Raw genomic sequence first — 113453 nt, forward strand, 5'->3', positions numbered from 1 at the left:
GGCGATGTCCGCCATGCCCATAGGTGCACCCGGGTGGCCGGAATTTGCTTTTTGTACGGCGTCCATGCTGAGTGCGCGGATGGCGTTGGCGAGTTCTTTACGAGCAGACATTACGGGACTCCAGAGTGATTACAGTTCAGCGGCCAGCATGTCTTCCAGCTTTTGCTGGTCAACGGCGAACAGACGGATACCTTCGGCCAGTTTTTCAACCGCCATGGCATCTTGATTGTGCTGCCAACGGAATTCGGCCTCGGCCAGCGGGGCAGGTTGATGGAAACCTTCGGTAGATGGCGTCAGTTTGCGTTCTACCGGTTGATCGCTTTGCTTGAGCTGTTCCAGCAGGTTCGGTGCGATAGTCAGGCGATCGCAGCCGGCCAGCGCCAGAATTTGCTCTACCTTGCGGAAGCTGGCACCCATGATCACCGTTTGATAACGGTGCTGCTTGTAGTATTCATAAATGCTGCGGACTGATTCCACGCCCGGATCCTGCTCGGCGTTATAGTCAGCAGACGGCTGTTTGGCCTGATACCAGTCATAGATACGGCCAACGAAAGGTGAAATCAGGAACACCCCGGCTTCGGCACAGGCGCGGGCCTGGGCGAAAGAGAACAGCAGCGTCAGGTTGGTGTTGATGCCTTCTCTTTCCAGCTCCTCGGCGGCTTTGATGCCTTCCCATGTGGAAGCCAGTTTGATCAGAATGCGCGACTTATCAATGCCCTGTTGCTGATACAGGCCAATCAGTTTACGCGCCTTGGCCACGCACATACCGCGGTCGAAGGACAGGCGGGCGTCCACTTCGGTGGAGATGCGGCCCGGGACGCTTTTCAGAATTTCGACGCCGATGTTGACCGCCAGTTTGTCGCAGGCGTTAATCAGTTGGGTTTCTTTGCTGCCGCCTTGCTGACGGGCATAGCTCAGGGCTTCGAGGATCAGTGGCTTATATTGAGGCAGTGCAGCGGCCTTCAGGATCAGGGAAGGGTTGGTGGTGGCATCTTGCGGTTCGAACTGGCGGATCGATTCGATATCGCCACTGTCGGCCACAACCGTAGTTAGCTGCTTGAGTGCGTCTAATTGATTCATTTATAAGCTCCTTGACCTAACGTCAATGTAGGAAATGAGAACGTTTTCCATCGTAGGCTGAACACACTGCATCAGAAGCCCGAAGATTAAAATGCGCTTTTTCTGATTGTTGCAATGGACAAGAACGATGGATCCTCTCCAAAACCAGGCGGGCTGCGGCTTTGCGCCGGTTGTTCGGCAGCGGGAAGCCGAATTTAGCCTGAGGGGGAACAATAAGAAACATGCGCTGTGACGATCTATAAAGCAATAAAAAAGGGTTCAGCACCCGGCTGAACCCTGTGGTATTCCCCCTCCTTATTATTTGCTCAAGTTAACGTCAATCGCCTGATAGAAGGCATTGGCCGTATCTGCTACATCCCACACGGCGAGGATCACGTGCGAGCCGCTACGGTCTGCCGGTATGTTGCACTGGTGGGTGACCTGTGCGGCAGGGATTGCAGCGCCGTCGTTCTGTTGGCAGAACGGTGTGAGGTCAAACGACGCACGGGTCAGCGGTTGTGAAGCATCCCAGTTTGGCTTGGTAATGAAATAACGCCAGCTGGTGGTGCTGTGACGAGCCGTCAATGTCCAGGTGAAGGAATTAGGCCCGGTGTGCAGGTTGATCTTGTTCCAGCGGGTCGGCGTTTGCTGATCCAACTCGAAGAAGGTGGTTTTGTCGGCGCTGGCGATATGCCCATCCGCCGGACCGGCCTGCGGGAAGCCTTTCAGCCCTTCAACGCTTTGCGGTTCGTATTGCACGCTGCCGCACTGGGTATTGAGCTGCAGTTTGCACTGGTAGGAGCGGCTGGCCGGTGTTTCGACATAGCCGTGGGCGGCAGCCTGTTGTGAGACGCCGCACAGTGCAGCACTCAAAAGACCAAGGGACATAAGGGTACGGGAAGTCGTGTTCATAAGTCACTCCTGACTGAAGTTGTTTTGTAAGTTGGGTTTATTTCACCGGTGAAATGAGAGGTTATTAACGAAATTAAAAACATCATTCTTGGCGGCTTGTTTTATTTTTACTCTTAGTCTCGCTCGTCAGGATGGAATGTTTTATAGGCTATTAACTAAAATTATTATGATGATTGTCTTTTGTTTCCTGGTTGAATTTATTTAAACGCTGCTGTCTAAAAAATCGGCGTCATGATGAATTTTATTTAAAGGATTGATGAATAGTCTTTCAGATGACGTTCTCCGATATGGAGTATATTGCTTGTGGTTTGACTTACTCTTGTGTGACTTGAACGACTTTTACGCGCCAACCACTTGGGAATTTAGTGTCAATTTTTTCTTATTTTATTTCAAAGAGGAATTTGTATGACTAGATTATCCCTGGATGCGATTAAAATAATCAGCACCATCAAAAGTACCGGCTCTTTCTCAATGGCGGCGGAGGCATTGCATAAAACCCCGTCGGCAATCTCTTATCGGGTTTCCAATATTGAAAGTAAACTCTGCGTGAAACTTTTTCACCGTAATGGCCCGATGATTACCCTGACAGATGAAGGGGAATTCCTGTTGCAAGAGGGCGGCTGGATTTTAAATGCGGTGCAGGATCTGGAGAGTAGGGTAAGAAACATCCCAAAACTCGATAATAATATCCGCATCGTCGTCGATAATTTCTTTCCGTTGGAAACTATCACCCAGGATATCCGCGACTATATTGGGCACAGTCCGAATGCCAACATTTCCGTACAGCGTGAAGCGCTGAATGGCACCTGGGATGCCCTGAAGAATAACCGAGCCGATTTGATTATCGCCATCGGCCAGATCCCGGACAGCGTACAGGCCAAGACGCTGATGCTCGGCAAGCTGAATTTTGTGCTGTGCGTTTCACCTTCGCATCCCTTTGCGGCGCAGAAAAAGCCGGTGGATAAAAACCAGCGGTTAAACGATATCGTGGTGGTGATTGCCGACAGCAGCCACGAGCTGCCCAAGCGTAACCACGGCACCATGCCGTTGCAGCGCCAACTGGTGGTGTGCGACGTTGAAAGTAAGCTGGCGTTGTTGAAGCGCGGCATTGGCCACGGCTTCCTGCCACCGGCACTGATAGAAAAAGAGCTGGCGAGCGGTGAACTGGTGACGGTGCCGGTTGATATGCAAAAAGGTGACGAAATGATTTGGCTGGCCTGGCATCCGGCCAGCAAGGGGGCCGGGTTTACCTGGTGGCATGAGCGGCTGACGCGCAAAAGCGACGTATTTAGCCTGATGGGGCGTGAAGTGATACGTGACGGGGGTTACCCTTGGTGTAACAACTGAGGGAGTAGCCACGAAGGGATGCGAAAATTAAATGTTTAATGCAGTAAAAACCCCGTTGCCATCGGCCCCGGGGTTTTTTTATCGGATAACCTGCTGTTACGCCACGCGGCCCACTTTCAGCCAGGCGGTATCGGAGCCGGGCACCGACGTGATGTAGCCCCACTTGGTCTGCCAGACGTAGCCCAGATATGACACCAACGCCCCCTGGTTATAGGTGGTACCGGCAACGTAGGCCGGGGCGCTCATGATCGGCAAATTACCCGGGCCAACGCCGGTATAACGCAGGCCGGTGCCCATATCCAGTTGGCTGTCATCGTAGTCCGTCGCGTTGAAATAACGGTCCAGCGACGCCAGCAGATCCCCGTTACGGTTATCCTGGCCCAGGTGCCAGAACATCACGCCGCCCAACTGCTGCTGTTTGATGTACTTCGCCTTGTATTTGAAGCTTTCGACGTCGTCATAGGTGACGAACAGGCCATTGGCCGCGTGATACAGGTACGGCGTTTTGGTCTTGTCGTTCCACAGGCGCTGATAGCCGTAGTTGCCCAAAAGCATCTGTTCCAGTTGGCGGTAGGAGGCAATGCGCGGATCCTTGTCGCGGACACACTCTTCACAGCCCACCAACCAATAGTCGGTGCCCGGGAACGGATCTTCGCCCGGTGTGCTGTGGCTGCTGTACTGGCCGCCGTTGCTGCCGCTGACGCCCTTGAACTCACGGCCATAGAACGGCACGCCCATGACAATTTTGTGGCTCGGCACGCCTTCCAGCATCAGGTGCTGTTGTACTGCGGCGTCCACTGTCAGGCTGAACGGGCTGGGGAAGGCGCGGGTCAGCTCTTCCCAGCTCCAGCCCAGGTTGGCTTCACGCAGCGCGTTGTAGAAGGTTGGCCCGGCGCTGTCGCCGAACAGCCCGGCCTGATGGTTGGTGATCTTTTCCCATGGGCCGGCCAGATCGTAGGTCATCAGGTTGATGTAATCGAGCGAGGCGACGATCTGCGGCAGCTTGCTGTAGTAACGCGACAGGAAGAACGCGCCACCGGCGCCGGCAATGGTCAACTGATAAGGCAGTGCCTGGCGGCCGTCGGCCTGAGTCTGCTGGTTCAGCAGGGTACGGATTTCCTGTAGCGCGGCGACAAAGCCATCCACCTCGCTGCTCTGCGGGTATTCCCAGTCAATGTCTACGCCGTCAAAACCGTAGTCTTTCATGATGCGAACACAGGATTGTGCGAATTTGGTCCGCGCCGCCGGGGTTTTCACCGCATTGACATAGTTGGCATGGGAAACCCCCAGATCGTTGGAGTAATACCAGCCGCCGATGGAGAACATAATGCGCAGGTTGGGGTTGTGCGCTTTCAGCGCGGTTAACCGGCCGACCACGTCGCGCGCCTTGGCGTCGTTAGTGGCGGGATCCCAGGCGCATTCCAGATTGCTGTTAATGTCGAGGAACGAGAAATTAATGTGGGTCAGCTGTTTGGCCTTGGCCGGCGTGATGTTTGACACCGGGAAGGGCACGATTGAAGTATCAGACTCGGTATAGTTATTAATTTGGTTGGTTGGAATGAAATAATAACCAATAACGGCTTTACGTTCGGACATGGTATTTCTCCAGGGTTGAGGTTTTTTTGTTATTGAGAGCTATTCTCTCGCCGCTATTAATGTTTATTTTTCTGATAAAGAGAAGTCGAAATAAATCACAGTAAAGATGAATTTTTTATCAATGCATCCTGTTATTTACCTGAGCTTGTTGTGCTATGGCTGAGCATGAATCAATTTGACCTTAGAGGCTATATTTATTCATTTGCTTTGTTATAGCATCCTTAACTAGATTCTGATGGTACCGATATCCCACCGGCCGTGATGGGCAGTTTATTAAAATAAAATAGGAGTGTAGCTATGTCCAGCTTAGAGCCAGACGCTGTTGGCTTAATTATCCAGCGAGCATGTGAATATCTGCAGCCGGTGATGAATGCCATTTTGGCGGGCATCATGGCGCTATTACATGGCGCCTACCGCAACGTAGGTATGCGGCGCCGGCTATTAAATGCAGGCATGTGTGCATTATTGGCCTGGACGGTACGCGATGCGTTGGCGCTGACCGGGCTGGAATTAAAATGGGCGAACCTTGCCAGCGTGCTGATTGGTTTCCTTGGGGCCGATTATATCAGCGCATTAATTAAAAAAATCATTGGAAAAAAGACGGGGTTTAAAAATGATAAATGAAATTGAGGACATTCAGTTTACCGCCCGCAGCGAGGCGAATTTAATCGGCGTTCATCCGGATCTGGTGCGGGTGATAAGGCTGGCGCTGCATTACTCGCTGGTGCCGTTTTCCATCACCGAGGGGCTGCGCACCATGGCTCGTCAGCGTGATCTGGTGCGCGGTGGTCAAAGCCAGACGCTGAAAAGCCGTCATTTGACCGGCCATGCGGTGGACGTGGTGGCGATGCCGGCGGGCGTGGTGTCCTGGGAATGGGATTATTACGCGCAAATCGCCGTAGCAGTGCGCCGTGCGGCACGCGAATGTGCCGTCAGCGTTGAGTGGGGCGGGGAATGGAAAACGCTGAAGGACGGGCCGCACTTCCAGCTTTCCTTCAGGGATTATCCGGCATGAGCGGCTTGTTGAGCCGGCTGGTGCAGGGGGGATGGCTGTTGTTGTTGTTGGCAGCCATCTGCCTTGGCGGCTATAGCTCGCTGTTGTCGCACCGGCTGGAATTGGTGCAGCAGCAGGCGGGTGAACAGCAAAAGACCCTGGCGCAGCAGGCAGGGTTGATTGCCACGTTGCAAATTCAGGATGCACAGAACCGGGCGCTGATGGCGGCCCAACAGCAGCAGGAGCAGCAGTTGCGCCAGCAAAGCGACGTTTATCAGAGGAAATACCGTGAAGCGATCAAAAATGACGCCTGCGCTGGGCAGCCTATGCCTGATGCTGTTATTGAGCTCCTGCGCCCAACCGCCGCAGGCAGCAGTGCCGGTGGTGCTGTTGCCCCCTGAATCGGTGTTTACCCCGTGCCAGCAGCCGCAGTTATTGGGCAGTACCTGGGGCGACGCGCTGAGTTACACCCTGGCACTACAAACCTCGTTACAAATTTGCGCCGGCCGGGTGGCAACGCTCAACGCCTGGCGTGCCCAACTGCCGTCGCACTGACGGCACTCAGGCTACTGATAATGTCCGATATTAGGGAGAGCGTGCCGAAGGGGTCGTAGCAGCCTTGGCTGCCGGAGCGCCCCTCGGTGCGCTAGGCCCGGGTATCTCGAGCTAAAAAACAACTTTGTTATCAAACTCACTAGCGTCGCACTGACGGCAGTGTTTTTCTTTTCCGTCCTGTGGTACTTCTTTTTTTACTTTTAAAAAACTATTTCGATCAAGGTTATGGCCCGGTTCAAAGTTTGTGACGTTTCTCTCACTATACTGGTCTAGCCTTAAAGGTTTACAAGTCTTACCTCAACATAAAAGCAAAAAGCATAGGAACCCATAATGGACGAACAGCTCAAACAGAGTGCGCTTGATTTTCACCAGTATCCGGTCCCAGGGAAGATCCAGGTATCTCCAACCAAACCGCTGGCAACGCAACGCGATCTGGCGCTGGCCTACTCGCCGGGCGTCGCAGCCCCTTGTCTGGAAATTGCTGCCGATCCGCTGGCGGCCTACAAGTACACCGCGCGTGGCAACCTGGTGGCGGTGATTTCCAACGGCACGGCAGTGCTCGGGCTGGGCAATATCGGCGCCTTGGCCGGTAAGCCGGTAATGGAAGGGAAAGGCGTCCTGTTCAAGAAATTTTCCGGTATCGACGTGTTTGATATCGAAGTGGATGAGCTAAACCCTGACAAGCTGATCGACATCATTGCCTCTCTGGAGCCCACCTTCGGTGGCATCAACCTGGAAGACATCAAAGCGCCAGAGTGTTTCTACATCGAGCAGAAACTGCGTGAACGCATGAAGATCCCGGTGTTTCATGACGATCAGCACGGCACCGCCATTATCACCACCGCCGCAGTGCTGAACGGCCTGCGGGTAGTGAAAAAGAATATTTCCGACGTGCGGCTGGTGGTTTCCGGTGCCGGTGCCGCGTCGATCGCCTGTTTAAACCTGCTGGTGGCGCTGGGGTTGCGTCAGCAGAACATTACCGTCTGCGATTCCAAAGGGGTGATCTACAAAGGTCGCGACGCCAACATGGAGCAGACCAAGGCGGCCTACGCCATTGAAGATAACGGCCAGCGGACGCTGGGGGACGCGATCCCCGATGCCGATATCTTCCTCGGTTGTTCCGGCCCGGGCGTATTGACCCAGGATATGGTGAAAACCATGGCCAAGGACCCGCTGATCATGGCGCTGGCCAACCCGGAACCGGAGATCTTGCCGCCGCTGGCGAAAGCCGTGCGTCCGGACGCCATTATCTGTACCGGCCGTTCCGACTACCCGAACCAGGTGAACAACGTATTGTGCTTCCCGTTCATCTTCCGTGGCGCGCTGGACGTGGGCGCAACCACCATCAACGAAGAAATGAAGCTGGCCTGTGTGCATGCGATTGCCGATCTGGCATTGGCTGAGCAGAGCGACGTAGTGGCTTCGGCCTATGGCGACCAGGACCTGTCATTTGGCCCTGAATACATCATTCCAAAACCTTTCGACCCGCGTCTGATTGTTAAAATTGCTCCGGCGGTCGCCAAGGCGGCGATGGAGTCCGGCGTGGCGACGCGTCCGATCGAAGACTTTGACGCCTACGTCGAAAAACTGTCCGAGTTCGTCTACAAAACCAACCTGTTCATGAAGCCGATTTTCTCCCAGGCGAAGAAAGAAATGAAGCGCGTGGTGATGGCGGAAGGCGAAGAGGAAAGGGTACTGCATGCGACTCAGGAACTGGTGTCGCAGGGGCTGGCCTATCCAATCCTGGTCGGTCGTCCGAGCGTGATTGAAATGCGCCTGAAAAAACTCGGCCTGCAACTGACGGCAGGTAAAGACTTTGAAGTGGTGAACAACGAGTCCGATCCGCGTTTCAACGAATACTGGGGTGAGTATTACCAGATCATGAAACGCCGCGGTGTATCGCAAGAGCAGGCGCGCCGTGCGGTGATTGGTAACCCGACGCTGATTGCCGCCATCATGCTGCATCGCGGTGAAGCGGATGCGATGATTTGCGGCACCATCGGCAGTTACCACGAACATTACGACGTGGTTGAGAAAGTGTTTGGCTTCCGCGAGGGGGCACACGTCGCCGGGGCGATGAATGCGCTGCTGCTGCCAAGCGGTAACACCTTTATTGCCGACACCTATGTCAATGACGATCCTACCCCGGAACAACTGGCAGAAATCACCCTGATGGCGGCGGAAACCGTACGCCGCTTCGGTATTGAGCCGAAAGTGGCGCTGCTGTCCCATTCCAGCTTTGGTTCCTCCGATAACCCGGCGGCCTGCAAAATGCGCAAAACGCTGGAGCTGGTGAACAAGATGGCGCCGGAACTGGAAATTGACGGTGAGATGCACGGCGATGCCGCGCTGGTAGAGAGCATTCGTAATGATCTGATGCCGGACAGCCCGCTGAAAGGGGCGGCCAACGTGTTGATCATGCCGAATATGGAAGCGGCGCGCATCAGCTACAACCTGCTGCGCGTCTCCTCTTCCGAAGGGGTCACCGTAGGGCCGGTGCTGATGGGGGTATCGAAACCGGTACACATCCTGACGCCAATCGCCTCGGTACGCCGTATCGTCAACATGGTGGCGCTGGCCGTGGTAGAAGCGCAGACCACACCGCTGTAAGCCTTTAGCGATAAACCGCCCCCTGACGCCCTCGGCGCAGGGGGTTTTTTTATGCCTTGCAGCTGGCCGCGATCTGACGGATATCCTGCGGCGTAGTACGGCAGCAGCCACCAATCAGTCGCGCACCGATGCCTTGCCACTCGCCAATTTGATCAATCAGGCTGCCGTGTGCGCCGCCGCAGGCATGCCAGGTTTTGCTCACCGCGTCGTAGTGTTCACCGGAGTTCGGATAGACCAGCAGCGGTTTGTCAGCCAGGGCGGCAAACTGTTGCAGTGCCGGGGTTACATTTTCCAGTGCAATGCAGTTAATGCCGATGGCCAGCACCTGTGGATTGGCGTGTAACAACGCGATGACCTCAGTCAGCGGTGTCCCGTCGCTGAGGTGTTGGCTGTCGCGCAAGGTGAAAGCGAACCAGGCGCCCAGCGTCGGGAATTCTTGTAACAACGTCAGCAACGCCTGCAGTTCGCTGAAGGACGGCAGGGTTTCGCAAGCCAGTAAATCCACCCCGGCTTCGGCTAACGCCTGGATACGCGGGCGGTGGAAGGCGATCATCTCTTCCTGCGGCAGTGAGTAATCGCCGCGATATTCAGACCCATCGGCCAGATAAGCGCCATACGGCCCCACCGAGCCGGCAATCAACAAGGGGGCAGCTTGCGGATGCTGCATCAGGTAATCACTGCGCGCCTGCTGCGCCAGTTGCACGCTTTTGGCAATCAGCGCCAGTGACTGCGCTTGATCCAGACCCCGGCGTAAAAAGCCTTGCGGCGTGGCCTGATAGCTGGCGGTGATGGCGCACTGTGCCCCCGCTTCGAAATAATCGAGATGCACCTGATAAATCAGCTCAGGGTTTTCAATCAGCACTTTTGCCGACCACAGCGGGTCGCTGAGGTCACAGCCGCGCGCTTCCAGTTCGGTAGCCAGCGCGCCGTCTAAAATCAGCGTGCCGTTAGCGGCCAAGAGGGGGGCTACGGGGTTATTGACCGACATGATTCTCTCCCAGTGAGGTTTTTTGCCCGGCACGGCGGGTCAGATAATAGGCGATGTAGCACAGGGCGACAAACGGCAGGCCACAGTAAAGCGCGATGCGCTGCTCGGGATCGAACGCCAGCCCGACACAGGCCAACAGGCACAGGGCGAAACCGACAATCGGTGTGAGCGGATACCCCGGCGCGCGGTATTTCAGGCCGGAGATCGGCTGGCCGCTGCGGACATAATGACGGCGGAAAGCGAAGTGCGAGGCACAGATGCTTAACCAGACCACCACCACCGCAAAGCCGGAAATCGCCGACAGCGCCACGAACACCGTGTCCGGGGCGATCACGCTGGTCAGCAGTGCCAGTACGCCGCCGAGCATGCTGAAGGTCAGCGCATTAATCGGAATGCCGCGTTTATTCACGCGGGAGAAATAGGCCGGCAGAGTACGCTGGTTGGCCAGCGACCACAGCATGCGGCCCGAAGCGTACAGGCCCGAGTTAGCCGCCGACAAAATGGCGGTCAGGATCACGAAATTAAAGATGTCGGCGGCATAGGGTACGCCGATGCGTTCAAACACCAGTACAAAGGGGCTTTTGACAATCCCGGCCTGATCCATCGGGATCAGCGCCGCCAAAATAAACACCGTGCCGATAAAGAACAGCATCAAGCGGATCACCGTGGTACGTATCGCCCAGGGCACCACCTTTTCCGGGTTCTCGGTTTCGCCGGCGGCAATGCCGATCAACTCAGTACCGGAGAAGGCGAAGTTCACCGCCACCATGGTCATCAGGATCGGCAAAGTACCGTTCGGCAGCCAGCCGGAAGCGGTCAGGTTATGCAGGAAGGGCGCCGGGGTGCCGTCTTTCATCGGCAGCAGGCCGAACATCGCCGCACCGCCGAGAATGATAAACGCCAGAATAGTGATCACCTTGATCAGCGAGAACCAGAATTCGCTTTCAGCAAAGAAGCGGGTGGTGACCACGTTGAGCAGGAAAATAGCTGCGCAGAAGATCAAACACCACAGCCACACCGGTGATTGCGGGAACCAATACTGCATGCAGAAACCGGCGGCGGTCAGGCTGGAGCCCAATGCAACCGTCCAGGTCAGCCAGTATAGCCAGGCGACGGTGTAACCGGTGGCCGGACCAAGATAACGTGAAGCATAGACGTGGAAGGCACCGGTTTCCGGCATCGCCACCGACAGTTCCCCCAGACACAGCATCACCAGATAGACCACCAGCGCGCCGATCAAGTAGGCCAGCAGGGTGCCGAGAGCGCCGGTGGTGGAAATGATATAACCGGTGTTGAAGAACAGTCCGGTGCCAATCACACCGCCTAGCGACAGCATCACCAGATGCCGGGCTTTCATGGTGCGTTTGAACTGTCCTTCGGTGGGAACGGCTGAGTGCATAATTTCTTGTCCGTATAGACGTCTGGGCTGCTAAGTGGCTATTGGTTATACCCGCAATACTTCATGAAATCAATGTGTGAGCGAAAACCATAAAGTAAAAAAATAGTTATCGACGTCTCAGGATCGGGTGCGACCTATATGCAAATGATAATTATTATCTATAATGTCGCCACTTTTTATGACAGGGCAGCATCATGAGATTTCTGATTTTATTGACCGTGCTGGCGCTCGGCGCCTGTAGTCAGGCCCCGGTTTCCTCACCAAAAAATACCCTCGACAAGCTGGGGAAAATAACCGACTTGCATACGGGGGAAACCCTGACGCCTGACCAACTGCTGACCCGTTTGGCCGCTCAGCCACGGGTTATCGTTGGGGAAAAACATGACAACCCGTATCACCACCAGATTGAACTGTGGCTGGTGCAAAACCTGCCGCAGCAACGGCCGCAGGGCAGCGTGCTGATGGAGATGATTAACCCGAATCAGCAGGCCAAGGTAGATCAGGTGAAGCACTGGCTGCAGGGCAGCCCGGCGGTACGCGACAGCCGTGTGGCGGAGTTGATCGACTGGCAGCCAGGCTGGAAATGGTCGCTGTATGGCGAGCTGACGATGGTGGCGATGCGCGCACCGTACCCGCTGTGGTCGGCCAACCTGGATCGCGATGAGATCATGGCGTTTTATCAGCAGCCGTCTTTCCCACAGGGCCAACTGTCGGTGCGTCCGACGGTGCAGAAGGCACTGGAAGAAACTATCCGTACTTCGCGCGGTGGGAAGATTGAACCTCAGCAGCTGCATGCGATGTTGGCGATCCAGCAGCAACGCGACCGGCGCATGGCTGAACGTTTGCTGGCGGCCCCGACGCCGACGCTGCTGATTGCCGGCGGCTACCATGCTGCCAAGACGGTGGGGGTGCCGCTGCATGTGCAGGATCTGCAGCCGACGGCGTTGCCGACCGTGTTGATGCTGGCTGAACCTGGTGTGCAGCTCGATAAGCAGGTGGCGGATTACCTATGGGTTACCCTGCGATAACCCCTGAGGTTAAATGATTAAGTTAAGACAGTGAAAAGAACTGTTAATACAAATTACAAATGATTATCATTAGCAAATGAGATCTAAAATCATTCGTAATTAAATAGTCTAATATCCCTATGTTAAGTCAGTCTTTATCTTACCCGGCCGTCGCTCTGCCGCAGCCGCGTTGGGCTCGTGGTTTTCTGTGTGCGATAGCGGCACATGCGGCGCTGGTGCTGCTGTTTTACTGGCCGTCTTCGTCGTTGCCGCCGATGCAGTTGCCACCACCGGCGGTGATGATGAGTTGGGCTGCGCAGATTGAGGCATCGGATAGCCCCAGGCCGCTGCCGTTGGGCGTGCAACAGGCGGAGTCCGCAGCGGCACAACCGGCCGAACAGCAGGAACAGCCGGACTTGCCGAAGTTGGCGCGGGCTGAAAAGACCAAAATTAGCGTGGCTGAGAAAAAGCGGACCGAACACCGGCCACCGCAGAAAGCTCAGCCGAAGCCGGAAGAGCAGGCGAAAGAAGCCAGGCACGCCGCCGCGTCCAGCGCCGCAGCGCCGAAAGCGCTGAATATCTCCCGGCAGACGGCAGCGCCGCTGAACAGCGATTCCGCAAGCCGCGTGCAGGCCAAGCTGTCGTGGGAGAGTCAGGTGAAGGGAATGCTAAACCGCATCAAACGTTATCCGCCGGATGCGCAGCGTCGTCGCCGTAGCGGTATGCCGCAGGTGTCTTTTTTTGTGGATGCGCAGGGGCGGGTTTTCGATCTGGTATTGCATGCCCCGTCGGGCACTGCCTCGCTGGATCGGGAGGCGTTAGCGGTGGTGATGCGAGCACAACCGCTGCCACCACCACCGGGCGAGATGCTGCGGCAGGGTAATGTACAGGTGACGATGCCGATTGATTTTAATCTGGCGGCATTGAACGCCAGCCAATAATTTATTCCGTGAGCAGCGGCCTTGGTTTATCTAAACCAGGGGCGGGGTTGCTTATGCCAAACCATCGTGAGGGATTATGAAACATCCATTTCTGTCGGTTCGTCGTCGTTGGCGTACGGCCGCCTATGCAGCGATTTCATTGAGTTTATTGGGGCAGGTAGCCTGGGCGGAACCACTGGCACCCAGCGCTGAGATTATCCCGCATTCGTTAACCGCTCAGGGGGAAACCCGGGTGGATGATTATTATTGGCTGCGCGACGACAGCCGCCAGAATAAAAAGGTGCTGAATTATCTGACGGCGGAAAACCGTTATACCGAGCAAATGATGCAGCCGTAAAAAAAACTGCGCGATACGCTGTATCAGGAAATGCTGGGCCGTATGAGCCCGGAAGATCGCTCGGTGCCTTATCAGCTTAACGGTTATCGCTATCAGGAAAGCTATGCGGCGGGCAAGGATTTTGCCCTGTATCAACGCCAGGCTTTGACGGCCGATGCGCCATGGCAAACCTTGCTGGACGCCAATCAGCGCGCTGTGGGCCAGGATTATTATCGTCTGGCCGGGTTGGAGATCAGCCAGGATAATCGGCAGATGGCGATCGCTGAAGATTTGCAGGGGCGCAGGCAGTACCGTATCTCATTGCAGGATATCGATAGCGGAAAATGGGCTCCGGAAGTGATTGAAAATACCTCCGGTGATATGGCGTGGGCCAATGATGGCAAGACGCTGTTCTATATCCGCAATCACCCGCAGACCTTGCTGCCGTATCAGGTTTATCGTCATCAATCCGGCACGCCGGTCACGGACGATAAACTGGTGTATCAGGAAAACGACGGCGGTTTTTATCTGAGCCTCGGCCGATCTTCCTCACGTGACTACGTCATTATTAGCATCAGCGGCAATACCACCTCGGAGGCGCGGCTGATCGATGCTAATCAGCCGCTGAGCACCCCGGTGTTGTTCGCTGCGCGCAAGAACGGCCTCGAGTATTATTTGGATCACTATCGCGGTGAGTTCTATCTGCGCTCCAACCACCAGAGCCCGCATTTTGGCTTGTATCACACCGCGGCGGTCGACAAGCCGTGGCAGACGCTGATAGCGCCGCAGGAAAAGAACGAGGTTGAGGGCTTTACCCTGTTCCGCGACTGGCTGGTGGTGAAGGAGCGTGGCGAGGGGCTGGTGCAACTGCGGCAAATCAGTTGGGACGGTAAAACTCAGCGTAGTATTCCGTTCGATGACGCCAGCTATATGGCCTGGCTGGGTTATAACCCCGATCCGGACAACCCGCAGTTGCGCTACGGCTATTCGGCGATGACCACCCCGACCCGGACTTACCAATGGGATCTCAATAAAGGCGAGCGCACCCTGCTGAAACAGCAGGAAGTGAAGGGGGTGGATCCCAGCCAGTATCATAGCGAGCGGGTGTGGATTCAGGCGCGTGACGGTGTGAAGGTGCCGGTCTCGCTGGTCTACAACAAAGCAATGTTCAAAGCGGGGCACAGCCCGCTGCTGGTGTACGGTTATGGTGCTTACGGCATGAGCATGGATCCGGCCTTTAGCGCTAACCGCATCAGTTTGCTGGATCGCGGTTTCGTTTATGCGTTGATCCACGTGCGTGGTGGCGGTGAGTTGGGGCAGAACTGGTACCAACAGGGCAAACTGATCCATAAGCCGAACTCCTTCAACGACTTTATCGATGCCACCCAGGCATTAATCCAACAGGGGTATGGTCAGCCGGGGCGGATTTACGCCATGGGCGGCAGCGCCGGTGGACTGCTGATGGGAGCGGTGATCAATCAGGCACCGCAGTTGTATAACGCGGTGGTGGCGCAGGTGCCTTTCGTTGATGTGCTGACCACCATGCTGGACGACGGCATTCCGCTGACGGTCGGTGAATACGAGGAGTGGGGCAACCCGAATCAAGCGCAGGCCTATTCGTTGATGAAGTCCTATAGTCCCTACGACAACGTGCGTAAGCAGGCCTATCCGAACCTGCTGGTCACCAGCGGCCTGTATGACTCGCAGGTGCAATATTGGGAGCCGGCCAAATGGGTCGCCAAACTGCGTCGCTTTAAACAGGGCGATTCACTGTTGCTGCTGGCGACCGATATGACGGCTGGCCACGGCGGAAAATCTGGCCGTCTGACGCGGCTGGAAAGTAACGCGCTGGAATACAGCTTTATTATGGCGATGGATCAGAAAACACAGAAATAACCATTACCACCGTCGGGTAATAAACCCGACGGTTTATTAAAACTATAAAAAATGAATTTACCGTCGATTTCGGCGGACTTTTTGCTGGGCATTGTCGGCCACCAAATCTTTTTGGCAATTTCTGGGGATATATGAAAATCAAATTAATAGTAAGCCTGATCGGCGCGGGAATAGCGCTGAGCGGGATGGCGACGGCTGCGCAGAACGGGGTTGAAGAGGGAAAGGGCCAGGTGGTTTTCAGCCCATTGAATGTTTCGGCGGCAGAGAGCAGTAACAGTAGCAGTGAAAAAGAAGCGCTGGAAAAGCCCGGAGCTTTCAGCTCACGCGGGGAAAATAAGAATCTGGAGTCGGTAGACAGCATCCTGCGCAGCATGCCGGGTACCTATACCCAGATAGACCCAGGCCAGGGTTCGGTCAGCGTTAATATCCGTGGCATGAGCGGCTTTGGTCGTGTTAATACCATGGTTGATGGCATCACCCAGAACTACTATGGCAGCTCACCCAGCGACGCGGCGCATGGCGGCCTGCCTACCAGTCAGTTTGGTGCGCTGATCGATCCCAACTTTATCGTCGGCGTTGATGTGGCTCGCGGTAATGCGACGGGGTCCGCGGGTGTTAATGCGCTGGCAGGCAGCGCCAACTTCCGCACGATTGGTGTGGATGACGTGGTGTTTTCGGATAACCCCTTTGGCGTGCGCACCAAATTTTCTGTAGGCAATAACGGTATTGGCCGCAGCGGTATGATCGCCGTGGGTGGGAAAACCGACGCATTCGGCGACGGCGGTAGTTTGGGAGCCATGGCGGCTATCAGCGGCAGCTCCATCACCTCTAATTATAAGAACGGCTCAGGATTTGACAGTGAAGAGTTTAATGTCGATAAAACCTATCGCCAGAATCCTAAATCCCAGTTATTCAAAGTGGATATTAAACCTGACGCCTTTAATAGCATTGAACTGTCAGCCAGAACTTATCAAAATAAGATCACCCGACGCCATATCGACAGTAATGACTTTTATATTAAATATCATTACGCCCCGTTTTCAGAGCTGATTGACTTTAATCTGACGGCCAGTACCAGCCGGGGTGAGCAGAAGTTTATGTCCGACAATATGGCGGGCTTTAGCGACAGCACAGCGAAAAATATCTCCGACGCGCTGGATGTGAACAATACCAGCCGTTTCAGCCTGCAGGAGGTTGATTTTGCCTTCAGCTACGGTGGCAAGCTGATTCGCAACGAATACAAGAAACATGCCTCCGGTCTGGTGACAGACGAGGGCCAGGCGGAAAGCTCGCCGGTCGGCATTGCAGGAAAACAAAATATTGCCAGTATTTACAGTGGCCTGCAGCTTAATTACGGCATCTGGCAGGGTAACTTTGACCTAAACTACAGCGCCTATGATATTTCCGGCTATAAACCCGCCTGCGATGAGCGCGTCGCCTGCTTCCCGCAGGGGGCCAGTAACATCAATTTGAAAGAGCATGGCTTTAACCCGGCGGTGATGTTGTCCGCGCAGGTAACGCCGTGGTTGCAGCCGTTCGTCAGCTACAACAAATCCATGCGTGGGCCGAATATTCAGGAAGTATTCTTCGCCAACAGCGGTGGGCAGTCGATGAACCCGTTCCTTAAGGGGGAAACGGCAGAAACCTGGCAGGCGGGTTTTAACGCCAATGCGCATGACCTGCTGTTTAAACAGGACAGTTTCCAGCTCAAGGCGGTGTATTTTGAATCGAAAATCAAAAATTACATTTCCAGCCAGAGCTACATGGTGTGCAGCAATCGCCAAAAATGTAATCGTGCCCAGACTAGTCAGGAGGAATGGGATAACGCCGATGTGAATGTCGCCATGACTATGTACAGCAACTCTTACGAGCCAGTCAGGTCACGCGGGGTGGAAGTGGAGGCGATGTATGATGCCGGTTTTGCTTACACCAAACTTTCTCTGAGCAAAGAACACACCAGTCAGCCGACCAATCAGGCCAGCAATGTGTTCGGTGCCGGTGACATTAGCGAGTTACCGGAGTTGTACTTCACGCTGGATACGGGGGTGCGTTTGCTGGATGAGAAATTGACGCTGGGCGGGCTGGTGAAATATACCGGCAAAACGGTGCGACTTTCTCCCGACTCCAACGTTGATGAGAATGAACAGTTGATGAAAGAACCGGCACCGCATATCCCAACGGTTATCGACCTGTACAGCACCTATCAGTTCAACCGCAATCTGCTGTTGAAATTCAGCGTGCAGAACCTGATGGACAAAGATTATTCCGATGCATTGAACAAGATGAACGCTATGCCGTCGCAGTCGCAGGATTTATCACCGACCAACACCGCCCGCGGCCGAACCTATATCTTCGGCGGGGAGGTGCGATTCTAAGCGCAATGCGGGCGCAGTTACTGCGCCCGTTTGGCCTGTTGCAGCCACTTGTCCAACTCGTTGGCGAACTGCTGACGGTCGCGCTGGTTCAGCGTATTCGGCCCGCCGGTCTGGATGCCGCTGGAGCGCAAAGTGTCCATAAAGTCGCGCATGTTCAGGCGTTCACGAATGGTGTCCGGGGTGTAGCGTTCACCGCGCGGATTTAGCGCCACCGCCCCTTTCTCTATCACCTCTGCTGCCAGCGGAATATCGGCGGTGATCACCAGATCGCCTTTCTCACAGCGGCGTACGATTTCGTTATCCGCCACGTCAAAGCCGGCCGGCACCTGCAGGGTGTGGATGTGTTTTGACGGCGGCGTTCTCAGTGGCTGGTTCGCGACCAGTGTCACCGACATCGCAGTACGTTCTGCCGCCCGGAACAGCACTTCCTTGATTACGTTCGGACAGGCGTCTGCATCAACCCAAATCTGCATCATTCTGGCTCCTTCAGCCAATCGCGCACCGGCAGGAAATCACGGTACAACGCCGCTTCCGGGCTGTCTTCTGCCGGTTGATAGTTGTATTCCCAGCGTACCAGCGGCGGCATCGACATCAGGATGGATTCGGTACGGCCACCGGTTTGCAGGCCAAACAGAGTGCCCCGATCCCAGACCAAATTGAATTCCACATAGCGGCCACGGCGATACAGTTGGAACTGGCGCTCGTGATCGCCCCAGCTTAGCGCCTTGCGTTTCTCTACGATTGGCAGATAGGCCTCGAGGAAGCCTTCGCCCACCGCCTGGGTAAACGCGAAGCAGGTGGCGAAGTCCGGGGTGTTCAGATCGTCAAAGAACAGGCCGCCGATGCCGCGTGCCTCGTTGCGGTGCTTGATAAAGAAATAGTCGTCGCACCACTTTTTGTATTTGGGATAGACCTGTTCACCGAAGGGCGCACACAGCTGCTCGGCGGTGCGGTGCCAGTGAACGGCGTCTTCTTCGAAGCCATAGAACGGCGTCAGGTCAAAACCGCCGCCAAACCACCACACCGGCTCTTCACCCGGCTTTTCCGCAATGAAAAAGCGCACGTTGGCGTGGCTGGTGGGAATGTAGGGGCTGCGCGGATGGATCACCAGCGAAACGCCCATCGCCTGGAAGCTGCGTCCGGCCAGTTCGGGGCGATGCGCGGTAGCGGAAGCGGGCAGGGTGGCACCGGAGACGTGTGAAAAATTGACACCCGCCTGTTCGAACACCGCACCGTCGGTCAACACCCGGCTGCGGCCACCGCCGCCTTCTTCACGCGTCCAGCGGTCTTCGTTGAAAACGGCGCCGCCGTCGGCCTGGGCCAACTGGCTGCAGATGCGGTCCTGCAGCGTCAGCAGGAAGGATTTTACTTCTGCGATGGTCGATAAACTCATACGGGAAAATTCACAGCGTCTGACTGAACAAGCCGCAGAGTATACCTTTATTCATCGCGACTGGCAGTATCAGCCGGGTTTTCGTTGGTGGGTATCGTAATAGCTGAAGAAGCTGATCACCCCGTCGGCAATGGCGCGGGCGATTTTTTCACGGAATGCGGTGGTGCCCAGCAGGCGCTCTTCGGCCGGGTTGGTAATGAACGAGGTTTCGACCAACACCGACGGGATCGACGGGGACTTCAGCACCGCGAATGCCGCCTGTTCCGTGCTGTTGCTGTGCAGGTGGTGCACCGGACGGATTTGGCCAAGCACGTGGCGGCCGAGCGTCAGGCTATTGTTGATGGTGTCAGTCTGCACCAGATCGAACAGCACCTGTTGCAAATAGTTGTCCTGGTTTTTGTATTTGCCGCCGGCCACGTCATCAGCCGCATTCTCACGGTTCGACAGGTAGCGCGCCATGGCGCTGCTGGCGCCGCGGTTGGATAAGGCGAACACCGAAGCGCCCGAGGCTTCCGGGCTGGTAAAGCCGTCGGCATGAATCGAGATAAACAGATCCGCCTGGTGCTGGTGGGCAATCTCCACCCGCTGGAACAAGGGAATAAACTCGTCTTCTTCCCGCGTCAGGCGAACTTCGACATGTTCCTGCTCGTGCAGAATGCGGCGGACGTGGTTGGCGATCTCCAGCACCACGTGCTTCTCCTGTGAGCCTTCACTGCCGACTGCGCCGGAGTCGATACCGCCATGACCGGGATCGATCATCACCAGCCTTTTGCTGCCGGAGGGTTTAGGCGCTGGTTTAGCGGTCGGTTTGGGATGTTGGTTGCGCAGCATGCCGCCAGACTCGGCTTCGGCAGTGTGGCTTTTGCTGCCAAGTAACACCAATGCCAGACCGGAGAGCAGTAATTGACGTCGCGTGGGGGAAACAGAAAGCGGCTTAAAATTGAGGAATTGTTTAACCTGCTTTTTCATAACGCTACGCTCCATCGACAAATTCTATTTTGCGATGTTATATCGTATTGATAATCATTAATCGACCTGATAACTATGTCCATTTATTACTCGTGTTACCGGTGATTTCTACATAATTGAGGGGGGAAATCGCAGTTTGATATTGCGTAAGTGAATAATCACGCGATAATCAGATAAACATCTTAATTAACAGCGGCGAACATCGATGGAAATTCGCGTATTTCGACAAGACGACTTTGAAGAAATCATTACCCTGTGGGAGCGCTGCGATCTGCTGCGTCCGTGGAATGATCCTGAGATGGATATTGAGCGCAAATTGAATCACGATCCGGATCTGTTTCTGGTCGCCGAAGTGGGCGGAGAAGTGGTGGGTTCAGTGCTGGGCGGTTACGACGGCCATCGTGGCTCGGCGTATTATCTGGGGGTACACCCGGATTATCGCGGGCGGGGCATCGCCAATGCGTTGATTAGCCGCCTCGAAAAGAAGCTGATTGCGCGCGGTTGCCCGAAAATCCAACTGATGGTGCGGGAAGATAACGATACGGTGATCGAGATGTACGAGAAGCTCGGTTACGAAATCCAGAACGTCACCAGCCTGGGCAAACGACTGATCGAAGATCAGGAATATTGAGTGGTACTTTGGGCGGTGAAGCTTCACCGCCCTTTGCTACCGGTTACGGCAGTTTTTTGATGTTCTTCACATCCACTTCGACACTGCTCCAGTCTTTATCCACTTTCCCTTCCAACTGCACTTTATCTTTCGGGGTGATGGTCTGGCCGTTCCAGCGTTTTCTGTCGATCTCTACCGTCAGGGTGCCGCTGGCATCGCGGAAGGTATAGGTGTCGTCACCGACGCGCTGCTCAATGTTGCCCTGCAGCATCACCCAGGTGTCATCGCTCATCGACTTAACCTTGTCCACGGTGGTGAGTGCGGCGCTGGGGCCGGAGAAGCCGCCTTGCTGGGTGTTTTGCGTTTGCGTCTGCGGTGCTGCAGGATCGAGGAACCCACCTTGCTGTGCCAAAACCGGTGCGCTGCACAGAGCGATTAATGCGGCCAGGGTATATTTTTTCATTTGAAGCTTCCTTATCTCAATCGAGAATCAAAGCCCTGCCAATCAGGACTGCTGGTTTGATGGGGTTAAGTAAAGCATGAAAATCTTAAGGGGTTCTTAAGCATGCGCATTGAAAACCATAAATCGGGCTCCCATTTGAAGGAGTAATCAAATGAAATTGGCAAGGAATCGACGTTGAAGCCACTCTCCCCCCATTTTTCCCCCGACGATTACGATCATCACGGCGCGTTGCGTTTGCCGCTGTGGTTTTGGGGCGTGCTGGTTTTACAGGCCCGCACCTGGATCCTGTTCGTGATGGCCGGTGCCTCACGTCAGCAGGGGGAAGGGCTGCTGCAGCTGTTTTATCCGGATACTCAAAGGTTTTGGTTCGGCATCATATTGGGGCTGCCGGCGGCACTGGCATTTTTGTTAGCCCCGCGCCGTCATCAGTGGCCACGCCTGTGGCGAGCCTGGCGTTGGGTACTCTGCCTCTCGCTACTGGCGGCGCTGGGCGGTTCGCTGTTCAGCCTGTGGCAGCAGGCCGACAATCAGCCGCTGCTGGAGGCTGTTCTGGTGCTGCTTGATGCGTTGGCACTGGCCTGTCTGCTGCTGAGTGAGCGCCTGAAAGCCTGCTTTACCGTGCAGGACGAGGAGGGGTAATTGCCGCTGGCTGCGGCACTTTTCCTATTTTCCGCACTCCAAGCTCGCAACCGATGGCGAAGCGTGTGCAGTTATGAGAGGCTGACACGCAGCAAAACGCCGAGCGCGCTTGATATTAAGGAGTTAGAGATGAATATTCGCCCCCTGCTGTTAGGGCTCCCGCTGTTACTGACCGGCTGTTCGACGATGTCCAACTTCTCCTGGTCGAGCCTGTCACCGCTTAACTGGTTTGGCAGCAGTCTTGAGGTCAGTGCCAAGGGCGTTGGTGAACTCAATGCCGGCACCCCAATGTCGGAAAGCGCCATTAACGACGGGCTGAACGGCGATTACCGCCTGCGCGGCGGCATGGCTACCAGTCAGGGCCAGATTGTTTCTTACTATCAGGCGATGGACGGCAACGACGTGAAGCTGGTGATCACCGGTGAACCCAAGGGCCAAGTGCAGCGTGTGGACGTGATGGACAGCAAGGTCGCTACCGAGTGGGGCAGCAAACTCGGCACGCCGTTCAGCGACCTGTACAGCAAGGCGTTTGGCGCCTGTAAACCGGCCGATGGCGATGATGCCGGCAAGGTAGAGTGCGTGGCGGAGCAGAGCAAGTACGTCACCTACATCTTCAGCGGTAAATGGGCCGGTCCGCAGGACATCATCCCGCCGGATGACACGCTGAAAAGCTGGACGGTCAGCAAGATCATCTGGCACGCCAAACCTCAGTAAAACTTTCTTTTTGGGCGCCCAATCCGCGGCGCCTCCGCTCCCCTCATCATGACGGATATCCTTATTTTCTTTGCGTTCGGGCAAGGCAATTACCCTTGCTTGCGGTATGATGCTGCGCATTCGTAACAGGCCACTGTTACCCGATTCTGCTATTGAGGATAACGACAATGACACAGGTTCAGAGCGGCATTTTGCTGGAACACTGCCGTTTCGCCATTTTTATGGAAGCCACCGTGCAGGGCGAATTCGCCGATTTACGCCAGGGCTGCAAGCAGTTTTGCCAGACCTTGACCGAGCTGCAACAGCAGTTCCCCGATGCGCATTTGGGCGCGGTGATCGCCTTCGGCTACGACGTTTGGCATGACCTGTCCAGCGGTCAGGGTGCCAAAGAGCTGAAGCCATTCACCCCGCTTGGCAAGGGGCTGGCACCGGCCACCCAGCGCGACCTGCTGATCCATATTCAATCCCTGCGTCATGACGTTAACTTCACGCTGGCCCAGGCCGCACTGGCGGCGTTTGGCAACGCCATCAAAATTGAAGAAGAAACCCACGGTTTCCGCTGGGTAGAAGAGCGTGACCTGAGCGGCTTTATCGACGGTACTGAAAACCCGCAGGGCGAGCAACGTCCGGAAGTGGCGGTGATTGCCGAAGGCGAAGAAGATGCCGGCGGCAGCTACGTGCTGGTGCAGCGTTACGAACACAACCTGCGTCAGTGGCAGCGTTTCACCCCCGAGCAGCAAGAGCAGATTATCGGCCGCACCAAGCATGACAGCGAAGAGTTGCCGCCGGAGCAGCGTCCGGATACCTCGCATGTCAGCCGTGTCGATCTGAAAGAAGACGGCAAGGGCCTGAAGATCCTGCGCCAGAGCCTGCCTTACGGTACCGCCAGCGGCAAGCACGGGCTGTATTTCATCGCCTACTGCGCGCGCCTGCATAACATCGAAAAACAGCTGCTGAGCATGTTTGGCGATCTGGACGGCAAACGTGATGCGATGCTGCGTTTCAGCCGTGCAGTGACCGGCAGCTATTACTTTGCGCCATCACTGACGCGCCTGCTGTCGCTTTAACCCCTTCACCGGGGTTGGCCACGCCAGCTCCGGTTTTATATCCCCCTCCGCCATGCCGCTCCGTACCTGCCTTATAGCGTTTGATGCTTGAAAATCACTAAACGGTATATAAAAGCGTTACAGCTCCGCACCTAGTTATAAATACACTGGTCAACATCAGGGCGAAAGCCCGACGGATTGACTCAGTTATAAGGTGCACAATGAAACAAACACGGGTTAAAAATATCGTACTGAAAGGATGGTTGACGGCGGCGCTGTTAGCCAGCGGCACCGTATCGGCAACCGAATTGCTGAACAGCTCCTATGACGTTTCCCGTGAATTGTTTACCGCGCTGAACCCAGGCTTTGAACAGCAATGGAACCAGCAGCATCCGGGCGACAAGCTGACCATCAAGCAGTCCCACGCCGGTTCTTCCAAGCAGGCGTTGGCGATCCTGCAAGGATTACGTGCCGATGTGGTGACCTACAACCAGGTGACCGACGTGCAGATCCTGCACGATCGCGGCCAACTGATCCCGGCCGACTGGCAGACCCGTTTACCGAACAACAGCTCACCTTTCTATTCCACCATGGCTTTCCTGGTACGCAAGGACAATCCAAAAGGCATTCATAGCTGGAACGATTTGGTGCGTGACGACGTGAAGCTGGTATTCCCGAACCCGAAAACCTCCGGTAACGGCCGCTATACCTATCTGGCTGCCTGGGGTGCTGCCAGCCAGGCAGATGGCAACGATCAGACCAAAACTCGCGCCTTTATGACTCGCTTTTTGAAAAACGTCCTGGTGTTTGACACCGGCGGCCGTGGCGCGACCACTACCTTCGTGGAACGGGGTCTGGGCGACGTGCTGATCAGCTTTGAGTCGGAAGTGAACAATATTCGCAAGCAGTATGGCGAGGACAAATACGAAGTGATCGTGCCGCCGGTCGATATTCTGGCGGAGTTCCCGGTGGCCTGGGTAGATAAAAACGTGGCAAGAAACGGCACCGAACAGGCGGCCAAAGACTACCTGAATTATCTCTACAGCCCGGCAGCCCAGCAGGTGATCACCAGCTACTACTATCGCGTTTACGACAAGCAGGCGATGGCAGCGGCCAAGGGCCAGTTCCCGGAGACCAAGCTGTTCCGGGTGGAAGATCAGTTTGGTGGCTGGCCGCAGGTGATGAAAACGCATTTCTCCACCGGTGGTGAGTTGGATCAACTGTTAGCCGCAGGGCGTAAGTAATGTTGACGTTGACCAGCAAGCGGGTTCTGCCTGGGTTCGGCCTCAGTCTGGGGAGCAGCCTGTTTTATACCTGCCTGATCCTGCTGTTGCCACTCAGCGCGCTGGTGATGCAGTTGGCTCAGATGAGCCTGGCGCAGTATTGGGAAGTGATTTCCAACCCGCAGGTGGTGGCGGCCTATAAGGTCACGCTGCTGGCAGCGGGCGTCGCCAGCCTGTTTAACGCAGTGTTCGGCATGTTGATGGCCTGGATCCTCACCCGCTATCGTTTTCCCGGTCGCACGCTGCTGGACGGCCTGATCGATTTGCCGTTCGCGCTGCCGACTGCAGTGGCCGGCCTGACGCTGGCGGGACTGTTTTCCACCACCGGTTGGTATGGTCAGTGGTTGGCGCATTTTGACATCAAGGTAACTTTCACCTGGCTGGGGATTGCGGTGGCGATGGCGTTTACCAGCCTGCCGTTTGTGGTGCGCACCGTACAGCCGGTACTGGAAGAACTGGGGCCGGAATATGAAGAAGCGGCGGAAACCCTGGGCGCAACCCGCTGGCAGAGCTTCCGCCGTGTGGTGATGCCCGAGCTGGCACCGGCGCTGCTGGCCGGTACGGCCATCTCCTTTACCCGCAGCCTGGGCGAGTTTGGTGCGGTGATTTTTATTGCCGGCAACATCGCCTGGAAGACGGAAGTGACCTCGTTGATGATTTTTGTTCGTTTGCAGGAATTTGATTATCCGGCGGCCAGTGCGATTGCCTCGGTGATCCTGGCGGCCTCGCTGCTGTTGCTGTTCAGCATTAACGTTCTGCAGAGCCGCTTTGGCCGACGCATTGGGGGGCACTGATGGCGGATATCTCTGAGTTCAACGGTGTCGAACGCCCACGCGTCAACTGGGGCAAGTGGACGCTGATCGGTATCGGCGTACTGTTTTCGGTACTGCTGCTGGTGGTGCCGATCATTTCGATTTTCGCCGAGGCCTTTTCCAAGGGTGTTGGCGCGATGTGGGGCAACCTGATCGATCGCGACATGTTGCACGCCATCTGGCTGACGGTACTGATCGCTTTAATTACCGTGCCGTTCAACCTGGTTTTCGGCACCTTGCTGGCCTGGTTGGTGACGCGTTTCACCTTCCCCGGTCGCCAGCTGCTGCTGACGCTGATCGACATCCCGTTCGCCGTTTCACCGGTGGTAGCGGGGCTGATTTACCTGTTGTTTTACGGCAGCAATGGCCTGCTGGGCGGTTGGCTGGATGCGCATAATATCCAGGTGATGTTCTCCTGGCCGGGCATGGTACTGGTGACCATTTTCGTGACCTGTCCGTTCGTGGTGCGTGAGCTGGTGCCGATGATGCTCAGCCAGGGCAGCCAGGAAGACGAAGCCGCCATTTTGTTGGGCGCTTCCGGCTGGCAGATGTTCCGCCGGGTGACGTTGCCAAACATTCGCTGGGCGCTGCTGTACGGCGTGGTACTGACCAACGCGCGCGCCATCGGTGAATTCGGCGCGGTCTCGGTAGTGTCCGGTTCTATTCGCGGTGAGACCTTCAGCCTGCCGCTGCAGGTTGAGTTATTGCAACAGGACTACAACACGGTCGGTTCCTTTACCGCCGCCGGTTTGCTGACCCTGATGGCAATAGTGACCCTATTTTTGAAGAGTGGCCTGCAATGGCGTCTGGAACGTCAGAATGCACGTCTCGAGCGGGAGGAAAATCATGAGCATTGAGATTAACGGTATCAACAAGTTTTTCGGTCGTACCAAGGTATTGAACGATATCTCGCTCGATATTGCCTCCGGTGAGATGGTGGCGCTGCTGGGGCCTTCCGGCTCCGGTAAAACCACGTTGCTGCGCATTATCGCCGGGCTGGAAAGCCAGAGCGGCGGCAAGCTGGGCTTCCACGGCACCGACGTCAGCCATGTGCATGCCCGCGATCGTCGGGTGGGCTTCGTGTTCCAGCATTACGCGCTGTTCCGCCATATGACGGTGTTCGACAACATCGCCTTCGGCCTGAGCGTACTGCCGCGTCGTGAGCGTCCGAATGCCGCGGCGATCAAACAAAAAGTGACCCAGTTATTGGAAATGGTGCAGTTGAGCCACCTGGCTAGCCGCTACCCGTCACAGCTTTCCGGTGGCCAGAAGCAGCGCGTTGCCCTGGCACGTGCGCTGGCGGTCGAACCGCAAATCCTGCTGCTGGACGAACCCTTCGGTGCGCTGGATGCACAGGTGCGTAAAGAACTGCGTCGCTGGTTGCGCCAACTGCATGAAGAGCTGAAATTCACCAGCGTATTCGTCACCCACGATCAGGAAGAGGCGATGGAAGTGGCCGATCGTATCGTGGTGATGAGCCAGGGTAATATTGAACAGGTCGGTTCGCCGGAAGAGATTGTGCGTGAACCAGCCAGCCGCTTCGTGCTGGAATTTATGGGCGAAGTGAACCGCCTGAGCGGCGAGATCCGCGGTTCGCAGCTGTTCGTCGGTGCGCACCAGTGGCCGCTGTCGTTCCAGCCGATGCATCAGGGCAGCGTGGATTTGTTCCTGCGGCCCTGGGAAATGGAAGTCGGCACCGAAAGCAGCGACCGCTGCCCGCTGCCGGTTCAGGTGCTGGAAGTCAGCCCACGCGGCCATTTCTGGCAGATGACCGTACAGCCCATCGGCTGGCATCAGGAACCGATCAGCGTAGTGCTGCCGGATGGCAACGAACCCCCGGTACGCGGCGGCCGTTACTACGTTGGCAGCCTGAATGCGCGTCTGTATGCCGGTGACCAACTGCTACAACCTGTTGCGTTAGCTAAAAGCGCCTGATAGTTTTTAGCCCCCAACTTCATTTTAAAGGCAACCCTGGGGTTGCCTTTTTACATTACGTACTTCAACACAGGCCAAGATCGTGACAACGCTTGAACAATGCATCGGTAATACCCCGCTGGTAAAATTACAACGTCTGGCCGCAGGACTGGGCAGCGAGGTTTGGCTCAAACTGGAAGGCAATAACCCGGCGGGTTCGGTGAAGGATCGCGCCGCGCTGGCGATGATCCAGCAGGCGGAGTTGCGCGGTGAGATAAAGCCCGGCGATCGGTTGATCGAAGCCACCAGTGGTAACACCGGTATTGCGCTGGCGATGATCGCGGCGCTGAAAGGCTATTCGATGACCCTGCTGATGCCGGAAAACATGAGCCTGGAACGCCAGGCGGCGATGCGCGCCTATGGCGCAGAGCTGATCCTGGTCAGCCGGGAAGTGGGGATGGAAGGCGCGCGCGATCTGGCGCTGGAAATGCAGAATCAGGGGCAGGGCAAGGTGCTGGATCAGTTCAATAATCTGGACAACCCTTACGCCCACTTCACCACCACCGGTCCGGAAATCTGGCAGCAGAGCCATCAACGGGTGACCCATTTCGTTTCCAGCATGGGCACTACTGGCACCATTACCGGCGTGGGCGGCTACCTGAAAAGCCAAAATCCTCAGGTGCAGATTATCGGCCTGCAACCAGCAGAAGGCAGTAATATTCCCGGCATTCGCCGCTGGGCACCGGCCTACCTGCCGGGCATCTTCCGTCCGGAACTGGTGGATCAGGTGCTGGACATCGAGCAAACCGACGCCGAACAGACCATGCGCCAGTTGGCACAGCGCGAAGGCATTTTCTGTGGCGTCAGCTCCGGCGGTGCGGTAGCCGGTGCGCTAAAGATTGCGGCAGCCAATCCGGGCAGCGTGATAGTGGCGATCATCTGCGATCGCGGCGATCGTTATCTCTCCACCGGCGTTTTTGCCTGACAGTTATTCCCTTTCCAACGCATGTATCGGATCCATCCCGGCGGCGCGTTTCGCCGGGAAGAAGCCAAAAATCACCCCAATCAACGTCGAACAGATAAAAGCGGCGACGATGGATCCGGTGGAATAAACCATCTTGAAGTTGTCGCTGAATTGGCTGAACACCACGCCGATCGCCAGTGACAACAAGACCCCCAGCGCGCCGCCCAGCAGGCACACCAGCACCGCCTCAATCAAGAACTGTTGCATGATGTCGCTGGCGCGGGCACCCACCGCCATGCGGACGCCAATTTCACGCGTGCGCTCGGTGACCGACACCAGCATGATATTCATCACCCCAATACCGCCGACCACCAGCGAAATCAGCGCGATCATCGACACCAGCAAGGTCAGGGTAGCGGTGGTCTGTTCAATGGTCTGGCGGATGCTGTCGGTGTTCATCACAAAGAAGTCTTTGCCGCCGTGGCGCTGGCTCAGCAGGCGAGTGACACCGTCTTCGGCGCTGGTGAGATCGATATCGTCGTTAACCCGCACGGTAATGCTTTTCAGGTAGCTCTGGCCCAGCATGCGTTTCATGGCAGTGGTGTAGGGGATCCAGACGTTGAGGTTTTCATCGCTGCCGAAGCCGCTCTGTTTTTTGGCGGCGACGCCGATAATGCGGCACGGCAACGAACCGAGCAGGATCACTTCACCCAGCGGATTGGCGCCGTGGGGAAACAGTTTGTCGCGGGTATTTTCGTCGATCACCGCTTCCTGCATCAGATGATCGACGCTCTGGCGGTTAAACGCCATGCCGCTGTCAATGTGATAGCCGCGCACCAGAAAATACTGTTCGCCAACGCCGTTGACCGTGCCGCTGACCGACTGATTGCCATAGCGAAAAGTGGTGCTGCTGGAAACGGTCGGCGTCACGCTGTGCACGTAGTTCTGCTGCGCCAGCGCGTCGGCATCGGTGGCGCGCAGCGTTTGCACTGCGGCTGAACGCATATCACCGAAATCCTTGCCTGGATAGACCTCCAGAGTGCTGGTCCCCATGGCATTAATGTTCGCCAGCACCTGCTGTTGGGAGCCTTTGCCCAGCGCCACCACCGACACCACCGAGGCGATGCCGATAATAATGCCAAGCATGGTCAGCAGGGTGCGCAGACGTTGGGAAGCCATCGCCAGCAGCGCCATTTTGAACGCCTCACGCAGACGGTCGCGTTGTGATTGCCAACGACTGCTGGTGCTAGTTGGCCTCTTTGGCAGGCGTGCGACGGTCTGGGCGCTTTTCTGTCGGTCGGCGATGATTTCGCCGTCGCTAAGCTCGATGATGCGTTGGGCATGTTCCGCGACTTGCATGTCGTGGGTGACGATCACCACCGTGTGACCACGGGCGTGCAGGTCTTTCAGGATGCCGATCACCTCCTGACCACTGTGGCTGTCCAGCGCACCGGTCGGTTCGTCCGCCAGGATCACTTCGCCACCGTTCATCAATGCACGGGCGATGCTGACCCGTTGCTGCTGGCCGCCGGAGAGCTGGCTGGGACGGTAATCCAGCCGTTGTGCCAAACCAAGCCGCTGCAACAAATCGGCGGCGCGCTGTCGGCGAGCACTACGCTGATGGCCCGCATACACCGCCGGGACTTCCACGTTGCCCTGTGCGCTAAGATCGCCCAGCAGATGGTAGCGCTGGAAGATAAAACCAAAGTGTTCGCGGCGCAGTTCGGCCAGGCTATCGCGATCCAGCCGCCCGGTACTGCGACCCGCCACCTGATAGTCGCCCTCACTGGGATGGTCAAGGCAGCCGAGAATGTTCATCAGCGTCGATTTACCGGAGCCGGAAGCTCCCACTATCGCCACCATTTCGCCCTGGCCAATGGTGAGGTTGATATTGTTCAGCACCGTCACGGTTTGCTCACCGGCCTGAAAATGGCGGCTGATGCCATGCAGTTGCAGCAGAGGCTGTTGGCTCATGATTACATCCCCATCGGCGGCGGGCCCATACGGCGGGTGCTGCTTTTAGTCGTGGCATTGACCTGGCTGACAATCACCTGCTCGCCGGCCAACACGCCGCTGATTATCTGCGCATCAACGTTGTTATTGATGCCGACCTTGACCGGGCGGCGGGCGATATTGCCTTGTTTATCCACCACCTGTACCCAGTTGCCCTGCAATGCGGTGGCGGGGATCACCACCGCGTCTGCGGCCTTGGCCAGCACGATATACACCTGTGCGGTCATGGAGATGCGTAGCGCGCCGTCCAGGTTGGCTACGTCAAACAGGCCGTTGTAGTAAATCGCAGTGCTGGTGCTGGAAGTGCTGCTGGAACTGCTGGTGCTGGACGAGGTGGTGTCGTCATTGATGGAGTCCGGTGCCGGCTCTATCGCCCGCAGGGTGGTGCGGTAGCGCTTGCCCGGCTCGCCGAGAATGGTGAAATAGACCGGCATGCCGGTTTTCACCTTCACCACGTCGGCTTCGGAGATTTGCGCTTTGATGGTCATGGTCGCCAGTTGAGCGACTTTGACGATGGTCGGTGCGCTCTGTACCGCGTTCACCGTCTGGCCTTCCTCCACCGGCAGGGCGACGATGGTGCCGTCGATCGGCGAGGTGATTTTGGTGTAACCGAGGTTGACCTGGGCGGTATTGACCGCGATCTGCGCCTGAACCGTCTGCGCGTCCAGCGCATTGATGTCAGCGCGGGTCGCAATCAGCGTGGCCTGGGCGTTGTCCAAATCTGCCCGCACACCAACGCCGCGCGCCACTATGGCCTGCTGACGCTGATAAGCGAGCTGATTGTTATGCAGTGCCGCCATCTTGGAAGCGCGCTGGGCCTGAACGTTTTTCAATGCCGCTTCTGCGTCCCTCAGGGCGTTCTGCTGCGTTAAGTCGTCAATCTCGGCTACCCGTTGCCCCTTATGTACTTTATCGCCCAGCGTCACGTACAGGGCCTTTATCTGGCCGGAGACCTGGGCACCGACGCTGACCTGCTTTTGCGCCTCGATGGTGCCATCGGCCAACACCGTTTGTTCCAGCTCGCGCGTTTGCGCCACCGTAGTGATATAACGGGGAGTTTCTTCGCCGCCTTGCGACCTGAAGTAGAGAAATAAGGCGATAGCAGCCACAATAACGGTGGGCAGCAGATAGCGTTTTGAGCGTTGAAACGATGGCATGACGATGGGATTCCCTGGCATAAAAGCGCGGCAAAAATCTGTTGGCACTAATTTAACGCGCCGTCGCTCAGGCTGCGGTTAAGTGGCGTTCAGGAATATGTAAGGATTGAGTAAAACCGGCTGCGAAGCAGACAAATAGGCGTGAAAATGGCGAAAATCCGCAAAGGAGCAAGGCATGAAAATTTTATTGGTCGATGATGACCTCGAACTCGGCACCATGCTGAGTGAGTACCTGACCGGCGAAGGCTTTAACGCCACGCTGGTGCTAACCGGCAAAGCAGGGGTAGAAGGCGCGCTGTCAGGCGATTACACCGCGATGATCCTCGACATTATGCTGCCGGACATGAGCGGCATCGACGTATTGCGTGACGTGCGTAAAAAGAGCCGTATGCCGATCATCATGCTGACGGCCAAAGGCGATAACATCGATCGGGTGATTGGCCTGGAAATGGGGGCCGACGACTATATGCCCAAGCCGTGCTATCCCCGTGAGCTGGTAGCGCGCCTGCGTGCGGTACTGCGCCGTTTTGACGAGCGTCCGGATGAAGTGGACGACGAGATTGCGATTAATTTTGGTGAGCTGACCCTTAACCCTTCGACCCGCAGCAGTGAATGGCGCGGCAAGGCGTTCGATCTGACCGCTTCCGAGTTCAACCTGCTGGAGCTGTTGCTGCGTGCGCCCGAGCGTGTGGTGTCAAAAGATGAGCTGTCAGAGAAAGGGTTAGGCCGCCCGCGCGAAGCCTATGACCGCAGCGTTGATGTGCATATCAGCAACATTCGCCAGAAGCTGGGGGCGCTGACGGACAACGCGCTCAGCATTGAGACGGTGCGCAGCATCGGCTATCGCATCCGATAATGCCCATGCGCGGAAGATTATTCTGGAAAATCCTGCTCGGCTTCTGGCTGACTTTTATCATCATGACCCAGGCGCTGTGGGTCGCTTTTTCTTTGTATGGCGATCGCTACGAACCGCCGGAAAATGCCATGGCCCGGCGGGTGATCACACTGCAATTGACGTCGGCCGCCACCCAACTGCGCAGCGGTGGCATGCCTGCGCTGAATGCGATGCTGAAAGACTGGTCAGATGATGACCGACGTTTGCTGTCTGTGACCCCCATGGCACAGCCACCGGCACCGGTACCAGAACCCGAGGAGCCGGTGTTTGAAGGCCGCCGGATGCCGAAAGCGATCACCGCCTGGGTAGAAGGTGAGGGCGGTAACGGCTATTGGCTGAGTTACGACATGCGTGGCCTGCGGGAAGAGTATCGCCCCAACAAGCGTTCGCATTTCTTCAATATTCCCGCGCCGATGCTTTGGGTCGGGGGGCTGGCGGGGCTGTTGTTCAGTGCGATGCTGGCCTGGAACCTGACCCGGCCGATGCGCAAGCTGCGTGACGGTTTTGATCGCGTGGCGCAGGGGGACTTGTCGGTACGTTTGTTCCCGGCGATGCGCCGACGGCATGATGAACTTTCTGAGGTCGCGCGTGACTTTGACAGCATGGCCGAACGGCTGGAACTGTTGGTCAGCGCCCGCGAGCAGTTGCTGCACGATGTTTCGCACGAGCTGCGTTCGCCGCTGGCCCGTTTGCAATTAGCGATTGGCCTGGCGCGGCAGAATGAGGGCAACGTAGAGAACTCGCTGCAGCGCATTGAGCATGAAGCAGGGCGGCTGGATAAAATGATTGGCGAACTGCTGGCGCTGTCGCGTGCCGAGAGCAACAGCCTGCCGGATGAAGAGTATTTCGATCTGTACGGGCTGGTGGACGCGGTGGTGAGCGATGCGCGTTATGAAGCCCAGATCCCTGGGGTGGAAATCGTGCTGCAGGCCAGTTCGGACGTGGATTACACCGTCAAGGGCAATGCCGAACTGATGCGACGTGGGGTGGATAACATCGTGCGTAACGCGTTACGGTTTTCCAGCCACGGACAGCGGGTGACGGTGGTGCTGACGCGTATCGAGCAACTGTTCCAGATTGAGGTCAGCGATCAGGGGCCGGGAGTAGAAGAGTCGAAGCTTTCGAGCATCTTTGATCCGTTCGTCAGGGTGAAATCGGCGATGTCGGGCAAGGGCTACGGGCTGGGGCTGGCGATCACCCGCAAGGTGGTACTGGCACATGGCGGCCAGGTCGAAGCGCGTAACGGCGAACAGGAAGGGCTGGTGATTACCCTGCGCATTCCACGCTGGAGTTAATCGCTATCGCGACGTTGCACAAATCACAGACATAAAAAAACGGCGCCGAGGGCGCCGTTCTTGCGTTCATTCGCTATTACTTCTTGATGCGGATGATCGGGGTCTCACCAACGGTCACGGTACCGGACAGTTTGATCAGCTCTTTGATCTCGTCCATGTTGGAGATAACGACCGGCGTCAGGATAGACTTGGCTTTCTCTTCCAGTAGGGCCAGATTGAACTCGATGACCACATCGCCTTTCTTGACACGCTGGCCTTCTTCAGCGATGCGTTTGAAGCCTTCGCCTTTCAGTTCAACGGTGTCGATACCGAAGTGGACAAACAGCTCGATGCCGCTGTCGGATTCGATAGAGAAAGCATGGTTGGTTTCAAAAATTTTACCGATAGTGCCGTCAACCGGAGCAACCATTTTGTTGCCCGTTGGTTTGATAGCAATACCGTCGCCAACGATTTTTTCAGCGAATACTACGTCAGGTACATCTTCGATATTAACGATTTCGCCAGAAAGTGGAGCTACGATCTCGATAGTGCCCGTGTCTTTCTTGTCATCAGAAACCAGAGATTTCAATTTATCGAACAAACCCATGATCTTCTCCTAAGCATTAAATTGGGCGGCGTTCCAGTGTCGTGGAAGTTTAGCAGAGCGTCTTTTCTTCGATGAATTTATTCACGCAATTCATCAGATCTTGCGCCGTTGGCTGTGCCAAGGCTTGCGCTGCCAACGCCTTCACATCTTCGAAATTCGTATTACGAATAATTTTCTTGATGCGCGGGATTGAAATCGCACTCATGCTGAACTCATCCAGCCCCATGCCCAATAACAACAGTGTAGCACGCTCATCGCCAGCCAGTTCACCGCACATACCGGTCCACTTGCCTTCTGCGTGAGATGCATCAATAACCTGTTTGATCAGGCCAAGCACTGATGGGGACATCGGGTTATAGAGATGAGAAATCAGCTCGTTGCCGCGATCTACCGCCAGAGTATACTGGGTAAGATCGTTTGTCCCAATACTAAAGAAGTCGACTTCTTTCGCCAGGTGGTGAGCAATCACCGCTGCGGCCGGTGTTTCCACCATCACGCCCACTTCAATTGTTTCGTCAAATGCCTTGGCTTCTTCACGCAGTTGCGCTTTCAGCGTCTCGATTTCACCTTTCAGATCGCGGACTTCTTCCACGGAAATGATCATCGGGAACATGATGCGCAGTTTGCCGAACGCGGAGGCGCGCAGGATGGCACGCAGCTGGGCGTGCAGGATTTCTCTGCGATCCATGGCGATACGGATGGCGCGCCAGCCGAGGAACGGGTTCTCTTCTTTCGGCAGGTTCATGTACGGCAGGTCTTTGTCGCCGCCGATGTCCATGGTGCGGACGATCACCGCCTGTGAGCCTACGGCTTCCGCAACGGCTTTATAGGCCTGGAACTGCTCGTCTTCGGTTGGCAGTGAGTCGCGGTCCATGAACAGGAATTCGGTACGATACAGGCCGACACCTTCAGAACCGTTGCGCTCTGCACCTGCGACGTCGCGCACGGTGCCGATGTTGGCACAGACTTCAACCTGATGACCGTCCAGCGTAATCGCCGGCAGATCTTTCAGCTTGGCCAAATCGTTTTTCTCGGTCAGATATTGGTTCTGTTCGGCTTTCAACTGATCGATAACGTCAGCGGTTGGGTTAACGTAAATTTTATTGTTAACCGCGTCCAGAATCAGGTAGTCGTCGTTCTTCACCTGTTTGGTCACGTCGCTGGTGCCTACGATTGCCGGCAATTCCAGGGAGCGAGCCATGATGGAGGTGTGGGAAGTACGACCGCCGAGATCGGTGATGAAGCCCAGCACTTTGTCCAGGTTCAACTGTGCGGTCTCAGACGGAGTCAGATCGGTAGCTACCAGAATCACTTCGTTCTGGATTGAGCTCAGATCGACGATAGCCAGGCCCAGAATGTTCTGCAGCAGGCGTTTACCGATGTCCCGTACGTCGGCCGCACGTTCTTTCAGGTACTCATCGTCGAGTTCTTCCAGCGCTTTCGCCTGGCCTTCGATGATGGTGTAGGCAGCCGCGTCCGCAGAAGCCAGATCATCTTTGATTAGGGCTATGATTTCCTGCTCAAGCTCTTCGTCTTCCAACAGCATGATATGGCCTTCGAAGATAGCTTCTTTCTCTTCGCCGAAGGTTTCGCCAGCTTTGGTCTTGATTGCTTCCAACTGCACGGATGCCTTGGCGCGGCCATCAAGAAAACGTTGGACTTCCTGCTCTACAGCGTCTGCAGAGATTTTCTTCCGGTTGATGACAATTTCATCTTCTTTCAGTAGGAGAGCCTTACCAAAAGCGATACCCGGTGATACTAAAATGCCTGAAATCATAACCCTACCTTACTCTTGACTGGTGTTAACTAAGAAGACGGGCCGATTACTCAAGCTCTGCCATCAGTTTTACCAGGTGCTCAACGGCTTTCTGCTCGTCTTCACCCTCAGCGGAGATGGTCACTACGGTCCCTTGAGTCAGCCCCAGAGTTTGCAGTTTGAACAGGCTTTTGGCGCTGGCGCTTTTACCGTTGGAGGTCACGGTGATGTCAGACGTGAAGCCTTTGGCTTCTTTCACGAACTGAGCGGCAGGGCGAGTGTGCAGACCATTCGGAGCGGTAATAGTAACTTCTTGCTGGAACATTGATGTTTCCCCAACTTATTGGTGTGTTGTGGAGCTAAAGTTTAGCCCAAGGGTATGACTTTAGCTTGTCTGGTTAGCGCCTGACTATGGTACAGGGGCGAGCATTGATGCAACAGAAAACGACGAGTTAGGCACTTCAGATCAAAAAATTCGGCTTCCATCGTCGTTTTAATCCGCTCTCCATTATGCCGTGTTTAACGCCTTGGCGACAAATGAGTAAATCGATTCAGCTTAAACTAGAAATGAAGGGTGATTAATTTCGCGCATCGAAATAATGCACCGTTAAATACTAAAGCTGGCGGGTAAAATCAATCTTTGACTGCTATAAACTTTGATCCAGTCCACAAAAAAGCACCCCGGAAGGTGCTTTTTTAGCGATTAGTGCGCGGTTGGCACTACTGTTGTAATTCTTGTTCGGTGAACAAATCGGCGAACAACGCGGTGCTCAAATAGCGCTCACCGGAGGACGGCAAAATCACCACGATGGTCTTGTCGGCGAACTCGGGTTCTTCAGCCAGTTTCACCGCAGCAACCACTGCTGCACCAGAGGAAATGCCCGCCAGAATGCCTTCTTCGTCCATCAGACGGCGCGCCATGCTGATGGCTTCGTCGTTGGTGACTTGCTCAACGCGGTCGACCAGATCGAGATCCAGGTTGCCGGGGATAAAGCCGGCGCCGATGCCCTGAATTTTGTGCGGACCCGGTTTGATTTCTTCACCGGCCAGCGCCTGGGTGATCACCGGGGAGTCGGTAGGCTCCACCGCCACGGTGGTAATCGCCTTGCCTTTGGTGTTCTTGATATAGCGGCTGACACCGGTCAGCGTACCGCCGGTACCGACGCCGGAGATGAAAACGTCGACTTCACCATCGGTGTCATCCCAGATTTCCGGGCCGGTGGTTTGTTCATGAATCGCCGGGTTGGCCGGGTTGCTGAACTGCTGCAGGATGAGGTAGCGGTTGGGATCGGTGGCGACAATTTCTTCCGCCTTGGCGATCGCGCCTTTCATGCCTTTAGCGCCTTCGGTCAGCACCAGATTGGCGCCCAACGCTTTCAGCAGCTTGCGGCGTTCGATGCTCATGGTTTCCGGCATGGTCAGCGTCAGCTTATAGCCGCGCGCTGCGGCGACGAACGCCAGTGCGATACCGGTGTTGCCGCTGGTTGGCTCCACCAGTTCTTTGCCGGCAACCAGTACGCCGCGTTTTTCTGCGTCCCAAATCATATTGGCACCGATGCGGCATTTAACGCTGAAGCTGGGGTTGCGTGATTCAACCTTGGCCAGAATGCGTCCGTTGCCGATACGGTTCAGACGAACCAGCGGCGTATGGCCGATTGTTAATGAGTTGTCTTCATATATCTTGCTCATAGCCCGTCCTTTAACTCTATGAAAATGTGGGGAACGTCGAAAGCATACGCTAACAGTACCGGCAGGGAAGTAAAGAATTGGTATATCTATATGTTATTAGGAAATAAGTTTTAAGCACAAGGATAAGGGCGCAGATTGCGCGCCCTGTCGAAGAATTAATCGTGAAACGGTCAGTAAAACGACTCAGGAACGGACGAATTGTGGGCGGTAACGATCGACCCACATTGCAGTAGCACCGCAAACCGCGACCGGCAGGATCACCAGATTAAGGATGGGGATCATGGTGAACAGGCTGACCATCGCACCAAACTGCAGGTTGTCGGTTTTATGCTGGCGCAGCGCGCGGCGCATATCGGCGAAGCTCACCTTGTGGTTGTCGAACGGGTAGTCGCAATACTGGATCGCCAGCATCCAGGCGCTGAACAGGAACCACAGCACCGGCGCCACCGTCTGGCCAATGCCCGGAATGAAATAGAGTATCAACAGCAGCAGCGCGCGTGGCAGGTAGTAGGCCAGCTTGCGCCATTCACGCGCCATAATACGCGGCAAATCTTTCACAATGCCGAAGATGCCGGTGTCCGGCAGCGGTTTGCCGGTCAGGCTGCCCTCCAGGTGTTCGGCCAGCAGGCCGCAAAACGGAGCGGCAATCAGGTTGGTGATGGTGCTGAACAGATAGCTGAACACCAGCAAGACGGAAATGACCGCCAGCGGCCACAGCAAATAGCTAAGCCACTGCAGCCAGGTAGGGACATGGCTCATCATGCTGGGGATCCAATCCCCTAGCTGGCTGAACAACCACCAGAAGGCGGACCCCATCAGCAGTACGTTGACCAGTAACGGTAATACGACATAGCGTTTAATCCCCGGGCGCGAAATCAGGCGCCAGCCTTCGGCAAAATAATGAAGGCCGTTGGTGGAGTGAGAAGGTGACTGCGTATAGGACATATCTTAAGTTATCTCTTTGTCTGAACAGGCTTAGCTATCATATCGGGATGATTTTCTACTGGCTAGGGTGACATTGGCTGAAAAAACAGCAAAAAAAGGCAGTATAATCATCTTTATTGGCATAAAGTTCAGCACGGACTTGCACTTGTGTGCTCGGGCAAATAGAGTTAAAGAGTGAATGTTTGCCGCGGTGGCAATGTATTGGAACAACAGAGATAGCAATGATGCAGGATTTGCGTCTGATATTAATCGTTGTTGGCGCGATCGCCATAATAGCGTTGTTATTGCACGGTCTTTGGACCAGTCGTAAGGAACGCTCATCGCTTTTTCGCGATCGCCCAGCCAAACGTTCCAAAAAGGAACGTGAACAATCCCCGATCGACGAACTCGATGAAGGTGTGGGAGAGGTGCGTGTACGCTCCGCTCACCCGGAAGATGAGCCGTCCTTTGGTCATTTTGATGCCGCTCGCGAAGAACCCGTGGTTGCGCCCAAGCCTGCTCCGGCGGCTGAGCCAGCACCGCGTGCCGTTCAACCGGCTGCTCATCAGGCTCCGCCACCGCTGTCTCAGCGGCCGGATTATGATGACATCCTGTTGGACAATTACGCGCAGGACGAAGACGACGAGCCGCAGCAGCCTGCGCCACGCCGTGAACCGCGCGTTGACGATCTCCCGCCTGTGGCACCAGTAGCAGAGCCGGCATTCCACGCCGAACCTGCTCATCAGTCGCAGCCGGAAGTGAAGCCAGCCGTGGCACACGAGCCTCAGCCAGCGCCTGCTGCCATCAAGGCTAAACTGAAAGAAACCGTACTGGTGCTGCACGTTACCGCACATCAGGGTGGCGTGATCGGCGGCGAAATTCTGCTGCAGAGCGTACTGCAGGCGGGCTTTCAGTTTGGTGAAATGGGTATCTTCCATCGCCATATCAGTCCTGCGGGCAGCGGTCCTGTGCTGTTCAGCCTGGCGAATATGGTTAAGCCGGGGTCCTTTGATCCTGAGATGATGTCCGATTTCTCTACGCCGGGCGTGTCGATGTTTATGATGGTGCCGTCTTATGGCGACGCTAATCAGAACTTCAAGCTGATGCTGCAGTCGGCACAGCGGATCGCCGACGATGTGGGTGGTGTGGTGCTGGACGATGAGCGCCGCATGATGACCCCGCAAAAGCTGGAAACCTACAAAGCGCGCCTTCGTGAAGTGTTGGAAAACAACGCCTGATCGACGGCCACGCGCACTGAACATCCGTAACAACAAAGCCCCCGCTTGCCGGGGGTTTTTTATCTTTGATGGTGAGCCATGGAATCGATAATCCAACAAATCAATCAACTACGAACCTCACTGCGCCATCACGAATATCAATATCATGTGCTGGACGCGCCGGAAGTGCCGGATGCGGAATACGATCGCCTGATGGGGGAACTGCGTGCACTGGAAAGCGCACACCCGGAGTTGATCACCGCGGACTCTCCGACTCAGCGTGTGGGCGCAGCCCCGCTGGCGGCGTTCGATCAGGTGCGTCATGAAGTGCCGATGCTGTCGCTGGACAACGTCTTCGACGAAGAAAGCTTCCTGGCGTTCTATAAGCGAGTGCAGGATCGCCTGAAGAGCAGCGACCCGCTGACCTTCTGCTGCGAGCTGAAGCTGGACGGTCTGGCGGTCAGCCTGCTTTACGAAGAGGGCGAGCTGGTTCGCGCGGCCACGCGCGGCGACGGCACCACCGGTGAAAATATTACTTCCAATGTGCGTACCATCCGCGCCATTCCGCTGCGACTGACCGGTGACAATATCCCGCGTCGGGTGGAAGTGCGTGGCGAAGTGTTTATGCCGCAGGCCGGTTTTGAGCAGATGAACGAAGAGGCGCGTCGCAAGGACGGTAAAATTTTCGCCAACCCGCGTAACGCTGCTGCCGGATCGATCCGTCAGCTTGACCCACGTATTACCGCCAAACGCCCGCTGACCTTCTTCTGCTATGGCGTTGGCCTGCTGGAAGGCGGCGAGTTGCCGCGCAGTCACTGGCAGCGCCTGATGCAATTCAAAGACTGGGGTTTACCGGTCAGCGATCGTGCCAAACGCTGTACCGGCAGCGACGAAGTCCTGGCATTCTACCGTCAGGTAGAACAGGACCGCGCGCAACTCGGGTTTGATATCGACGGCGTGGTAGTGAAAATCGACGATATTGACCTGCAGGAAACGCTCGGCTTTGTGGCGCGTGCACCGCGTTGGGCGACGGCGTTCAAATTCCCGGCGCAGGAGCAGATCACGCTAGTGCGTGAGGTGGAATTCCAGGTTGGCCGTACCGGTGCCATTACGCCGGTGGCGAGACTGGAGCCGGTGCTGGTGGCCGGGGTGATCGTCAGCAACGCCACGCTGCATAATGCCGACGAAATTGAACGTTTGGGCTTGCGTATCGGTGACACGGTGATTGTACGCCGTGCCGGTGATGTGATCCCGCAGGTGGTGGGAGTGATGACCGAACGCCGTCCGGCGGATGCGCGTGAAATCGTATTCCCACAGCATTGTCCGGTATGTGGTTCCGACGTTGAGAGAGTGGAAGGCGAAGCGGTGACACGTTGCACCGGCGGGTTGATCTGTGCTGCACAACGTAAAGAAGCGCTGAAGCACTTTGTTTCCCGTCGGGCATTGGATGTCGACGGCATGGGCGACAAGATCATCGAGCAACTGGTCGAAAAAGAGTACGTGAAGAATCCGGCCGATCTGTTCCGTCTGTCCGCCGGTATATTGACCGGGCTGGATCGCATGGGGCCGAAGTCGGCGCAGAATCTGGTTAACGCGCTGGAAAAATCCAAACAGACCACTTTTGCCCGTTTTCTGTACGCGCTGGGTATCCGCGAAGTCGGCGAAGCCACGGCGGCCAATCTGGCGGCACATTTCGGTTCGCTGGATAAGCTGATGTCTGCTGATATTGAGGCACTGAAACAGGTGCCGGAAGTAGGCGAGGTGGTGGCGAAGCACACGCGTCATTTCCTCGACGAAGAACTTAATCAGCAGGTAATCCAGGAACTGGTCAGCGACGAAATCGGCATTAACTGGCCTGCTCCGGTGGTGATAGTGGCGGAAGAGATCGACAGCCCGTTCGCCGGCAAAACCGTGGTGCTGACCGGTTCGTTGAGCCAGCTTTCCCGCGACGAGGCCAAAGATCGCCTGACGGCGCTGGGCGCCAAGGTCAGCGGCAGCGTATCGAAGAAAACCGATCTGGTGATTGCCGGTGAAGCGGCGGGCTCCAAGCTGGTGAAGGCGCAGGAGCTGGGCATCGCGGTCATCGACGAAGCGGAAATGATCCGCCTGTTGGGTGTCTGATGGAAAAAGAGAACCTGATCGAAATCGCCAACACCCTGATGCCGTTCGGCAAGTACCAGGGTCGAGTGTTGATTGACCTGCCGGAAGAATACCTGCTGTGGTTTGCCCGCAAAGGGGAGTTCCCCCAGGGGAAACTCGGTATGCTGATGGAAATGACCTTGGCGATTAAAATCGAAGGGCTCGACCACCTGGTCAAGCCGCTGAAGAGAACTTGAGTTGCCGGGCGCGGTATCTGTGCCGCGCCCATTTTATTATCCCCGTACGGTTTCGGCTTCTGCGCTTAGCGCCGCCTGTTTTTCCTGCTGTTTCTTCTGATAACGCCGAGCCAATACCGCACAGGTCATCAACTGCACCTGATGAAACACCATCAACGGCAGCACCATAATCCCCACGGTCGCGGCCGGGAACAGGATATTGGCCATCGGGATGCCGTTCGCCAGGCTTTTCTTGGACCCGCAGAACACAATGGTGATTTCGTCGGCTTTACTAAAGCCCAGCCAGCGTGCCATATAAGTGTTCACCACCAGCACAATGGTCAACAGCACCAGACTGCCCACCACAATAAACACCAGTGAACCCAGGCCCACCTGATGCCAGATGCCGTGCGTCACCGCCTCGCTGAAGGCGGCATACACCACCAACAGAATCGAGGTCTGGTCGGTTTTGCCGATCAGCTTGCGGTTGCGTTCGATCCATTTGCCAATCAGTGGCCGTGACAGATGGCCAGCGACAAACGGCACCAACAGTTGCAGCACGATGGAGCCCACCTGTTGCAGGCTGCCGGTTTCACCGTGCACGTTCATCAACAACCCGACCAGCAATGGTGAGACGAAAATCCCCAGCAGGCTCGAAGCCGACGCGCTGCACACCGCAGCGGCCACGTTGCCGCCCGCCAGTGAGGTAAAGGCGATGGCCGATTGCACGGTGGCGGGCAGAATGCACAGGTAAATAAAACCGGAATACAACTCGGGACTGACGTTGACCGGCGACCACCATTTAAACAGCACGCCGAGCGTCGGGAAAATAATAAAGGTGCTGAACATCACCCAAAGATGCAGCCGCCAGTTGTTGCTGCCAGCCAGAATGGCTTCGCGAGACAGCTTGGCACCGTGCATAAAGAACAGCAGGGCGATGGCAGCGATGGTCAACGCGTTCAGCCAACCGACGAACTCGCCGCGCGCCGGCAGGAACGAAGCCAGCAGCACGGTGGCGATCAGCGTTAGGGTAAAACGATCGGGCAAAAATCTCATGGCGGCATACTCGAAGAAAAATCAATGCGCCCATTGTCGCGCGACGGGATATAATAATTAAATTGATTTATTTAATTCATTTATGAATAAAAAACATGAATTACTCGATTAAACAACTCAGGGTTTTTGTCGCCATTGCCCGGCATCGCAGCTTCAGCCGGGCCGGTGAGGCGATTGGCCTGACCCAGTCGGCGGTCAGTCACAGCGTAAAAGAGCTGGAGGCGGAAATCGGCGTGCGCCTGCTCGATCGTACGACCCGCGAAGTGTTGCTGACCGACGCCGGACAGCGGTTGGCCAACCGCGTTGAACGATTGCTGGATGAATTACAGTCGTCATTGCTGGATGCGCGCAGCTTTGGCGTGCTACGCAGTGGTACGGTGCGGGTGGCGTCGAGCCAAACCATCTCTGCGCACCTGATGCCGCAATGTATCGCCGCAGGGGAAAAGCAGTATCCGGAGATCCGCATTATGCTGCGTGACCAGGCGCAACAGCAGGTGCTGCACAGCATTCGCAACGCCGAGGTCGATTTTGGCATCGTGGTCGATCCGGTGCAGGCGTTGGATCTGGACTGTGAACCGATCCTGCACGAACCTTTCCTGCTGCTGTGCCGTAACGATCATCCGTTTGCCGAATTGCCCGAAGTGCACTGGTCGGCGCTGAACGGCAGTCGTTTGGTATTACAGGATTATGCCTCCGGCAGCCGACCGTTGATTGACAGCGCCCTGCGCCAACAAGGGGTGGAAGCCACGGTGGTGCAGGAGATTGGCCACCCGGCCACGCTGTTCCCGATGGTGGCGGCGGGTATCGGCATCAGTATTTTTCCGGCGTTGGCATTACCCTTGCCGGAAGGGGGCCAGTTGAAGGTTCGGCGGCTGGTGCCGGAAATCAACCGTGCGCTGATGCTGGTACGGCGTAAAAACCGCTCGCTGACACCGGCGGCGGAGGTCATCTGGCAGGTGGTGGGACAGCAGGCGGCGTTGTTGCAGCAGCAGCGCCAACGGCAGGCGGATTACTGAGTTAAATATACACATCCACGGCGTTAAGTGCGGTCGGGCGGTTGATGCCGTCGCCTTTGGCGGGGGTAACGCTGTCAGCCGTTTTGGCCATTTGCTCTGCCTGCTGTTTTTCCATCTCTTCTTTCTGAATCCGCGCGATTTCGGCCTGCAGCATTTTGATCTGTGCCTGGATCAGCTGTCTCTGTTTTTCGATCTCTTTAGGATCACCATCCGAGTCTTTCAGATCTACCAGCTTTTGTTGCAGATCCTGGATTTGTTTATTCAGCGATTTGATCCGTGCTGAGGCGCTGCTGTCGGCCACTTTTACCTGATCGCTACCGCCCGCTTCCCTGGTTTCTTTCATCTTGCCGCCTTCCGGCTGCTGGTTGACCGGTTTGGCCATCAGCAACTGGCCTTCGTTACCGGGGGCGCTAAAAACCTTGCTGATGCCGGGTACGGTGTTTTTCACCGGGACAATCATGGTAATGCTGGTCGACATAATACTCTCCCTGAGTTTGATTCTGCTGCTCAGGGTATCGGCCGCGCGGGGGAAAACTTTACCCGCGGATTTGCCGCAGGCGTGGCCAGTGTTGCAACCAGCCTTTGCTGGTTACCCGTTGTTCATAGGCGCTGAGGTCGCCGTTTTTGGCATTGAAGGTGATGGTGTCATCGAACAACCCGTCGAGGCCGAATGGCGCGACCAGTTGGATGCTGTCGTCAGCGTTCAGACGTGCGCCCACCGCGGTTTCCCGCTCGGTCCAATAGCTGATGGCATCTTCGCTGTTAAGATAGGGCGCCCGGCCGCTGCGCAGATGCATACGCGCCTGGTTTTTCACCGACCACGGCTGTGGCAACCACTCTTGCAGTCGCGTTTCCAGCATTTGGTCACGCTCCGCTTCCGGGCGTTGTGGATCAAAATGGATCACGTCGATGTCGTTAAGCGGCGTTGACGTGGTGTAACCGTGCAACCGATCCCACACCAGATTACGCACAAAACCGGCCCCCAGGCACCAGTCATTCAGACCAAGCCGCCGTGCGGTGCGCAATGCCGCCATTCTTTCACTATCTTGCTGTAACCACTGGATAATTTTCTGTTGCCGGGTCATTACCTCTCCTTTGTTGCGGCTACTGTAACCTGAAGTGCCCGTGGGTGAAACAGCGAGCGAATATATTCGCTGGCCGACTGACTACACTTGGTACAGGGTTTGCAACTTCAGGTGAGTATTCAGGGCACAACAGGGGACACTATGTATCAGGCAACGCTTAACCGGCGCAGCTACCGTTTCAGTGATTTACGCCAGTTGATGGCCAAGGCGTCACCGGCCCGTTCCGGCGACTATCTGGCGGAAGTGGCGGCGGACAGCGCAGAGGAACGCATGGCAGCGCGCATCGCGTTGGCAGAGGTGCCGCTGAAAACTTTCCTCCAGCAGTTGCTGGTGCCGTACGAACAGGACGAGGTGACACGGCTGATTATCGATAGCCACGATGCGTTGGCCTTTGCGCCGATTTCGCACCTGACGGTGGGGGACTTTCGCGACTGGCTGCTGAGTGAGCAGGCGGACAGCGCTATGTTGGCGCGGGTGGCCGCCGGCATTACGCCGGAAATGGCGGCGGCAGTGAGTAAACTGATGCGCAATCAGGATCTGATCCTGGTGGCCAAAAAGTGCCGGGTGATCACGCGTTTTCGCAACACCATTGGTTTACCGGGCCACCTCAGCGTGCGACTGCAGCCGAACCATCCTACCGACAGTCTGCAGGGCATTGCGGCCAGCATGCTTGATGGTTTGCTGTATGGCAGCGGTGACGCGGTGGTGGGCATCAACCCGGCCAGCGACAGCCTGCCGCTGCTGGAGAAACTCAATTATATGCTGGACGACGTGATCCAGCGTTTCGCCATTCCTACCCAATCCTGTGTGTTGACGCACGTCACCAATACGCTGCGCCTGATCGAGCGTGGCGCGCCGGTGGATTTGGTGTTCCAGTCGATCGCCGGTACCGAGGCGGCCAACAGCGGTTTTGGCATAAATCTGGCCCTGCTGGCGGAGGCGCAGCAGGCAGCACTGAGCCTCAATCGCGGCACTCTGGGTCATAACGTCATGTACTTCGAAACCGGGCAGGGCAGTTGTTTGTCGTCCAATGCGCACCACGGTGTTGATCAACAAACCTGTGAGGCACGTGCCTATGCGGTAGCACGACATTTCTCGCCATTGCTGATCAACACCGTGGTCGGCTTTATCGGGCCGGAGTACCTGTACGACGGCAAACAGATTATCCGCGCCGGTCTGGAAGATCATTTCTGCGGGAAATTGCTCGGCCTGCCGCTGGGTTGCGACGTGTGTTACACCAATCACGCGGAGGCGGATCAGGACGATATGGATACGCTGTTGACGCTGTTGGCCACCGCCGGGCTGACCTTCCTGATTGGTGTTCCGGGGGCGGATGACATCATGCTCAATTACCAAAGCACCTCATTCCACGACGCGCTGTATATCCGCGAACTGCTGGGGCTGAAGCATGCGCCGGAGTTCGCCGACTGGCTGACGAAAATGCATATCACCGACGATCTGGGGCGACTGCGCGACACCGCCGCTAATCACCCGCTGTTGCTGGCGTTACAGGGAGAGCAACCATGAGCAAGCCGGTCCACGTTAATAGTTGGGATGCGCTGCGTGCCTTTACCGATGCGCGCATTGCGCTGGGGCGCACCGGTGCCAGCCTGCCCACCGAGGAACTGCTTAAATTTGGCCTGGCGCATGCGCAGGCGCGTGATGCGGTGCACCAGCCGTTCGACAGCGATACGCTGGCCAGCGCTTTACAGCATCAGGGCTGGCAAACCTTGACGGTGCACAGCCAGGCGGCCGATCGTACCGCTTATCTCAGTCGACCGGATCTGGGGCGTCGGTTGGCTGCGGACAGCCGCAGCCTGCTGCAGGGCCTGTCGGACAAGCCAGCTGACTTACTGCTGGTGGTGGCGGACGGTTTGTCCTCCAAGGCGGTACATCGTCAGGCGCTGCCGTTGTTGCAGGCGCTGCGGCCTTATCTCGACCTATTGGGGCTCTCGGTCGCACCGGTGGTGTTAGCGCATCAATCGCGGGTGGCATTGGGGGATGATATTGGTGAATGTTTGCGGGCCAGAGCGGTGGCGATGTTGATCGGCGAGCGGCCGGGCCTGTCATCGCCGGACAGCCTGGGGATCTACCTGACCTGGGGGCCGAACACCCAGCGGCGGGAGTCGGAGCGTAATTGCATTTCCAACGTGCGTCCGGAAGGGCTGGATTACCCGCAGGCGGCGTTTAAACTGGCGTGGCTGCTGGAGCAGGCTTTCCAGCGTCGCCTGACCGGAATAGAGCTGAAAGATGAAAGTGACAACCCGGCGCTGTATGGCCAGGTATCACCGCTTCACTCCCAACTCGGCGGCTGACCAATACTCTGCTTGAGCAGAGTAATAAACAGATTCAGCCGTGTGGACACCTTCGCCAGCGGCCGCAGCAGATAAATCCCCTGTTGCTCCTGCCGCGGATCTTCCAGCAGCGGCAGCAACCGACCGGCCTGAATATCCGGCCCGACGACCCAGTTGGGTAAAAAGGTGATCCCCAGCCCCAGCAGCGCCGCCTCGCGCTGAGCGGTAAAGTCATCACAGCGCAATACCAGATTGCAGCGATCCATCAACGGAGCGCTGAGAATTTGTGCCCAACAGGCCGGCTGTTGCTTGTGATAGCGGGCAATCAGCCGATGTTCCGGCAAGGCGTTCAGGTCGGCTGGGCGGCCATAGCGGGCGAGATAATCAGGGCTGGCGCACATCATCCAGCGCTGGGTGGCTATCCGGCTGGCGTACAGCCCACTGTCTTTCTGCTCGCCGATGCGGATGGCGGCATCCAGCAGTTCCTGGGTCGGATCGGTCTGACGCTCTGTTAAATCCAGCTCAACAAACAGCTGCGGATAGCGTTCAGCCAGCGTCGGCAACAGTGGCAGAATATAGGTTTTGCCAAAGGTCGGCAGGCAACTGATGCGCAAGGTGCCTTGCGGCCTGTCGCTCAGCGAAGTCAGTTCGGCGCGGATATCGCTGATGTCCGTCAGCAACGTGGTGGCTCGCGTCTGCAGCATTTCCCCGGCGTCCGTCAGCATCAGACCGCGCGTTGAGCGAATAAACAGCGTCGCGCCCAAGGCACTTTCCAGTGCATCAACGTGGCGCACCAGCGAAGAAGGCACCATTCCCAGCTTGCGGGCGGCGGCGGAGAAGCTGCCCAACAGGGCCACCTCGAGAAATATCGGCAGATGTTCAACATAGCGGGCGTCATTCATCTTTGCATTATATGCAAAAGCGTTTCTTATGAATACCTGGTTCTCCGTCCGTCGCAATGCGGCTACTCTTTTTTGGTGCTTACGGCGGATAACAACGTGCCGTGAGCTCACCGCACAGAGCAAGAATGCATAAGACACGCGGTTTTTAGAACTTCAGATAGCTTGTTTTCCCCAGGCTCCGCCGTGTGCCTGCGGTATTGATAACTGCTTCAACACCAGACTAACCGTTCAATTTGGCACCCTGTTTAACAACAATGATTAGTGAATCTAAACCGTTGTTGACCTTGGGTGTCACCGGCCTGCCGTGCCGGTTTTTTTGTCATCGTTGGCTGAATCGTTCCAACTGAACGCGTCGCCGGTGACATCTTTGCTCACCTTCAGGTGAGCATTTTTGAACGCGCGGGGCATTCCACTCCGCGCTGGTGGAGGAGTAGTTTATGAACGAAGACCACGGGTGTTCCTGTGCGCAGCATTTGGCGCAAGGGTTTGCCAGGCAGTCGCTGAGCGTTGGGGAGGGCGAGATCTACCAAATCTCGCTGATGAGCGCGTTAATCAGCGGCGTTTACGAAGGGGAGGTCACTATTGCCGAATTGCTCCGGCACGGTAACTTCGGCCTGGGCACCTTCAATCACCTTGACGGCGAACTGATCGCCTTCGACAAGGAAATTCACCAGTTGCGTGCCGACGGCAGTGCGCGGCCGGCTAGTCTGCAGCAGAAAACCCCGTTTGCCGTTGTCACCTTTTTCCAACCGAGCATTACCCAAAACTTTGATCGCCCGATCACCAAGGCGCAACTGCACCAGTGCATTGACGAACAGGTGGCTTCACCAAATCTGTTCTGCGCGGTACGCGTTGACGGCGAATTCAGCCACGTGGAAACCCGCACCGTACCCCGCCAGGAACGCCCCTATCGCCCGATGCTGGAAGCGATAGAGGAGCAGCCAACCTTTGCCTTTCATCACTGCCAGGGCACCCTGGTCGGTTTCCGCTCGCCTGACTATATGCAGGGCATTGGCGTGGCCGGTTATCACGAACATTTTGTCACCGAGGATCGCAACGGCGGCGGCCACGTGCTGGATTACCAGCTCGACCACGGTCGCCTGCAATTTGGCGTGATCACCCGTCTCAATCTTCAGTTGCCGCATGATGCGGATTTTCTGCGCGCCGACCTCTGTCCAGAGGATTTGGACCGCGCAATTCGTTCTGCCGAGGGTTAAGTCCGCGACAGTCTTGGGTTAATTTTCAGGAGGTATTCCATGAGCAAGGCAAAAACAGACCATAACTGGGCGTGCGGCGCAGATTTAGTGGTGAAAAATCTGGAAGCGCAGGGGGTTAACTACGTATTCGGCATCCCGGGAGCCAAGATTGATCGGGTATTTGATTCGCTGGAGGACGCCCCCTCGATAGAAACGGTGGTGGTGCGTCACGAAGCCAACGCCGCGTTTATGGCAGCGGCGGTCGGGCGTTTGACCGGCAAGGCCGGGGTGGCACTGGTGACCTCCGGACCGGGCAGTTCCAATCTGATCACCGGGCTGGCGACCGCCACCTCAGAAGGGGATGCGGTGGTGGCGTTTGGCGGGGCGGTGAAACGTGCCGATAACCAGAAGCAAACCCACCAGAGCATGGACACCGTCAGCATGTTCCGGCCGGTGACCAAGTATTGCGCCGAGGTGCATGCCGGTTCGGCGATTTCGGAAGTGATCGCCAATGCTTTCCGCCACGCCGAGTTTGGCCGTCCGGGGGCATCGTTCGTCAGCCTGCCGATGGACATCGTCAATGAGCCGGTCAGTGCGCCGGTGCTGGCGGGGTGCCGATTGCCGCGCATGGGGGCAGCGGCGGCCGAGGATATTGGTGCGGCGGTTAAACTGATCCAACAGGCGAAATGCCCGGTGCTGTTGTTAGGCCTGCAGGCCAGCCGTCCGGAAAACAGCGAGGCGGTGCGTCAGTTGCTGCATCGCACCCATATGCCGGTGGTGGGTACCTATCAGGCGGCCGGGGTGATCGACGTCAATCACTTCGCGCGTTTTGCCGGGCGTGTTGGGTTGTTCAACAACCAACCTGCCGACCAGCTATTGCAGAAGGCCGATCTGGTGGTCAGCGTCGGCTACGGGCCGATCGAGTACGATCCCTGCATGTGGAACAGCCAGGGTCGATTGAAACTGGTGCATATCGACGTGCTGCCGGCGGACATCGACACCTGCTATCGCCCGGACGTCGAGCTGGTGGGCAATATCAGCGCCACTCTCGACATGATGACCGAAGCCTTTAACAGCGTGGTGAGCGTACCGGCGGAGGTCGAACTGATCCTCAGCGATCTGGGGCGTCAGCGCAATGAATTGGCGGAACGTGCCGCACGGCGCGGCGGTATGCCGATCCACCCGTTGCGCATCGTGAAAGAGTTGCAGGACATAGTCAGCGACGACGTGACGCTGTGCGTGGACATGGGCAGTTTCCACATCTGGATTGCACGTTACCTTTACAGTTTCCGCGCGCGCCAGCTACTGATTTCCAACGGCCAGCAGACCATGGGGGTGGCGTTGCCGTGGGCCATCGGTGCGGCGCTGGTGCGCCCGGGGGATAAAGTGGTGTCAATATCCGGCGACGGCGGTTTTATGCAGTCAAGCATGGAGCTGGAAACCGCGGTGCGGCTGAAAAATAACATCGTGCACGTGATTTGGGTGGATAATGCCTACAACATGGTGGAAATGCAGGAGGTGAACAAATACCAGCGTAAATCCGGGGTGGAATTCGGCCCCATCGACTTTAAAGCCTATGCTGAGGCCTGCGGTGCGGTCGGGTTTGCCGTGCAGTCGGTGGAGGACTTGCGGCCCATGCTGCGTAAGGCGATGGAAATTCAGGGGCCGGTCGTGGTGGCCATTCCGGTGGATTACGCCGACAACTACAAACTGATGGCGCAGATGAACTTCAGCCAGATGATTTAATTTCAGCAAGTCGTTAAACCACGGGGAATGCCGCCTCTGGCACTCCCCGTTTTCCATGCTCAGAATTTGTTCTTTACATCCCTAACTGCATGATTTATTGGTATCCCTCGAGTCTTTTTTTTACTCTGGGGATGGCACGATGAATCAGAAATCAAAAGCAAAAGCGATAACAATGACGCTGGGATTATTGGCCCTGGCGGTGATGGGCGGCGCGCGCGCCAGCACGCTGGTTTATTGTTCCGAAAGCTCGCCGGAAGGTTTCAATCCGCAGCTGTTTACCTCCGGCCCGACGGTCGATGCCAGTTCGGCGACCCTTTACAACCGGCTGGTGGATTTCAAAACCGGTACCGTCGAGCTGCAACCGAGCCTGGCGGAAAGCTGGCAGGTGAGCGAAGACGGCAAGAATTACACATTTCATCTGCGTAAAGGCGTGAAGTTCCAGAGCAACAAATACTTTACTCCCACCCGTGACTTCAATGCCGACGACGTCATCTTTTCCTTTATGCGGCAAAAAGATGCCAATAACCCTTATCACAAGGTCTCCAACGGGGCTTACACCAACTTCGAATCGATGGAGTTTGGTTCGCTGATCAACCAGATTGTCAAAGTGGATGACAACACCGTGCGCTTTGAACTTTCGCGCGCAGAAGCGCCGTTTGTGGCCGATCTCGGCATGTATTTCGCCACTATTCTATCCGCCGAATATGCCGATGCGATGCTGAAAGCCGGCACCCCGCAGCGGGTGGATAACGATCCTGTCGGTACCGGTCCCTTCCAGTTGGTGCAGTACCAGAAGGATGCGAAGATCCTCTACAAGGCGTTCGACCAGTATTGGGAAGGCAAACCGAAGATTGACCGCTTGGTGTTCTCGATCACCCCGGATGCGGCGGTGCGCTTCGCCAAGCTGCAAAAGAATGAATGCCAGGTGATGCCATTCCCCAACCCGGCGGATCTGACGCGCATGCGTGAGGACAAAAATATCCAGTTGATGGAGAAATCCGGGCTGAACATCGGTTTCCTGGCGTTCAACACCCAGAAAAAGCCGTTGGATAACCTCAAGGTTCGGCAGGCGTTGGCTCTGGCGGTGAACAAGCCGGCTATTCTCGAAGCGGTGTTCCACGGCGCGGGGCAGCCGGCGAAGAATCTGCTGCCGCCGACCCAGTGGGGCAGCAATGATAAAATTGAGGACTATCCGTACTCACCGGAAAAAGCCAAACAGTTGTTGCAGGAGGCCGGGCTGGGCCAGGGCTTCGCTATTGACCTGTGGGCGATGCCGGTACAACGGCCGTACAACCCGAATGCCAAGCGCATGGCGGAGATGATCCAGGCCGATTGGGCGAAGATCGGCGTGAAGGCCAAGATTGTCACCTTCGAGTGGGGTGAGTACCTGCAGCGGATAAAAAACGGTGAACATCAGGCAGCACTGATGGGTTGGACCACTGCCAACGGCGATCCGGATAACTTCTTCGGCCCGCTGTTTACCTGCGTGTCGGCCAATGGGGGTTCGAACTCGGCCAAGTGGTGCTACCCACCCTTTGATAAGCTGATTTTGCAGGCGCGTGAAGAGAATGACCACGCCAAACGGGTGGCGATGTATCAGCAGGCGCAGGTGATGATGCATGACCAAATGCCGGCAATGATGATTGCCCACTCAACCATTTTTGAACCGGTGCGCAAAGAAGTGAAAGGTTACGAGATCGACCCGTTTGGTAAGCACATCTTCAAACAGGTCTCGCTGGAGAAATAATAAAAAGGGGCTGCATGGCAGCCCCTGAGGTCGTTGGCAATCGGCTCTGCTTTTTAATGGTAGGGGCGCTGCATGCTGCGCCCAGTTGCATAAACACTGGGTTAAATCGGGTCGAACATGTTCGACCCCTACCGGTTTAGCCCCTTAGTGGGGGGTTAGCAGTCTTGATTAAGCTGGCCGTTTAGAAATGGGTATTCACGCTCATATAGTAAGTCCGGCCCGGTTCGTTATAGGTGGCTGCCCCTGCACCGGCGATGTTAATCGCGCCGGTGGTTGGGTCCCCCACGTTCTGCGAGTTACCTTCACGGAACTGGCGTTTGTCGAACAGGTTGTCGATACCGGCGGTCAGGCTGATGTTCTTGGTCACATCATAGGTGGCGCTGGCACCCACTACGGCGTAAGGGCTGACTTCCTTGGTTTCGGTGCCGCTAACCGGCTTACCCTGGTAGTTATACTTCTTCGGTTTCTGGCGGCCGTACCAGGTCAGTGTCGATTGCATCGACAGCTCCTGGGTTGCCTGCCAGCTCAGGGTCGAGTTGATGGTGAACTCAGGAATAATCGACAGGTAATCACCGGTCGTCTTATTCTTGTTTTCAATCATGTAGGTGGCGTTGTTGGTCCAGGAAACGGTCTCGCTCACCGGCACGTTCAACGACCCTTCCAGCCCCTGTACTACCGCTTTAGGCACGTTTTCCCACTGGTAAATGGCGGTACCGGTGCTGCTGGTGCCGATTCGGGAGTTGCCCGCTTCAATTTTGTTGTGGTAGTCGTTACGGAAATAGGTCACGCCGGCCAGCCAGCCGTCGTTATGAAATTCCAGACCAATCTCTTTGTTGACGCTGGTTTCCGCTTTCAGATCGTCGTTACCCAGCAGGTAACAGCCATTTTTGACGTCGCTGGACGAACAACCTTGCCCCTTGCTGTAGAGCAAATAGTTTTGGTTGGTCTGGTACAGGTTTGGTGCCTTATAGGCACGGGCGATGCCCATCTTCAGGGTGAAGAAGTCGCCCAGTTCCTGCGACAGGTTCAGTGACGGGCTCCAGTTGTTGCCGGCCTCGGAGTGCAGGTCGTAACGCAGGCCCGGTGTCAGCATGGTGCTGTCAGTCAGCTCCATATTGTCTTCGGCAAACAGCGAGAAGATATGCGCGGAGGCGTAAGGGCTACGGGTGCCGGTGTCTTGGCCTGGAATGGTGCCGCCCATCTGAGTTTGGCTGGTCGAAGAGCCGTCCTTCATCTTCTGTTGGTTCCACTCGGTCCCGACCGTGGCGGTTTGCGTCACGCCCAGTTCGAATGGCACGCTGACTTCGCTGTGCGCCAGGAAATCGTCGAGCTTGGTGGTGCCGAAACCCTCGTTTTTGGTATCGAAGATGCCTTCGGTACCGCCGGCCAGGCCTTCGTTCAGACGGGTATTACGCGTGCGTTCGAACTGAATATAGTTGTTGGTGCTGACGCCGTTATCCCAGGCACCACGGTGGTTGAGGCCGAAGGTTTCACGGTAAATACGGTTGGTCTCTTTGCCGTAGTTGCTTTGCACCAGCGCGTTGGAGTTGGTGTTTTGGGTATCCCCGGCATACAGGTTGCCCTGGCGACCGTAGGCATACTCAAACTCCAGTGACTGCAAGTGAGCAAAGTCCCAGTGCAGCATGGCATCGATGTTTTTGTCTTCTACGCCTTCACGTCCGGAGGGCGTGCTGCTGGCATAAGCACCCACACGCGCGGATTTGTGTGATTCGTTGATATCCCAGGCATCGGCCTGAGTTTTGCTGTAGCCGCCAAACAGGCGGAAGCTCAGATCGTCGGTCAACGGACCGGACAGGCTGAAGTCGGTGCGCTTGGTAGAGCCTTCTTGCTTGTGCTGCGGGACGTTGAAGTAGGCATTTAACGAGCCGTGCAGCTCTTTGGTGTTCTTCTTGGTGATGATGTTGACGACGCCACCGGCGGCACCGTTGCCGTAGCGTGCTGCCGCCGGGCCGCGCAGCACTTCGATGCGTTCAATCATCTCCGGTGGCACCCAGGCGGTATCGCCACGGGTATCACGTTCGCCACGCCAACCCTGACGCACTGAATTACGGCTGGTAGCGGGTTTGCCGTCGATCAGGATCAGGGTATTTTCCGGACCCATGCCGCGAATATCGATCTGGCGGTTGTTGCCGCGCTGGCCGCTGGTGGAGTTACCGGTCAGGTTAACGCCAGGCATGGTACGGATCAGTTCGCTGATATCGCGCGCCGGTGGGCGCTTTTTGATTTCGTCGGCGCTGATGGTAGAAACGCCTGGGGCCTGCAGGTTCTGCTTGGCGGCGGTCACAACAATGGTTTCTTCAGCGGGTTGTTTTTTGTTTTTGGCGACGGAGTCTGTTTCTGCGGTGGTTTCTGTTTGCTGTGCGGCGTGCGCAAAGGCGGACGCGCCTAATCCTAACCCGATGAGTGTGGCTAAGGAATAACGAGATAATTTGCGGTTCATGTGAGTGTTCCTACCTTGCTGCCTTTCCCGGGGCACCCAAGCTGTAGGCCACCGGCGGAGAGAAGGGCGGTTGTAGTTTTTGTGTTTTCGAAAATAAAAATCCAGCCGGCCGAGACGCGACGACACCGATACCGACATTGGATTCAGCGCTAAAACCCGGTATCCATCCCTGTTGAAGAATACCTGCCCCGTTTGCGGGCCTACACACACTATTGCAAACGCAAATAATTATCAATAGTATTCGGTTTACGGTTTTCTTGGGCAGCGCCTCGCGCCGCGAATTTACCGGCTTTCCTGAAGCTGCCAGCTAAAAAGTGAATAGGCGTTTTGAAAACAAAATCCGAGTCAGAAAGCAGCAGATTATTATCGAGCAAGCACGCCGGGCGCCATGGATGGTGGCTGAATATCGCCAAACGCGGCACGCCGCTGGTGGAGCTGCTGGGGGATGGGCGAGGGAAGGTCACATTTTTATGGCGCGATCCGCAGGGATGTGAGCTCACTTCAGCCTATCAACGCGTTTGGATCCACATCAATTGCCTGACCGACCACCATCAGTCGTCGCCGCCACAGAGCCTGCAACGGCTGGAAGGCACCGACGTCTGGTATTGGCAAACCGAGCTGAGCGCGGACTGGCGTGGCAGCTACTGCTTTATCCCCTGTATGGACGACCGACCGCTGGAACACAGGGGTGACGATGCGCACGCCAATATGCATTCGATCCGTCACTGGTGGCATCAGGTGTTTGCCGGTGCGACTCAGGATCTGCTTAATCCCCATCGTTCATGGACCGGTGTTGGCGGCAATGTGCTGTCCGGGCTGCATATGCCGGAGGCCCCATCGCAACCGGCCTGGCTGGATTTTGATCGCTACGCCGTGGCCAGTGGGCGCTGTACGCCAGCGCCGCCTGCGCGACTGCAGCGTCACAGTTGGCACAGCGAGCGACTGGGTAATACCCGTAACGTCTGGGTTTACACCACCGGCGACAGCAACCCGGCGCAACGGCCGCTGGCGGTAATGCTGGACGGGCAATTCTGGTCGAGCAACATGCCGGTCTGGGATCCGCTGATGCAGTTGACCCGCGAAGGCAAACTGCCGGAAGCGGTTTATCTGCTGATCGACATCATCAGCCTGAAACACCGTAGTCAGGAACTGGCCTGCAATGAAGATTTCTGGCTGGCGGTGCAAGAAGAACTGCTGCCGCAGGTGGCCGAATGGGCGCCTCACCGCCGTGATCCGGCCACGACGTTAGTGTGCGGCCAGAGTTTTGGCGGCCTGTCATCGCTGTATGCCGGCTTGCACTGGCCGCAGTGCTTCGGCGGCGTTATCAGCCAGTCTGGCTCCTTCTGGTGGCCACGTCGCGATATGTATCAGCGTGAAGAGATACCCGCCGATGCCGGCTGGTTGCTGCATCAGGTTGAGCAGGGCGTCGGCAAGGGTAAGTTGAAGGTGTTTATGGAGGCCGGTGTGCACGAAAAAGTAGCGCACCGGGTGAACGACCAAATGGCGGCATTGCTGCGTGACGCCGGACATCGGGTGCAATACCGGGTGGTAGCGGGGGGACATGATCACCTGTGCTGGCGTGGCGGTCTGATCGATGGGCTACAGGCGCTGTGGGCGGATCAAGTTCCTGCTCCTTCAGCCAAGCTAACCTTCACTGTCCAAGGAGTCCGTGATGGAAACTCTGAACCCGTTCGATGACGAACAACAAATCTGCCTGATTGTGCAGAATGACCAACGGCAATACAGCCTGTGGCCGAATTTCAGCGCAGTACCGGCGGGGTGGACGCCGGTATTCGGCCCGGCGGCCCGGCCGCTGTGCGTGCTGTGGCTGGAACAACATTGGCAGGATATGCGGCCCGCATCACTGCGTAAGGCGTGATGGCATTAGTCCCGAAAACAGGAGTCAGTCCCTTGTCAGACAGCATTTTATTATCGTCCGAACAGCAGCTCGCCACTGAGCTGCCGTTGGTCGCCGCGCAGCCCGGGATTTGGGTTGCCGATCAAATTTCACCGCATGCCAATGCTTACGCGGTTTCCCACTATATTGAGCTGAACGGCCCGCTGGACCAGGATTGTCTGCTACAGGCGATTGCGCAGGGGCTGTCCGAAGTGGATACCCTGCAGTTCCGTTTTGCAGAACGTGACGGGGTGCCGATGCAGTGGCATGACCCGGCGCTGGCGATCCTGCCGGTCGAGTTTATTGATCTGCGTGATTCTCCTGACGCAGCCGTTGCAGCACGCGCCTTGATGCAACTGGATATGTCCGGTGATTTACGCATCGGCAGCGGTAATGCGCTGTACCGCCATATGTTGATCCGCCTGTCGGATCAGCGCTGGTTCTGGTATCAGCGTTATCACCATATTTTGGTCGATGGCTTCAGTTTCACCGCCATTGCCCGCAGAATTGCCCATATTTATACCCGAACGTTACGTAATGAACAGCCGGACCCGACGCCGTTTAGCGCCTTCAGCGAAGTGGTTGAAGAGTATCAACGCTACGCCCAGTCGCCTACCTGTCAGCGCGACGCGGCCTTTTGGCTGAACAAGGCGCAGCAGTTGCCGACCCCGGCTACGCTCTGTCCGCAGCCGTTGGCCGGCCAAACGCCGACCACCCGCATTCATCGGTTATCACAGCTGTGTGACCGCCAGGACTTTAGCCAACTGGTGAACGCCGGTCAGCAGCAGTTCAGCGTGGCAGATATGGCGCTGGCATTGGTGGCGCTGTGGGTGTCTCGCCTGAGCGGCCACGCCAGCTTCAGCGCCGGTTTTATCTTTATGCGCCGCACCGGTTCGGCGGCACTGTGCGCCAACGGGCCGGTGATTAACGTATTGCCGATCGAAATGCACCTCGATCCTCAGGCTACACTGAGCGAGGTCGCCGGCAATATCGGCCGAGAGCTGAAAAGTGTCCGTCGTCATCAGCGTTACGAGGCGGAACAGGTGCAGCGTGATCTGGGGCGGATTGGCGATGCCCAGCCGCTGTACGGCACCGTTTTCAACTTTAAGATGTTCGATTTCCAATTGGATTTCGGTGATATCGAAGGCATTACCCATGAGCTGGCCTCCGGGCCGGTGCGTGACCTGGAAATCGCGTTGTACCTCGATGAGGCTGGTACGCTGAAGGTTGATCTGCTGGCCAATGCCGAGCGTTATCAGCCGGATGAGCTGGCGGCGCATCTGCAACGCCTGCCGCTGTTGCTGCGCCAGTTTGCGGCACAACCACAGATGCCGATCGGTGAAGCCGATTTGCTCACCGAGCAGGATCGTCAATTGTTGGCCCGGGTTAACGACACCGCTCATCCGGTGGCGCCGCAAACCCTCAGCGGCCTGTTGGCGCAACAGGCGCAGAAAACCCCGGATGCCCCGGCGCTGGCCGATGCGCAATACCAATTCAACTACCGCGAAACCCGTGAACAGGTCACTGCGTTAGCGCGTCAACTGACGGCACAGGGTGTGCAGCCCGGCGATATCGTCGCCGTTGCCTTGCCACGGTCGGTGTTTTTGTCGCTGGCATTAATGGCCATCGTCGAGGCCGGGGCGGCTTATTTGCCGCTGGACACTGGTTATCCTGACGAACGCCTCAGCATGATGCTGGAAGATGCCGCACCACGCCTGATTATCACCGAAGCCAGCCAGCAGGCGCGTTTTGCCGGCCAGGGTGAGATCTTGCTGTATGACGCACCGCTGGCCGCAAACAGTGCGGCGGACGTGGTGCTCAGTGGGCCAACGCCGCATCATCCGGCCTACATTATCTTTACCTCCGGCTCAACCGGGCGGCCGAAAGGCGTGCTGGTGGGGCATCAGGCGATCGTCAACCGTCTGCTGTGGATGCAGCATCAGTATCCGATGGCCGCGGGCGATGTGGTGTTGCAGAAAACCCCCTGCAGTTTTGACGTCTCGGTATGGGAGTTCTTCTGGCCGTTGATGGTGGGTGCCCAGTTGGTGATGGCACCGCCGGAAGCGCATCGCGATCCGGAACAGTTGCTGCAACTGATTGACCGATATCGGGTCACCACTATGCACTTTGTGCCTTCGATGCTGGCGGCCTTTGTCGGTGCATTGGACACTCGGCAGGCGGTGGCGTGTTGTGCGCCGTTGCGGCAGGTGTTCTGCAGTGGTGAAGCCTTGCCGGCCGAGCTGTGCCGCCTGTGGCAAAGCCGCACCGGGGTGCCGTTGCATAACCTGTACGGCCCGACCGAAGCGGCGGTAGACGTCAGTTGGCATCCGGCCTGGGGCGAGGCGTTGGCCGCCGTCACCGGGGCTAACGTGCCTATTGGCCTGCCGGTATGGAACACCGGTCTGCGCATTCTCGACGCACGCTTGCGGCCGGTGCCGCCGGGTGTCGCGGGTGATTTGTATCTCACCGGTGTACAGCTGGCGCACGGCTATCTGGGCCGACCAGAACTGACCGCCAGCCGCTTTGTGGCCGATCCGGAAGGTGACGGTGGGCGGATGTATCGCACGGGCGACGTCGCGCGCTGGTTACCGGGGGGGGAAGTGGAATACCTCGGTCGCAGCGACGATCAGCTAAAAATTCGTGGCCAACGTATAGAACTGAGTGAAATCGATCATGCGTTGCTGTCATTACCGGGTATCAAGCAGGCGGTGACTCATGCGCTGGTGCTGGATAATACGCCGACAGATCCGGCCGGTGGCGATGCCCGCCAACTGGTAGGCTATCTGGTGGCGCAGTCCGGTGTGCGCCTAGATCTGGAGGTGCTGCGAGCCGCGCTGACCGATCGTTTGCCGCCGCATATGGTGCCGGTGGCGTTGGTCGAGATGGGATCCTTGCCGCTGAGTGCCAATGGCAAGCTGGATCGCAAAGCGTTGCCGCAACCACAGAGCGGCGTCAGAGCCGCCGGGCGTGAACCTGAAGCCGGGCTGGAAACGGCGATTGCTGCGGTGTTCGCCCGTCTGCTGCAGCGTGAAACCGTGTTTGCCGACGACGATTTCTTTGCCCTCGGTGGTCACTCGCTGCTGGCGATGCGTCTGGCGGCAGAGCTGCGCCGTGAACTGGGTAAAGCGGTCTCGGTAGGGCAGGTGATGGTGGCTTCCCGGGTGGAACAGCTGGCGCAGCTGCTGGCAGAAGAGCGCACGCAGGAAGAGGCCGATCAGACCGGTTTTGACAGCGTACTGCCATTACGTACCACGGAAGGCCCAACGTTGTTCTGTCTGCATCCGGCATCCGGATTCTCCTGGCAGTTCAGCGTATTGCCGCGCTATATCGATCAGCATTGGTCGCTGGTGGGTATTCAGTCACCACGGCCAGAGGGTCCGTTGGCGCTGAGCGAGGATATGGATCAGGTCTGCGACGCACATCTGGAGACGGTATTGCAGGTGCAGCCGCAGGGCCCGTACCACTTTATCGGTTACTCACTGGGTGGCACGCTGGCGCAGGGTATCGCCGCCAGATTGCAGGCGCGGGGTGAAGAGGTAGCCTTCCTTGGGCTGCTGGATACCTATCCGCCGGAAACCCAGAACTGGGACGTGATGCTGGATGACAACGTACTGAAAGAAGTCCAGCGCGAACGTCAGCAGTTCCTGGCAGTTTCCGAGGATGCGTTGGATCCGGCATTGGGCGAAACCCGTGTGGCGATGTTCGATAATATCGAAGCCAACTATGCCGATTCGGTGCGCCTGCTTTCAGCGACTCATACGGCGAACTTTAAAGGGCAGGCGACGCTGTTTGTCGCGCGTCAGACGCTGCAGGAAGGGATGGACGTGCAGCAGACCTGGTCGCAATACGTGGATGCCTTGCAGGTGCATGAGCTGGATTGTGCCCACGTCGATATCGTGTCACCGGCGTCGTTCAAGGTGTTAGGGCCGTTGCTGAACCGGATTCTAAGAGCGCTGTAATCCCCAGTGACGGTAGGGGGCGAATATATTCGCCCCGATTAATGCGGGCCCAGCATGCTGGGCCCCTACAATATCTATGACTTACCCAGCGGTACCACCAACGGCGTGTGCGAGACCGGATCGTCAATGATCATGCAGCGCAGGCCGTACACCTCTTCGATCAGTTCTGCGGTCACAATGTCCTTCGGCGCCCCTTCGGCCACCACCTTGCCATTGCGCATGGCAATCAGATGCGTGGCGTAGCGGCAGGCATGGTTGAGATCGTGCAGCACTACCACCAGCGTATGGCCGTTTTCACGGTTTAACTGACGCATCAGCTCCAGCAGGTCAATCTGGTGGGTGATATCCAGCCAGGTGGTCGGTTCATCCAGCAGCAGCAGTGGCGTTTGCTGCGCCAGCACCATCGCGATCCACACCCGCTGACGTTGTCCGCCGGAGAGCGTATCGACCGGCTGTTCGGCCAGCTCGAATACGCCGGTAGAGCGCATCGCCTGGTCTACCGCCTGTTGATCCTCCTCACTCCAGCGACTGAACAGGCGCTGATGCGGATAGCGACCACGGGCTACCAGATCAAACACGGTGATATCACCCGGTGCGGTCGAGCTTTGTGGCAACAACCCCAACTGGCGCGCCACCTCTTTGGTGGCGTATTCGCTGATTTGTTTACCGTTCAGCCAGACTGCGCCGGCTTGCGGCTGCATCAGGCGGCTGAGGGTACGTAGCAGGGTCGATTTACCGCAGGCGTTCGGCCCGATAATCACCGTCAGTTCGCCGTGCGGGATAGAGACGGACAGGTCGCTGGCGACAATTTTTTTGTCGTAGCCGAGCGTCAGATGTTCGGCGCGCAACGGCGCGGGCTGCAGGGGTTCAGCATTCATTTTTTACGTGACTCACGGATTAATAGCCAAATCAGATAAATGCCGCCCAGGCTGACGGTCAACACCCCGACCGGCAACTGATAAGGCATAAACAGGCGCTGTGCAACGACATCGGCGAGTAACAACAACAGGGCACCGATCAAGGCGGTCAGCAGCAGGACGCTGCGGTTGGCGCACAGGCGTCGTGCAATCTGCGGAGCCACCAGCGCAATAAAGGAGATCGGCCCGGCCACGGCGGTCGCGGCGGCCGTCAGCAACACGCCGATCAGCAGCAGCATAACGCGCGATCGTTCTACCGGTACGCCGAGTGCGCAGGCGGTATCATCACCCATTTCCAGCAGCCGCATGCGGCGGGACAGTGTCAGCAACAGCAAGCAGCACAGCGCGAACACCACCAGCACCGGCAGGCTTTTCGCCCAGTTCACTCCGTTGAGTGAACCGGCGCTCCACAGTCCGGCGGTCATGGCGGATTCCAGCGAGGCGCTGATGATCAGCCAGGTATTGCCCGCCACCAGCAGGGCGCGGACGGCAATGCCGACGATAATCAAACGGAAAGACTCGACGCCGTTGCGCCAGGCCAGCAGATAAATCAGCGCGGCGGTCAACAGACCCCCGACCAGCGCCCCGGAAGTGATGCCGATAACGCCGCCGTTAAACAGCACTATGGCCACCAGCACGCCGCTGTAAGCGCCGGTATTAAAACCAATCACGTCCGGACTGCCGAGCGGGTTGCGCAGTATCGACTGGAAAATGGCACCGCTGATGCCCAGTGCCGCCCCCAGTAGCAGTGCCATCACCACGCGTGGCAAGCGCCATTGGGTGACGATCACCGCCAGGTTGGCCGGGCCTTCACCGCGCAAGGCGTCGATCACCTGCGAGGCGGTCAGTGACAGAGCACCGGAACCCAGCGCGTAAATCGCCAGCGCCAGCACGGCCAGCAACAGTAGCAGCGCAGTCAGCGCCGGACGCGAAAGGGCGCGCATTTTGTGGTTGGCCATCAGGCGGGCTGCGGACATCGACATTAGCGCTGCCTCCTGAACATATGGCGTTGCCGCACCAGCATGATCAGCAGCGGTGCGCCAATCAGAGCGGTGACGATGGAAACGCGCAGTTCACCGGCCACCAGGAAGCGGCCGATCAGATCGGCGCTCAGCAGCAGGATCGGGGTTAATACCAGCGTCCATGGCAGCATCCAGTGCAGCTCGGAACCGGCCAGCCGCCGGGCGATGTGCGGCATCATCAGACCGACAAAGGCAATTGGGCCGACGGCGGCAGTGGCACCACCACACAGCAAGGTAATCGCCAGCAGACCCAGCAACTGGGTACGCACGATACCGGTGCCCAGTGCGGTGGCCAATTCATTACCCATGCTCAGGCTGTTCAGTGACTTGCTCATCCACAGGGTAATCAGCGTACCCAGCAGGATCGGCAGGGCCACGGTACGCACCACCTGCATATTTTGAATATCCAGCGAACCGGCCTGCCAAAAACGGAGCTGATCGAACACCAGTGGGTTCAGCAGGGAAATCCCGGAGGTCATGCCCTCCAGCACCGCGGCCAGCGCGACACCGGCCAGCGTCAGACGTACCGGGTTAAGGCTGCTGCCGCCCAAAGCGCCTATTAGCGCCACCAGCAGCGCAGCGAACATCGCACCGGCAAAGGCAAACCACAGATATTGGCTGACCTCGGCAGCACCAAAGAAGGTGATCCCCAGTACCACGGCAAAGCCCGCACCGGCGTTAACCCCGAGAATGCCCGGATCGGCGAGGGGGTTGCGGGTGAGGGTTTGCATCAGTACGCCGGACAGGCCCAGTGCGATACCGGCCAGCACGCCCACCAGTGTACGTGGCAGCCTGGCATTGGTAATTATGGCGCAGTCTGCACCGCTGCACTGGCCGTTCAGCGCCTGGATAACCGTGTCGAAGGGAATAGATTTAGCGCCAAGTGACAGGCTGAGCAGAATCACGACCAGCAATGCACAAAAGGCAATCAGCAGGCCAAACAGCCTGCGGCGAAATGAGCGGGGAGTGCCGCCAATAAGACGCTCCCGGGGGGCAGGAACGGGCTGTGTGCCAGGGTGTGAAATCCGTAACATACCAATCCATTATTTAATTGAATATAAATGAGTTTTATTATCATTATTGATTGCTTTCATCTATGGTACCATGAGTCCCTTCGCTATTGCAGCACAGACGCTGCCCCTTTTTCTTTAGTTGTGGTGAGAAAGCTCATGAGTAAGCCCTCTATTTTGCTTGATTTTGGCCTGCTTAAGACCAATGGCGCGTTTCGTGCCGTTTTTTGCGCGCGTTTTATTTCCATTTTAGCGCTGGGGTTGATGGCCATTGCGATCCCGGTGCAGATCCAGGCCTTGACCGGGTCGACGTTGCTGGTTGGTTTGTCCGTGACGCTGGCGGGCAGTGGCATGTTTGCCGGTTTGCTGATGGGGGGCGTGCTGGCCGATCGTTACGAGCGCCGTCGCCTGATTTTGTTCGCCCGCTCCACCTGCGGCATCGGTTTTGTCGGTCTGTGTCTGAACGCCGCTTTGCCTGCCCCCTCATTAACGCTGATTTACCTGCTGGCCGTCTGGGACGGCTTCTTCGGTGCGGTTGGCGTTACGGCGCTGTTGGCGGCCACACCGGCACTGGTGGGGCGTGAAAATATCGTGCAGGCCGGGGCTATCAGCATGCTGACGGTGCGTTTTGGCTCGATCCTCTCCCCGGCGATCGGGGGGCTGGTGATCGCCAACGCCGGTGTGGCCTGGAACTACGGTCTGGCAGCGTTTGGCACCTTGCTGACGCTGATCCCGTTGCTGCGCCTGCCGCAGTTGTTGCCACCCCCGCAGCCACGTGAGCACCCACTACGTGCGCTGGCCGGGGGCTTCGGTTTTCTGTTCCGTAACCGGGTGATTGGCATGGTGGCGCTGATTGGCGCGCTGTTGACCATGGCCAGCGCGGTGCGGGTGCTGTATCCGGCCATGTCCGGCATGTGGCAGGTCAGTGCGGCGCAGTTGGGCTTTATGTATTCCGCCGTGCCGCTGGGTGCGGCGATTGGCGCCTTTACCAGTGGTCGTGTAGCCCACGTGGCGCGGCCGGGCTGGATGATGCTGATGACGGCGATTGGCGCTTTTGTCGCTATCGGCCTGTTCGGTTTGATGCCGTGGTATGGCCTGGCGCTGTTTTTCCTGGTGGTCTTCGGTTATCTGAGCGCGCTGAATTCACTGCTGCAGTACGGGTTGATCCAGAACCTGACGCCGGATGCGTTTCTCGGACGTATCAATGGCCTGTGGACGGCGCAAAACGTGGTGGGTGACGCCTTGGGCGCGCTGCTGCTGGGGGCTATGGGGGCGTTTATGCTGCCGGCGATGACCTCAACCAGTTTTGGCTTTGGCGTGGCGCTACTCGGTGTGGTGCTGGCTTTTGCGATGCGCGGTCTGCGTCAGGTGGGCCGTGGCGGGCAAGAAAGCGATCTCCAGCCCGCCGCAGAATCTACTGAGAAATAAACTGTTTTTCCAACAGCGTCAGCAGGTTGCTGGCGCTGTAGTAATCCAGTCGGAAGGTGTCACTCCCCAGTGCGTAAACCCGCTGGTGCTGCACCGACGGCAGGTCCGCCAGGAAAGGATTGGCCATCAGCCGCTGGACATCGCTGTCGTTGTTGGCGAACAGCATCAGCGTCTGGCCGTTCAGGCCTTCAGCCAGGTTTTCACCGCTCAGTTGAATAATGTCCTTACGCATCCCCATGCTGCGGCTGTTGTTCAGCTTGGCCGGGAGCGGTGCCAGGGTAAAACCCAACTGCTTGAGCATCTGCCCCTGGGACGAAGCGGCGGTCCACAGGTTGGCGGATTTGCCATCGGCGTTGAAGACCAGGGCGGAAATCGGTTGTTCCGGCAGTTTCATACGCTGCTTCAGTGATTTTTCACGCGCATCGAAATCACTGACGACTTTCTGTGCCTGAACTTCATGCCCGGTAGCCCGACCCAGTTCGGTCGCCAGTGCCTGCCAGCTTTTGTCGTCGTAATTGACCACCAGCACCGGGGCTATGGCGGAGAGCTGATCGTACAGGCGCAGGGCAGAATCGGCACCGGTGGCCGAGATGATAATCAGATCGGGGGCTTCACCGGCAATGGTTTCTGCGTTGGGTTCGCCGATATACAGACGCTTGACGCCGCGCTGTGCCGCGATAGCGCCCCATTGATGGAAGAAGCCTTGTGAGTCCGCCAGACGGTTGCCGGGCGTGGTGGCGCCACTGGCGATCACCGGGGCGTCGATCGCCAGCAGGGTACCGGTGACGGTGACGCTGGTGGAAACAATACGCGCAGGGGGCTGGCTGAGTGTCACCACGCCGTGTGAAGTTTCAATTTTGCGCGGCCAACCGGCGTCTGCGGCATGGGCAGTACCGATGACCATCAGGCCAAACAGCACCAGGCTGAAGATCGGGTTCTTCTTCATAAAGCATCCTTAGAAGTTAAATAGTAATACTTATCATTTATATAATTAAAACTGCTGGTTTTATATCACGATTATGAATGGAAGAACTGTTTACATTTATTGACATAGCATATTCACGAGGGTAATTTAACGCGATTCAATACAAATGATAATCATTATTATACCGGTTATTGTTCATGATACGAAAGGGAGTACCGATGAGCGTTACAGTAAAGAGTTCCGGGCAGAAGAAGCCGCAAAGCAAGGATAGCGAACAGTCTGCTGCAGGCGTGTCGCCGACCTCCGGCTTTTTCTTTACCTCTCCTTTCCGTAGCCTGAGTACTCAAGGCTGCTTCGCCAAAATCACGCTGCCGGCCCAGGACGGGGACCAGCTTAACGGCGAGTTCCAGCAGGCGGTACAGCATGCTTTTGCCGAGGCCAAACTGGCGGGGGTGAAAAACCCAATACTGTGCGGTGCGATCCCGTTTGACACTCATCAGCCCTCCGCGCTGTTTATTCCCCAGCAAACCCAATGGTTTGAGCGCGATGCCTATTTGGCTGGCGTAGCTTCACCGCAGGACGCCCTGCCGGAAATTACTCGCCAAAATGAAGTGCCTGCCCAGCAACCCTTTATGCAGATGGTGGCGGATGCGGTGGAAGCGACCCGTGGCGACCAGTTGGATAAAGTGGTGCTGTCGCGCTTGCTGGAGATTGAAACCCGCGAGCCGGTAGATCGCCAGGCGTTGATGGCGCGTATCATCGCCCAGAATCCTCATGGTTTCCACTTCCATGTCCCGCTGGAACAGGGGGCACTGTTGGGGGCCAGCCCGGAATTGCTGCTACGCAAATCCGGCGCGCAGTTCTACTCCAACCCGCTGGCCGGCTCTGCCCGTCGTGATGCCGATCCGCAGCGGGATCTGGAAGTCAGCCAGCAGTTATTGGTGTCAGAAAAAGATCGCTATGAGCACCAGTTTGTCACCGAAGGGATGCGTCAGGTGCTGGCCGATCGCTGCCGTTATCTGAATATCCCCACCGTTCCTGAATTATTGAGCACTACCACGCTGTGGCACCTGTCGACACCTATCGATGGTGAAGCCGCCAGCCGCGCTGAAAATGCGCTGTCGCTGGCCTGCCTGTTGCACCCGACGCCGGCGCTGTGCGGTACGCCGACCGCGTTGGCACATCAGGTGATTAAACAGTTGGAACCTTTTGATCGCGGCCTGTTTGGCGGCATCGTCGGTTGGTGTGACGCCGAAGGTAACGGCGAGTGGGTGGTGACCATCCGTTGCGGCACGGTGCAGGGCAATCAGGTACGACTGTTTGCCGGAGCCGGCATCGTACAAGACTCTTCGCCGGAATCCGAGTGGCATGAAACCGGCACCAAACTCAGTACCATTTCGCGGGCGTTTGGCCTGAACCAAGGATAGACATTCTGATGACCATTGCTTTTACCCCCTGGCCTGAGGCCTTGGCCCGTCGTTATCGTGAGCGCGGATATTGGACCGACCGGCCGTTGACCGACATCATCACTCGCCAGGCCAAAAATGACGCCATCGCGCTGATCGACCCGGAGCGCAGCCTGAGCTATCGCCGGCTTAATCAGCTTTCCGATCGGCTGGCCGCCGCCTTGCAGCGTCGCGGCATCCAAAGCGGTGACACTGCGCTGGTGCAGTTGGGCAACGTAGTCGAATTCTATGTGACCTTCTTTGCGCTGCTGAAAATTGGCGTGGTGCCGGTGAATGCGCTGTTCAGCCATCAACGCAACGAGCTGAACGCCTACGCCGTACAGATCAAACCAGCGTTGCTGATTGCCGATCGCCAGCATGGCTTGTTTGGCAACGATGAATATCTGACGGCTTTTCATGCTGAGCATCCTTCACTGCGCGTGGTGGCACTGCGTAATCAGGCCGAGGGCGAACAGTCGCTGGCGGCCTGGCTGGAAGAAGACAGCGGTGATTTTGTTGCGACGCCAACCCCGGCCGATCAGGTAGCATTTTTCCAGCTTTCCGGTGGTAGCACCGGCACGCCAAAACTGATCCCGCGTACCCACAATGATTACTACTACAGCATTCGCCGTAGCGTGGAAATTTGTCATTTCGATGTCGATACCCGCTATCTGTGCGCGCTGCCGGTGGCCCACAACTATCCGATGAGTTCCCCGGGCATCCTGGGCGTGTTCTATGGGGCCGGGCTGGTGGTATTTGCCAGCGATCCGGATGCCGGACAATGTTTCCGTTTGATCGAGCAGCATCAGATTAACGTGACGGCGCTGGTACCGCCGGCGGTCACGCTGTGGTTGCAGGCGATTGAAGAGTGGGGCGGTTGCCAGCAACTGGCCAGCCTTAAGCTGCTGCAGGTGGGCGGCGCCAAGCTGGGAGAAACCCTGGCGGCACGTATTCCGGCCGAGATCGGCTGCCAGTTGCAGCAGGTGTTCGGCATGGCGGAAGGCCTGGTGAACTACACCCGACTGGACGATGACGACCAGCATATTCTGACCACCCAGGGCTGCCCGATGTCGCCGGATGACGAGTTGTGGGTGGCCGATGATGAGGGCAACCCGCTGCCGGTGGGCGAAACCGGACGTCTGATGACCCGTGGTCCTTATACCTTCCGTGGCTATTACCAAAGCCCAGAGCACAACGCCGCCGCCTTTGATGACGACGGTTTCTACTGCTCCGGTGACCTGATCAGCCTGACCGAAGACGGTTATGTGAAGGTTGAAGGTCGTCAGAAAGATCAGATCAACCGTGGTGGGGAGAAGATCGCCGCCGAGGAGATCGAAAACCTGCTGTTGCGTCATCCGGAAGTGATCAACGCGGCGTTGGTTTCGATGCCGGACGAACTGATGGGTGAAAAAAGCTGTGCCTATATTATCGCGACCAGCGCGCTGAAAGCGGTGGTACTGCGCCGCCATTTGCGCGCCGAGGGCGTGGCCGAATTCAAATTACCCGATCGTTTTATACAGGTTGATACGCTGCCGCTCACCCCGGTTGGCAAAGTGGATAAAAAACTGTTGCGCCAACGCCTGGAGGCGCAACAACTGACTCTGGTCCAGGGAGAATAAGTCATGGCCATTCCAAAACTTAATGATTACGCGTTGCCGACTCAGGCTGAACTGCCGACCAACAAAGTGAGCTGGAAGGTGGAACCGCAGCGCGCTGCACTGTTGATCCACGATATGCAGCAGTATTTCCTGAATTTCTGGGGTGAAGACAGCCCGCTGATCAAACAGGTGGTGGAGAACATCGCCAACCTGCGCCGTTACTGCAAATCCCAGGGGATCCCGGTGTTTTACACCGCGCAGCCTAATCAGCAGAGCGATGAAGATCGCGCCTTGTTGAATGACATGTGGGGCCCAGGTCTGAATAAGCACCCGGAACAGCAGGCAGTGGTTGCTGCCCTGGCACCGGAAGCAGACGATACCGTACTGGTGAAGTGGCGTTACAGTGCTTTCCACCGCTCACCGCTGCAGGAGATTCTGCAGGAGTCGGGGCGCGATCAGTTGATCATCTGTGGCGTCTACGCGCATATCGGCTGCATGACTACGGCGATCGATGCTTTTATGCGCAATATTCAGCCGTTCATGGTGGCCGACGGCCTGGCCGATTTCTCCCGTGAAGAGCATCTGATGGCATTGCGTTATACCGCCGGCCGTTGCGGTCGCGTGGTGACCACCGCCGAGCTGTTGCCGGGTATTGCCAGCAAGGCTGCGCTGCGCCAGCAAATCATGCCTTTCCTCGATGAAGACAGCGAAGACATGGGCGACGATGAAAACCTGATCGACTACGGTCTGGATTCGGTGCGTATCATGGAATTGGCGGCACGCTGGCGCAAAATTCGCGGCGATATCGATTTTATCGCGCTGGCCAAGAACCCAACCATCGATGGCTGGTGGGCGTTGTTGTCAGAGGGGAAAGCCTGATGGAGCAACAGGGCGATTTCGCCGGTAAGCGAGTCTGGGTGACGGGTGCTGGTGCCGGAATTGGTCTGACAACGGCACTGGCGTTTGTGCAGGCCGGTGCCGAAGTGGTTGGCTTTGATAAACACTTTGGTGAGCCGGAATACCCATTCCGTACTGAAGTGCTGGATATCGCTGACAGTGATGCAGTAGACCGCGTGTGCGGACGTTTGCTGGCGGAGCAGGGGGATTTGGACGTGCTGGTCAACGGTGCCGGTATTTTGCGCATGGGGCTGACGGATGAAACCAGCACCGCAGACTGGCTGGCTTGTCTGGCGGTCAATGCCGGTGGGGCATTCAATATGTTCCGCCATGCCTTGCCGGTGTTTCGTCGCCAACGACGCGGTGTGATTGTCAGCGTAGCGTCCAACGCCGCCCATGTGCCGCGCGTCGGCATGGCGGCCTACTGCGCTTCTAAAGCTGCATTGCGCAGCCTGTGCCAAACCGTGGGGTTGGAAATGGCCCCTTATGGCGTGCGCAGCAACCTGGTTTCGCCGGGCTCGACCAATACGCCAATGCAGCGTGGCATGTGGCAGGATGAAACCGGTGAGCAGAACACCATTAACGGTTTCCCGGAACAGTTCAAACTGGGCATTCCGTTGGGCAAAATTGCTCAACCACAGGAAATCGCCGATGCCATTCTGTTCCTGGCTTCCGATCGCGCCAGCCATATCACTATGCAGGATATTGTGATTGATGGTGGAGCGACGCTGGCGGCCTGATAATCAGGTTCTACCTTCGCGATAGCCGTAAGGCGCTGCTTGCAGCGCCTTTATTAGTTGTCTTTAATCTCGAGATGCCCGGGCCTAGCGCACCGAGGGGCGCTCTCCCTAATAACGAGCATTGTTAGTTGTATGGAGATATTGGGAGAATTACTGAGGTTTTGAGCGCTTCCGGACGTCAGATGCGAAAAAAGCGCCAAAAGGCGCTTTTTTCTGTAGTGGTGGGTCGTGCGGGATTAACTCGGCCTTTGGCCTCACCCTTCGGGCAGCGCAAGCGCTGTTCAAAATTGGCGGGGCAATTTTGTCGAACCTGCACAGGTTACTCGCTTCTTTCAGAAGCTCACCCTTCGGGCCAACGCAAGCGTTGTTCAAAAGCGTATACGCTTTTGTCTCATCCAGCACGACACTCTGCGCTATGTTAGAAAGGCGTTTGAGATGATTGCTGTGCTGCAGATGCAAAAAAAGCGCCAAAAGGCGCTTTTTTCTGTAGTGGTGGGTCGTGCGGGATTCGAACCTGCGACCAATTGATTAAAAGTCAACTGCTCTACCAACTGAGCTAACGACCCGCAGAAGTGGTGGGTGATGACGGGCTCGAACCGCCGACCCCCTCCGTGTAAAGGAGATGCTCTACCAACTGAGCTAATCACCCACTTCAGAACTTCCGGGTACTGCCAAACAAGAGAATGAGTGGTGGGTGATGACGGGCTCGAACCGCCGACCCCCTCCGTGTAAAGGAGATGCTCTACCAACTGAGCTAATCACCCTCATTCTTCTCATTTCTTACTGCTTTACTGCTCAACAAGATGGTGGGCGATGACGGGCTCGAACCGCCGACCCCCTCCGTGTAAAGGAGATGCTCTACCAACTGAGCTAATCGCCCCGTCTTGTTGGAGTCGCATTATAGGGATAGTTGAAAGTGAGTCAACGGTTTTTAAAATGATTTCAATCGTTCGCCGCAAATTTAAACAGGATGCGATATTTATCGCCCGCAATGACGGATCTTTGCACATTGTTATGCGAAACCTGCCGCAGAGATAACGAAATCAGGGGCAGCAATATCGTGTCAGCGTTGAGGAATTAGCGCGTGGTGGTACAATGTTGCCCACTTTTTTAAATTCCGAGCAATCGTCGGCAACCGCCGACACGCGTTGCGTAATAAGGCAGTGAACCCAATGAAAATCAAAACCCGTTTTGCACCGAGCCCAACCGGCTATCTTCACGTCGGTGGCGCCCGTACTGCGCTTTACTCCTGGTTGTTCACCCGCCATATGGGCGGTGAGTTCGTTCTGCGTATCGAAGATACCGATCTGGAACGTTCAACCCAGGACGCTATTGACGCAATTATGGATGGCATGAACTGGTTAAACCTGGATTGGAACGAAGGCCCGTACTTCCAGACCAAGCGTTTTGACCGCTATAACGCGGTGATTGACGACATGCTGGTGCAGAATACCGCCTATAAATGCTATTGCTCGAAGGAACGTCTGGAAGCGCTGCGTGAAACGCAGATGGAAAACGGTGAAAAACCACGTTACGACGGTCATTGCCGTGACAGCCAGTGCAGCCATACCGACGACGAACCCTACGTGGTGCGTTTCCGTAACCCGCAGGAAGGCTCGGTTATCTTCGATGACAAGATCCGTGGCCCGATCGAATTCAGCAACCAGGAGCTGGATGACCTGATCATTCGCCGTACCGACGGTTCACCGACCTATAACTTCTGCGTAGTGGTGGATGACTGGGATATGGAAATCACCCACGTGATCCGCGGCGAAGACCACATCAACAACACCCCGCGTCAGATCAACATTCTGAAAGCGCTGGGCGCGCCAGTACCGGAATACGCGCACGTTTCGATGATCCTCGGTGACGACGGCAAAAAACTGTCGAAACGCCACGGTGCGGTAGGCGTAATGCAGTATCGTGACGACGGCTACCTGCCGCAGGCGCTGCTGAACTATCTGGTGCGTCTGGGTTGGTCCCATGGCGATCAGGAAATCTTCTCTATTGATGAGATGAAAGAGTTCTTTACTCTGGAAGCGATCAACAAATCTGCCAGCGCCTTCAATACCGAGAAGCTGCAGTGGCTGAACCACCACTACATTAACCATATGCCTGCCGAAGAAGTGGCGGTGCACCTGGCGTGGCATGTTGAGCAACTGGGTATTGAAACCCGCAACGGTCCTGAGCTGAAAGATATTGTTAAGCTGCTGGGCGAGCGTTGCAAAACGCTGAAGGAAATGGCCGAGTCCTGCCGTTACTTCTACGAAGACTTCAGCGAGTTCGACGCTGATGCTGCCAAGAAACACCTGCGTCCGGTTGCACGCCAGCCGCTGGAGGCAGTACGTGCCAAACTGGCTGCTATCACTGCCTGGACCCCGGAAAACGTGCATGACGCCATTCAGGGCACGGCTGATGAGCTGGGTGTAGGTATGGGCAAGGTCGGCATGCCGCTGCGCGTAGCGGTGACCGGTGCCGGTCAGTCACCGGGTATGGATGTTACCGTTCATGCTATTGGTCAGAAACGTTCTCTGCAGCGCATCGACCTGGCGCTGGCTTTCATTGCCGGGCGTGAAGCTTAAGGCTGATAGTTTCCTAGCCTGTGAATGAAAAGGCCCCGTGGAGCAATCCCGGGGCTTTTTTATCGGTGTCGATCAGGCCTGTTCGCTGGCCGGAACGGCGGGGCGGTAGGCGAGGAAATACATCAGGCCGACGAAGCCTGCACCACCCAATGCGTTACCGAGAAACACGGCGGTGAAGTTGGGCAGATACTGGCTCCAGCTCATGCCACCGGCAAAGATGGCCGCCGGGATAATGAACATGTTCGCCACCACGTGTTGGAAACCGATAGCGACGAAAGCCATCACCGGGAACCACATGCCAATCACTTTGCCCGGCACGTCTTTGCTGGCAAAGGCCAGCCACACCGCCAGACACACCAGCCAATTACAGCCGACGCCGGAAATAAATGCGTGCAGGAAGTCAGCATCCACTTTGGCTTGCGCGATGGACAAGGTTTTGTGCAGGAATGCCCCTTCTGTCAGGCCAAGCAGGTGGCCAAAGAAATAGGCAACGGCCACGCTGCCGGCCAGGTTGGCCAGAGTGACCCAGAACCAGTTGCGCAGAATGGCAAACAGCGATATTTGGCGGGCAAACCAGGCCATCGGCAGAGTCATCATATTACCGGTCAGTAACTCTCCTCCGGCCAGAATTGTCAGGATCAGGCCGATCGGGAACACGGCGGCACCCAGTAATGCCCCAAACGAGCCCCATTCGGCCGGCAGGGTGCCGATCACATGGATATCCAGCAGGAAGCCGGTAGCGATAAAGGCACCGGCGAGAAAGCCCAGAATGAGCAGATTGGCGAGTGACGCCTGGCTTTTGTTTACGCCGGCCTGAATGGCTAACGCAGCGATTTCTTTTGGTGAATGCAACGACATAACTGACTCGGTTTATAGTTGTGGATTTTACGACGCGGGCAGTCTATGCCTGTGGGGATGATGACTCAAGCGTATTTCGCTAACATTCCATTAAATAAAAATCAACACAATGGATAAGGTTTTTTGTATTTTGTGAGATGACCAGGGTAATGGTTGATTTTTACCCGTCCGGGCGATTTTTTAGCGTGAAACGCGCTGATTTGGCGGCTTTTTCAGCGCTTGATCGAGTAATTCAATTTAGCCGTTGACAGTGTTTCAGGGGTTTCATATTATGCGCCCCGTTCACAGGATTTTGTGATTGTGGATTGGGGCTATAGCTCAGCTGGGAGAGCGCTTGCATGGCATGCAAGAGGTCGACGGTTCGATCCCGTCTAGCTCCACCAACCTTTATCTCAGAAGGGTTGGGGAATACCGTAACGCCGGTTAAAGCGTACCACTTTTGTGGGGCTATAGCTCAGCTGGGAGAGCGCTTGCATGGCATGCAAGAGGTCGACGGTTCGATCCCGTCTAGCTCCACCACCATTTAAAAAGCCGACCTCAGGGTCGGCTTTTTGCTTTCTGTCTTTCCTCCTCCATCCCGAACACCGAATTACAGCCATTAAAAAAGGCCGCCGAAGCGACCTTTGTCTCACTGAGGTTTCGGCTTAGCCCAGAACCAGGCCTGCGATGGACGCAGACAGGATGCTGACCAGCGTAGAACCGTATACCAGCTTCAGACCAAAGCGGGACACCACGTTGCCCTGATGCTCGTTCAGCCCTTTAATCGCACCGGCAACGATACCGATGGAAGAGAAGTTGGCGAAGGAAACCAGGAACACCGACAGGATCCCCATGCTGCGAGGAGAGAGTTCAGCAGAGATTTTCTGCAGTTCCATCATCGCCACGAATTCGTTGGAAACCAGTTTGGTCGCCATGATGCTGCCTACCTGCAACGCTTCGTGCTTAGGAATACCCATAATCCAGGCGAATGGATAGAAGAAGTAGCCCAGGATTTCCTGGAAGCTCAGGCCGAAGATGGCGCTGAACAGGCCGTTGAGCGCGGCGATCAGGGCGATAAAGCCGATCAGCATCGCAGCAACGATAATAGCTACTTTAAAACCAGCCAGAATGTATTCACCCAGCATTTCGAAGAAGCTCTGGCCTTCGTGCAGATTGCCCAGATGCAGTTCTTCTTCTTTACTGGTGTCATACGGGTTGACCAATGACAGCACGATAAAGGTGCTGAACATGTTCAGTACCAGCGCGGCGACCACAAACTTGGCATCCAGCATGGTCATGTAAGCACCGACGATGGACATGGAAACCGTAGACATCGCGGTTGCTGCCATGGTGTACATGCGCTTTTCTGACATCTTGCCCAGAATATCTTTATAGGCAATGAAGTTTTCAGACTGGCCCAGGATCAGCGAACTGACGGCGTTGAAGGATTCCAGCTTGCCCATACCGTTTACTTTTGACAGCACGGTACCAATAATGCGGATGATAAACGGCAGTACTTTAATGTATTGCAGAATACCGATCAGCGCAGAGATGAAGACGATCGGGCACAGTACCTTCAGGAAGAAGAAGGCTAGACCTTTATCACCCATACCGCCGAATACAAATTCAGTCCCTTGCCCAGCAAACCCGAGCAGCTTGTCAAACAGCGCTGCGAATCCTTTTACAAAGCCTAAACCCGCTTCCGAATGCAGGAAGAAATAGGCCAGCAGTACTTCAATAACCAACAGTTGTATAACGTAGCGAATGCGGATGCTTTTACGATCGCGGCACACTAACAGTGCCAGAACCGCAACCACCACTAACGCCAACGCAAAGTGCGCAATATGGGACATGTTTGCTCCAAACTTGAGGCAGGCTGAATTTCGGATGTCATTTTATGTAACGCCACGTTTAAAAACGAGAGGTCTATTGCAAATATGGAAAGTCATAGTGGGATATGTCTTAAATTAGTACGGTAAAGCATAAAAAATCAAGAGCTTAATGAAACCATATGAAATTCCTATTCCTGTGCTAATTCCATTATAAGACCGATTGTGCTCTGAATCAGGCTCGGCAGAGTACGGAAAATATCCATCTACCCGCTAAACCTTTCGTTAAACCCGTGGTTTTTCTCTATCGCAGAGATAAGTATTACCGCTCTAAACGCACTTGATAATTATTATCATTTACATAAAATAACCTCAGGCTTAATAGAAGTAAGGGTTCAGAGCATGCTGAACAGTCGCGTGGTAGAGACCACTCAGCGCCCATCCAGAAAGATCAAACTCTCCCTGATGGGGCCCGCATTTATCGCGGCTATCGGCTATATCGACCCTGGCAATTTCGCCACCAATATCCAGTCAGGGGCTTCTTTTGGCTATACCCTGCTGTGGGTGGTGGTGTGGGCCAATGTGATGGCGATGCTGATCCAGCTGTTGTCCGCCAAACTGGGCATTGCCACCGGTAAAAACCTGGCGGAGCACATTCGCGATCGTTTTCCACGCCCAGCGGTCTGGGCCTATTGGGTGCAGGCAGAAATCATTGCGATGGCGACCGATCTGGCCGAGTTTATTGGTGCGGCTATCGGTTTCAAACTGCTGTTGGGCGTAACGCTGCTGGAAGGGGCGATCCTGACCGGTATTGCCACCTTCCTGATCCTGATGCTGCAAAAACGTGGGCAAAAACCGCTGGAATGGGTGATTGGCAGCCTGCTGCTGTTTGTCGCCCTGGCTTATATGGTGGAGCTGGTGTTCTCCCAGCCGCAGTTGGGACCGTTGTTAACAGGCATGGCGCTGCCGGATTTGCCGAACGGCGATGCGGTGTTTCTGGCCGCGGGCGTACTGGGCGCCACCATTATGCCGCACGTGATTTATCTGCATTCGTCGTTAACCCAGGCCGCTGGCGAGAATTCAAAGGCCGATCGCTATGCTGCTACCAGGTTCGATGTCGCCATTGCCATGACCATCGCCGGGTTTGTTAATTTGGCGATGATGGCCACCGCCGCCGCCGCTTTCCATTTTAATGGCCACAGCGGCGTCACCGATCTCGACCAAGCTTATCTGACGCTGCAACCTTTGCTGGGTCAGGCGGCAGCGACCATTTTCGGACTGAGCCTGGTGGCTGCCGGGTTGTCTTCTACCGTGGTGGGAACGCTGGCGGGGCAGGTGGTGATGCAGGGGTTCGTGCGCTTTTACATTCCGCTGTGGGTACGCCGCGTGGTCACCATGCTGCCGTCATTTATCGTGATTATGCTGGGGATGGACGCTACGCGCATTCTGGTGCTAAGCCAGGTATTGCTGAGTTTCGGGATTGCCCTGGCACTGGTGCCGCTGCTGTCGTTCACCGGTAATCGTGAGTTGATGGGCGAGATGGTGAACAGCCGTACCATACAGACGATGGGTAAGCTGATCGTGGTGGTAGTGGTGGGGTTGAACGGTTATTTGCTGGTCAGCAGCCTGCTGTGAGCACCTGTTAAATGAAAGGCCGGCATGATGCCGGCCTTTTGCTGTCAGTCGTCGTGGTCACCATGACCATGGTGACGGTGATCGCGGTCATCATGACGTCGATCTTTCCAGTGGTGTTTATCATGATGCTTGTAGTAGTGCTTATCGTATTTGCGATAGCGGCCTTCATGATAGTAATAATTTTTGCGCCAGTAGTCGTTGTCGCGCCAGCGATAACCGTCCCAGTTGTAACCCCGGCGGTTGCGATCGCCCAGGTAGCGGCCCTGATGGCCCTGCCACCAGTCGCGGTCACGCCAGTCATAACCGTCCCAGTAACGGCCACGGTTGTCTTGTTCACCGATACGTAATGACACGCCCGGCATCAGATCAATACTGAGGCCGTCCGCCTGGGCTTGCTGCATGACAGGCACCGTTGACACCACCAACAGGGCGGCCAATAACAGAGGTTTAAACATGAATTCTCCTTTCCGCCGCAGCGGGTTGGCCGGTTTTATAAGTAATGAAGCGCGTTCATCAGTTTATAAAACGGCCTTATAGTTTTACCTGCAATAGCGGCATCTTAGCCTGTGGGGCTAGGGTTGAATCTTAGAGAGATTCTGAAAAGCGGTGTGGGGCAGCTGATTTAAGATTTGTCTGGCGAGGATAGACGATCGCCGGCGTGGGATCCGGCGATCATTGTAACCGATTACACTAATATTTGTTCGATCTGGGCAATTTCGGCATCGCTGAAGCTGCGGTTAGCCAGCATGCCTACCGCGTCTTCAATCTGACTGGTCTTGCTGGCACCAATCAGTACCGAAGTGACGCGATCGCCGCGTAATACCCAGGCCAGTGCCATTTGCGACAGCTTTTGCCCACGCTGTTGCGCCAATGCATTGAGTCGACGCACTTTTTCCAACTTATCGTCGGTGAGCTGACCGGGCTGCAGAAACTGACTGCCGCTGGCGGCGCGCGAATCTTGTGGAATACCGTGCAGATAGCGATCGGTCAGCAGACCACCGGCCAGTGGTGAGAAGGCAATGGAACCTACGCCGTGTTCTTCCAGCGTATCCAGTAACTCGGGTTCAACCCAGCGTTCGAACATCGAGTATTTGGGCTGATGGATCACGCAAGGCGTGCCGAGTTTTTGCAGAATGCGAAACGCTTCGCGTGCACGGTCGGCCGGGTAGTTTGATAGCCCGACGTACAGTGCCTTGCCCTGACGCACCAGCAAATCCAGCGCGCCCATGGTTTCTTCCAGCGGCGTATCCGGATCGGGACGATGGTGGTAGAAGATGTCCACGTACTCCAGCCCCATGCGTTGCAGGCTTTGATCCAGGCTGGCGACCAGATACTTTTTCGATCCCCAGTCGCCGTAAGGGCCAGACCACATGGTGTAACCGGCCTTCGAGGAGATAATCAGTTCATCACGCCAGGGCTTCAGGTCCGCGTTAAGAATACGGCCGAAGTTTTCTTCGGCGGAACCGGGAGGCGGACCATAGTTGTTGGCCAGATCAAAGTGGGTGATGCCGCGATCGAACGCGCAGTGGATCAGCTTGCGCGCATTGTCATACAGCGTGGTGTCGCCAAAGTTATGCCACAAGCCGAGTGAAATGGCCGGCAGTTTCAGGCCACTACGGCCGCAGCGGCGGTATTCCATACTTTGATAACGTGAAGAATCAGCCTGGTAGAGCATAGGAACCCTTTTCAGCAGAGGTGGAATGAATTTTAGTGTATGCGTTTCCATAGCCTTTGTCAGAGTCACCGATCACGCTTAATCGCCATAACGTTATAAATACAACTTATGAGGTATACCTCATGCCTGCCAAGGGTGCATCGATGTAACGCTGGGTTGCCAATCCCTTTTTAAACACAAAGCTCGAAATTCATACCACATCTTCGATACTTAATACTGACAATCTCAACTGTTGGCAGGTGATGATCATGAATAAGACCTATAGGGTGGCCGATTACCTACTCGATCGTTTGGCTCAGATCGGTATCCGACATTTCTTTGGCGTGCCCGGGGACTACAACCTGCAGTTTCTCGATCATGTCATCGCTCATCCGCAGATCACCTGGGTAGGCTGTGCTAACGAGCTGAATGCCGCCTATGCCGCAGATGGTTATGCACGCTGTAAACCGGCTGCCGCTTTACTGACCACCTTTGGCGTGGGTGAACTGAGCGCGGTCAACGGCATTGCCGGCAGCTACGCTGAATATTTGCCGGTGATCCACGTAGTGGGTGCCCCCACATTACGTGCCCAGCAGGCTGGAGATTTATTGCACCATTCTCTGGGCGATGGCGATTTCGGCCACTTTGCCCGTATGGCGAAAGAGGTCACCGTCGCGCAGGCCAGCCTAACCGCCGACAACGCCGAGGCAGAAATAGATCGGCTGCTGACCATCGCGTTGTTTGAGCATCGTCCGGTTTATCTGCTGTTGCCGAGTGAGGTGGCAGAAGCACCGCTGGCATCCCGACCGGCACCGCTGATGCTGCGACAGGCCCATTGTTCTCAGGTGTCACTACAAGCCTTTATCGCCGCCGCGCGGGAAATGCTGCTGCCGGCCAAGCGGGTCTCCCTGCTGGCGGATTTTCTGGCTGAACGCTTTGGGGCTGAAAAGGTGCTGGCACAGTGGATGAATGAGGTTGATATGCCACATTCAACCCTGTTGCTCGGTAAGAGCGTATTGGATGAAACCCATGCCTGTTTTACCGGCACCTATGCCGGTGCGGCTAGCGACCCGCAGGTGAAGCAACTGATTGAGGGAGCCGATGTCGTCATTAACGTCGGCGTGCGTTTTACCGATACCATTACCGCGGGCTTCACTCATCATCTGCCGGCGGAGAAATGCATTGATATTCAGCCGTTTGAAGCACGGGTAGGGCAGCAAGCCTTCAGCCAGATCCCAATGCGAGACGCGGTCATTGCGTTGCACCAGTTGACGCTGACGTTGGTAAAACAATGGCAATTACCGGCGATTAAACGCCCGGTATTACCGGATCCGAACGGCAGTGGTTTGGATCAGCACGGTTTTTGGCAACAGATGCAGGACTTTCTGCGGCCGGGCGACATTGTGATCGCCGAGCAGGGCACGGCCTGTTTTGGTGCTGCGGCGCTTAGTCTGCCGCAGGGCTGCCGGTTTATCGTCCAGTCGTTGTGGGGGTCTATCGGTTATACCCTGCCGGCGGCATTCGGTGCCCAGACGGCGGAGCCGGACCGTAGGGTGGTGCTGTTGATCGGCGACGGTTCGGCACAGCTCACCGCGCAGGAGCTGGGCTCGATGCTGCGCGACGGGCTGAAACCGGTGATTTTCCTGCTCAATAATGACGGTTATACCGTTGAGCGGGCTATCCACGGCCCGCAACAGCGTTACAACGATATCGCCCAGTGGAACTGGACGCAGTTGCCGCAGGCGTTAGCCGGCGAACATCAGGTGAAAACGCTGCGGGTTACTGAACCAGAACAGTTGCGCCAGGCGCTGAGAGAAGTCGGCGACAGCCCGCAACTGGCTTTTGTGGAAGTGGTGCTGCCAAAGATGGATATTCCCGAATTGCTGGATACCGTCTCGCGCGCCATTCAGTCGCGTAACGCGGCGGCCTGATCCGTCGCGTTCTCCAGCAGGCGTTCCAGCAACCAATACCCCGCCGGCCCTGGCGGGGTCAGTTTCGACCAAACCGCATCCACTGAAATCAGCTTCGGCCATCCGCGTGGCTTAAGTTCGGTTAATTTGTCATGGCCATATTGCCGCACCAGCCAGTTCGGCAATGTGGCCCAACCGACCCCTTGCTCGGCCATTTCCAGCAGCATCAGGTAACTGGGTGCCGACCAGACCCGGCCCTGAGGACGGGACGCACCGGCGCCGGTGTAGGTGTTCAGATAGAGTTGGCGGGTGCTGGACAGTTGTTCCGGCGTGGGGGAAGGCGTCTGCGCCAGCGGGTGCGAGTGGGTGACGAACAGCCCCATCTCCGTCTGTTCCGGCAGCCGTGCAAAGCCGATATCCGGTGGATAGCTGGCCTGCACTTCCACCATACCCAGATGCGCACGGCCACTTTGCAACAGATCCAACACGTCGCCGTCCTCGGCGATCATGCACTCCAGCTCTATGTCCTGATAGCGTTGTTCAAAGTGCTGCATCAGGCGATCGTGGTGGGTGGGTTGGTAGGTATCGGAAAAAACGATGGTCAGGCGGGGTTCTATATTGTCCGCCAGCCGAATACTCAGCGCGTCGAGTCGTTCGCTGGCCGTGAGAATGTCCTGCACATGGGCCAGCACTTTGTGGCCGGCGGCGGTTAAAACCGGCTGACGCGCCTGGCGATCAAACAGGATCAGCCCGAGATCGGCTTCCAGATTGGCGATCGCGGTACTGACAGTGGACTGGCTTTTGCGCAGCTTGCGCGCGGCGGCAGAGAAAGAACCGAGGGCGGCGGCCTCAACAAACGCCTGTAGGGCTTCGGGAGAATAGCGCATGATGTATCTACTTTATCGATGGAACCTATTTTTAATCTACCCAAAAAATCGATGATAATCACCTGAGTTTATTAGCCACAACAGTAAAAACAGGTGATGTATGCAACTGCAAAACAAGTCTTTCGTTGAACGTATCGTCCACGCCGTCGGTTTCGAAGCCATTGCCGTGATGGTCTGCGCCCCGTTGGGCGCGTGGTTGTTGAACCGTTCGATGGTACAGGTCGGTGCGTTGGCGGTGATGTTGTCCACCGTCGCCATGGTATGGAACATGGTTTATAACACCGTTTTTGACCGCCTGTGGCCGGTGGGCCGCGTGGTGCGTAATCTTAAGGTGCGGGTGTTTCATGCCCTGGGCTTTGAGGCCGGTTTTGTGTTGATCGGCGTGCCCATTGCCGCCTGGATGCTGAGCATTTCTTTGGGGCAGGCGTTTATGCTGGAGATCGGCTTCTTCCTGTTCTTCCTGCCGTACACCATGTTCTATAACTGGGCGTACGATACGCTGCGTCAGCGTTGGTTTGAGGCGCGTCAGCCAGTCAACTCCTCCGCTAAATAAGGCGTCGTCATCCCTGCGATTCTCAGGTAATGTCGGATAATTGCAGCAATGACTGAGGAGCAAACGATGAAAGTGTTGGGCCTGCTGGGCGGCATGAGCTGGGAATCGACCATTCCTTATTACCGCATGATCAATGAACAGGTTAAGGAGCGACTTGGCGGCCTGCATTCGGCCAAAATCGTGCTCTACAGCGTCGATTTCCACGAGGTGGAACGCTTGCAGCATCAGGGCGATTGGCAGGGGGCGGGGCAACTGCTGGCTGCCGCTGCGGCCTCACTGCGTGCTGCGGGGGCACAGGCCATCGTCATTTGTACCAACACCATGCACAAGGTAGCGGATGCGGTTGAACAGGCCAGCGGCTTACCGCTGATCCACATCGCCGACGCCACGGCGTTGCAGGTGCGTCAGCAGGATATTCGCCGCGTTGGGCTGCTCGGCACGCGTTTTACCATGGAACAAGAGTTCTATCGTGGGCGACTGCAGGAAAAGTATGGCATTGAGGTGGTCACCCCGGTGGCGGCCGATCGCGATATTGTGCACCGCATTATTTATGAAGAGCTGTGCCTGGGGAAAATCCGTGATGCGTCGCGCGATGAGTATCGCCGTATTATCGGCAATCTGGAACAGCAGGGCGCTCAGGGGATTATTTTCGGCTGCACCGAAATTGGTCTGCTGGTTGGCGCGCAGGATGCGTCAGTGCCGGTATTTGACACCACCGCTATCCATGCGCGCGCAGCAGCAGAATACTCGCTAGCCTAATCGTCGTGCGGCGGTTGGAGTTTACCCACCAGCATCAGTGGCTTGCCCGCCAGCACCAGCCAGGCGGGCAGCATCACCACACACAGCACCGGTAGCAGGTGCAACTCCGGCACCACCGCAACGGCCATAAACAGGCTGAGCCAGCCGTCACGCGTGACCACCAGCACCAACCCCATAATGGCGCAGGAGACGGTAATGGCCGCCGGCACCGCCGGAACATGCTGATGCAGCATCAGGCCCAACGCCACCCCGACAAACACTGCCGGGAAGATGCGCCCACCACGAAAACCGCTGGCGGCAGCAATCACCAGTGCCGCCAGTTTGGTCAGCGTGATCAGCAGCAGTTCCGTGACCGAAAAATTCTCGCCGATCGCCAGCCGCTTCATTTCATCCAGCCCTTTAAACAGGGTGACCTCGCCGCCGATTAATGCCAATAGCCCGAGCACAAAGCCGCCCAGCCCCAGCATCAGTACTGGGTTCTTGATCGAATGGAACAGGCGATGGATATGCGGAAAACTCCACAGCGCCACCATGCCCAGCGCGATGGCGATCAGCGCGACGATGGATCCACTGAAAATATCCGTCAGCCGGGTAACGCCATAGGCATCAAGCTGCAGGGTAAAGTTCGGGGTGAAAAAGAGTTGGGTGGTGACCGCACCGGCTGCTGCTGCCATCAGCGGGGCAAACAGCCGATCCCACAGCGGCACATCATTATTGCCCGCCAGCGTTTGTGAAAAGATCAGCGCAGCGGCGACCGGAGTGCCGAACAGTGCGCCGATGGTGCCGGCTGCGGCCAGAATAATCCAGTCCATTCGCGGGACTCTCGGCAGCAGACGTGAGCCGATTGCCACCACCAACGCGATATTGATGGCAGTGATCGGGTTTTCCGGCCCCAGGCTGACGCCACCCACCAGGCCAACGATCAGTGCCAGCGCAAGACCGGGCACCGCCGACAAGGGCAGAGGCATGCCGATCAGCGATTCCGTTGCCGGGTCTGGCCCCGCATGGCCGGGCATATAGCGGATAATTAACCCGACGGCGACGCCGGTCAGCGTCAGAATGCCGATCAACCACCAGGGCGACTGGGTGTCGATATTCATAACCGCGGGAATATTCACCCACAGCAGCCGCTGCAGTGCATCGGCGAATTTCATCACCAGAATGAGCACCAGGCTTGAAGCCGAACCGATAACGAGAGCGGGCAGAGCGAAAGCCAACATGGCATTGGCGCGCGGGTGCAACATGCGGCGATCCCTTGTTAATGGCCCCGGATGGCAGGGCGAACGGGTGATTGAATTGTGACCACAGCTTGCCAGACAATCAGCACTCTGGCACGCAAAGAAATTTCCGGCCAGGCCTGGGGCCACAGCCGATTAATAGTGCCTTTCTGTGTTGATGGTTAACAGCCGTGGTAGCGCGTTTTTTGCCGCAATTTGTTTCAAATCGCCCTGAAAGGGACGGGCTGAAACGTTTTTTGTGATCTGGATCGCTAATGGATGGCCGCGTGAAGGATGGTGATTGTTGTTTTTGCAGCGGGATTTTACAGTGTGGGCAGCTTTCAATTATTCATTCCGCGGAGAAGATACTGATGACTTATGCCCTCGTAGGTGATGTAGGCGGCACCAATGCCCGCCTGGCGTTGTGCACTGTGGCGACGGGTGAAATTACCCAGGCGAAAACCTATTCCGGCCTGGAGTTTGACAGCCTGGAGGCGGTGATCCGCCAATATTTATCCGAGCAGGATATCCAGGTGCAGGACGCCTGTATTGCCATTGCCTGCCCGGTCACTGAAGACTGGGTGGCGATGACCAACCATACCTGGGCGTTCTCGATCAAAGAGATGAAGGCCAGCCTGGGGCTGAGCCACCTGGAAGTGATCAACGACTTTACCGCCGTGTCGATGGCGATCCCGATGCTGTCGCAAGACGACGTGTTGCAGTTCGGCGGTGGCAGCGCGCAGAAAGACAAGCCGATTGCAGTGTATGGCGCCGGTACCGGTCTGGGGGTGGCGCATCTGGTGCACGTTAACCGTCGCTGGGTGAGCCTGCCGGGCGAGGGCGGCCATGTGGACTTCGCACCGAACAGTGAAGAAGAAGATATCATTCTGGAGGTGTTACGCGCCGAAGTGGGCCATGTGTCTGCCGAGCGTGTGCTGTCCGGGCCGGGGTTGGTCAATCTCTACCGCGCTATCGTTAAGTCGGATAAGCGCCTGCCGGAAAAGCTGGAGCCAAAGGACATCACCGAGCGCGCACTGGCCGACAGTTGCATTGATTGTCGCCGCGCCTTGTCGCTGTTCTGCGTCATTCTAGGACGTTTCGGCGGCAATCTGGCGCTGAGCCTGGGCACCTTTGGCGGCGTTTATATTGCCGGGGGCATAGTGCCGCGCTTTATGGAGTTCTTTAAAGCCTCTGGCTTCCGTGCGGCGTTCGAGGATAAAGGGCGTTTCAAAGATTACGTGCACGACATTCCGGTATTTATGATCACTCACGGGCAACCTGGCCTGCTGGGTGCCGGCGCTCATCTGCGTCAAACGCTGGGCATGCATCTGTAATTAATCGCAGTGATAAAAAAGGGGCGCAACCGTTAAGTTGCGCCCCTTTTATCGTTTGAGGAGTTAGGCTTTTGCCAGCTCCGTCTGCGGGAAGTGTTCTTCTTCCTGCGCTACCGCCTTCGGTGCCTTGATGAACAGGGTGATTATCAGAGAAGCCACTGACAACACGCCAATCACGATGAAGGTGGCATGGAAGCCGCCGAAGTATTTGGCGACAAACGAACCGGCCAGTGCGCCCAGACCGAAGCCCTGATAGATGATGCCGTAGTTTTTGCTGTGGTTTTTCAGGCCGAAGAAGTCACCGACAATCGCTGGGAACACGGTGATGTTGCCACCGAAGCAGAAGGCGACGGCGCCGACGCAGATGAAGAACAGCGTGTGGTTCAGGGTAAGGAAGCTCAGTGCCACAATCGCCAGTACGGTAACCAGCATGGTGAAGCTGATGACGCGCATGCGGCCCACTTTATCGGACAGCGTACCCAGAATGATACGGCCCGCAGTGTTGAAGATAGCGACGGCAGAAACGGTGTTGGCGGCAGTAGCTAAATCCATTCCGGCCAGTTGCACGCCCATGTCCTTCACGATACCAATCAGGTACAAGCCACTCATACAGGCCGCGAAGAAAATGATGAACAGCAGGTAGGCTTCTTTGGTGGCCAGCATCTGGCGCACGCTGTAGTCATTGCCCAGGCCGTGGGTGCCTTGCTGTGCAGAGTTGTTCACCAGTACCGGTTCTTTCAACAGCAGGGAGCCGAACACGATCAGCGCCATTACAATGGCACCCCAGTAGAAGAAGGCGGAGGACACGCCGACGTCGGCAATCAGTGCGGCGTTAACGTATTTGAACAGCAGGCTACCGGTACCGAAAGCCCCGACTGAGATACCGGAGATCAGCCCTTTGTTGGCCGGGAACCACTTGATCAGGTTAGACAGGGTAGAGATGTAAGCGATACCTACCGCGAAACCGACCACTACGCCGGCCAGCAGATAGACCATATTCAGTGAGCTGACGTAGGCGCTGGCCATCAGGCCCAGACCCACCAGGATACCGGAGCACAGCGTCAGGTGGCGGATACCGAAGCGTTCCTGCAGTTTGCCGGCAAACAGCGTGGCGAAAGCCAGGAAGAAGCTGGTGATGGAGAAGGTGGTGGCGACGTCGCCGAGGCCCCAGTGGAACTTATCGACCAACGGCTGGTTGAACAGGCTCCAGGTATAGATAGTACCGAGACCCATCTGGCAGATGATGGTCCCCAGAACGATTAAGCTGCGATTTGCCGGTTTGGTGTTCATGGCCGGACTCCTTCCTGTGTGTGCATTGCCGGGCGTTAGCCGTTGGCGGAAATTTGCGGATAGCGTCTAAGGCCCCGCGGTATGGGCTTATTATAAGGCTGGTAATACCACTGGACGGCGGATCGGGAATGAGTTGCACAAGGGAAGGAATGAAATGCATCAGAAGGCGCATGAGTTGCCGTTTTTGCGCTTAAAAGGGTGTGAAATGCGGCGGGTGCCACGTGATCTATATCAAGAATGTTAGCGATTTATCGCCGATCACCCGGCGGTGATTGTGGTTGAATTGTGAAGGATCTGTGTGAAAGGCGTAAATGGGCATTGTTCCTATAGAGCGGCGGCTGGCGCAGATCTATGTTATCTGCGAACGGACGGGTTCCGCTCTGCAGGAGTCGTTGAGATGAAGAAAATACTGTTGTTACTAGCCGCACTGCTGTCGCTACCGTTGGTGAGCCACGCAGACGTATCGATTGGCGTCAATGTACCGGGCCTTTCATTGCACATTGGCGATCGCGATAATCGTGGTCACTATTGGGACGGCGGTCGCTGGCGCGATCCGCGTTGGTGGTCTGAACACCGTGGCTATGAACGCCCACGCGGTTATTACTATGGTCCGCCACCACGGGTGATTTATTACGGCCCGCCACGACGCGAATGGCGCGACCGCCCGCATTACCGTATGCCACCACCACCGCCGCCGGGCTATTACTATCGCCCGGGGCCACGCTGGTAACGGCTGGCGATTATAAACGCATCAGTTTGCGAAACTCTTTTACCTTGCTGCGGCTGACCGGCACTTCAAAATCCAGATCGCTCAGCCGCAGAATATAGGTGTTGTTGAACCAGGGTACGATCTCGCGAATTTTTGACAGATTGACGCAGTAGGAACGGTGGCAGCGGAAGAAATGCTCTTCAGGCAGACGACCGTAAAACTCGCTGAGGTTCATCGGCATCACAAACTCTTCGCGTCGGGTATACACCCGCGTCACTTTCTCATCGGCGGCAGCATAGTAAATATCGTTGATGTCGGTAACGATAATCCGCTCGTCTTTGATCAGGTTAATGCTGTGGCTGCTGCGGTTCGGCGCGCTGGCCTGTTCCGGCAGGCTGGCGGGGCGGTTATGCAGCGCCTCCAGCTTTTGCAGCATGGTGACGATACGCGCTTCGTGATAAGGCTTGAGGATGTAGTCAAAGGCCTCGATTTCGAAGGCTTCCACCGCATGCTCTTTATAGGCGGTGATGAACACAATAGAAGGGCGATGGGCGAATTTGCTGATGTTCTGCGCCAGTAATACCCCATCCAGCGACGGGATATTGATGTCGAGGAAAATGGCATCGACCTGATGGTTCTGCAGGTATTTCAGCACGTCCAGACCGTCTTCGAAGGTGGCTTCGATGACGATATTGCTGTGTTTTTTGATCAGATAGCTGAGTTCTTCCTGCGCGAGGAACTCGTCTTCAACGATGATGGCTTTCATGAGGGTTTCCCGGCCGGCAGTGCGTTGTTCTCTACCGGCAGTTTGCCGCCATTTTTGCTGATATAAAAGGCAATTTCGGTGCCCGGCTCCAGGCGACGAATGCGCAACCCTTCGCCGTACAGCAGGGATACCCGGTGATGCACATTCAGCAGGCCGATGTTGTGCCCAGGCATCTCGTTGCACGCTACCCGTTCGATGACCTGCGGGTCAATGCCGTGGCCGGTATCTTTGATCGAAATCCTGACCCGGTCCCCCTGATCTTTCACCGCAATCACCACCACCCCCTTGCCTTTGCAGGGTTGAATGCCGTGCACGATGGCGTTCTCCACCAGCGGCTGGATCAGCAGGCTGGGGATGCGCACCGAGATATCGTCATCGATGTCATAAATCACCGTCAGCTTGGCACCGAAGCGCGCCTGCTCGATGGCGATATAATCCTGAATTTGGTGCAATTCCTTGCGAATGTCGATCAACTCGTCGTTCAGCTCCAGGTTATAACGCAGGTAGCGGGACAGGTTGATAATCAGTTGGCGCGCGGTGTCCGGATTGATGCGGATCGAGGACGAAATGGCATTCAGCGCGTTGAACAGGAAGTGCGGGTTGATCTTGCTTTGCAGAGCGCGCATTTCCGCTTTGTCTGCCATCTGCCGCAGATGTTCAATGCGCGACACCTCCATTTGGGTGGAGATAATCTGCGACAGGCCCACTGCCATCACCTTCAGCGTATTGGTGATCTGGTGTGCATGACAGTAGTAAATTTTCAGCGCGCCGGTCACTTCGCCTTTTTCCCACAGCGGGATCACCAATTGCGAGTGGATCTGCGGCGTGGCCGGGTTTTCCAGATTATTTTTGATGATGATCTTGCCGTGCCGGATGCTTTCACGGGTCACCCGGCTCAGCCCTTCACGGCCGATCGGGTAAGCCTCTTCACCCACGCCGACATAGGCCAGTACCTGATGGGTATCGGTGATAGCCACCGCATCGGCCTGAATGTCCTGGCGAATAATGTCACAGATGGTGGCCAGCGATTCACTGTTGATATTGCGGAAATACGGCAGCGTTTTGCGGGCAATATCCAGCGCCAGTTTGGCCTGCCGGGCGGCGATCACTTCTTTTTCATCTTCCACGCTCTGCACCAGCAGCACAATCAGACCGATGCACACCGTACCGAGGATCATCGGCAGCGCGATTTTGGAGACAATATCCAGCCCCAGTTCGGTCGGCTTGGCCCACAGCACAATCAACAGCATGGTCAGGCATTCGCACAGCATGCCGCCGATGATCCCGGCGCGCCAGCGCTGCTCTTTTTTCACCTTCAGGTTGATATACCCGGCGCTGATACCGGCAATGATGCTGGTGATCAGGCAGGGAACCGAGGTAATGCCATCAATATCGATCAGATAACGGTGCACCCCGGCGATGATACCGGTAATGATCCCCACCCAGGGGCCGAACAGGATACCGCCGGCCATGATGGCGATCACCCGCACGTTGACCAGCGAGCCTTCAACGTTGACGCCGGAATAGGTGCTGAACAGCGCAAACAGCGAGAAGATGGCGGTGACCATGCCCAGTTCCAGCGGCGTATGGTCTTCTTTTTGCAGCAACTGGCGGAACAACCGGGTGCGGGTGAGGAAAAACAGGCAGATCAACATCAACGCGGCGCGATCAAATACCGCTAACAGCATTTCAAAAAAAGGGTGCACGACGGGCTCTCGCTGCGGCGGAAATAAGTGAGAAGTATATCACAGCGAATGAACCCCGTGGCGGCCTGGCGGTGCGCCACGGGGAACGGCGCTATTTGATGCCCAGTTGTTCCTTGCCGAGCGGTGTCAGCAGTTCAAGCGTGGCGCGGCCGATGAAATCCACTTCGAAATCGTCGGGAGCGAAATCCGGCGGGGTTTTACCGGCAATAAAGCTGGGCAGTTGGCGCTGCAGATAGGCATCGTTTTTCTCGCAGCCCGGCGCGGCAGCGATATACATTACGTTGCTGTCGAACTCGCCGTTATGCTCGTTTTCCACCGCGTGGATCACGTCGCAATGCCAGAAAACCGTGTCGCCCGGTTCTAAATCAGGAATAGGGGAAATCCCACTGATTAAAAGGGGATGCCATTTTTCGGAGATCGACAGCGCACGGCCCGGGGCGGCATCGCACAAATCGTCGTCGGCGACGTCATCCTGTAACGCACGCAACAGCACGTAGGCCATGGCGTTGGCAATCGGGACCAGATTCAGCGTGCCGGCGTGGGTGCGCTGTGGCGTCAGTGCCGTCCATCCCTGGAAGGTACGGAACATTGAGCACACCGCCGGTGATGCGATTTCACGGACTTCGGTGCGCCCGTCGGCGGCAAAGGGATCATAATCCTGCCAGTTGCCAGAGAACACGTGGCGGTAAACGTAGCGGAAGTTCTCATCCAGCCAGCGCTCAATGGTGCCGCTGTCTACGTGCGGCGACAGGCCGAGTGACGAGGAGTTCGGTGGGCGGCGGCGGGTGCGATCGGCGTAGGTGGCCACGCGCGTTGGGTCAAAATGCTGTTTGCCGTTGCTCTCGGTTTCCCACAGGCTGTTGAGGAACACCTGCACCGCGTGCATGCGGGCGTCCTGACGGGCTTCCACCTGCGGTTTGGACCAGTAAATACCGTAGATTTGCGGCTTGCTGGCGGCCAGTTTGCCAAAGTAATTGTCTTCGGCGGCCCCTTTCAGGCGTTCGACGAAGTTGTTGCGCTCGAGATAGTCGCCGATTTCCTGGTTCCAGGCTGCGGCCTTGTCGCGGGGGAACACGCCACGAATGGCACAGGCACCGCGCTGTTTGATCAGCGCTTTTTGCTGCTCGCTGACGCGTTGTTGCAGGATATCTTCGGCATCGACTTGCGGCACCGGACTTTGACCGGCGGCCAGTTCCCGGCGGATTTGTTCAACCTGCTGGCGGATGTTTTCTTCCAGCGCCAAAAAGGTCTCACGGTAATCAGGCAATGCCTGGCGGAGCTGCTGTTTGACGGTTTTAATTGTGCCTGGAATATCGTCAATCTGTAAGGAAGCCATGGTGTTCTCCTCGCGCTGCGGATGGGCAACGACGGACGGTTGTAGGTGACCGGGTAAGGCGTTATGGTTTTGTTGTTTTGACGTTAATGATTATCTGGATTTAATAGGGGAAAATAAAGGGATATCTTTCATTCGTAACTTCCTTATTTTCGTTTTTCGGAGATTCCTGTTTTTAGGAGATAAAAGCAATGAAGTTGGTCACTGAGCGTTTGACCCTGGAGTCGCTGACGGCCGACGACTGGCCGCTGTTTTTAAGCCTGTATCAGGATCCTGATGTGATCCGTTACATCTCCGACCCGTACTGCGAGGAAGGTATCCTCAGTCGTTTCGAGGCCCGTTTACCAACCTGGGATAAGCATTTGGATCAATGGTTGTGCCTGGTGTTGCGAGAGAAAGAAAGCGGAGAAGTGGCTGGCATGACCGGTTTTCGCTCGATGTGGCTGCCTTACCAACAGGCGGAAGTGGGATACGCCTTGCTGCCGTCCGCGCAAGGTAAGGGCTATGGCAAGGAATCATTGCGGGCGGTGCTGGATTTTGGTTTTAACGCCTGTGGTTTCCATAAGCTGACTGCCACGGTGACCGAGGGCAATATCGCTTCGCGCCGGTTGCTGGAGTCTTGTGGCTTTCTGCTGGAAGGTACGCTGCGCGATAACTACCGGCTGGCGGGGCAGTGGCGTGATGACTGGCAGTTCGGGCTGTTGGCCAGGGAGTTTAAGGCCGGAAAATAAAAAAGTTGTGCCGGGTATCGACAACCCTGCTGAAGCTGGGATATGTTCAATATCCGGTCAATCTTTAGGTTGGCCAGCGTCGCTCGGATGGTCCGGGCGCTAACGTCTCTTCGAGGTATCTATGGCTGATAATAGTCCGCAACGCCGTTTCACGCGTTCCGCAACGCCGTTTCACGCGTATTGAACGTCTTCCCCCTTATGTATTCAACATCACCGCCGAACTGAAGATGGCTGCACGCCGTCGTGGCGAGGATATTATCGATTTCAGCATGGGTAATCCCGACGGGCCAACGCCGCCGCACATTGTGGAAAAACTCTGCACCGTTGCCCAGCGTGACGACACCCACGGTTATTCCACTTCGCGGGGTATTCCGCGTTTACGTCGTGCTATTTCACGCTGGTACGCCGACCGATACCAGGTGGAGATCGATCCCGAAAGCGAAGCCATTGTCACCATAGGTTCAAAAGAAGGGCTGGCACACCTGATGCTGGCGACGCTCGACCACGGCGATACCGTACTGGTGCCGAATCCGAGCTATCCGATCCACATTTACGGTGCGGTGATTGCCGGCGCCCAGGTGCGTTCGGTGCCGTTGGTGGAGGGCGTGGATTTCTTTGGTGAGCTGGAGCGCGCCATTCGTGAAACCATTCCTCGTCCGAAAATGATGATCCTCGGCTTCCCTTCGAACCCGACCGCCCAGTGTGTGGAACTGGACTTTTTTGAACGCGTGGTCGCGCTGGCCAAGCAATACGACGTGCTGGTGGTTCACGATCTGGCCTATGCCGACATTGTGTATGACGGCTGGAAAGCACCCTCGATTATGCAGGTGCCTGGCGCCAAGGACATCGCGGTGGAGTTTTTCACCCTGTCTAAAAGTTACAATATGGCGGGCTGGCGTATCGGCTTTATGGTCGGTAACCCGGAGTTGGTCAACGCGCTGGCGCGCATCAAGAGTTACCACGACTACGGTACCTTTACGCCACTGCAGGTGGCCGCCATAGCTGCGCTGGAAGGCGATCAGCAGTGCGTGCGGGATATCGCGGAACAGTACCGTCAGCGCCGCAATGTGCTGGTGAAAGGGCTGCATGAAGCGGGCTGGATGGTGGAAAACCCGAAGGCTGCGATGTACGTCTGGGCCAAAATTCCCGAGCCTTATGCGCATCTCGGTTCACTGGAGTTTGCCAAACGCCTGTTGGCAGAGGCCAAGGTTTGCGTATCGCCAGGTATCGGCTTTGGTGACTACGGTGACACCCATGTGCGTTTCGCGCTGATAGAAAATCAGGATCGCATCCGTCAGGCGGTACGCGGTATCAAAGCCATGTTCCGGGCGGATGGGTTGATCAAACCGAGCACCACCAAATAATTGCTTCAGGCCGGCGCATTCGCACCGGCCTTTTTTCTCGCCGCTAAGGTTTTCTTCATCATTTACCCACTATGATCCAATAAGATTTTCTTTATTTATCAGGATGAGTGTATGGGTAACCGTTATGCAAAATCACAAATTGTGTTGCACTGGCTGACGCTACTGATGGTGATCCTCACCTATGCGGCGATGCTGTTAAAGGATTCGGTGCCGGATGACCTGGCATCGCTGGTAAAAAATCTGCATTTTAATTTTGGCCTTGCGGTCTTTTTGCTGATGTTCATCCGGCTGGGGTTACGTCGGCGACATGGCACGCCGGCCACCACACCGCCGCTTGAAGAATGGCAGGAATGGGGCGCCAAAATTTTCCACTGGTTGCTGTATCTGTTGTTCCTGGCTTTACCGGTGCTGGGGGTGTTGACGCTGGCTTATGGCGGGAAGGAGTGGGTGCTACTGGGTTGGCAGGTGCCGCAGTTCGTTACGCCGGATCCCCTGCTGCGTCGGCTCATCAAAAGTACTCATGAGACCCTGGCCAATACCGGTTATTTTATCATTGGTGCACATACGCTGGCGGCGCTTTACCACCATTATCTGCGCAAGGATGACACCTTACGCCGCATGATGCCGGGCAAATAGCCCAGATTCAGAAACAACAAAGGGGCGCTGGTGCGCCCCTTTATCTATGTATCTATATTCCCGGTCATGCCGTGGTTATGCAACCATCAGCATAAAGGTGCCAATCCATGTAACCAACATGAATGAAACGCCAAATACAAAATATTTCACTGAACAACTCCCGTCTGGAGTCCCTCGCAAGCCAATGATCCCGATTGTTGTGCTGAGTATTTTGTGGGTAGTCGGCAATGGAGAGGCGGATCCTTCAATAGGAAGAACAACGTCCTTGACCACAGATTACCCGGTTGTCGTGCTTCAAAGTCCGTGAGGTAAAACATGAACCACGACAGGATCGGCGTTAATGTACTCCCGATGCCAGCCAGATTACAATACTGTGTTTTTGATCACATTTTTTGACGGTTTTTTAACCAGTGCAGACTGTTTTTAAACGATTTTTATTTCGCTTTTTTATCAGGGAAAAGGGGAATAGCCCGCTTGAGCGGGCTTTATTATTGTGTTTGCTGTGATGTTATGAAAAGGGATCAGGCGACGGCGTTGGCACCGGTCAGCAGGATGGCCCAGAAGACAAGGCACGACAGCAGAATAACGGTCCAGATATTGCGGCGACTCCACTCCATTTTTAGCCTTCACTTTTGCTCTTGATGATTCGGTAATGAACACATCGGCGAAAAGTGGCGGAAATTTAGCCCCCGGCAAAAATATTTTTTATTGTTGGCGAATTTCTGCTACTGAAGTTTGTATCTCATAGCCCAACAGGTAAAGAGCCTGTTCCAGAGCTTCGACCTTGGAGGCGTAGGCAACGTCCAGCAGGCGATCCATTTGCCCGGCGTTAAAGCCCAGTTTACGTGCCAGTTCCGCTTTTGAGGTGGTTCCGGCCAGCATAATGTTATGCAGTTCGAGCTTGAGTTTAACCAGCACCGGCAGGTGGATCGCCAGTTCATCCGGCAGGGGGCGGGAAGGGGGCGGCACCGGGCGGCCTTCTTCCATTTCCAGCGCAATGGCAATCAGCAGACTTTCCTGCGCTTCCAGTTCTATGTCTTCACGTTTATAGCAGGCGGCCTGTTGTTCAGGGAAATCACGAAAGTGAATCTGCCAGGCATCGCTGTCGTTATCAAAGGCGTAGTGGGCGGGATAGTGGCAAGACATGGTATTTCCTGTTTGGGCCGGGAATGATGCGGCATTGTGACCGCTTGCCCCACAGATAGCCAGTGGCGATACTGACGGCTAACCCGCTTTGCGCGTGCGCCATCCGGTAGGTAACAACAGTGCGCAGGCCACGCCAATCAGACTGATAACCACCAGCCAGCGCTGTATCGGGCCGGGATAATAGTTATTCACCACGCTAAGCAGATACATCACCAGTGCCAGCGGCCAGCCAGGCGTGCCGACGTCATTGAGACGAAAGGCGGTACGGGCGACGAGCCAGACGGTTAAACTTATCCAACTCAGTGACCAGAACATAATGCACAGTAAATAGACAAATACCGAAAAGAACTCGGCAATGTCGCTGTGCGCATAGGCGCGAAAAAGATTTTTATCCAGATAGGGTGACAGGTATGACAGCAACGTCAGACCGGCGGCGAACACAGCCACCGAGAAAACATATTCCCTGCGGGTAATACGGCGTTTAAAGATGTTTTTAGCGATCTGTCCTAGAGTTTCCACAGTGACATTCCGTTGTTTCAGTGATGACTGCCAGCGCAGTCAGCCAAAGAGGGGGAGTGTAGTGATGCTTTTTTTTGAGTCAATATGATAATTGTTCTCATTTATTCAATGTTTAGGTTCTGTTTGTGCGGTTGCTTACCCTAAGTAATTCCTTGTTTCTGTGCTTCCCGTCACGTTTTATAAGGTTTTGGCGTCAAGACGCCATGATCGGCAACATAATCCAGTTTGTTCGCACCTGACAATGGATTAACATAACCCACACTTATCACTGGCCTGGCTTATATGGATATCCGATGCGTCATTTAGTTGTTCTTCTCCCCCTGCTTACCTTACTCACTGCCTGTAGCAGCGGGCCGAAGTCGACCCCAGCCACGCCTCAGGACAACAGCGTCAAAGGCGGTTTTTTGCTGACGCCAGCGCATTCCGGCCAGCCGCTGGGCGGTGATTTCGCCAACAATCCGAACACCGCCCGTTTTATCGATAAAATGGTGCAGGAACACGGTTTTGATCGTCAGCAACTGCATGACGTGCTGGCCCAGGCCAAACGCCTGGACTCTGTACTGCGGCTGATGGATCGCCAGGCACCGACGCCAACCACTCAGGCGCCGTCCGGCCCGAACGGTTCCTGGCTGCGGTACCGCAATAAGTTCATCACGCCGGATAACGTGCAAAATGGCGTGCAGTTCTGGAATCAGTACCAGGACGCGCTGCAACGTGCTTACCAGGTTTACGGCGTGCCGCCAGAGATTATTGTCGGCATTATCGGCGTTGAAACCCGTTGGGGCCGCGTGATGGGTAAAACCCGCATTATCGATGCGCTGTCTACTCTGGCCTTCAACTACCCACGTCGTGCCGATTACTTTGCCGGCGAGCTGGAAACCTTCCTGCTGATGTCGCGTACTGAAGGGGATGATCCGCTGGAGTTACGCGGTTCTTTCGCCGGAGCAATGGGTTACGGCCAGTTTATGCCGTCCTCGTTCAAGAGTTATGCGGTTGATTTCAACGGTGACGGCCACGTTAACCTGTGGGATCCGGTGGATGCCATCGGCAGCGTCGCCAACTACTTCAAAGCGCACGGCTGGACCAAGGGTGAGCCTGTTGCTGTGCCGGCCAACGGTCAGGCTCCGGGGTTGGAGAATGGCTTTAAAACCCGCTACTCGGTTGCCAGTTTGTCTGAGGCCGGGCTGACGCCACAAGGGTCGCTTGGCGGCAATCAGGAAGCCAGCCTGCTGCGCCTGGATATGGGGACCAGTTACCAGTATTGGTACGGTTTACCTAACTTCTACACCATTACCCGCTACAACCACAGCACTCATTATGCGATGGCGGTGTGGCAACTGGGCGAAGCGGTGGGTCGCTCGGCGCGTGGCGGATTCTGATGCTGGGCAAATAATGGAAAAGGCCGCAGAAGCGGCCTGATTTTGATGACAAAGTTGTTTTTGAATCCGAGATACCCGGGCCTGGCGCACCGAGGGGCCATTATGGGACACGTCCGTGTGTCCCACCCTACGGGCCGACGGAGTCGTTCCAATTTGCTCCCGGCAAATTGGTCGGCGGGCAAGCCGCTACGACCCCTTCGGCACGCTCTCCCTAATAACGGGCTTTGTCCGTAGTCTGAGGCCGCTTAAGCGGCCTTTTTTATGTCGCTAGCAATTAGAAATCGTAACGCAGACGCACCAGCGTCATATCGCCGAGGTTGTCAGTGCTTGAAGTCAGCACGTGTTCCACATCTACGCGGAAACCGTAATCAAACTGCACGGTAACACCCAGGCCGTTATCAATACGCTGATAGTCGCGGCCGCTGACGTACTGTAGACGGTCGCCCATAAAGTACGGCATCACGGATTTCACCGCATATTGCCCAACCGGCACGGTATAACCGGCCAGATACTCAATACCCCAGGCGTCCCCGGCGAAGTAGTCGTTAACGTTGGCTTTTTTGGTGGTCAGGAAGTTGTTGTACCAGCCGCCGCCAAAGGTCAACGTCCAGTTATCCGGTTTCCAGCTCAGCGCAGTACCCAGGATGTTTTGGTCGTAATCTTTTGTGCTGTTGCTGGAAGGATCACGCATTTCGGCGCGGGTATAGTTCCACGCGGTACCCCAGGTCAGATCCGGCGTCAGGTGGTAATCCACACCCAGTGAACCCCCGCCTTCGCGCTTGTAGCGCAGGCCGTTACCCGGCAGGTACTCGTTATCGCTGAACAGGTATGAGGCATAAACGTCAGCATCACCAAAGGTGTTTTTGTACTTCAGCATCTTGCGTGAACGGTAGGAGCCGTCGTAATCCCCGTTGATACCGTTGCCCGGAGCCTGGGCCAGCATGTCGTAATCCCAGATATCGGTTTTGGCGCCGACCACGTCGTAGTACACGCTGTTCTGCTGACCAAAGGTCAATTGTCCCCAGGTTTTGCTTTTCAGACCGGTGTACAGCATGCGACGGCTGGTATTGTTGGCACCGTCGGCATAGTGGCTATCCCAGTTGAACAGCGCAGGGATATTCACCCCCAACTCGTAGTAGCTGATCCAGCTAATGTCATCGAACAGGTAGTAATCGGCGGCAAAGCGGAAGCGGGTGCCGCCGTCGAAACCGTTACGTTTGTAAGAACCTTTATCGCCATCGCCGGTCATGTTGTTGAACTGCGGGCGGATACTGCCGCCGACGGTAAAGTTAAGACGGCTCAGCGGATCACCCGCTTGTGGATCCTGCTTCAGCAGGGTGATTTCAGCCTGAGCAGCGAAAGAAGCACTGCCAACTACCAATCCCAGAGCAATTGCCTGAGTTAATGCGCGCAATTTGTATGTCATTTTATATCCCTGTGTGTACTTGCCAACCTCACTGAACCTTCTGGCATCAGTGATTTGCTCAGGAAGTTTTCTGAGCGTTTTCATTGCTTTTAGCGTGGGTAAAGCGAAATGCATATGTAACATAACGTGCGTCACAAAAAGTTACTTTTCCTGCTAATTATTGGTTTTTTTTGTAACTGGCAGCAGTGCGGTGCTGCGATGCCGCCAGGCGATGGAAAAACTTAACTTAATGGCACAACAATGACGATGATGCTCGGATGAATTCATCTAACACGAAGGTTTATATTTTTCACTTGTCAGTGAAGGGCAGATGCCGTGTAATTTCACCGCGCAGAACGATATTTAAATAAGCGGATATAACGTCATTGACTAGGGTGATATCTGCAAAATGGATAAGGCTAATAAGGATCATGGAGAGGGTTATGAAAAAGTATTTAATGTTGACTATCGGTCTGTTGCCATTGCCGTTGATGGCGGCCGAGTCGCACGTTTGCCAGTCACAAGCTTATGATTATGCAAGTATTGGCAATCTTAGGCTGAGTGATGACACGATCTTTACCTGTCGTGATATTGGGCGAGTCACTATCCCTGAGTTGGCCAAACGGGGCTGGAAGGTGACCCATGTAGCGCAACAAACGGAATATACCGGTGAAGTCGACAGTGATAGCGAAGTGATTAAGATGTACCAGGAAATAGTGGTTTATAAAGACTAACCTTTTATATTTTTCTCGGATTTATCCATCACCTTTTTATTAGCGGTGAGGGAAGAGTGTATTTTTATTTAAGCGGCTTGAGGTGGTGTGATGAGTGCCAGAAACAACATAGACAGCAGGGCTGCCGCCGCCATGATGATGATATGCGCCATATGGGGGCTGCAGCAGGTGGCGATCAAGGCCGCCGAGCCGGACATTTCTGCCGTACTGCAAATCGCCATTCGGTCGGGCATTGCCGCCCTGGCGGTTTACCTCCTGGCGCGCTACCGAAGCGAAAAGTTCGTTTTCGATCGCCCCACGCTGTTAGCTGGCCTGTGCGTTGGGGGGTTGTTCGCGTTGGAGTTCTTTTTCGTCTCCGAAGGTTTGCGCTATACCAGCGCGTCGCACATGGCGGTATTTTTGTATACCGCACCTTTATTCTCCGCCATCGGGCTGCATTTTGTTATTCGGCATGAACGGCTGTCGTTGATACAGTGGGTCGGTATTGCCATCGCCTTCGGCGGTGTGGTGCTGGCTATCTCCGGCATGAGTGGTAGCTCGGGCGCAGAAAGCCAACTGCGTGGTGATATTTACGGCCTGCTGGCGGGAATGTCCTGGGGCGGTTCGACCATCGTCATTCGCACCACCGGGCTGGCAAACTGCTCGTCAAAACAGACCCTGTTGTTCCAGCTCTCGGGTGCCTGCATTCTGCTATCTCTGTTGGCGCTAACCACGGAGAACGTTCATTTCACTTTGAGTGCTGTGGCCTGGAGCAGCCTGATATTCCAAACGGTAGTGGTCTCTTTTATCAGCTATTTGATCTGGTTTTCTTTACTGCGTCATTATCAGGCGTCCTCGTTGGGTATCTTGACTTTTATGACGCCCATTTTTGGAATTTTAGCCGGCGTGGTGATATTGGGGGAGCCGCTGCAGATTGAGTTTATATTGGGTTCTGTGCTGATCGTTTTAGGATTGATTGTCGTGAGCTGTTCTTATTTATTTTATCTCAATAGAGGAATTGTACCTAAAATATAAGCTATGGATGTAGATGTTAATACCTATCAAATTACTTGTGAAAGTCAATTCACCATTACTGTGCAAATATCAAAGTATGCCTGGGGTTATCCTTTGATTACACTCAGTGATAATGGTGACTTTTTCGTGGTGAAAAGCACTAAGCGCGGTCGGTTATCTAACCAGACACCGGTTGAGATAATAAAATTCTCTAATAACGCTACAGTAGTGTGGGATAACGGCCGCAAGCATATTTATTATTCAAAGGCCGGGCGGTTGTACAGCTGCGCACTTGAATTTTCTTATACCCCAAAGAAGTGGTAATCATTTTAAACCTCTGGCAATCAGGCCAGAGGCTCTATCTTCATCATCCACTGTTTGAACGCGATGATCTTCGGCCACTGACGTTCGGATACGGTCGACACAAAATAACAGTGTTCGCAGGGCAGGATCATGTGGGGAAATGGGATAATCAGTTCGCCGCTTTTGATCCAGTCTTGCACCAGGTTAAGCCGTCCCATGGCAACGCCCAGGTGTTGAGTCGCCGCCAGCACCGCCAGGTCAGAACGATCGAACTCCATGCTTTTGCTGTCGGTATCCAGGCCCAAATCAAAATGTTGTGACCAGGTTTGCCACTCGTCTTCACCGGAATTATATCTGTCATGCAACAGGGTGCTGTGCGCCAGATTTTCAGGAGCATTGTAGAGGTTATGCGTTTTGGCGTACTGCACAGTACAGACCGGGACCATGGACTCTGACATAAAGGCTTCATCCAGCTGCTGGCCCGACGGCAGCCGGCCAAAATAAAGGGCTAAATCAACCCCTCTGTTGGCCAGGTTAATGTTTTCCTGCCCGGTGAGAATGTTTAAATGAACGGTGGGATACTGGGCAATAAAGTCACCGATCCTCGGTATCAGCAAACACTGTACGATGGAGGGGTGGGAGTAAATGGTCAGGGTGCCCGTCAATTCACGGTTCCTGATATCAAGAATTTCCTGAGTCAGAGCATCGAAGGAGCTGCTTAACGACCATTGCATCCGCTCGCCTTCCGGCGTTAGCGTAATTCTGCGGTGAAAACGCTGAAATAAAAGAAAGCCCAACTCTTTCTCAAGCAAGTTTATTCTGTGACTTACGGCGCTGGGGGTAATTGACAGTTCTTCTGCCGCCAATGAAAAGGAGAGGTGACGGGCGACGCATTCAAAAGTATGCAAGCGTGAAAATTGATAACTGGTCAGCGGATTGGCTCGTTGTGAATATTTTTTGTTGGGGAACATGCTATTACTCCATTCGCGTCACGTTACCAATGTTAGCATTTTAATTTATGGATATAAAATGAGAATTCACTTATTTATGAGGGGTGGCGATATTTGAATAATTTGTTTGCGCTGGGTTTAATATTTTCATGGAATATAGCTTGGCATTATTACCGACCAGGGCGGGCGGAACTGAGAGGTGAGGGCAAGGGTTATTGTCCGTTGCCCCAAGCATTTCTTACCACATTAGATCATCAGGCACGACAAAATCGGCATACGGATCTTCATCGTCTTGATCCTCCTGACTCAGTACATTACTGACTACAATGCTGCTGGCATCACGCTGCGCAATTTTATTTGCCACGATTGCGGGGATAATAGCGTAATCGTTATCAAGGCCATTATCAGCAACCAGGCGCGCAATGGCGAGACGACCACTGATTAACTGGGATTGCGTCGTTTTATCCACACTGATATTTTTAATTAAATTATTGTCTGTGAAGTTATAGCTAACATTGCCTTTTGAAATAACGATCCGGTTCATTTCAATTAACTGTTTAACCTGAGCTTTATACTCTTTAGACAAGGCCGCTTGCTTTTGTTGCTCACTAAGCTGTTTATCACGTTCAACTTGTGCCTTTTTATTGACTTCCACCGCCTCTCTGGCCTCACGAGCCTGAACTCGCGATTTTTTAGCGGTTTTCTGCACTTTCGCCAGTTTCTTACTGTTGACCAATCCGGCTTTAAGCATCTGCTCTTGTAATGTGAGTTTTGTCATGTTCGTTTCTAAAATCAATTAAATCGTGTGTGAGATTATACCTTTAATAGTCGACCTTGCGCCAGATTGTGAGGCAGGGTGATGCATCATGCTGATAACACGGGAAGTTTTAAGGCCTGGTGAGGCAAGGGAGCTTGGGGAGGCGAAAGTGCTGAATAGGCAGGCTTAATGGTGTCCCCGACTGGAATCGAACCAGTAACTAGCCCTTAGGAGGGGCTTGTTATATCCGTTTAACTACGGGGACGCTGCGGGCTGGCAACCTGAGGCTGCCGGGGCAGTATACCTTTTTTTACCCGCAGAATAAGCGCTTAGCGGTGCGTTTGCTCATTCCCTCGCCAATATGCGCGGAATTTCGTGTGCTGCGCTGACCGCGATCACGGTTTTCTCGCCTCGGCAGTCTGTTTTTCTGCCTCCAGCCGCGCCGCTTTGTTTTTATCACTCATATCATTGCGTATCTGTGCATGGCTGATTAACGCAAAGATAAAGGTACCGCCAATAATGTTGCCGGCCAGCGTCGGAATGGCGAACGGATAGATAAAATCTTGCCAGGGGATCACACCGCTAAATACCAGATAAAGGATCTCGACCGATCCGACCACGATATGGGTCAGATCGCAGATCGCCACCAGATAGGTCATCAGGACGATCACCCAAATCTTGGCGGCGCCGGCGGAAGGGAACATCCACACCATGGTGGCGATGATCCAGCCGGCAATAATACCGTTGGCGAACATTTCTGACGGTGAGTTTTGCATCACTTCTTCCGACAGGCTAACGAAGGCGCTGCGGGTGCTTTCATCAAAAATCGGCATGTGAATAAATGCCAGTGACACCAGCCCGGTGCCAATCAGGTTGCCGAGCAGCACCACGCCCCACAGGCGGAACAGGATGATGAAATTTCTCGGCGTCGGTTTATGCATGATCGGCAGCACGGCGGTCACGGTATTTTCGGTAAACAGCTGCTGACGGGCCATAATCACAATGATAAAGCCAAAGGTATAGCCAATATTCTCGATAAAGAAGCGGCTGGGGTCGTCCGGTAAACGGGCATGAAAAATGCCCTTTGCCATCAGTGAAGCCCCCATCGACAACCCGGCGGCCACCGCTGACCACAGTAAAGCCAGCCAATCGCGTTCCAGCTCTTTCTCACCCTCCATGCGGATCTGCTCATGCACCGCTGCCGCGCGTGAGGGCAGGTTTTGTTCCTTTACCTCTATTTCGCTCTTGCCCTGTTCATGCTCCTTGCTCTCCACCTGCAGATGATCATCGCTATCTGTATCAGGGCGCTGTTGTGGGTCGCTCATTATCTGCTCTCTCCTTTAACTGCTGTCTGGGTCACGGATTAAGCATAGTTGGCGTGTCGGCACGGCGAAAGCCATGTCGCAAATTGCAGAAAAAAGTAACAAGAGTTTAACGCCGTCGGTTTTTTCTTCGCATTATTGATCTGGGGCGCAATATTACCCCTATTGGAGTAGCTGAGTGACCCGCGGCGGGCTACGTGCCGCAGCATGGCTTATGCTATGATCGCTATCCCAAAGAAAAATATGAGTTCTCCCGATGCTGGAAGCTAAAAATCTGAGTTGCGTCCGCGATGAGCGCACCCTGTTTAGCGGGTTAAGCTTTACGGTGAAACCGGGCGATATTATTCAGGTGGAAGGACCGAACGGCGCGGGCAAAACCAGCCTGTTGCGTATTTTGGCCGGTCTGGCGCGGCCGGAGGGGGGGGAAGTTTGCTGGCAGGGGAAAAATACGTTGCGCCATCGCGAACGTTATTACCAGGATCTGCTGTTTCTCGGCCATCAGCCGGGAATTAAAGCCCAGTTAACACCTTTTGAGAACCTGCAGTTTTACCAGGCGGTACGTACCACGCCCGATCGTCAGGCCATTTGGCAGGCGCTGGAGCAGGTCGGGCTGGTGGGCTACGAGGATTTGCCGGTGGCGCAGCTTTCCGCCGGGCAGCAGCGCCGGGTAGCACTGGCGCGCTTGTGGCTCAGTGATTGCCCGCTGTGGATCCTGGACGAGCCGCTGACGGCCATCGACAAGCAGGGCGTGGCTGAATTAATTAGCCTTTTTGAGCAACATGCACAGCAGGGCGGCATGGTATTGTTGACCACGCATCAGGATTTGGCCGGCGTAACGCAGGCGGTAGGAAAAATCAGCCTGACGGAAAACCGCGCGGAGAGTGTTTGATGTTTTTGACTATATTGCGCCGTGAGCTGAAGATTGCCTTTCGCAAAGGGTCGGAAATCGTTAATCCGCTGTGGTTCTTCCTGATCGTTATCACCTTGTTTCCGCTGGGGATCGGGCCAGAGCCGCAGTTACTGGCGCGTATTTCGCCGGGGATTATCTGGGTCGCCGCGCTGCTGGCGGCGTTGTTGTCGCTGGAGCGTTTGTTCCGCGATGATTTTCTGGATGGTTCGCTGGAGCAACTGCTGTTGCTGCCGACGCCGCTGCCAATGACGGTGTTAGGCAAAGTGTGTGCTCACTGGGTAGTAACAGGCTTACCCCTGTTAATCCTGTCGCCGCTGGTGGCGTTGTTACTGTCGTTGGATATGAATACCTGGCTGGCGGTGGCGTTTACACTGCTGTTGGGGACGCCGACGCTGAGTCTGATCGGCGCTATTGGTGTGGCGCTGACCGTCGGGCTGCGCAAGGGCGGTGTATTACTGAGCCTGTTGGTGTTGCCACTGTATATACCGGTGCTGATATTTTCCACCGCCGCCATTGATGCTGCGTCTATGGGCATGCCGATAGACGGTTACCTGGCGATTCTGGGCGCGATGCTGGCGGGCAGCATAACGCTGGCGCCATTCGCCACCGCAGCGGCGCTGCGTGTGAGCGTGCACTAGCTAACTTATTGAAATGCGGGTTAACGCCATCAAGAGCGTGTTCCACCGCACTGTAATTTTCGTCGCCTTGGTCAACGGGGCGGCCACCGTATAAATTTACCGTGAGCAATGACGACAATGTGGAAATGGTTACATCAATTTGCCCAGCCTGAACGGCTGTATCGTGTCTGTGGCCGCTTTATCCCCTGGTTGGGGCTGGCCGGTGCGGCCTGCCTGCTGCTGGGTTGGGTATGGGGTTTTGGCTTTGCCCCCAAGGATTATCAGCAGGGTGACAGCTTCCGCATCATGTATATCCATGTCCCGGCCGCCATGTGGTCGATGGGGATTTACGGTTCGATGGCGGTAGCGGCGTTCATCGGTCTGGTGTGGCAGATGAAAATGTCCGATACGGTGGTGGCGGCCATGGCGCCGGTCGGCGCGGTATTTACTTTTATTGCTCTGGTCACCGGTTCCGCCTGGGGCAAGCCGATGTGGGGCACCTGGTGGGTGTGGGACGCGCGCCTGACCTCTGAACTGGTGTTGCTGTTCCTTTATATCGGCATTATTGCGCTGTACAACGCCTTTGAAGACCGCCGCCTGGCGGGCCGCGCCGCCGGTATTCTGGTACTGGTGGGGGTGGTGAACATCCCAATTATTCATTTCTCGGTCGAATGGTGGAACACGCTGCATCAGGGATCGACCAATATGCAACAGAGTATCGCGCCAAGTATGCGCACCCCGCTGCGCTGGGCGATCCTCGGCTACCTGCTGTTCTTTATTACCCTCACTTTGATGCGCCTGCGCAATTTGATTTTGTCTCAGGAAAGTCAGCGTCCATGGGTCGCCGGGCTGGTCAATAAGGAGCGCCAACCATGAATGCCGCATTTACTTCCTGGCAGGGGTTTTTCGCCATGGGGGGCTATGCCTTCTACGTCTGGCTGGCGGTAGTCGTCACGCTGCTCTCGTTGTTGGGCCTGGTGGCTCATACTTTCTGGCAGCGTCGGCAATTGCTCGATGAGATCGGCCGCCGTCAGGCGCGCGAGCGACGCATTCGTCAGTCGCAGCAGTCGAAACAAAAATCCGCCAACCCGCGGGAGAAATCATTGTGAATCCACGTCGTAAAAGTCGCCTGTATCTGGCGATAGTAGTGCTGATCGGCGTTGCGCTTACCGCGACCCTGATGCTGTATGCGCTGCGTTCCAATATCGATCTGTTTTATACCCCGAGCGAAATTCTGCAGGGCAAGGGCGAAAATCATGAGAAGCCGGAGGTGGGCCAACGCCTGCGAATCGGCGGCATGGTGATGCCCGGCTCGGTGAAACGCGATCAGAAAACGCTGCAGGTCAGCTTCAAGGTCTATGATGCGCGCGGTGCGATCGACGTCACCTACACCGGCATTCTGCCGGATCTGTTCCGTGAAGGGCAGGGCGTGGTGGCGCAGGGCGTGCTGGGTGAAGGCAACGTGGTGAACGCGCGTGAAGTGCTGGCGAAACACGATGAAAAATACACGCCGCCGGAAGTGGCCGACGCGATGAAAGAAAATCATAAGGGGCCGGCTTCGGCTTACGCTACCCCACAGAATGAGGGCGCCAAATCATGATGCCGGAAACGGGAAGTTTTCTGCTGTGCCTGGCGCTGGCGATATCGCTGCTGCTGAGTATTTACCCGCAGTGGGGCGCTGCGCGTCAGGATCGCCGCATGATGGCGGTGGCGCGTCCACTGACCTACGGCATGTTCGGTGCTATTGCGCTGGCATTCATCTGCCTGGTGTATGCCTTTGTCACCAATGATTTTACCGTGGCCTATGTGGCCGCCAACTCCAATACGCAACTGCCGGTGTATTACCGCATCGCTGCCACCTGGGGTGCCCATGAGGGATCGCTGCTGCTGTGGGTGCTGCTGCTGAGCTGCTGGTCGCTGGCGGTGGCGTTGTGCAGCCGTTCGATGCCACAGGATGCGGTGGCACGCGTGCTGTCGGTGATGGGCATGATTACCGCAGGCTTCTTGCTGTTCATTATCATGACCTCCAATCCGTTCACCCGCACCTTGCCGAATTTCCCGATCGACGGCAGTGACCTCAACCCTCTGCTGCAGGATATCGGCCTGATTTTCCATCCGCCGTTGCTGTATATGGGGTACGTTGGTTTCTCGGTGGCCTTTGCCTTTGCGATTGCCTCACTGATGGCCGGCCGGCTCGATACCGCCTGGGCACGCTGGTCGCGTCCCTGGACCACTGCGGCCTGGGTGTTCCTCACCATGGGTATCGTGCTGGGCTCTGCCTGGGCTTATTACGAACTGGGCTGGGGCGGTTGGTGGTTCTGGGATCCGGTAGAGAACGCTTCATTTATGCCGTGGCTGGCCGGTACGGCGCTGATGCACTCGCTGGCAGTGACCGAAAAGCGCGGGACTTTCAAGGCCTGGACGGTGCTGCTGGCGATTACCGCCTTCTCGCTGTGTCTGTTGGGGACCTTCCTGGTGCGCTCCGGCGTGCTGGTGTCGGTGCACTCCTTTGCCTCCGATCCGGCGCGCGGTATGTTTATCCTCGCCTATCTGGTGATTGTGATCGGCGGTTCTTTGCTGCTGTACGCCGTCAAGGGTGGGCAGGTGCGCAGCCGGGTGCAGCATGAGACTTTCTCGCGTGAAACCTTCCTGCTGGGTAACAACGTACTGTTGATTGCCGCGATGCTGGTGGTGCTGTTGGGCACGCTGCTGCCGCTGGTGCATAAACAGCTCGGCCTGGGCAGTATTTCTATCGGCGAACCCTTCTTCAATACCATGTTTACCTGGCTGATGGCGCCGATGGCGCTGCTGATGGGGATTGGGCCGCTGGTGCGCTGGCGTCGTGATGAACCGACCAAGTTGTGGCGCCGCCTGAGCGTGGCGCTGGTGATTACGCTGGTGCTGTCGATCCTGCTGCCGTGGCTGTTGCAAGACAGCATCGCCGGCATGACGGTGGTGGGGCTGATCATGGCGGTCTGGGTGATTATCCTGACGCTGATGGAGTTGCACGAGCGTGCCACCCACCGTCACGGTTTCTGGCGTGGTTTGAGCCATCTCTCCCGCAGTCACTGGGGCATGGTGCTGGGTCACCTTGGCGTAGCAGTGACGGTGATCGGTATTGCCTTCAGCCAGAACTACAGTGTGGAACGTGATGTGCGCATGAAGGCTGGCGACAGCGTGGATATCCATAACTATCACTTTGTGTTCCGCGATGTGCACGATATTCGCGGGCCGAACTACACCGGCGGTGTCGGTATCATCGACGTTACGCGCAACGGTAAGCCGGAAGCGACGCTGCACGCGGAAAAACGCTACTACAGCGTGGCGCGCAGCATGATGACCGAAGCGGCTATCGACGGCGGCTTCAGCCGTGATCTTTACGCTGCACTGGGTGAAGAACTGGACGACGGCTCCTGGGCCGTGCGGTTGTACTATAAACCCTTCGTACGCTGGATCTGGTTCGGTGGCGTGTTTATGGCGATTGGCGGCATCCTGTGTATTCTCGACCCGCGCTATCGGATGAGCAAAAAACTCAAGCGTGAAGGCAAGCTGGAGGAGCAGGCATGAACCGTAAACTCCTGTTTATCCCGTTAATCCTGTTCCTGCTGCTGGTGGCGGCGTTTATGGTGCAACTGACGCGCAATGCCGGTGGCGAAGATCCGACCATGTTGGAGTCGGCGCTGATCGGCAAGCCGGTACCGGCCTTCAAGCTGGAGTCGCTCGATCACCCCGGCAAGACTTACGATCAGGCGGTGCTGCGCAATGGCAAGCCGATGTTGCTGAATGTCTGGGCCACCTGGTGCCCAACCTGTCGCGCCGAACATCAATACCTCAATACGCTGGCCGCGCGCGGTATTCGCGTGGTGGGGCTGAACTATAAAGACGATCGCGGCAAGGCGGTGACCTGGCTGAATTCGCTGGGCAACCCTTATGCGCTCAGCCTGTATGACGGCGACGGCATGCTCGGGCTGGATCTGGGCGTGTACGGCGCGCCGGAAACCTTCCTGATCGACGGGCAAGGCATTATTCGTTACCGCCACGCCGGGGATATGAACGAACGCGTCTGGCAGCAGGAAGTCTTGCCGCTGTACAAAAAGTACGGGGGTGAGGCATGAGGCTGATTGCCCTGCTGTTTGCCGCGCTGCTGAGCTGGAGCGCCGCTGCGGCTATTGATACCTATCAGTTCAAATCGGTGGAGCAGGAACAGCAATACCGTGAACTGACCGAGCAACTGCGCTGCCCGAAATGCCAGAACAACAGCATTGCCGACTCTAACGCCATCATCGCGGCGGACATGCGTACCAAGGTATACGAGCTGATGATGCAGGGGCAGAGCAAGCCGCAGATCATCGACTACATGGTGGCGCGCTACGGCAATTTCGTCACCTATGAGCCGCCGGTGACCCCGGCGACGCTGATCCTGTGGGTTGGCCCGTTACTGTTTGTGCTGATCGGCGGTGCGGTGGTGATACTGCGTACCCGCCGTCGCCGCAGCAGTGCCGCTAACGCTAACGATGAATTCTCCGAGCAGGAGCAACAGCGTCTGGCGGCGCTGCTGAAAGAGACTGACAGGAAGAAACCCTAATGGCTTTTTGGCTGATTATTATTGTATTGCTGGTTGGCGCTGCGGCGTTGCTGGTGGTGCCGGCGATGCGCCAAAGCGACAAAAGCACTGCCGCTAGCCGCGATACGCTGAACAAAGCATTTTATCAGGACCGTCTGCACGAGCTGGAGCAGGACGAAGAGCAGGGGGTGGTTGCCGAACGCCCGGAGTTGGTGAAGGAGCTGCAGCAAAACCTGTTGAATGATATTCCCGGTCAGCAGGAAGCGCAGGCGAAACCGATCAACCGTTGGGCGCTGGTACCCGGCGTCGCGTTATTGGTGGTGGTCACCCTGGGTTTTTATCTGAAAACCGGTGGGCTGGCGCAGGTGCTGGACTGGCAGCAGGTGGAAGCTCAAATGCCGGATCTGCGCGCGCGGGTTGCCAATGAACGCGCTCAGCCGCTGAGTATGGAAGAGATTGCCCGTCTCGGCCTGGGCCTGCGTACCTCACTCCAACAGGACGATCGTAATATCAACGACTGGATGATGCTGGGCCGGGTCGGTATGGCACTGAATAACGCCACCACCGCGACTCAGGCATTCGCTCATGCTTATCAACTGGATCCGAATAGTCTGGAAGTTCGTCTCGGCTACGCGGAAGTCTTGACGCGCTCCAACGATCCAGAGGATAACAAGCAGGCCACGCAGATGCTGCGTAAAATGATCGCCGAAGATCATACCAATCTGCGGGTGCTGAGCTTATTGGCCTTTAACTCCTTCGAACAGGGTGATTTCAAGCAGGCGATCGGTGCCTGGCAGGTGATGTTGAAACTGCTGCCGGCTAACGATCAGCGCGCCGAGGTGTTAAAGCGCAGCATTGAACAAGCAAAATCCCAGGCGGGCGGAGAAACTGTTAAACTTGGTATTAACGTGACGTTATCGCCGCAGGCGAGTAACGCTTTACCGCCGCAGGGGACGCTGGTGATCTCTGTGACCGATGGCACCAATCCGGTGCCGGTGGCGGTAAAACAACTGCCCTTAAGCCGTTTCCCGCTGTCATTCTCCCTGGATGACAGCAACGCCATGATGCCTGAGCGCCTGCTTTCGGCTCAGCATCAGGTCAAGGTGCGGGTGCGGATTTCTCAGGATGGTCTGGCCACGCCACAGGCGGGTGACTGGTTCGGTGAGAGTGCGCTGCAGAATTTCAGTGGTAAAGAGCAAATTGACGTTCAGATAAACAAACAGGTCCCCTGAATAAAAGACCGAACGTGTTTTCATGGAGAAGAATATGAACTTTCGCCTGACTGGGCTGGCTTTCACAACGGTGTTATTGGTGGGCTGTGCCAGCGCGCCACAAGATGAACCACAAGGGCGATCCGATCCTCTGGAAGGATTTAACCGGACGATGTTCAACTTTAACTATAATGTCCTGGATCCGTACGTACTGCGCCCGGTGGCCGTGGCCTGGCGCAACTATCTGCCGATGCCGGCGCGTAATGGTATCAGCAACTTCACTTCCAACCTGGAAGAACCGGCCAGTATGGTCAACTCCTTCCTGAAGGGCGATCCGTACAAGGGGATGATCCACTTCAACCGTTTCTTCCTCAACACCCTTCTGGGGATGGGCGGCCTGATCGACGTGGCTGGCATGGCTAACCCGAAACTGGCGCGTGAAGAGCCGAACCGTTTCGGTAGCACTCTGGGGCATTATGGTGTCGGTTATGGCCCTTATGTGATGTTGCCGGGCTATGGCAGCTTCACTCTGCGTGAAGAGGGCGGTGACTGGGCAGATACCGTTTATCCGGTGCTGAGCTACCTGACCTTCTGGATGTCGGCGGGCAAATGGGTGGTTGAGGGGATTGAAACCCGCGCCGAACTGTTGGATTCCGACGGCTTGCTGCACAACTCTTCCGATCCGTACCTGATGGTGCGTGAAGCCTACTTCCAGCGCAACGACTTCCTGGCGAACGGCGGCTCGCTGAAGCCGGAAGTTAACCCGAACGCCCAGGCGATCCAGGGCGATCTGGACGAGATCGACTCGCAATAACCTCGGTTAGCGAAGATAAAGAACCTGCCATCCGGCTAACACCGTTCACTTAAGAGATCCTTAGCCGCGCTGGTATGCGGCGAGAGGGGAATTAGTAAATGTAATTT

The 113453-nt window shown here is 56.1% G+C and carries 103 protein-coding genes, 7 tRNA genes and 1 pseudogene; 63 read left to right on the forward strand and 48 right to left on the reverse strand.

Annotation, left to right across the window (positions count from 1 at the left end):
- From BEI65_RS12470 to BEI65_RS12480, 3 genes are all read right to left on the reverse strand, one after another.
- Nucleotides 1-111: hypothetical protein (locus BEI65_RS12470; protein ID WP_157765448.1), on the reverse strand; the 111-nt coding region annotated here is incomplete at its 3' end.
- A gap of 18 nt (nt 112-129) precedes the next feature.
- A complete protein-coding gene (gene tal / locus BEI65_RS12475) occupies nt 130-1080 on the reverse strand; it encodes a transaldolase (RefSeq protein ID WP_099063618.1) in 951 nt (316 codons plus the stop codon).
- A 297-nt stretch (nt 1081-1377) separates the two neighbouring features.
- The gene (locus tag BEI65_RS12480; RefSeq protein WP_099063619.1) at nt 1378-1971 is read right to left on the reverse strand and encodes a lytic polysaccharide monooxygenase; all 594 of its coding nucleotides are present in this window, start codon (nt 1969-1971) and stop codon (nt 1378-1380) included.
- A 405-nt stretch (nt 1972-2376) separates the two neighbouring features.
- Between BEI65_RS12480 and BEI65_RS12485 the strand changes: the two genes are divergently transcribed.
- Complete coding sequence (locus BEI65_RS12485) at nt 2377-3318, forward strand: LysR family transcriptional regulator (RefSeq protein ID WP_099063620.1); 942 nt, start codon at nt 2377-2379, stop codon at nt 3316-3318.
- Between the two features lie 96 nt (nt 3319-3414).
- Here BEI65_RS12485 and BEI65_RS12490 read toward each other — a convergent pair whose 3' ends face one another.
- Entirely contained in the window at nt 3415-4914 is a 1500-nt protein-coding gene (locus tag BEI65_RS12490; RefSeq protein ID WP_099063621.1) for a glycosyl hydrolase family 18 protein, read from the reverse strand.
- Nucleotides 4915-5211: 297 nt separating this feature from the next.
- Here BEI65_RS12490 and BEI65_RS12495 point away from each other — a divergent pair, with 297 nt between their 5' ends.
- The 5 genes from BEI65_RS12495 to maeB all read left to right on the forward strand — a co-directional run bounded on the left by BEI65_RS12495 (nt 5212) and on the right by maeB (nt 9073).
- The gene (locus tag BEI65_RS12495; protein WP_099063622.1) at nt 5212-5538 is read left to right on the forward strand and encodes a phage holin, lambda family; all 327 of its coding nucleotides are present in this window, start codon (nt 5212-5214) and stop codon (nt 5536-5538) included.
- The gene (locus BEI65_RS12500) at nt 5528-5929 is read left to right on the forward strand and encodes a M15 family metallopeptidase (protein ID WP_099063623.1); all 402 of its coding nucleotides are present in this window, start codon (nt 5528-5530) and stop codon (nt 5927-5929) included. The genes BEI65_RS12495 and BEI65_RS12500 overlap by 11 nt, the downstream gene beginning before the upstream one ends.
- Entirely contained in the window at nt 5926-6309 is a 384-nt protein-coding gene (locus BEI65_RS12505; protein WP_099063624.1) for a DUF2570 family protein, read from the forward strand. The genes BEI65_RS12500 and BEI65_RS12505 overlap by 4 nt, the downstream gene beginning before the upstream one ends.
- Nucleotides 6299-6463, forward strand: coding sequence for a hypothetical protein (locus BEI65_RS26980; RefSeq protein ID WP_165367294.1), 165 nt, complete (start codon nt 6299-6301; stop codon nt 6461-6463). Before BEI65_RS12505 ends, BEI65_RS26980 begins: the two co-directional genes overlap by 11 nt.
- A gap of 330 nt (nt 6464-6793) precedes the next feature.
- On the forward strand, nt 6794-9073 hold the full coding sequence (gene maeB, locus BEI65_RS12510) for an NADP-dependent oxaloacetate-decarboxylating malate dehydrogenase (RefSeq protein WP_085118056.1): 2280 nt from the start codon (nt 6794-6796) through the stop codon (nt 9071-9073).
- 49 nt (nt 9074-9122) lie between these two features.
- On the opposite strand, the gene mmuM is transcribed toward maeB, so the two are convergent.
- Nucleotides 9123-10061, reverse strand: a complete 939-nt coding sequence (gene mmuM, locus BEI65_RS12515; RefSeq protein WP_099063625.1) for a homocysteine S-methyltransferase — start codon at nt 10059-10061, stop codon at nt 9123-9125.
- Nucleotides 10048-11460 (reverse strand): S-methylmethionine permease, encoded by a 1413-nt coding sequence (gene mmuP / locus BEI65_RS12520; RefSeq protein ID WP_099063626.1) that lies wholly within the window; start codon nt 11458-11460, stop codon nt 10048-10050. Before mmuP ends, mmuM begins: the two co-directional genes overlap by 14 nt.
- A gap of 194 nt (nt 11461-11654) precedes the next feature.
- Here mmuP and BEI65_RS12525 point away from each other — a divergent pair, with 194 nt between their 5' ends.
- From BEI65_RS12525 to BEI65_RS12540, 4 genes and pseudogenes are all read left to right on the forward strand, one after another.
- Nucleotides 11655-12488, forward strand: coding sequence for a ChaN family lipoprotein (locus BEI65_RS12525; protein WP_099063627.1), 834 nt, complete (start codon nt 11655-11657; stop codon nt 12486-12488).
- Between the two features lie 119 nt (nt 12489-12607).
- Nucleotides 12608-13408 (forward strand): energy transducer TonB, encoded by an 801-nt coding sequence (locus BEI65_RS12530; protein WP_099063628.1) that lies wholly within the window; start codon nt 12608-12610, stop codon nt 13406-13408.
- 76 nt (nt 13409-13484) lie between these two features.
- Nucleotides 13485-15620, forward strand: a pseudogene (locus tag BEI65_RS12535) (S9 family peptidase).
- Nucleotides 15621-15751: 131 nt separating this feature from the next.
- Complete coding sequence (locus tag BEI65_RS12540; RefSeq protein WP_099063629.1) at nt 15752-17995, forward strand: TonB-dependent receptor domain-containing protein; 2244 nt, start codon at nt 15752-15754, stop codon at nt 17993-17995.
- Between the two features lie 17 nt (nt 17996-18012).
- Here BEI65_RS12540 and BEI65_RS12545 read toward each other — a convergent pair whose 3' ends face one another.
- From BEI65_RS12545 to amiA, 3 genes are all read right to left on the reverse strand, one after another.
- A complete protein-coding gene (locus tag BEI65_RS12545; protein WP_099063701.1) occupies nt 18013-18468 on the reverse strand; it encodes a YaiI/YqxD family protein in 456 nt (151 codons plus the stop codon).
- Entirely contained in the window at nt 18468-19388 is a 921-nt protein-coding gene (gene hemF, locus BEI65_RS12550; protein ID WP_099063630.1) for an oxygen-dependent coproporphyrinogen oxidase, read from the reverse strand. The genes BEI65_RS12545 and hemF overlap by 1 nt, the downstream gene beginning before the upstream one ends.
- A gap of 69 nt (nt 19389-19457) precedes the next feature.
- Nucleotides 19458-20357 carry an N-acetylmuramoyl-L-alanine amidase AmiA gene (gene amiA, locus BEI65_RS12555; RefSeq protein ID WP_085118040.1) on the reverse strand — a complete coding sequence of 300 codons (900 nt, stop codon included), beginning with the start codon at nt 20355-20357 and terminating at the stop codon, nt 19458-19460.
- A gap of 205 nt (nt 20358-20562) precedes the next feature.
- Here amiA and BEI65_RS12560 point away from each other — a divergent pair, with 205 nt between their 5' ends.
- Nucleotides 20563-20988 (forward strand): GNAT family acetyltransferase, encoded by a 426-nt coding sequence (locus BEI65_RS12560; protein ID WP_099063631.1) that lies wholly within the window; start codon nt 20563-20565, stop codon nt 20986-20988.
- A gap of 43 nt (nt 20989-21031) precedes the next feature.
- On the opposite strand, the gene BEI65_RS12565 is transcribed toward BEI65_RS12560, so the two are convergent.
- Entirely contained in the window at nt 21032-21430 is a 399-nt protein-coding gene (locus tag BEI65_RS12565; RefSeq protein ID WP_012146173.1) for a YgiW/YdeI family stress tolerance OB fold protein, read from the reverse strand.
- A 174-nt stretch (nt 21431-21604) separates the two neighbouring features.
- On the opposite strand from BEI65_RS12565, the gene BEI65_RS12570 reads away from it, so the two are divergent.
- The 8 genes from BEI65_RS12570 to cysM all read left to right on the forward strand — a co-directional run bounded on the left by BEI65_RS12570 (nt 21605) and on the right by cysM (nt 28823).
- A complete protein-coding gene (locus tag BEI65_RS12570; RefSeq protein ID WP_099063632.1) occupies nt 21605-22069 on the forward strand; it encodes a DUF2919 domain-containing protein in 465 nt (154 codons plus the stop codon).
- Between the two features lie 129 nt (nt 22070-22198).
- On the forward strand, nt 22199-22783 hold the full coding sequence (locus BEI65_RS12575) for an RpoE-regulated lipoprotein (RefSeq protein WP_099063633.1): 585 nt from the start codon (nt 22199-22201) through the stop codon (nt 22781-22783).
- Nucleotides 22784-22950: 167 nt separating this feature from the next.
- Nucleotides 22951-23850, forward strand: coding sequence for a Dyp-type peroxidase (locus BEI65_RS12580; RefSeq protein ID WP_099063634.1), 900 nt, complete (start codon nt 22951-22953; stop codon nt 23848-23850).
- 200 nt (nt 23851-24050) lie between these two features.
- Nucleotides 24051-25073: a sulfate ABC transporter substrate-binding protein gene (locus tag BEI65_RS12585; RefSeq protein WP_085118030.1), complete on the forward strand. Its 1023-nt coding sequence runs from the start codon at nt 24051-24053 to the stop codon at nt 25071-25073.
- On the forward strand, nt 25073-25906 hold the full coding sequence (cysT, locus tag BEI65_RS12590; RefSeq protein WP_085118028.1) for a sulfate/thiosulfate ABC transporter permease CysT: 834 nt from the start codon (nt 25073-25075) through the stop codon (nt 25904-25906). The genes BEI65_RS12585 and cysT overlap by 1 nt, the downstream gene beginning before the upstream one ends.
- Nucleotides 25906-26781, forward strand: a complete 876-nt coding sequence (cysW, locus tag BEI65_RS12595; protein WP_085118026.1) for a sulfate/thiosulfate ABC transporter permease CysW — start codon at nt 25906-25908, stop codon at nt 26779-26781. The genes cysT and cysW overlap by 1 nt, the downstream gene beginning before the upstream one ends.
- Nucleotides 26771-27859: a sulfate/thiosulfate ABC transporter ATP-binding protein CysA gene (cysA, locus tag BEI65_RS12600; protein WP_099063635.1), complete on the forward strand. Its 1089-nt coding sequence runs from the start codon at nt 26771-26773 to the stop codon at nt 27857-27859. Before cysW ends, cysA begins: the two co-directional genes overlap by 11 nt.
- Before the next feature lie 82 nt (nt 27860-27941).
- The gene (gene cysM / locus BEI65_RS12605) at nt 27942-28823 is read left to right on the forward strand and encodes a cysteine synthase CysM (RefSeq protein ID WP_099063636.1); all 882 of its coding nucleotides are present in this window, start codon (nt 27942-27944) and stop codon (nt 28821-28823) included.
- A gap of 3 nt (nt 28824-28826) precedes the next feature.
- Here the strand turns inward: cysM and BEI65_RS12610 are convergent, their stop codons facing one another.
- Nucleotides 28827-30776, reverse strand: a complete 1950-nt coding sequence (locus BEI65_RS12610) for a MacB family efflux pump subunit (protein ID WP_198404439.1) — start codon at nt 30774-30776, stop codon at nt 28827-28829.
- Nucleotides 30777-30778: 2 nt separating this feature from the next.
- The gene (locus BEI65_RS12615; protein ID WP_099063637.1) at nt 30779-31972 is read right to left on the reverse strand and encodes an efflux RND transporter periplasmic adaptor subunit; all 1194 of its coding nucleotides are present in this window, start codon (nt 31970-31972) and stop codon (nt 30779-30781) included.
- A 175-nt stretch (nt 31973-32147) separates the two neighbouring features.
- Between BEI65_RS12615 and BEI65_RS12620 the strand changes: the two genes are divergently transcribed.
- The gene (locus BEI65_RS12620; RefSeq protein ID WP_012146164.1) at nt 32148-32828 is read left to right on the forward strand and encodes a response regulator transcription factor; all 681 of its coding nucleotides are present in this window, start codon (nt 32148-32150) and stop codon (nt 32826-32828) included.
- Nucleotides 32829-32833: 5 nt separating this feature from the next.
- Nucleotides 32834-34162 (forward strand): ATP-binding protein, encoded by a 1329-nt coding sequence (locus BEI65_RS12625; protein ID WP_099063703.1) that lies wholly within the window; start codon nt 32834-32836, stop codon nt 34160-34162.
- Nucleotides 34163-34238: 76 nt separating this feature from the next.
- Here BEI65_RS12625 and crr read toward each other — a convergent pair whose 3' ends face one another.
- The 5 genes from crr to cysZ all read right to left on the reverse strand — a co-directional run bounded on the left by crr (nt 34239) and on the right by cysZ (nt 39138).
- On the reverse strand, nt 34239-34748 hold the full coding sequence (gene crr, locus BEI65_RS12630) for a PTS glucose transporter subunit IIA (RefSeq protein ID WP_085118019.1): 510 nt from the start codon (nt 34746-34748) through the stop codon (nt 34239-34241).
- A 49-nt stretch (nt 34749-34797) separates the two neighbouring features.
- Nucleotides 34798-36525, reverse strand: a complete 1728-nt coding sequence (ptsI, locus tag BEI65_RS12635; RefSeq protein ID WP_099063638.1) for a phosphoenolpyruvate-protein phosphotransferase PtsI — start codon at nt 36523-36525, stop codon at nt 34798-34800.
- Nucleotides 36526-36571: 46 nt separating this feature from the next.
- Entirely contained in the window at nt 36572-36829 is a 258-nt protein-coding gene (gene ptsH / locus BEI65_RS12640; RefSeq protein WP_004936458.1) for a phosphocarrier protein Hpr, read from the reverse strand.
- A gap of 395 nt (nt 36830-37224) precedes the next feature.
- On the reverse strand, nt 37225-38193 hold the full coding sequence (gene cysK / locus BEI65_RS12645) for a cysteine synthase A (RefSeq protein WP_099063639.1): 969 nt from the start codon (nt 38191-38193) through the stop codon (nt 37225-37227).
- 183 nt (nt 38194-38376) lie between these two features.
- On the reverse strand, nt 38377-39138 hold the full coding sequence (gene cysZ / locus BEI65_RS12650; RefSeq protein WP_099063640.1) for a sulfate transporter CysZ: 762 nt from the start codon (nt 39136-39138) through the stop codon (nt 38377-38379).
- 221 nt (nt 39139-39359) lie between these two features.
- Between cysZ and zipA the strand changes: the two genes are divergently transcribed.
- The 3 genes from zipA to BEI65_RS12665 all read left to right on the forward strand — a co-directional run bounded on the left by zipA (nt 39360) and on the right by BEI65_RS12665 (nt 42670).
- Nucleotides 39360-40355 carry a cell division protein ZipA gene (gene zipA, locus BEI65_RS12655; protein ID WP_099063641.1) on the forward strand — a complete coding sequence of 332 codons (996 nt, stop codon included), beginning with the start codon at nt 39360-39362 and terminating at the stop codon, nt 40353-40355.
- Nucleotides 40356-40433: 78 nt separating this feature from the next.
- Entirely contained in the window at nt 40434-42455 is a 2022-nt protein-coding gene (gene ligA / locus BEI65_RS12660; RefSeq protein WP_099063642.1) for an NAD-dependent DNA ligase LigA, read from the forward strand.
- Complete coding sequence (locus BEI65_RS12665; RefSeq protein WP_099063643.1) at nt 42455-42670, forward strand: DUF3820 family protein; 216 nt, start codon at nt 42455-42457, stop codon at nt 42668-42670. Before ligA ends, BEI65_RS12665 begins: the two co-directional genes overlap by 1 nt.
- Nucleotides 42671-42706: 36 nt before the next feature.
- Here BEI65_RS12665 and BEI65_RS12670 read toward each other — a convergent pair whose 3' ends face one another.
- Nucleotides 42707-43705, reverse strand: a complete 999-nt coding sequence (locus BEI65_RS12670; protein ID WP_099063644.1) for a bile acid:sodium symporter family protein — start codon at nt 43703-43705, stop codon at nt 42707-42709.
- A gap of 95 nt (nt 43706-43800) precedes the next feature.
- Between BEI65_RS12670 and BEI65_RS12675 the strand changes: the two genes are divergently transcribed.
- The gene (locus BEI65_RS12675) at nt 43801-44721 is read left to right on the forward strand and encodes a LysR family transcriptional regulator (protein ID WP_099063645.1); all 921 of its coding nucleotides are present in this window, start codon (nt 43801-43803) and stop codon (nt 44719-44721) included.
- Nucleotide 44722: 1 nt separating this feature from the next.
- Here BEI65_RS12675 and BEI65_RS12680 read toward each other — a convergent pair whose 3' ends face one another.
- Together BEI65_RS12680 and BEI65_RS12685 are read right to left on the reverse strand one after the other, a co-directional pair.
- Complete coding sequence (locus BEI65_RS12680; protein WP_099063646.1) at nt 44723-45199, reverse strand: FlxA-like family protein; 477 nt, start codon at nt 45197-45199, stop codon at nt 44723-44725.
- 58 nt (nt 45200-45257) lie between these two features.
- Complete coding sequence (locus BEI65_RS12685) at nt 45258-45806, reverse strand: nucleotidyltransferase family protein (RefSeq protein WP_099063647.1); 549 nt, start codon at nt 45804-45806, stop codon at nt 45258-45260.
- Nucleotides 45807-45947: 141 nt separating this feature from the next.
- On the opposite strand from BEI65_RS12685, the gene BEI65_RS12690 reads away from it, so the two are divergent.
- Both BEI65_RS12690 and eutC read left to right on the forward strand, forming a co-directional pair.
- Nucleotides 45948-47333 carry an ethanolamine ammonia-lyase subunit EutB gene (locus tag BEI65_RS12690; RefSeq protein WP_099063648.1) on the forward strand — a complete coding sequence of 462 codons (1386 nt, stop codon included), beginning with the start codon at nt 45948-45950 and terminating at the stop codon, nt 47331-47333.
- On the forward strand, nt 47330-48121 hold the full coding sequence (gene eutC, locus BEI65_RS12695; protein WP_099063649.1) for an ethanolamine ammonia-lyase subunit EutC: 792 nt from the start codon (nt 47330-47332) through the stop codon (nt 48119-48121). The genes BEI65_RS12690 and eutC overlap by 4 nt, the downstream gene beginning before the upstream one ends.
- Here the strand turns inward: eutC and BEI65_RS12700 are convergent.
- Nucleotides 48100-49002: a LysR family transcriptional regulator gene (locus BEI65_RS12700; protein ID WP_129936630.1), complete on the reverse strand. Its 903-nt coding sequence runs from the start codon at nt 49000-49002 to the stop codon at nt 48100-48102. The two genes, eutC and BEI65_RS12700, sit on opposite strands and share 22 nt — an antisense overlap.
- A gap of 437 nt (nt 49003-49439) precedes the next feature.
- Here BEI65_RS12700 and budA point away from each other — a divergent pair, with 437 nt between their 5' ends.
- From budA to BEI65_RS12715, 3 genes are all read left to right on the forward strand, one after another.
- Entirely contained in the window at nt 49440-50219 is a 780-nt protein-coding gene (gene budA, locus BEI65_RS12705) for an acetolactate decarboxylase (RefSeq protein WP_099063651.1), read from the forward strand.
- 39 nt (nt 50220-50258) lie between these two features.
- Nucleotides 50259-51944: an acetolactate synthase AlsS gene (gene alsS, locus BEI65_RS12710; protein WP_099063652.1), complete on the forward strand. Its 1686-nt coding sequence runs from the start codon at nt 50259-50261 to the stop codon at nt 51942-51944.
- 139 nt (nt 51945-52083) lie between these two features.
- Nucleotides 52084-53691: an ABC transporter substrate-binding protein gene (locus tag BEI65_RS12715; protein WP_099063653.1), complete on the forward strand. Its 1608-nt coding sequence runs from the start codon at nt 52084-52086 to the stop codon at nt 53689-53691.
- A gap of 181 nt (nt 53692-53872) precedes the next feature.
- Here the strand turns inward: BEI65_RS12715 and BEI65_RS12720 are convergent, their stop codons facing one another.
- Entirely contained in the window at nt 53873-56152 is a 2280-nt protein-coding gene (locus BEI65_RS12720) for a TonB-dependent siderophore receptor (protein WP_099063654.1), read from the reverse strand.
- A 327-nt stretch (nt 56153-56479) separates the two neighbouring features.
- On the opposite strand from BEI65_RS12720, the gene fes reads away from it, so the two are divergent.
- From fes to BEI65_RS12735, 3 genes are read left to right on the forward strand one after another with little or no spacing between them, the layout of a single operon-like run.
- Complete coding sequence (fes, locus tag BEI65_RS12725; RefSeq protein ID WP_099063655.1) at nt 56480-57850, forward strand: enterochelin esterase; 1371 nt, start codon at nt 56480-56482, stop codon at nt 57848-57850.
- Entirely contained in the window at nt 57825-58031 is a 207-nt protein-coding gene (locus BEI65_RS12730; protein ID WP_099063656.1) for an MbtH family NRPS accessory protein, read from the forward strand. The genes fes and BEI65_RS12730 overlap by 26 nt, the downstream gene beginning before the upstream one ends.
- A gap of 32 nt (nt 58032-58063) precedes the next feature.
- The gene (locus tag BEI65_RS12735) at nt 58064-62008 is read left to right on the forward strand and encodes an enterobactin synthase subunit F (RefSeq protein WP_099063657.1); all 3945 of its coding nucleotides are present in this window, start codon (nt 58064-58066) and stop codon (nt 62006-62008) included.
- A gap of 74 nt (nt 62009-62082) precedes the next feature.
- On the opposite strand, the gene BEI65_RS12740 is transcribed toward BEI65_RS12735, so the two are convergent.
- The 3 genes from BEI65_RS12740 to fepD are packed head-to-tail and all read right to left on the reverse strand — an operon-like array spanning nt 62083 to nt 64981.
- Complete coding sequence (locus BEI65_RS12740) at nt 62083-62886, reverse strand: ATP-binding cassette domain-containing protein (RefSeq protein WP_085117982.1); 804 nt, start codon at nt 62884-62886, stop codon at nt 62083-62085.
- Nucleotides 62883-63908, reverse strand: a complete 1026-nt coding sequence (gene fepG / locus BEI65_RS12745) for an iron-enterobactin ABC transporter permease (RefSeq protein WP_099063658.1) — start codon at nt 63906-63908, stop codon at nt 62883-62885. Before fepG ends, BEI65_RS12740 begins: the two co-directional genes overlap by 4 nt.
- Nucleotides 63908-64981 carry a Fe(3+)-siderophore ABC transporter permease gene (gene fepD, locus BEI65_RS12750; protein ID WP_099063659.1) on the reverse strand — a complete coding sequence of 358 codons (1074 nt, stop codon included), beginning with the start codon at nt 64979-64981 and terminating at the stop codon, nt 63908-63910. Before fepD ends, fepG begins: the two co-directional genes overlap by 1 nt.
- 135 nt (nt 64982-65116) lie before the next feature.
- Here fepD and entS point away from each other — a divergent pair, with 135 nt between their 5' ends.
- Nucleotides 65117-66385 carry an enterobactin transporter EntS gene (gene entS, locus BEI65_RS12755; protein WP_099063660.1) on the forward strand — a complete coding sequence of 423 codons (1269 nt, stop codon included), beginning with the start codon at nt 65117-65119 and terminating at the stop codon, nt 66383-66385.
- Here the strand turns inward: entS and fepB are convergent.
- Nucleotides 66372-67331, reverse strand: coding sequence for a Fe2+-enterobactin ABC transporter substrate-binding protein (fepB, locus tag BEI65_RS12760; protein WP_099063661.1), 960 nt, complete (start codon nt 67329-67331; stop codon nt 66372-66374). The two genes, entS and fepB, sit on opposite strands and share 14 nt — an antisense overlap.
- A 197-nt stretch (nt 67332-67528) precedes the next feature.
- Between fepB and BEI65_RS12765 the strand changes: the two genes are divergently transcribed.
- From BEI65_RS12765 to dhbA, 4 genes are read left to right on the forward strand one after another with little or no spacing between them, the layout of a single operon-like run.
- Nucleotides 67529-68737 (forward strand): isochorismate synthase, encoded by a 1209-nt coding sequence (locus BEI65_RS12765; RefSeq protein ID WP_099063662.1) that lies wholly within the window; start codon nt 67529-67531, stop codon nt 68735-68737.
- 8 nt (nt 68738-68745) lie between these two features.
- A complete protein-coding gene (locus BEI65_RS12770) occupies nt 68746-70374 on the forward strand; it encodes a (2,3-dihydroxybenzoyl)adenylate synthase (RefSeq protein WP_099063663.1) in 1629 nt (542 codons plus the stop codon).
- Nucleotides 70375-70377: 3 nt separating this feature from the next.
- Nucleotides 70378-71232 (forward strand): isochorismatase, encoded by an 855-nt coding sequence (locus BEI65_RS12775; protein WP_099063664.1) that lies wholly within the window; start codon nt 70378-70380, stop codon nt 71230-71232.
- A complete protein-coding gene (gene dhbA / locus BEI65_RS12780; protein WP_099063665.1) occupies nt 71232-71990 on the forward strand; it encodes a 2,3-dihydro-2,3-dihydroxybenzoate dehydrogenase in 759 nt (252 codons plus the stop codon). Before BEI65_RS12775 ends, dhbA begins: the two co-directional genes overlap by 1 nt.
- Nucleotides 71991-72480: 490 nt before the next feature.
- Here dhbA and BEI65_RS12790 read toward each other — a convergent pair.
- The 4 genes from BEI65_RS12790 to BEI65_RS12805 form a co-directional block, all read right to left on the reverse strand.
- Nucleotides 72481-72556, reverse strand: a tRNA-Lys gene (locus BEI65_RS12790).
- A 7-nt stretch (nt 72557-72563) separates the two neighbouring features.
- Nucleotides 72564-72639 (reverse strand) — tRNA-Val (locus tag BEI65_RS12795).
- A gap of 39 nt (nt 72640-72678) precedes the next feature.
- Nucleotides 72679-72754, reverse strand: a tRNA-Val gene (locus BEI65_RS12800).
- A gap of 40 nt (nt 72755-72794) precedes the next feature.
- Nucleotides 72795-72870, reverse strand: a tRNA-Val gene (locus tag BEI65_RS12805).
- Between the two features lie 292 nt (nt 72871-73162).
- Here BEI65_RS12805 and gltX point away from each other — a divergent pair.
- Entirely contained in the window at nt 73163-74572 is a 1410-nt protein-coding gene (gltX, locus tag BEI65_RS12810; RefSeq protein WP_099063667.1) for a glutamate--tRNA ligase, read from the forward strand.
- A 72-nt stretch (nt 74573-74644) separates the two neighbouring features.
- Here the strand turns inward: gltX and BEI65_RS12815 are convergent, their stop codons facing one another.
- Complete coding sequence (locus BEI65_RS12815; RefSeq protein ID WP_099063668.1) at nt 74645-75430, reverse strand: formate/nitrite transporter family protein; 786 nt, start codon at nt 75428-75430, stop codon at nt 74645-74647.
- Nucleotides 75431-75737: 307 nt separating this feature from the next.
- Between BEI65_RS12815 and BEI65_RS12820 the strand changes: the two genes are divergently transcribed.
- Together BEI65_RS12820 and BEI65_RS12825 are read left to right on the forward strand one after the other, a co-directional pair.
- Nucleotides 75738-75813 (forward strand) — tRNA-Ala (locus tag BEI65_RS12820).
- Between the two features lie 60 nt (nt 75814-75873).
- Nucleotides 75874-75949 (forward strand) — tRNA-Ala (locus BEI65_RS12825).
- A gap of 125 nt (nt 75950-76074) precedes the next feature.
- On the opposite strand, the gene BEI65_RS12830 is transcribed toward BEI65_RS12825, so the two are convergent.
- Complete coding sequence (locus BEI65_RS12830) at nt 76075-77262, reverse strand: NupC/NupG family nucleoside CNT transporter (RefSeq protein ID WP_099063669.1); 1188 nt, start codon at nt 77260-77262, stop codon at nt 76075-76077.
- Between the two features lie 378 nt (nt 77263-77640).
- Between BEI65_RS12830 and BEI65_RS12835 the strand changes: the two genes are divergently transcribed.
- Nucleotides 77641-78873, forward strand: coding sequence for an Nramp family divalent metal transporter (locus BEI65_RS12835; protein ID WP_099063670.1), 1233 nt, complete (start codon nt 77641-77643; stop codon nt 78871-78873).
- A gap of 44 nt (nt 78874-78917) precedes the next feature.
- Here the strand turns inward: BEI65_RS12835 and BEI65_RS12840 are convergent, their stop codons facing one another.
- Both BEI65_RS12840 and mgrA read right to left on the reverse strand, forming a co-directional pair.
- Nucleotides 78918-79328, reverse strand: a complete 411-nt coding sequence (locus BEI65_RS12840; protein WP_099063671.1) for a DUF2502 domain-containing protein — start codon at nt 79326-79328, stop codon at nt 78918-78920.
- A 230-nt stretch (nt 79329-79558) separates the two neighbouring features.
- The gene (gene mgrA, locus BEI65_RS12845) at nt 79559-80548 is read right to left on the reverse strand and encodes an L-glyceraldehyde 3-phosphate reductase (RefSeq protein WP_099063672.1); all 990 of its coding nucleotides are present in this window, start codon (nt 80546-80548) and stop codon (nt 79559-79561) included.
- A gap of 248 nt (nt 80549-80796) precedes the next feature.
- Between mgrA and BEI65_RS12850 the strand changes: the two genes are divergently transcribed.
- On the forward strand, nt 80797-82458 hold the full coding sequence (locus BEI65_RS12850) for an alpha-keto acid decarboxylase family protein (RefSeq protein WP_099063673.1): 1662 nt from the start codon (nt 80797-80799) through the stop codon (nt 82456-82458).
- On the opposite strand, the gene BEI65_RS12855 is transcribed toward BEI65_RS12850, so the two are convergent.
- On the reverse strand, nt 82434-83324 hold the full coding sequence (locus tag BEI65_RS12855) for a LysR family transcriptional regulator (protein ID WP_099063674.1): 891 nt from the start codon (nt 83322-83324) through the stop codon (nt 82434-82436). The genes BEI65_RS12850 and BEI65_RS12855 overlap by 25 nt on opposite strands.
- 100 nt (nt 83325-83424) lie before the next feature.
- Between BEI65_RS12855 and BEI65_RS12860 the strand changes: the two genes are divergently transcribed.
- Both BEI65_RS12860 and BEI65_RS12865 read left to right on the forward strand, forming a co-directional pair.
- Nucleotides 83425-83877 carry a multidrug/biocide efflux PACE transporter gene (locus tag BEI65_RS12860; protein WP_099063675.1) on the forward strand — a complete coding sequence of 151 codons (453 nt, stop codon included), beginning with the start codon at nt 83425-83427 and terminating at the stop codon, nt 83875-83877.
- Nucleotides 83878-83943: 66 nt separating this feature from the next.
- Entirely contained in the window at nt 83944-84636 is a 693-nt protein-coding gene (locus tag BEI65_RS12865) for an aspartate/glutamate racemase family protein (RefSeq protein ID WP_099063676.1), read from the forward strand.
- On the opposite strand, the gene BEI65_RS12870 is transcribed toward BEI65_RS12865, so the two are convergent.
- Nucleotides 84633-85880, reverse strand: coding sequence for an ion channel protein (locus BEI65_RS12870; RefSeq protein ID WP_099063677.1), 1248 nt, complete (start codon nt 85878-85880; stop codon nt 84633-84635). The two genes, BEI65_RS12865 and BEI65_RS12870, sit on opposite strands and share 4 nt — an antisense overlap.
- Before the next feature lie 341 nt (nt 85881-86221).
- On the opposite strand from BEI65_RS12870, the gene glk reads away from it, so the two are divergent.
- Nucleotides 86222-87187 (forward strand): glucokinase, encoded by a 966-nt coding sequence (gene glk / locus BEI65_RS12875; RefSeq protein ID WP_099063704.1) that lies wholly within the window; start codon nt 86222-86224, stop codon nt 87185-87187.
- A 63-nt stretch (nt 87188-87250) separates the two neighbouring features.
- Here glk and BEI65_RS12880 read toward each other — a convergent pair whose 3' ends face one another.
- Nucleotides 87251-88477, reverse strand: coding sequence for an OFA family MFS transporter (locus BEI65_RS12880; RefSeq protein WP_099063678.1), 1227 nt, complete (start codon nt 88475-88477; stop codon nt 87251-87253).
- Between the two features lie 397 nt (nt 88478-88874).
- On the opposite strand from BEI65_RS12880, the gene BEI65_RS12885 reads away from it, so the two are divergent.
- On the forward strand, nt 88875-89207 hold the full coding sequence (locus BEI65_RS12885) for a DUF2502 domain-containing protein (protein ID WP_099063679.1): 333 nt from the start codon (nt 88875-88877) through the stop codon (nt 89205-89207).
- Between the two features lie 10 nt (nt 89208-89217).
- On the opposite strand, the gene BEI65_RS12890 is transcribed toward BEI65_RS12885, so the two are convergent.
- From BEI65_RS12890 to BEI65_RS12900, 3 genes are all read right to left on the reverse strand, one after another.
- Nucleotides 89218-89952, reverse strand: coding sequence for a LytTR family DNA-binding domain-containing protein (locus tag BEI65_RS12890; RefSeq protein WP_099063680.1), 735 nt, complete (start codon nt 89950-89952; stop codon nt 89218-89220).
- Complete coding sequence (locus tag BEI65_RS12895; RefSeq protein WP_099063705.1) at nt 89949-91640, reverse strand: sensor histidine kinase; 1692 nt, start codon at nt 91638-91640, stop codon at nt 89949-89951. The genes BEI65_RS12890 and BEI65_RS12895 overlap by 4 nt, the downstream gene beginning before the upstream one ends.
- Before the next feature lie 109 nt (nt 91641-91749).
- Nucleotides 91750-92994: a DUF1479 domain-containing protein gene (locus BEI65_RS12900; protein WP_099063681.1), complete on the reverse strand. Its 1245-nt coding sequence runs from the start codon at nt 92992-92994 to the stop codon at nt 91750-91752.
- Between the two features lie 188 nt (nt 92995-93182).
- Between BEI65_RS12900 and BEI65_RS12905 the strand changes: the two genes are divergently transcribed.
- The 3 genes from BEI65_RS12905 (at nt 93183) to BEI65_RS12915 (ending at nt 95722) form a co-directional block, all read left to right on the forward strand.
- On the forward strand, nt 93183-93722 hold the full coding sequence (locus BEI65_RS12905) for a GNAT family N-acetyltransferase (RefSeq protein ID WP_099063682.1): 540 nt from the start codon (nt 93183-93185) through the stop codon (nt 93720-93722).
- A gap of 131 nt (nt 93723-93853) precedes the next feature.
- Entirely contained in the window at nt 93854-95086 is a 1233-nt protein-coding gene (gene alaC, locus BEI65_RS12910; protein ID WP_099063683.1) for an alanine transaminase, read from the forward strand.
- A 111-nt stretch (nt 95087-95197) separates the two neighbouring features.
- Nucleotides 95198-95722, forward strand: a complete 525-nt coding sequence (locus tag BEI65_RS12915; protein WP_099063684.1) for a cytochrome b — start codon at nt 95198-95200, stop codon at nt 95720-95722.
- Nucleotides 95723-95797: 75 nt separating this feature from the next.
- On the opposite strand, the gene ypdK is transcribed toward BEI65_RS12915, so the two are convergent.
- From ypdK to BEI65_RS12930, 3 genes are all read right to left on the reverse strand, one after another.
- On the reverse strand, nt 95798-95872 hold the full coding sequence (gene ypdK, locus BEI65_RS26810; protein ID WP_112349011.1) for a membrane protein YpdK: 75 nt from the start codon (nt 95870-95872) through the stop codon (nt 95798-95800).
- 555 nt (nt 95873-96427) lie between these two features.
- The gene (locus tag BEI65_RS12925; RefSeq protein ID WP_099063686.1) at nt 96428-96868 is read right to left on the reverse strand and encodes a hypothetical protein; all 441 of its coding nucleotides are present in this window, start codon (nt 96866-96868) and stop codon (nt 96428-96430) included.
- Between the two features lie 78 nt (nt 96869-96946).
- On the reverse strand, nt 96947-97387 hold the full coding sequence (locus BEI65_RS12930) for a hypothetical protein (protein WP_099063687.1): 441 nt from the start codon (nt 97385-97387) through the stop codon (nt 96947-96949).
- Nucleotides 97388-97680: 293 nt separating this feature from the next.
- Here BEI65_RS12930 and mltB point away from each other — a divergent pair, with 293 nt between their 5' ends.
- Nucleotides 97681-98766, forward strand: coding sequence for a lytic murein transglycosylase B (gene mltB / locus BEI65_RS12935; protein WP_099063688.1), 1086 nt, complete (start codon nt 97681-97683; stop codon nt 98764-98766).
- 274 nt (nt 98767-99040) lie between these two features.
- Here mltB and BEI65_RS12945 read toward each other — a convergent pair whose 3' ends face one another.
- Nucleotides 99041-100192 (reverse strand): porin, encoded by a 1152-nt coding sequence (locus BEI65_RS12945; protein WP_099063689.1) that lies wholly within the window; start codon nt 100190-100192, stop codon nt 99041-99043.
- A gap of 422 nt (nt 100193-100614) precedes the next feature.
- Here BEI65_RS12945 and BEI65_RS12950 point away from each other — a divergent pair, with 422 nt between their 5' ends.
- Both BEI65_RS12950 and BEI65_RS12955 read left to right on the forward strand, forming a co-directional pair.
- Nucleotides 100615-100905 (forward strand): hypothetical protein, encoded by a 291-nt coding sequence (locus tag BEI65_RS12950; RefSeq protein ID WP_099063690.1) that lies wholly within the window; start codon nt 100615-100617, stop codon nt 100903-100905.
- 90 nt (nt 100906-100995) lie between these two features.
- Nucleotides 100996-101919, forward strand: a complete 924-nt coding sequence (locus BEI65_RS12955; protein ID WP_099063691.1) for a DMT family transporter — start codon at nt 100996-100998, stop codon at nt 101917-101919.
- A 323-nt stretch (nt 101920-102242) separates the two neighbouring features.
- Here BEI65_RS12955 and dsdC read toward each other — a convergent pair whose 3' ends face one another.
- The 4 genes from dsdC to BEI65_RS12980 all read right to left on the reverse strand — a co-directional run bounded on the left by dsdC (nt 102243) and on the right by BEI65_RS12980 (nt 105233).
- A complete protein-coding gene (dsdC, locus tag BEI65_RS12965; RefSeq protein ID WP_099063693.1) occupies nt 102243-103172 on the reverse strand; it encodes a DNA-binding transcriptional regulator DsdC in 930 nt (309 codons plus the stop codon).
- 217 nt (nt 103173-103389) lie between these two features.
- Nucleotides 103390-103929, reverse strand: a complete 540-nt coding sequence (locus tag BEI65_RS12970) for a DUF2058 domain-containing protein (protein WP_099063694.1) — start codon at nt 103927-103929, stop codon at nt 103390-103392.
- Nucleotides 103930-104098: 169 nt separating this feature from the next.
- A tRNA-Arg gene (locus BEI65_RS12975) sits at nt 104099-104173 on the reverse strand.
- A gap of 130 nt (nt 104174-104303) precedes the next feature.
- Complete coding sequence (locus tag BEI65_RS12980) at nt 104304-105233, reverse strand: formate/nitrite transporter family protein (protein WP_099063695.1); 930 nt, start codon at nt 105231-105233, stop codon at nt 104304-104306.
- 253 nt (nt 105234-105486) lie between these two features.
- On the opposite strand from BEI65_RS12980, the gene ccmA reads away from it, so the two are divergent.
- The 10 genes from ccmA to mlaA all read left to right on the forward strand — a co-directional run bounded on the left by ccmA (nt 105487) and on the right by mlaA (nt 113346).
- Nucleotides 105487-106119 (forward strand): cytochrome c biogenesis heme-transporting ATPase CcmA, encoded by a 633-nt coding sequence (gene ccmA, locus BEI65_RS12985; protein ID WP_099063696.1) that lies wholly within the window; start codon nt 105487-105489, stop codon nt 106117-106119.
- Complete coding sequence (gene ccmB / locus BEI65_RS12990; protein ID WP_099063697.1) at nt 106119-106778, forward strand: heme exporter protein CcmB; 660 nt, start codon at nt 106119-106121, stop codon at nt 106776-106778. The genes ccmA and ccmB overlap by 1 nt, the downstream gene beginning before the upstream one ends.
- A 117-nt stretch (nt 106779-106895) precedes the next feature.
- Nucleotides 106896-107633, forward strand: coding sequence for a heme ABC transporter permease (locus BEI65_RS12995; protein ID WP_012146102.1), 738 nt, complete (start codon nt 106896-106898; stop codon nt 107631-107633).
- Nucleotides 107630-107866 (forward strand): heme exporter protein CcmD, encoded by a 237-nt coding sequence (ccmD, locus tag BEI65_RS13000; RefSeq protein ID WP_099063698.1) that lies wholly within the window; start codon nt 107630-107632, stop codon nt 107864-107866. Before BEI65_RS12995 ends, ccmD begins: the two co-directional genes overlap by 4 nt.
- Nucleotides 107863-108357, forward strand: a complete 495-nt coding sequence (gene ccmE / locus BEI65_RS13005) for a cytochrome c maturation protein CcmE (RefSeq protein ID WP_012146100.1) — start codon at nt 107863-107865, stop codon at nt 108355-108357. Before ccmD ends, ccmE begins: the two co-directional genes overlap by 4 nt.
- Complete coding sequence (locus BEI65_RS13010; protein WP_085117899.1) at nt 108354-110324, forward strand: heme lyase CcmF/NrfE family subunit; 1971 nt, start codon at nt 108354-108356, stop codon at nt 110322-110324. Before ccmE ends, BEI65_RS13010 begins: the two co-directional genes overlap by 4 nt.
- Nucleotides 110321-110872 carry a DsbE family thiol:disulfide interchange protein gene (locus tag BEI65_RS13015; protein WP_099063699.1) on the forward strand — a complete coding sequence of 184 codons (552 nt, stop codon included), beginning with the start codon at nt 110321-110323 and terminating at the stop codon, nt 110870-110872. Before BEI65_RS13010 ends, BEI65_RS13015 begins: the two co-directional genes overlap by 4 nt.
- Nucleotides 110869-111342, forward strand: coding sequence for a cytochrome c-type biogenesis protein (locus BEI65_RS13020; RefSeq protein ID WP_085117898.1), 474 nt, complete (start codon nt 110869-110871; stop codon nt 111340-111342). Before BEI65_RS13015 ends, BEI65_RS13020 begins: the two co-directional genes overlap by 4 nt.
- Entirely contained in the window at nt 111342-112553 is a 1212-nt protein-coding gene (gene ccmI, locus BEI65_RS13025; RefSeq protein ID WP_099063700.1) for a c-type cytochrome biogenesis protein CcmI, read from the forward strand. The genes BEI65_RS13020 and ccmI overlap by 1 nt, the downstream gene beginning before the upstream one ends.
- Nucleotides 112554-112587: 34 nt before the next feature.
- Nucleotides 112588-113346 carry a phospholipid-binding lipoprotein MlaA gene (gene mlaA, locus BEI65_RS13030; protein WP_085117894.1) on the forward strand — a complete coding sequence of 253 codons (759 nt, stop codon included), beginning with the start codon at nt 112588-112590 and terminating at the stop codon, nt 113344-113346.
- The last annotated feature ends 107 nt before the right edge of the window (nt 113347-113453 follow it).

This window comes from Serratia sp. BW106, assembly GCF_002607755.1.
GTDB classification, from domain to species: Bacteria; Pseudomonadota; Gammaproteobacteria; order Enterobacterales; family Enterobacteriaceae; genus Serratia; species Serratia proteamaculans.

Bases quoted from the DNA above. Each gene is read 5' to 3' on its own strand.
- cysK (WP_099063639.1), bottom strand. From the start codon at position 38,193: ATGAGCAAGATATATGAAGACAACTCATTAACAATCGGCCATACGCCG.
- BEI65_RS12730 (WP_099063656.1), top strand. From the start codon at position 57,825: ATGGAAACTCTGAACCCGTTCGATGACGAACAACAAATCTGCCTGATT.
- BEI65_RS12495 (WP_099063622.1), top strand. From the start codon at position 5,212: ATGTCCAGCTTAGAGCCAGACGCTGTTGGCTTAATTATCCAGCGAGCA.
- BEI65_RS13020 (WP_085117898.1), top strand. From the start codon at position 110,869: ATGAGGCTGATTGCCCTGCTGTTTGCCGCGCTGCTGAGCTGGAGCGCC.
- BEI65_RS12895 (WP_099063705.1), bottom strand. From the start codon at position 91,640: ATGCTGTTAGCGGTATTTGATCGCGCCGCGTTGATGTTGATCTGCCTG.
- mmuP (WP_099063626.1), bottom strand. From the start codon at position 11,460: ATGCACTCAGCCGTTCCCACCGAAGGACAGTTCAAACGCACCATGAAA.
- hemF (WP_099063630.1), bottom strand. From the start codon at position 19,388: ATGAGTTTATCGACCATCGCAGAAGTAAAATCCTTCCTGCTGACGCTG.
- ligA (WP_099063642.1), top strand. From the start codon at position 40,434: ATGGAATCGATAATCCAACAAATCAATCAACTACGAACCTCACTGCGC.
- BEI65_RS12575 (WP_099063633.1), top strand. From the start codon at position 22,199: ATGAATATTCGCCCCCTGCTGTTAGGGCTCCCGCTGTTACTGACCGGC.
- BEI65_RS12770 (WP_099063663.1), top strand. From the start codon at position 68,746: ATGACCATTGCTTTTACCCCCTGGCCTGAGGCCTTGGCCCGTCGTTAT.
- eutC (WP_099063649.1), top strand. From the start codon at position 47,330: ATGAGCAAGCCGGTCCACGTTAATAGTTGGGATGCGCTGCGTGCCTTT.
- BEI65_RS12700 (WP_129936630.1), bottom strand. From the start codon at position 49,002: ATGAATGACGCCCGCTATGTTGAACATCTGCCGATATTTCTCGAGGTG.
- gltX (WP_099063667.1), top strand. From the start codon at position 73,163: ATGAAAATCAAAACCCGTTTTGCACCGAGCCCAACCGGCTATCTTCAC.
- ptsH (WP_004936458.1), bottom strand. From the start codon at position 36,829: ATGTTCCAGCAAGAAGTTACTATTACCGCTCCGAATGGTCTGCACACT.
- ccmI (WP_099063700.1), top strand. From the start codon at position 111,342: ATGGCTTTTTGGCTGATTATTATTGTATTGCTGGTTGGCGCTGCGGCG.
- amiA (WP_085118040.1), bottom strand. From the start codon at position 20,357: ATGAAAAAGCAGGTTAAACAATTCCTCAATTTTAAGCCGCTTTCTGTT.
- BEI65_RS12925 (WP_099063686.1), bottom strand. From the start codon at position 96,868: ATGTCTTGCCACTATCCCGCCCACTACGCCTTTGATAACGACAGCGAT.
- BEI65_RS12890 (WP_099063680.1), bottom strand. From the start codon at position 89,952: ATGAAAGCCATCATCGTTGAAGACGAGTTCCTCGCGCAGGAAGAACTC.
- fepG (WP_099063658.1), bottom strand. From the start codon at position 63,908: ATGTCGATGTCCGCAGCCCGCCTGATGGCCAACCACAAAATGCGCGCC.
- BEI65_RS12740 (WP_085117982.1), bottom strand. From the start codon at position 62,886: ATGAATGCTGAACCCCTGCAGCCCGCGCCGTTGCGCGCCGAACATCTG.
- BEI65_RS12900 (WP_099063681.1), bottom strand. From the start codon at position 92,994: ATGGCTTCCTTACAGATTGACGATATTCCAGGCACAATTAAAACCGTC.
- BEI65_RS12830 (WP_099063669.1), bottom strand. From the start codon at position 77,262: ATGTCCCATATTGCGCACTTTGCGTTGGCGTTAGTGGTGGTTGCGGTT.
- mlaA (WP_085117894.1), top strand. From the start codon at position 112,588: ATGAACTTTCGCCTGACTGGGCTGGCTTTCACAACGGTGTTATTGGTG.
- BEI65_RS12950 (WP_099063690.1), top strand. From the start codon at position 100,615: ATGAAAAAGTATTTAATGTTGACTATCGGTCTGTTGCCATTGCCGTTG.
- mltB (WP_099063688.1), top strand. From the start codon at position 97,681: ATGCGTCATTTAGTTGTTCTTCTCCCCCTGCTTACCTTACTCACTGCC.
- BEI65_RS12765 (WP_099063662.1), top strand. From the start codon at position 67,529: ATGAGCGTTACAGTAAAGAGTTCCGGGCAGAAGAAGCCGCAAAGCAAG.
- alsS (WP_099063652.1), top strand. From the start codon at position 50,259: ATGAGCAAGGCAAAAACAGACCATAACTGGGCGTGCGGCGCAGATTTA.
- dhbA (WP_099063665.1), top strand. From the start codon at position 71,232: ATGGAGCAACAGGGCGATTTCGCCGGTAAGCGAGTCTGGGTGACGGGT.
- zipA (WP_099063641.1), top strand. From the start codon at position 39,360: ATGATGCAGGATTTGCGTCTGATATTAATCGTTGTTGGCGCGATCGCC.
- BEI65_RS12610 (WP_198404439.1), bottom strand. From the start codon at position 30,776: ATGAGCCAACAGCCTCTGCTGCAACTGCATGGCATCAGCCGCCATTTT.
- BEI65_RS13010 (WP_085117899.1), top strand. From the start codon at position 108,354: ATGATGCCGGAAACGGGAAGTTTTCTGCTGTGCCTGGCGCTGGCGATA.
- BEI65_RS12690 (WP_099063648.1), top strand. From the start codon at position 45,948: ATGTATCAGGCAACGCTTAACCGGCGCAGCTACCGTTTCAGTGATTTA.
- BEI65_RS12720 (WP_099063654.1), bottom strand. From the start codon at position 56,152: ATGAACCGCAAATTATCTCGTTATTCCTTAGCCACACTCATCGGGTTA.
- BEI65_RS12545 (WP_099063701.1), bottom strand. From the start codon at position 18,468: ATGCAGATTTGGGTTGATGCAGACGCCTGTCCGAACGTAATCAAGGAA.
- BEI65_RS12685 (WP_099063647.1), bottom strand. From the start codon at position 45,806: ATGACCCGGCAACAGAAAATTATCCAGTGGTTACAGCAAGATAGTGAA.
- BEI65_RS12540 (WP_099063629.1), top strand. From the start codon at position 15,752: ATGAAAATCAAATTAATAGTAAGCCTGATCGGCGCGGGAATAGCGCTG.
- ptsI (WP_099063638.1), bottom strand. From the start codon at position 36,525: ATGATTTCAGGCATTTTAGTATCACCGGGTATCGCTTTTGGTAAGGCT.
- BEI65_RS12665 (WP_099063643.1), top strand. From the start codon at position 42,455: ATGGAAAAAGAGAACCTGATCGAAATCGCCAACACCCTGATGCCGTTC.
- BEI65_RS12625 (WP_099063703.1), top strand. From the start codon at position 32,834: ATGCGCGGAAGATTATTCTGGAAAATCCTGCTCGGCTTCTGGCTGACT.
- BEI65_RS12580 (WP_099063634.1), top strand. From the start codon at position 22,951: ATGACACAGGTTCAGAGCGGCATTTTGCTGGAACACTGCCGTTTCGCC.
- ccmA (WP_099063696.1), top strand. From the start codon at position 105,487: ATGCTGGAAGCTAAAAATCTGAGTTGCGTCCGCGATGAGCGCACCCTG.
- ccmD (WP_099063698.1), top strand. From the start codon at position 107,630: ATGAATGCCGCATTTACTTCCTGGCAGGGGTTTTTCGCCATGGGGGGC.
- BEI65_RS12680 (WP_099063646.1), bottom strand. From the start codon at position 45,199: ATGTCGACCAGCATTACCATGATTGTCCCGGTGAAAAACACCGTACCC.
- BEI65_RS12945 (WP_099063689.1), bottom strand. From the start codon at position 100,192: ATGACATACAAATTGCGCGCATTAACTCAGGCAATTGCTCTGGGATTG.
- BEI65_RS12620 (WP_012146164.1), top strand. From the start codon at position 32,148: ATGAAAATTTTATTGGTCGATGATGACCTCGAACTCGGCACCATGCTG.
- BEI65_RS12885 (WP_099063679.1), top strand. From the start codon at position 88,875: ATGAAGAAAATACTGTTGTTACTAGCCGCACTGCTGTCGCTACCGTTG.
- BEI65_RS12840 (WP_099063671.1), bottom strand. From the start codon at position 79,328: ATGTTTAAACCTCTGTTATTGGCCGCCCTGTTGGTGGTGTCAACGGTG.
- BEI65_RS12970 (WP_099063694.1), bottom strand. From the start codon at position 103,929: ATGACAAAACTCACATTACAAGAGCAGATGCTTAAAGCCGGATTGGTC.
- BEI65_RS12480 (WP_099063619.1), bottom strand. From the start codon at position 1,971: ATGAACACGACTTCCCGTACCCTTATGTCCCTTGGTCTTTTGAGTGCT.
- BEI65_RS12525 (WP_099063627.1), top strand. From the start codon at position 11,655: ATGAGATTTCTGATTTTATTGACCGTGCTGGCGCTCGGCGCCTGTAGT.
- BEI65_RS12775 (WP_099063664.1), top strand. From the start codon at position 70,378: ATGGCCATTCCAAAACTTAATGATTACGCGTTGCCGACTCAGGCTGAA.
- cysT (WP_085118028.1), top strand. From the start codon at position 25,073: ATGTTGACGTTGACCAGCAAGCGGGTTCTGCCTGGGTTCGGCCTCAGT.
- budA (WP_099063651.1), top strand. From the start codon at position 49,440: ATGAACGAAGACCACGGGTGTTCCTGTGCGCAGCATTTGGCGCAAGGG.
- BEI65_RS12485 (WP_099063620.1), top strand. From the start codon at position 2,377: ATGACTAGATTATCCCTGGATGCGATTAAAATAATCAGCACCATCAAA.
- BEI65_RS12565 (WP_012146173.1), bottom strand. From the start codon at position 21,430: ATGAAAAAATATACCCTGGCCGCATTAATCGCTCTGTGCAGCGCACCG.
- cysZ (WP_099063640.1), bottom strand. From the start codon at position 39,138: ATGTCCTATACGCAGTCACCTTCTCACTCCACCAACGGCCTTCATTAT.
- BEI65_RS12850 (WP_099063673.1), top strand. From the start codon at position 80,797: ATGAATAAGACCTATAGGGTGGCCGATTACCTACTCGATCGTTTGGCT.
- tal (WP_099063618.1), bottom strand. From the start codon at position 1,080: ATGAATCAATTAGACGCACTCAAGCAGCTAACTACGGTTGTGGCCGAC.
- entS (WP_099063660.1), top strand. From the start codon at position 65,117: ATGAGTAAGCCCTCTATTTTGCTTGATTTTGGCCTGCTTAAGACCAAT.
- cysA (WP_099063635.1), top strand. From the start codon at position 26,771: ATGAGCATTGAGATTAACGGTATCAACAAGTTTTTCGGTCGTACCAAG.
- BEI65_RS12505 (WP_099063624.1), top strand. From the start codon at position 5,926: ATGAGCGGCTTGTTGAGCCGGCTGGTGCAGGGGGGATGGCTGTTGTTG.
- BEI65_RS12560 (WP_099063631.1), top strand. From the start codon at position 20,563: ATGGAAATTCGCGTATTTCGACAAGACGACTTTGAAGAAATCATTACC.
- BEI65_RS12980 (WP_099063695.1), bottom strand. From the start codon at position 105,233: ATGAGCGACCCACAACAGCGCCCTGATACAGATAGCGATGATCATCTG.
- ccmB (WP_099063697.1), top strand. From the start codon at position 106,119: ATGTTTTTGACTATATTGCGCCGTGAGCTGAAGATTGCCTTTCGCAAA.
- BEI65_RS12815 (WP_099063668.1), bottom strand. From the start codon at position 75,430: ATGTCGTTGCATTCACCAAAAGAAATCGCTGCGTTAGCCATTCAGGCC.
- BEI65_RS12955 (WP_099063691.1), top strand. From the start codon at position 100,996: ATGAGTGCCAGAAACAACATAGACAGCAGGGCTGCCGCCGCCATGATG.
- BEI65_RS12995 (WP_012146102.1), top strand. From the start codon at position 106,896: ATGTGGAAATGGTTACATCAATTTGCCCAGCCTGAACGGCTGTATCGT.
- BEI65_RS12905 (WP_099063682.1), top strand. From the start codon at position 93,183: ATGAAGTTGGTCACTGAGCGTTTGACCCTGGAGTCGCTGACGGCCGAC.
- dsdC (WP_099063693.1), bottom strand. From the start codon at position 103,172: ATGTTCCCCAACAAAAAATATTCACAACGAGCCAATCCGCTGACCAGT.
- fepD (WP_099063659.1), bottom strand. From the start codon at position 64,981: ATGTTACGGATTTCACACCCTGGCACACAGCCCGTTCCTGCCCCCCGG.
- mmuM (WP_099063625.1), bottom strand. From the start codon at position 10,061: ATGTCGGTCAATAACCCCGTAGCCCCCCTCTTGGCCGCTAACGGCACG.
- BEI65_RS12880 (WP_099063678.1), bottom strand. From the start codon at position 88,477: ATGAACACCAAACCGGCAAATCGCAGCTTAATCGTTCTGGGGACCATC.
- BEI65_RS12915 (WP_099063684.1), top strand. From the start codon at position 95,198: ATGGGTAACCGTTATGCAAAATCACAAATTGTGTTGCACTGGCTGACG.
- BEI65_RS12860 (WP_099063675.1), top strand. From the start codon at position 83,425: ATGCAACTGCAAAACAAGTCTTTCGTTGAACGTATCGTCCACGCCGTC.
- BEI65_RS12585 (WP_085118030.1), top strand. From the start codon at position 24,051: ATGAAACAAACACGGGTTAAAAATATCGTACTGAAAGGATGGTTGACG.
- BEI65_RS12615 (WP_099063637.1), bottom strand. From the start codon at position 31,972: ATGCCATCGTTTCAACGCTCAAAACGCTATCTGCTGCCCACCGTTATT.
- BEI65_RS12870 (WP_099063677.1), bottom strand. From the start codon at position 85,880: ATGTTGCACCCGCGCGCCAATGCCATGTTGGCTTTCGCTCTGCCCGCT.
- BEI65_RS12530 (WP_099063628.1), top strand. From the start codon at position 12,608: ATGTTAAGTCAGTCTTTATCTTACCCGGCCGTCGCTCTGCCGCAGCCG.
- crr (WP_085118019.1), bottom strand. From the start codon at position 34,748: ATGGGTTTGTTCGATAAATTGAAATCTCTGGTTTCTGATGACAAGAAA.
- BEI65_RS13015 (WP_099063699.1), top strand. From the start codon at position 110,321: ATGAACCGTAAACTCCTGTTTATCCCGTTAATCCTGTTCCTGCTGCTG.
- maeB (WP_085118056.1), top strand. From the start codon at position 6,794: ATGGACGAACAGCTCAAACAGAGTGCGCTTGATTTTCACCAGTATCCG.
- BEI65_RS12835 (WP_099063670.1), top strand. From the start codon at position 77,641: ATGCTGAACAGTCGCGTGGTAGAGACCACTCAGCGCCCATCCAGAAAG.
- BEI65_RS12675 (WP_099063645.1), top strand. From the start codon at position 43,801: ATGAATTACTCGATTAAACAACTCAGGGTTTTTGTCGCCATTGCCCGG.
- BEI65_RS12500 (WP_099063623.1), top strand. From the start codon at position 5,528: ATGATAAATGAAATTGAGGACATTCAGTTTACCGCCCGCAGCGAGGCG.
- cysW (WP_085118026.1), top strand. From the start codon at position 25,906: ATGGCGGATATCTCTGAGTTCAACGGTGTCGAACGCCCACGCGTCAAC.
- BEI65_RS12855 (WP_099063674.1), bottom strand. From the start codon at position 83,324: ATGCGCTATTCTCCCGAAGCCCTACAGGCGTTTGTTGAGGCCGCCGCC.
- fepB (WP_099063661.1), bottom strand. From the start codon at position 67,331: ATGAAGAAGAACCCGATCTTCAGCCTGGTGCTGTTTGGCCTGATGGTC.
- mgrA (WP_099063672.1), bottom strand. From the start codon at position 80,548: ATGCTCTACCAGGCTGATTCTTCACGTTATCAAAGTATGGAATACCGC.
- BEI65_RS12715 (WP_099063653.1), top strand. From the start codon at position 52,084: ATGAATCAGAAATCAAAAGCAAAAGCGATAACAATGACGCTGGGATTA.
- BEI65_RS12865 (WP_099063676.1), top strand. From the start codon at position 83,944: ATGAAAGTGTTGGGCCTGCTGGGCGGCATGAGCTGGGAATCGACCATT.
- BEI65_RS12490 (WP_099063621.1), bottom strand. From the start codon at position 4,914: ATGTCCGAACGTAAAGCCGTTATTGGTTATTATTTCATTCCAACCAAC.
- BEI65_RS12670 (WP_099063644.1), bottom strand. From the start codon at position 43,705: ATGAGATTTTTGCCCGATCGTTTTACCCTAACGCTGATCGCCACCGTG.